The sequence below is a fragment of the Alteromonas sp. ABV4_515 genome (assembly GCF_056160345.1).
This window is the reverse complement of record NZ_JBSWWZ010000005.1, coordinates 1-115343: the sequence shown is the minus strand read 5'-3', so window position 1 is coordinate 115343 and position 115343 is coordinate 1. Positions and strand designations below refer to the sequence as shown.

The 115343-nt window shown below is 47.3% G+C and carries 92 protein-coding genes and 1 pseudogene (1 of these 93 running past the window's edge); 59 read left to right on the top strand and 34 right to left on the bottom strand.

The features are described from left to right. Positions 1-1141: the 3' portion of a cell division protein ZipA gene (zipA, locus tag ACXAGX_RS12750; RefSeq protein WP_474838786.1), read on the top strand. It extends 56 nt beyond the left edge of the window; the window shows 1141 of its 1197 coding nt (coding positions 57-1197); its start codon lies off the left edge, out of view; it ends in the stop codon at positions 1139-1141. Positions 1142-1190: 49 nt separating this feature from the next. Next, a complete protein-coding gene (ligA, locus tag ACXAGX_RS12745; RefSeq protein WP_474838784.1) occupies positions 1191-3233 on the top strand; it encodes an NAD-dependent DNA ligase LigA in 2043 nt (680 codons plus the stop codon). Positions 3234-3263: 30 nt separating this feature from the next. Here the strand turns inward: ligA and ACXAGX_RS12740 are convergent, their stop codons facing one another. Continuing rightward, the gene (locus ACXAGX_RS12740) at positions 3264-3791 is read right to left on the bottom strand and encodes a DUF2062 domain-containing protein (protein ID WP_070124098.1); all 528 of its coding nucleotides are present in this window, start codon (positions 3789-3791) and stop codon (positions 3264-3266) included. Between the two features lie 33 nt (positions 3792-3824). On the opposite strand from ACXAGX_RS12740, the gene ACXAGX_RS12735 reads away from it, so the two are divergent. The 6 genes from ACXAGX_RS12735 (at position 3825) to ACXAGX_RS12710 (ending at position 11093) form a co-directional block, all read left to right on the top strand. Next, on the top strand, positions 3825-6209 hold the full coding sequence (locus tag ACXAGX_RS12735; RefSeq protein ID WP_474838782.1) for a DNA internalization-related competence protein ComEC/Rec2: 2385 nt from the start codon (positions 3825-3827) through the stop codon (positions 6207-6209). A gap of 142 nt (positions 6210-6351) precedes the next feature. Then, positions 6352-8100: a lipid A export permease/ATP-binding protein MsbA gene (gene msbA, locus ACXAGX_RS12730; protein ID WP_474838780.1), complete on the top strand. Its 1749-nt coding sequence runs from the start codon at positions 6352-6354 to the stop codon at positions 8098-8100. Beyond that, entirely contained in the window at positions 8100-9107 is a 1008-nt protein-coding gene (gene lpxK, locus ACXAGX_RS12725) for a tetraacyldisaccharide 4'-kinase (protein ID WP_474838778.1), read from the top strand. The genes msbA and lpxK overlap by 1 nt, the downstream gene beginning before the upstream one ends. Next, entirely contained in the window at positions 9107-9301 is a 195-nt protein-coding gene (locus tag ACXAGX_RS12720; protein ID WP_474820102.1) for a Trm112 family protein, read from the top strand. Before lpxK ends, ACXAGX_RS12720 begins: the two co-directional genes overlap by 1 nt. Further along, positions 9298-10059 carry a 3-deoxy-manno-octulosonate cytidylyltransferase gene (gene kdsB / locus ACXAGX_RS12715; protein WP_474838776.1) on the top strand — a complete coding sequence of 254 codons (762 nt, stop codon included), beginning with the start codon at positions 9298-9300 and terminating at the stop codon, positions 10057-10059. Before ACXAGX_RS12720 ends, kdsB begins: the two co-directional genes overlap by 4 nt. A gap of 2 nt (positions 10060-10061) precedes the next feature. Further along, positions 10062-11093, top strand: coding sequence for a Kelch repeat-containing protein (locus ACXAGX_RS12710; protein ID WP_474838774.1), 1032 nt, complete (start codon positions 10062-10064; stop codon positions 11091-11093). On the opposite strand, the gene rimO is transcribed toward ACXAGX_RS12710, so the two are convergent. Continuing rightward, the gene (rimO, locus tag ACXAGX_RS12705; RefSeq protein WP_474838772.1) at positions 11083-12537 is read right to left on the bottom strand and encodes a 30S ribosomal protein S12 methylthiotransferase RimO; all 1455 of its coding nucleotides are present in this window, start codon (positions 12535-12537) and stop codon (positions 11083-11085) included. The two genes, ACXAGX_RS12710 and rimO, sit on opposite strands and share 11 nt — an antisense overlap. Before the next feature lie 155 nt (positions 12538-12692). Between rimO and ACXAGX_RS12700 the strand changes: the two genes are divergently transcribed. After that, positions 12693-13235, top strand: a complete 543-nt coding sequence (locus ACXAGX_RS12700; RefSeq protein WP_474820114.1) for a DUF2919 family protein — start codon at positions 12693-12695, stop codon at positions 13233-13235. Here the strand turns inward: ACXAGX_RS12700 and ACXAGX_RS12695 are convergent. Together ACXAGX_RS12695 and tcdA are read right to left on the bottom strand one after the other, a co-directional pair. Next, positions 13186-13593: a hypothetical protein gene (locus ACXAGX_RS12695; RefSeq protein WP_474838770.1), complete on the bottom strand. Its 408-nt coding sequence runs from the start codon at positions 13591-13593 to the stop codon at positions 13186-13188. The two genes, ACXAGX_RS12700 and ACXAGX_RS12695, sit on opposite strands and share 50 nt — an antisense overlap. A 45-nt stretch (positions 13594-13638) precedes the next feature. After that, complete coding sequence (gene tcdA, locus ACXAGX_RS12690) at positions 13639-14412, bottom strand: tRNA cyclic N6-threonylcarbamoyladenosine(37) synthase TcdA (RefSeq protein ID WP_474838768.1); 774 nt, start codon at positions 14410-14412, stop codon at positions 13639-13641. Positions 14413-14636: 224 nt separating this feature from the next. Between tcdA and ACXAGX_RS12685 the strand changes: the two genes are divergently transcribed. The 4 genes from ACXAGX_RS12685 to ACXAGX_RS12670 all read left to right on the top strand — a co-directional run bounded on the left by ACXAGX_RS12685 (position 14637) and on the right by ACXAGX_RS12670 (position 19459). Further along, on the top strand, positions 14637-15602 hold the full coding sequence (locus tag ACXAGX_RS12685) for a glutathione S-transferase family protein (RefSeq protein WP_474838766.1): 966 nt from the start codon (positions 14637-14639) through the stop codon (positions 15600-15602). Then, a complete protein-coding gene (locus ACXAGX_RS12680) occupies positions 15595-16425 on the top strand; it encodes a pirin family protein (RefSeq protein ID WP_474820124.1) in 831 nt (276 codons plus the stop codon). The genes ACXAGX_RS12685 and ACXAGX_RS12680 overlap by 8 nt, the downstream gene beginning before the upstream one ends. A 155-nt stretch (positions 16426-16580) precedes the next feature. Next, positions 16581-18002 carry a mannose-1-phosphate guanylyltransferase/mannose-6-phosphate isomerase gene (locus ACXAGX_RS12675; protein ID WP_474838764.1) on the top strand — a complete coding sequence of 474 codons (1422 nt, stop codon included), beginning with the start codon at positions 16581-16583 and terminating at the stop codon, positions 18000-18002. Then, positions 17999-19459 (top strand): phosphohexomutase domain-containing protein, encoded by a 1461-nt coding sequence (locus tag ACXAGX_RS12670; protein ID WP_474838762.1) that lies wholly within the window; start codon positions 17999-18001, stop codon positions 19457-19459. The genes ACXAGX_RS12675 and ACXAGX_RS12670 overlap by 4 nt, the downstream gene beginning before the upstream one ends. A gap of 53 nt (positions 19460-19512) precedes the next feature. Here the strand turns inward: ACXAGX_RS12670 and ACXAGX_RS12665 are convergent, their stop codons facing one another. Both ACXAGX_RS12665 and ACXAGX_RS12660 read right to left on the bottom strand, forming a co-directional pair. Next, positions 19513-19932 carry a DUF3429 domain-containing protein gene (locus ACXAGX_RS12665; protein WP_474838760.1) on the bottom strand — a complete coding sequence of 140 codons (420 nt, stop codon included), beginning with the start codon at positions 19930-19932 and terminating at the stop codon, positions 19513-19515. 62 nt (positions 19933-19994) lie between these two features. Then, positions 19995-21275, bottom strand: coding sequence for a citrate synthase (locus ACXAGX_RS12660; RefSeq protein ID WP_070124084.1), 1281 nt, complete (start codon positions 21273-21275; stop codon positions 19995-19997). Positions 21276-21940: 665 nt separating this feature from the next. Here ACXAGX_RS12660 and sdhC point away from each other — a divergent pair. From sdhC to ACXAGX_RS12615, 9 genes and pseudogenes are all read left to right on the top strand, one after another. Continuing rightward, positions 21941-22315, top strand: a complete 375-nt coding sequence (gene sdhC, locus ACXAGX_RS12655) for a succinate dehydrogenase, cytochrome b556 subunit (RefSeq protein WP_474838758.1) — start codon at positions 21941-21943, stop codon at positions 22313-22315. Then, the gene (gene sdhD, locus ACXAGX_RS12650) at positions 22309-22656 is read left to right on the top strand and encodes a succinate dehydrogenase, hydrophobic membrane anchor protein (protein ID WP_070124082.1); all 348 of its coding nucleotides are present in this window, start codon (positions 22309-22311) and stop codon (positions 22654-22656) included. The genes sdhC and sdhD overlap by 7 nt, the downstream gene beginning before the upstream one ends. Before the next feature lies 1 nt (position 22657). Then, a complete protein-coding gene (sdhA, locus tag ACXAGX_RS12645) occupies positions 22658-24430 on the top strand; it encodes a succinate dehydrogenase flavoprotein subunit (RefSeq protein ID WP_474838756.1) in 1773 nt (590 codons plus the stop codon). 14 nt (positions 24431-24444) lie between these two features. After that, positions 24445-25155 (top strand): succinate dehydrogenase iron-sulfur subunit, encoded by a 711-nt coding sequence (locus tag ACXAGX_RS12640; protein WP_474838754.1) that lies wholly within the window; start codon positions 24445-24447, stop codon positions 25153-25155. A gap of 203 nt (positions 25156-25358) precedes the next feature. Further along, positions 25359-28181 carry a 2-oxoglutarate dehydrogenase E1 component gene (locus tag ACXAGX_RS12635; protein ID WP_474820144.1) on the top strand — a complete coding sequence of 941 codons (2823 nt, stop codon included), beginning with the start codon at positions 25359-25361 and terminating at the stop codon, positions 28179-28181. 10 nt (positions 28182-28191) lie between these two features. Next, positions 28192-29709 (top strand): 2-oxoglutarate dehydrogenase complex dihydrolipoyllysine-residue succinyltransferase, encoded by a 1518-nt coding sequence (gene odhB, locus ACXAGX_RS12630; RefSeq protein ID WP_474838752.1) that lies wholly within the window; start codon positions 28192-28194, stop codon positions 29707-29709. Between the two features lie 136 nt (positions 29710-29845). Then, complete coding sequence (gene sucC, locus ACXAGX_RS12625; RefSeq protein ID WP_070124077.1) at positions 29846-31012, top strand: ADP-forming succinate--CoA ligase subunit beta; 1167 nt, start codon at positions 29846-29848, stop codon at positions 31010-31012. Continuing rightward, the gene (sucD, locus tag ACXAGX_RS12620) at positions 31012-31884 is read left to right on the top strand and encodes a succinate--CoA ligase subunit alpha (protein WP_070124076.1); all 873 of its coding nucleotides are present in this window, start codon (positions 31012-31014) and stop codon (positions 31882-31884) included. The genes sucC and sucD overlap by 1 nt, the downstream gene beginning before the upstream one ends. 138 nt (positions 31885-32022) lie before the next feature. Continuing rightward, positions 32023-33831 (top strand): annotated as a pseudogene (locus ACXAGX_RS12615) (methyl-accepting chemotaxis protein); the annotation flags it as partial. 447 nt (positions 33832-34278) lie between these two features. On the opposite strand, the gene ACXAGX_RS12610 reads toward ACXAGX_RS12615, so the two are convergent. Beyond that, complete coding sequence (locus ACXAGX_RS12610) at positions 34279-34479, bottom strand: hypothetical protein (protein WP_139138954.1); 201 nt, start codon at positions 34477-34479, stop codon at positions 34279-34281. Here ACXAGX_RS12610 and ACXAGX_RS12605 point away from each other — a divergent pair. From ACXAGX_RS12605 to ACXAGX_RS12585, 5 genes are all read left to right on the top strand, one after another. Continuing rightward, positions 34473-37277 (top strand): TonB-dependent receptor, encoded by a 2805-nt coding sequence (locus ACXAGX_RS12605; RefSeq protein ID WP_474838750.1) that lies wholly within the window; start codon positions 34473-34475, stop codon positions 37275-37277. The genes ACXAGX_RS12610 and ACXAGX_RS12605 overlap by 7 nt on opposite strands. Before the next feature lie 276 nt (positions 37278-37553). Continuing rightward, positions 37554-38372: a patatin-like phospholipase family protein gene (locus tag ACXAGX_RS12600; protein ID WP_474838748.1), complete on the top strand. Its 819-nt coding sequence runs from the start codon at positions 37554-37556 to the stop codon at positions 38370-38372. An 85-nt stretch (positions 38373-38457) separates the two neighbouring features. Further along, positions 38458-38967: an RNA methyltransferase gene (locus ACXAGX_RS12595; protein WP_474820168.1), complete on the top strand. Its 510-nt coding sequence runs from the start codon at positions 38458-38460 to the stop codon at positions 38965-38967. Positions 38968-39559: 592 nt separating this feature from the next. After that, a complete protein-coding gene (locus tag ACXAGX_RS12590; protein WP_474820172.1) occupies positions 39560-40453 on the top strand; it encodes a PEP-CTERM/exosortase system-associated acyltransferase in 894 nt (297 codons plus the stop codon). 84 nt (positions 40454-40537) lie between these two features. Continuing rightward, entirely contained in the window at positions 40538-42427 is a 1890-nt protein-coding gene (locus ACXAGX_RS12585; protein ID WP_474838746.1) for an alpha-amylase family protein, read from the top strand. Positions 42428-42471: 44 nt separating this feature from the next. On the opposite strand, the gene ACXAGX_RS12580 is transcribed toward ACXAGX_RS12585, so the two are convergent. The 4 genes from ACXAGX_RS12580 to ACXAGX_RS12565 form a co-directional block, all read right to left on the bottom strand. Then, positions 42472-44520, bottom strand: a complete 2049-nt coding sequence (locus ACXAGX_RS12580) for a glycoside hydrolase family 97 protein (RefSeq protein ID WP_474838744.1) — start codon at positions 44518-44520, stop codon at positions 42472-42474. Positions 44521-44538: 18 nt separating this feature from the next. Further along, positions 44539-46026 (bottom strand): tryptophan halogenase family protein, encoded by a 1488-nt coding sequence (locus tag ACXAGX_RS12575; protein WP_474838742.1) that lies wholly within the window; start codon positions 46024-46026, stop codon positions 44539-44541. Continuing rightward, positions 46026-47513 carry a tryptophan halogenase family protein gene (locus ACXAGX_RS12570; RefSeq protein WP_474838740.1) on the bottom strand — a complete coding sequence of 496 codons (1488 nt, stop codon included), beginning with the start codon at positions 47511-47513 and terminating at the stop codon, positions 46026-46028. The genes ACXAGX_RS12575 and ACXAGX_RS12570 overlap by 1 nt, the downstream gene beginning before the upstream one ends. Positions 47514-47667: 154 nt before the next feature. Next, a complete protein-coding gene (locus ACXAGX_RS12565) occupies positions 47668-50571 on the bottom strand; it encodes a TonB-dependent receptor (RefSeq protein WP_474838738.1) in 2904 nt (967 codons plus the stop codon). Positions 50572-50983: 412 nt separating this feature from the next. Between ACXAGX_RS12565 and ACXAGX_RS12560 the strand changes: the two genes are divergently transcribed. The 3 genes from ACXAGX_RS12560 to ACXAGX_RS12550 are packed head-to-tail and all read left to right on the top strand — an operon-like array spanning position 50984 to position 56007. Next, positions 50984-52837, top strand: a complete 1854-nt coding sequence (locus ACXAGX_RS12560) for an alpha-amylase family glycosyl hydrolase (protein ID WP_474838736.1) — start codon at positions 50984-50986, stop codon at positions 52835-52837. Positions 52838-52855: 18 nt separating this feature from the next. Continuing rightward, a complete protein-coding gene (locus tag ACXAGX_RS12555; protein WP_474838734.1) occupies positions 52856-54313 on the top strand; it encodes an MFS transporter in 1458 nt (485 codons plus the stop codon). Continuing rightward, complete coding sequence (locus ACXAGX_RS12550) at positions 54313-56007, top strand: alpha-amylase family glycosyl hydrolase (RefSeq protein ID WP_474838732.1); 1695 nt, start codon at positions 54313-54315, stop codon at positions 56005-56007. The genes ACXAGX_RS12555 and ACXAGX_RS12550 overlap by 1 nt, the downstream gene beginning before the upstream one ends. 76 nt (positions 56008-56083) lie before the next feature. On the opposite strand, the gene ACXAGX_RS12545 is transcribed toward ACXAGX_RS12550, so the two are convergent. Beyond that, positions 56084-57124 carry a LacI family DNA-binding transcriptional regulator gene (locus ACXAGX_RS12545; protein WP_474838730.1) on the bottom strand — a complete coding sequence of 347 codons (1041 nt, stop codon included), beginning with the start codon at positions 57122-57124 and terminating at the stop codon, positions 56084-56086. Between the two features lie 207 nt (positions 57125-57331). Here ACXAGX_RS12545 and glnS point away from each other — a divergent pair, with 207 nt between their 5' ends. After that, positions 57332-58996 carry a glutamine--tRNA ligase gene (gene glnS / locus ACXAGX_RS12540; protein ID WP_474838728.1) on the top strand — a complete coding sequence of 555 codons (1665 nt, stop codon included), beginning with the start codon at positions 57332-57334 and terminating at the stop codon, positions 58994-58996. A gap of 135 nt (positions 58997-59131) precedes the next feature. After that, on the top strand, positions 59132-60046 hold the full coding sequence (locus ACXAGX_RS12535; RefSeq protein ID WP_474838726.1) for a sialate O-acetylesterase: 915 nt from the start codon (positions 59132-59134) through the stop codon (positions 60044-60046). 68 nt (positions 60047-60114) lie between these two features. Here ACXAGX_RS12535 and ACXAGX_RS12530 read toward each other — a convergent pair whose 3' ends face one another. Continuing rightward, positions 60115-60861, bottom strand: a complete 747-nt coding sequence (locus ACXAGX_RS12530; protein WP_474839121.1) for a YciK family oxidoreductase — start codon at positions 60859-60861, stop codon at positions 60115-60117. A gap of 313 nt (positions 60862-61174) precedes the next feature. Between ACXAGX_RS12530 and ACXAGX_RS12525 the strand changes: the two genes are divergently transcribed. Beyond that, a complete protein-coding gene (locus ACXAGX_RS12525) occupies positions 61175-63769 on the top strand; it encodes a VolA/Pla-1 family phospholipase (protein WP_474838724.1) in 2595 nt (864 codons plus the stop codon). 99 nt (positions 63770-63868) lie between these two features. Here the strand turns inward: ACXAGX_RS12525 and ACXAGX_RS12520 are convergent, their stop codons facing one another. The 4 genes from ACXAGX_RS12520 to ACXAGX_RS12505 all read right to left on the bottom strand — a co-directional run bounded on the left by ACXAGX_RS12520 (position 63869) and on the right by ACXAGX_RS12505 (position 70113). After that, positions 63869-65365 (bottom strand): TolC family protein, encoded by a 1497-nt coding sequence (locus ACXAGX_RS12520; protein ID WP_474838722.1) that lies wholly within the window; start codon positions 65363-65365, stop codon positions 63869-63871. Next, positions 65358-68540: an efflux RND transporter permease subunit gene (locus ACXAGX_RS12515; RefSeq protein ID WP_474838720.1), complete on the bottom strand. Its 3183-nt coding sequence runs from the start codon at positions 68538-68540 to the stop codon at positions 65358-65360. Before ACXAGX_RS12515 ends, ACXAGX_RS12520 begins: the two co-directional genes overlap by 8 nt. Before the next feature lie 12 nt (positions 68541-68552). Continuing rightward, positions 68553-69638: an efflux RND transporter periplasmic adaptor subunit gene (locus ACXAGX_RS12510; protein WP_474838718.1), complete on the bottom strand. Its 1086-nt coding sequence runs from the start codon at positions 69636-69638 to the stop codon at positions 68553-68555. Positions 69639-69840: 202 nt separating this feature from the next. Then, entirely contained in the window at positions 69841-70113 is a 273-nt protein-coding gene (locus ACXAGX_RS12505; RefSeq protein WP_474838716.1) for a hypothetical protein, read from the bottom strand. A 405-nt stretch (positions 70114-70518) separates the two neighbouring features. Here ACXAGX_RS12505 and sohB point away from each other — a divergent pair, with 405 nt between their 5' ends. The 4 genes from sohB to ACXAGX_RS12485 all read left to right on the top strand — a co-directional run bounded on the left by sohB (position 70519) and on the right by ACXAGX_RS12485 (position 73808). Continuing rightward, complete coding sequence (gene sohB / locus ACXAGX_RS12500) at positions 70519-71553, top strand: protease SohB (RefSeq protein ID WP_474839119.1); 1035 nt, start codon at positions 70519-70521, stop codon at positions 71551-71553. Between the two features lie 12 nt (positions 71554-71565). Further along, positions 71566-72195: a TetR/AcrR family transcriptional regulator gene (locus tag ACXAGX_RS12495; RefSeq protein ID WP_474838714.1), complete on the top strand. Its 630-nt coding sequence runs from the start codon at positions 71566-71568 to the stop codon at positions 72193-72195. A gap of 28 nt (positions 72196-72223) precedes the next feature. Then, positions 72224-72985 (top strand): Nif3-like dinuclear metal center hexameric protein, encoded by a 762-nt coding sequence (locus ACXAGX_RS12490; protein WP_474838712.1) that lies wholly within the window; start codon positions 72224-72226, stop codon positions 72983-72985. A 67-nt stretch (positions 72986-73052) separates the two neighbouring features. Further along, on the top strand, positions 73053-73808 hold the full coding sequence (locus ACXAGX_RS12485; RefSeq protein ID WP_474838710.1) for a methyltransferase domain-containing protein: 756 nt from the start codon (positions 73053-73055) through the stop codon (positions 73806-73808). A gap of 47 nt (positions 73809-73855) precedes the next feature. Here ACXAGX_RS12485 and ACXAGX_RS12480 read toward each other — a convergent pair whose 3' ends face one another. Both ACXAGX_RS12480 and ACXAGX_RS12475 read right to left on the bottom strand, forming a co-directional pair. After that, the gene (locus ACXAGX_RS12480) at positions 73856-74872 is read right to left on the bottom strand and encodes a 2-hydroxyacid dehydrogenase (protein ID WP_474838708.1); all 1017 of its coding nucleotides are present in this window, start codon (positions 74870-74872) and stop codon (positions 73856-73858) included. A gap of 18 nt (positions 74873-74890) precedes the next feature. Then, positions 74891-75370: a glutathione peroxidase gene (locus ACXAGX_RS12475; RefSeq protein WP_474839117.1), complete on the bottom strand. Its 480-nt coding sequence runs from the start codon at positions 75368-75370 to the stop codon at positions 74891-74893. Positions 75371-75514: 144 nt separating this feature from the next. On the opposite strand from ACXAGX_RS12475, the gene ACXAGX_RS12470 reads away from it, so the two are divergent. Further along, positions 75515-76381 (top strand): NAD(P)-dependent oxidoreductase, encoded by an 867-nt coding sequence (locus ACXAGX_RS12470; RefSeq protein WP_474838706.1) that lies wholly within the window; start codon positions 75515-75517, stop codon positions 76379-76381. A 30-nt stretch (positions 76382-76411) separates the two neighbouring features. Here the strand turns inward: ACXAGX_RS12470 and ACXAGX_RS12465 are convergent, their stop codons facing one another. After that, positions 76412-78067 carry a response regulator gene (locus tag ACXAGX_RS12465; protein ID WP_474838704.1) on the bottom strand — a complete coding sequence of 552 codons (1656 nt, stop codon included), beginning with the start codon at positions 78065-78067 and terminating at the stop codon, positions 76412-76414. Between the two features lie 250 nt (positions 78068-78317). On the opposite strand from ACXAGX_RS12465, the gene ACXAGX_RS12460 reads away from it, so the two are divergent. The 5 genes from ACXAGX_RS12460 to ACXAGX_RS12440 all read left to right on the top strand — a co-directional run bounded on the left by ACXAGX_RS12460 (position 78318) and on the right by ACXAGX_RS12440 (position 84035). Then, a complete protein-coding gene (locus ACXAGX_RS12460) occupies positions 78318-79805 on the top strand; it encodes a CoA-acylating methylmalonate-semialdehyde dehydrogenase (protein WP_474838702.1) in 1488 nt (495 codons plus the stop codon). A 12-nt stretch (positions 79806-79817) separates the two neighbouring features. Next, positions 79818-80972: an acyl-CoA dehydrogenase family protein gene (locus tag ACXAGX_RS12455; RefSeq protein ID WP_474838700.1), complete on the top strand. Its 1155-nt coding sequence runs from the start codon at positions 79818-79820 to the stop codon at positions 80970-80972. A 67-nt stretch (positions 80973-81039) separates the two neighbouring features. Then, positions 81040-82188, top strand: a complete 1149-nt coding sequence (locus ACXAGX_RS12450; RefSeq protein WP_474838698.1) for an enoyl-CoA hydratase/isomerase family protein — start codon at positions 81040-81042, stop codon at positions 82186-82188. Then, the gene (gene mmsB / locus ACXAGX_RS12445) at positions 82185-83075 is read left to right on the top strand and encodes a 3-hydroxyisobutyrate dehydrogenase (RefSeq protein WP_474838696.1); all 891 of its coding nucleotides are present in this window, start codon (positions 82185-82187) and stop codon (positions 83073-83075) included. The genes ACXAGX_RS12450 and mmsB overlap by 4 nt, the downstream gene beginning before the upstream one ends. A 141-nt stretch (positions 83076-83216) precedes the next feature. Next, positions 83217-84035: a putative RNA methyltransferase gene (locus ACXAGX_RS12440; protein ID WP_474838694.1), complete on the top strand. Its 819-nt coding sequence runs from the start codon at positions 83217-83219 to the stop codon at positions 84033-84035. Positions 84036-84136: 101 nt separating this feature from the next. On the opposite strand, the gene ACXAGX_RS12435 is transcribed toward ACXAGX_RS12440, so the two are convergent. Together ACXAGX_RS12435 and ACXAGX_RS12430 are read right to left on the bottom strand one after the other, a co-directional pair. After that, positions 84137-85654 (bottom strand): DUF3413 domain-containing protein, encoded by a 1518-nt coding sequence (locus tag ACXAGX_RS12435; protein ID WP_474838692.1) that lies wholly within the window; start codon positions 85652-85654, stop codon positions 84137-84139. Positions 85655-85663: 9 nt separating this feature from the next. After that, a complete protein-coding gene (locus ACXAGX_RS12430; protein ID WP_474820261.1) occupies positions 85664-85879 on the bottom strand; it encodes a YejL family protein in 216 nt (71 codons plus the stop codon). Between the two features lie 150 nt (positions 85880-86029). On the opposite strand from ACXAGX_RS12430, the gene yejK reads away from it, so the two are divergent. The 3 genes from yejK to ACXAGX_RS12415 all read left to right on the top strand — a co-directional run bounded on the left by yejK (position 86030) and on the right by ACXAGX_RS12415 (position 88959). Further along, on the top strand, positions 86030-87085 hold the full coding sequence (yejK, locus tag ACXAGX_RS12425) for a nucleoid-associated protein YejK (RefSeq protein WP_474838690.1): 1056 nt from the start codon (positions 86030-86032) through the stop codon (positions 87083-87085). Positions 87086-87256: 171 nt separating this feature from the next. After that, positions 87257-88129, top strand: a complete 873-nt coding sequence (locus ACXAGX_RS12420) for a 6-carboxytetrahydropterin synthase (protein WP_474838688.1) — start codon at positions 87257-87259, stop codon at positions 88127-88129. Further along, positions 88129-88959: a M23 family metallopeptidase gene (locus ACXAGX_RS12415; protein WP_474839115.1), complete on the top strand. Its 831-nt coding sequence runs from the start codon at positions 88129-88131 to the stop codon at positions 88957-88959. Before ACXAGX_RS12420 ends, ACXAGX_RS12415 begins: the two co-directional genes overlap by 1 nt. A gap of 84 nt (positions 88960-89043) precedes the next feature. On the opposite strand, the gene ACXAGX_RS12410 is transcribed toward ACXAGX_RS12415, so the two are convergent. Then, complete coding sequence (locus ACXAGX_RS12410; protein ID WP_474838686.1) at positions 89044-90816, bottom strand: M61 family metallopeptidase; 1773 nt, start codon at positions 90814-90816, stop codon at positions 89044-89046. A 110-nt stretch (positions 90817-90926) separates the two neighbouring features. On the opposite strand from ACXAGX_RS12410, the gene ACXAGX_RS12405 reads away from it, so the two are divergent. The 4 genes from ACXAGX_RS12405 (at position 90927) to ACXAGX_RS12390 (ending at position 94158) form a co-directional block, all read left to right on the top strand. Beyond that, positions 90927-91604: a flagellar brake protein gene (locus ACXAGX_RS12405; protein ID WP_474820278.1), complete on the top strand. Its 678-nt coding sequence runs from the start codon at positions 90927-90929 to the stop codon at positions 91602-91604. A 47-nt stretch (positions 91605-91651) separates the two neighbouring features. Continuing rightward, positions 91652-92113 (top strand): Mpo1 family 2-hydroxy fatty acid dioxygenase, encoded by a 462-nt coding sequence (locus ACXAGX_RS12400; protein WP_474820282.1) that lies wholly within the window; start codon positions 91652-91654, stop codon positions 92111-92113. A 142-nt stretch (positions 92114-92255) separates the two neighbouring features. Next, on the top strand, positions 92256-93320 hold the full coding sequence (locus ACXAGX_RS12395; RefSeq protein ID WP_474820284.1) for a sensor histidine kinase: 1065 nt from the start codon (positions 92256-92258) through the stop codon (positions 93318-93320). 10 nt (positions 93321-93330) lie between these two features. Next, positions 93331-94158 carry a LytR/AlgR family response regulator transcription factor gene (locus tag ACXAGX_RS12390; protein WP_474820288.1) on the top strand — a complete coding sequence of 276 codons (828 nt, stop codon included), beginning with the start codon at positions 93331-93333 and terminating at the stop codon, positions 94156-94158. 71 nt (positions 94159-94229) lie between these two features. Here the strand turns inward: ACXAGX_RS12390 and ACXAGX_RS12385 are convergent, their stop codons facing one another. Then, complete coding sequence (locus tag ACXAGX_RS12385; protein WP_474838684.1) at positions 94230-95228, bottom strand: 6-phosphofructokinase; 999 nt, start codon at positions 95226-95228, stop codon at positions 94230-94232. A 235-nt stretch (positions 95229-95463) separates the two neighbouring features. On the opposite strand from ACXAGX_RS12385, the gene ACXAGX_RS12380 reads away from it, so the two are divergent. Further along, complete coding sequence (locus ACXAGX_RS12380; RefSeq protein ID WP_474820295.1) at positions 95464-96309, top strand: DUF6279 family lipoprotein; 846 nt, start codon at positions 95464-95466, stop codon at positions 96307-96309. Then, a complete protein-coding gene (locus ACXAGX_RS12375; protein ID WP_474838682.1) occupies positions 96310-96750 on the top strand; it encodes an EamA family transporter in 441 nt (146 codons plus the stop codon). It begins immediately after the preceding gene. Here ACXAGX_RS12375 and ACXAGX_RS12370 read toward each other — a convergent pair. After that, the gene (locus ACXAGX_RS12370; RefSeq protein WP_474820299.1) at positions 96731-98371 is read right to left on the bottom strand and encodes a response regulator; all 1641 of its coding nucleotides are present in this window, start codon (positions 98369-98371) and stop codon (positions 96731-96733) included. The two genes, ACXAGX_RS12375 and ACXAGX_RS12370, sit on opposite strands and share 20 nt — an antisense overlap. A gap of 118 nt (positions 98372-98489) precedes the next feature. Between ACXAGX_RS12370 and ACXAGX_RS12365 the strand changes: the two genes are divergently transcribed. From ACXAGX_RS12365 to ACXAGX_RS12355, 3 genes are all read left to right on the top strand, one after another. Next, a complete protein-coding gene (locus ACXAGX_RS12365) occupies positions 98490-98996 on the top strand; it encodes a VC2046/SO_2500 family protein (RefSeq protein ID WP_474838680.1) in 507 nt (168 codons plus the stop codon). A gap of 122 nt (positions 98997-99118) precedes the next feature. Continuing rightward, positions 99119-100117 (top strand): oxygen-dependent tRNA uridine(34) hydroxylase TrhO, encoded by a 999-nt coding sequence (gene trhO / locus ACXAGX_RS12360; RefSeq protein WP_474838678.1) that lies wholly within the window; start codon positions 99119-99121, stop codon positions 100115-100117. Positions 100118-100176: 59 nt separating this feature from the next. Continuing rightward, positions 100177-100419 carry an EF-hand domain-containing protein gene (locus ACXAGX_RS12355; protein ID WP_070124032.1) on the top strand — a complete coding sequence of 81 codons (243 nt, stop codon included), beginning with the start codon at positions 100177-100179 and terminating at the stop codon, positions 100417-100419. 63 nt (positions 100420-100482) lie between these two features. Here ACXAGX_RS12355 and ACXAGX_RS12350 read toward each other — a convergent pair whose 3' ends face one another. The 3 genes from ACXAGX_RS12350 to ACXAGX_RS12340 all read right to left on the bottom strand — a co-directional run bounded on the left by ACXAGX_RS12350 (position 100483) and on the right by ACXAGX_RS12340 (position 103323). Next, on the bottom strand, positions 100483-101814 hold the full coding sequence (locus ACXAGX_RS12350) for a DEAD/DEAH box helicase (RefSeq protein ID WP_474839113.1): 1332 nt from the start codon (positions 101812-101814) through the stop codon (positions 100483-100485). A gap of 142 nt (positions 101815-101956) precedes the next feature. Continuing rightward, a complete protein-coding gene (locus ACXAGX_RS12345; protein WP_070124031.1) occupies positions 101957-102613 on the bottom strand; it encodes a CoA transferase subunit B in 657 nt (218 codons plus the stop codon). 2 nt (positions 102614-102615) lie between these two features. After that, the gene (locus ACXAGX_RS12340; protein ID WP_474838676.1) at positions 102616-103323 is read right to left on the bottom strand and encodes a CoA transferase subunit A; all 708 of its coding nucleotides are present in this window, start codon (positions 103321-103323) and stop codon (positions 102616-102618) included. A gap of 104 nt (positions 103324-103427) precedes the next feature. Here ACXAGX_RS12340 and ACXAGX_RS12335 point away from each other — a divergent pair, with 104 nt between their 5' ends. Further along, on the top strand, positions 103428-104312 hold the full coding sequence (locus ACXAGX_RS12335) for a LysR family transcriptional regulator (RefSeq protein WP_474820313.1): 885 nt from the start codon (positions 103428-103430) through the stop codon (positions 104310-104312). A 26-nt stretch (positions 104313-104338) separates the two neighbouring features. Here the strand turns inward: ACXAGX_RS12335 and ACXAGX_RS12330 are convergent, their stop codons facing one another. From ACXAGX_RS12330 to ACXAGX_RS12320, 3 genes are all read right to left on the bottom strand, one after another. Continuing rightward, entirely contained in the window at positions 104339-105424 is a 1086-nt protein-coding gene (locus ACXAGX_RS12330) for a DUF4124 domain-containing protein (RefSeq protein WP_474838674.1), read from the bottom strand. Positions 105425-105447: 23 nt separating this feature from the next. Then, the gene (locus ACXAGX_RS12325) at positions 105448-106209 is read right to left on the bottom strand and encodes a hypothetical protein (RefSeq protein WP_474820321.1); all 762 of its coding nucleotides are present in this window, start codon (positions 106207-106209) and stop codon (positions 105448-105450) included. A gap of 76 nt (positions 106210-106285) precedes the next feature. Then, positions 106286-106984, bottom strand: coding sequence for a sensor histidine kinase (locus ACXAGX_RS12320; RefSeq protein ID WP_474838672.1), 699 nt, complete (start codon positions 106982-106984; stop codon positions 106286-106288). 269 nt (positions 106985-107253) lie between these two features. Between ACXAGX_RS12320 and cysB the strand changes: the two genes are divergently transcribed. Continuing rightward, entirely contained in the window at positions 107254-108228 is a 975-nt protein-coding gene (gene cysB, locus ACXAGX_RS12315; RefSeq protein WP_070124026.1) for an HTH-type transcriptional regulator CysB, read from the top strand. A gap of 30 nt (positions 108229-108258) precedes the next feature. Here cysB and ACXAGX_RS12310 read toward each other — a convergent pair whose 3' ends face one another. From ACXAGX_RS12310 to pabB, 3 genes are all read right to left on the bottom strand, one after another. Beyond that, a complete protein-coding gene (locus ACXAGX_RS12310) occupies positions 108259-109632 on the bottom strand; it encodes an L-serine ammonia-lyase (protein WP_474838670.1) in 1374 nt (457 codons plus the stop codon). 149 nt (positions 109633-109781) lie between these two features. Continuing rightward, entirely contained in the window at positions 109782-110357 is a 576-nt protein-coding gene (locus ACXAGX_RS12305; RefSeq protein WP_474838668.1) for a CoA pyrophosphatase, read from the bottom strand. An 18-nt stretch (positions 110358-110375) separates the two neighbouring features. Further along, on the bottom strand, positions 110376-111794 hold the full coding sequence (pabB, locus tag ACXAGX_RS12300) for an aminodeoxychorismate synthase component I (RefSeq protein WP_474838666.1): 1419 nt from the start codon (positions 111792-111794) through the stop codon (positions 110376-110378). A 171-nt stretch (positions 111795-111965) separates the two neighbouring features. Here pabB and ACXAGX_RS12295 point away from each other — a divergent pair, with 171 nt between their 5' ends. Next, entirely contained in the window at positions 111966-113495 is a 1530-nt protein-coding gene (locus ACXAGX_RS12295) for a fumarate hydratase (protein WP_474820341.1), read from the top strand. A 90-nt stretch (positions 113496-113585) separates the two neighbouring features. Continuing rightward, on the top strand, positions 113586-115025 hold the full coding sequence (rmuC, locus tag ACXAGX_RS12290; RefSeq protein ID WP_474838664.1) for a DNA recombination protein RmuC: 1440 nt from the start codon (positions 113586-113588) through the stop codon (positions 115023-115025). Positions 115026-115343: the final 318 nt, after the last annotated feature.

Genomic DNA, 115343 nt, shown 5'->3' with positions numbered 1-115343 from the left:
GCTTGCGCACGGTATTTGGAAAATTCGCAAGAATAAGACTCAAACCCGTAAAGAGCGAATTGAACCCGGTCAATGGCATGATGATTCTCATCAGCGTTCTCGCGATGTTCAGGAAGAGTGGTCGGAACAAGACGATACCGATGAAGAGCAAAAAAATTACGATGACTTAGGTCTTGGCGAGGTACGTGTGGTGTCCTCTACAAAGCCCGCACCAACGAATTCAGACATCACTGCGGATGAAGATTTTCTCGACATCAATCCGCAGGATACGTCAGAAGATGCTTCTGAGGAACCCGTAAAGCTTTACGGTTCTGTTGTCACAAATCCTAAGCCGCACATAAAGTCAGGTCGCCCGGTTAATGGTGAAGATTTGACTGATGAAGGGATACCTGAGCCACCAGGATTCCTTATTCGCAAAGATGCGTCGGCAGAGAACCACACAGGTACAACGACTGCGGAAACTGAGCAACAAAATTCGGTGCCTGCTGACGATTTTCAGCTCGACCCTCAGTCAGTGCCAGACGATGGTGCTGATGCCGACGAGCAGTACGACAGCGATGCAAAGCGTTCATCACGTAAACGTGGCACAGTTCGCCGTCGCCAGGAGCCGAATTTCGGCGATGATCAGATGAACATTGATTTTGATGAAAGCCAGGTCGCCGGCGCGGCGTCACAGCCTGCCGCTGATGAAGCACCGCTGAGTGAATCTGAGCAGGAAGTACTTGTGATCAATGTTCGCGCGCCGGAAGAGTCGACAATTTCCGGTGCTACACTGTTGCCATTGTTGCTCACGCTGGGCTTTAAATTTGGTGATCAGGATATTTTTCATCGCCACGTGAATTCTAATGGTAAGGGCCCTGTATTATTTAGCTTAGCCAATATGTTCAAGCCGGGTGTGTTCGATATCGATAATCTGGAAACGTTCTCCACCCAAGGCGTGTCGCTGTTTATGATTTTGCCCATTGAAGGGGATGCCCATCAGGTCTTTAACATGATGCACAATGCAGCACGCAAAATTGCCGATGAATTTAACGCACAAATCCTCGATGGACGGCGAAGTGTACTAACGAAACAAGGGTTACAGCAGTACATGGAGAAAATCCGCGAATTTGAACGTCGGCGAATGATTACCCGCACATGATTTACCCGCTGCCGCATTATTGCGGCAGCTTTTTTTGTAAGAGATCTTTATGTCTGAAAACCCATCTGTTGATAGTCGTATTGCTAATCTTCGCGATACGATTAACGAATATAACACCCAATATTATGTGCAGGATGCGCCTTCAGTGCCTGACGCTGAATATGACCGCCTGTTCAAAGAATTAAAAGCCCTCGAAGCTGAACATCCCGATCTCATCACCCCGGATTCTCCCACCCAGAAGGTAGGAGGTGCACCGCTTTCTGCTTTCGATCAGGTCACCCATGAAGTGCCTATGCTGTCTTTGGATAACGCATTTGATGAGGCATCTTTAAATGCGTTCGAAAAGCGTATTGGCGATAGACTTAAAGATCATAAAAAATTGATTTATAGCTGTGAGCCAAAACTCGACGGCTTAGCGGTAAGCATATTGTATGAAGACGGCTTATTGGTACAGGCCGCGACCCGTGGTGACGGGCAGGTGGGCGAGAACATTACCCAGAATGTTAAAACCATTGGAAACGTACCGCTGCGTCTGAAGGGGGATAATATCCCGGCTCGCATTGAGGTACGGGGTGAAGTGTTCATGCCTAAGGCGGGCTTTGATAAATTGAATGAGCGCCAGCGTGCCGAAGGGGGAAAGGTGTTTGCCAACCCGCGTAATGCCGCTGCCGGCAGCCTTCGACAGCTTGACAGTCGCATTACTGCAAAGCGCCCGCTCATGTTCTATTGCTATTCATTAGGTGTCGTGACGCCAGAGGATTTTGCCCTGGCAGAGCTACATAGTGAACGATTGAAATCGCTGGGCGAGTGGGGGTTACCTTTGTGCCCGGAAGTGTCTGTGGCTGAGGGGGCATCGGGTTGTCTGGATTACTATCATCAAATCTTGGAAAAGCGTGACGCTTTACCTTACGACATCGACGGTGTGGTGTTTAAAGTCGACAACATTGAACTGCAACAAACTCTAGGCTTTGTTGCCCGCGCACCGCGCTGGGCTATCGCCCAGAAGTTTCCTGCACAGGAAGAAATCACACGTTTAATTGATGTGGAGTTCCAGGTAGGCAGAACCGGTGCAATTACGCCTGTTGCGCGTCTGGAGCCCGTTTTCGTTGGTGGGGTGACGGTATCAAACGCCACCTTGCATAATCAGGATGAAATTGCCCGTCTCGGCGTGCGTATTGGTGACTTTGTTACCATTCGACGGGCTGGCGATGTGATCCCGCAGGTTGTGTCTGTGGTGGAAAATAAGCGCCCAGACGATACCCGGGAAGTGTCGTTTCCACAAACCTGTCCGGTGTGTGACTCACAGGTAGAAAAACTGGAAGATGAGGCCGTGGCACGTTGCACTGGCGGTCTTGTTTGTGGTGCACAGCGAAAGCAAGCTCTGAAGCATTTTGCTTCACGCAAAGCGTTTGACGTTGATGGCTTAGGGGATAAGTTGGTAGATCAATTGGTTGATGCGGAACTGGTAAAAAGTCCCGCAGATTTTTTCAATCTTTCATTGGGCGAGTTGGTGAGCCTGGAGCGGATGGCGGAGAAATCGGCTTCAAACCTTCTGACCTCACTTGAAAAAGCGAAAACGACCACGCTCCCGCGTTTTCTCTATGCCTTAGGTATTCGTGAAGTAGGTGAAGCCACAGCGGCCAATCTTGCAAATCACTTCTACACGCTCGATAACTTATACGCTGCCGACATTGAGGCTCTCAAAGCGGTTTCAGATGTGGGGGAAGTGGTAGCAACCCATGTGTATAATTTTATTCATGAAGCGCATAACCGTGAAATTATCGATAACCTGTTAACGGCGGGCATCAATTGGCCTGAGATTAAACAAGTGGATTCTGCAGAATTGCCCTTTGACGGTCAGACTTGCGTGCTGACTGGCACAATGACGGCCATGGGGCGTAATGAGGCCAAAGCGCTACTGCAGCAACTTGGTGCTAAAGTGGCGGGTTCCGTATCGGTAAAAACAGACTTTCTAGTTGCTGGTGAAAAGGCCGGTTCTAAACTGACCAAAGCTCAGGATTTAGGTGTTGCGGTTTGGGATGAAGAAAAGTTACTCGCCGTATTATCAGAACACGGTTTGTATGAAGGTTAACCGCAATGGTTAACCTTTAAAATGAAGTACTCAGGAAGCGCGATGGCGTCGGGCTTCCTGCCTTGCCCGCCAGCTTTTCTTCACAGAAAAGCGCCAAAGGAAATTCAGGCCAACGTAGCCTAATAAGCCAAACACCACAGAGCAAATTCCACATCCCACCAGAAAAGCAGGACCAATGGTTTCAATGCTTTCTATGATCCATTTCCAACTGAACTGTAATTCAAAGTGTTGCGGTTGCGTGCCGAGTACGGTGGTACCCACTTTATATGCAGCATAAAAAATGGGTGGCATGGTGAATGGGTTTGTTATCCAGACCGTTGCTACAGAAAGCGGCAAATTTGCCCGGAAGGGTATGGCTGTCGCAGCAGAAAGCCACATTTGAAATGGCACTGGCCAAAACGCGAAAAATAAGCCGATGCCAAAAGCGTGGCTGGCCGAACGTCGGTTCAGGTGCCATAGGTTCGGCTCATGCAAGACGGTACCAAAGATCCGTAGCGCTCGGTTATGCTTTATTGTCTGATGATCTGGTAAAAAACGTCTTATAAATTTTTTTGGCATACATTCATTCAGTTAAAAACAAGCACTTCTCAGATGTACCAATATCTCACCGTTTGGACCACGGGATTCAGTCTTTCCGCCATGTCTGCTCGATACTGGCCATTCCTGCCGGGCAAACGCTGGATTGTGCTAACAGCCTGTGTTGTGATCATTATCCATATTGCGATACATCGCGATGTATTTAACAAGCACCTTGTCAGGCTTATCAAAAAAAATAGTCGTGTCGCTAATTGGTACGGGCAAACGACGAAACCGTTTACTGTCGTCTCATTTATGATTAGCGGGATAATGTCAGGAATGATTTGGATGGCAAGTGTAGGGCATTGGTACTTGGCTTGGCAACTCCCTGAAAGCAAAATTCAACAAGATGTCATAGTTTCGGGGCGGATAACTCAGACCCGCGATATTGGGCACGATCAGCAATTGATTTTGGCTGTGCATCAATTCGGCGACGATGCGGTTTTCCCGTCTCCCTCATTGCTACTATTTGTAGAAAAGGCAATCGGACGATTCCAGCTTCACCAGCACGTTACCCTGAGTGTCAAACTTAAACCTGTATCGGGTATGCTCAATCCTGGCGGCGATAAGCGTAGTTGGTATGTGAGCAAAGCCATTGTGGCTTCTGGTACGGTAAACGCGTCTTACGCCAATCGCATTACAGAACCTGCGTCTAGCTTTCATCACTTTGCCGCTGCAAGAAGTCGTGAGGTTGGTTACTCACGTTGGCTAGTCGCACTGTTAACCGGCGACCGAAGTGGATTACAGCAAGCGGATTGGCAGTTAATGCGAGAAACGGGAACAGGACATCTGTTTTCAATTTCCGGGCTTCACGTTGGCATGGTAGCACTATGGGCATCAGTGTTAGCGAGCGCGATGTATGGCGTGATTTTTTGGTTATGGGGTTTACCGCACAATCGCTGCAATGTGCGTGGTTTTACCTTTATTGTTGTGGTGTTGCTGACCGCGCTTTACGCCACATTAGCTAATTGGCAGGTGCCGGTAGCGCGAGCCTGGTTGTTAGTGTTGTTGCTAACCGGTTTATTCTTTAGCAGGGCTGTCTGGTCGTGGCTGCAGCGCTTCTTATTAATGATTGTTGCGTGTATTTTACTTTTTCCGTTCGGGATTTTTGGCAGTAGCTTTTACTTAAGTGCAGGGGCGCTGGCGTTGCTGCTACTCATCGGCAGTCGGTACTCGGCTACAGGCGAAAACCGGCTGAGCAAACTAAAAGGGCTCATCGTGTCGCAATGTGCGCTGTCGTTTCTTTTGCTCCCGGTTACGGTGGGCTTTTTCGATGCTGCGTCTTTATTAACGGCGCCGGTTAATCTTCTCGCCATTCCTGTTGTTACTGCCATCGTACCTCTAGGAATGGTGGGGCTGGTAATGAATTACTTTACTTCGCAGCCAAACTGGCTGTTAGATATCGCTGATTTCGTGATGAGTATACTGGTGAGTGGCCTTACTTTTGTACAACCCTGGGTGCTTTCAGTGAGCCAGCTCAACATTCAGCCTATTGTCGCCATCCTGACCCTATGTGCCATGCTGTTGTTGCTTATGCCGCCGTTCCGCTTTCGATGGCTGTGTATTGTATTACTTAGCATGCCATTGAGTCTTTCTTTTCTAAAACAGAATCCGGACCCTTGGACAGTGCATGTTTTTGATGTGGGTCACGGTTCCGCTATCGCCATTGCCCGTGGAGAGAGGGCGGTGTTAATCGATTCAGGCCCTTCTTTTGAACAAGGCAATATGTTGCGCACAGTTGTCGTTCCCACACTCAGGCATCTGAATATTAAGCGGGTCGACCACGTTATTTTCACCCATGGCGACGATGACCATGCTGGCGGTAGAAAGGATATTGGTTTACTGTCGCAATTAAGTCATGAACCCGTAGCCACTGACGTTCGAGACAACCTCAAGGGTTGTCAGCGAGGCGATGCCTGGCAATGGCAGAACATCTCATTTTCGGTGCTATGGCCCAGGCCGGGCAATACCTTAGATAACAACGCCCAATCCTGTGTACTTCGTATAAGCGAAAACGGGCGCTCATTGCTTATTGCTGGCGACATCCCCAAATCGTCTGAATATGATTTGCTATATTTACTCGAAAAAGAACCGGGCATGAAGTTGCAGTCTGATTTACTTATCGCCCCTCATCATGGCAGCGACACGTCGTCGTCTCGCGCATTTGTCACTGCTGTCTCACCCAAAGTAACGGTGTTTACCACAGGCGCATTTCATCGATGGCAGTTGCCCGATGAGGATGTGCAGGCGCGATATGTTAACGTGGGAAGCGAAGTGTACGACACTGGACAGCACGGATACGTGCGGCTCACCATAACAACGGATAACGTGATAGCACAGCCGTTTAACCGAGAAATCAGTCCACGTTGGTTCGATAATCGTGGGCAACATCAAGATTGAATTGTTACTGGTTCAGCCCCATTTCCACGAGCTGGTTGAATAATGCATCGCTCCGTTATATTGGCTAAAACAGTGTCATCATTGGGAATTCTTCCATTTCCAGTTACAATAGCGATGAGCGATAATTAAGTGATGAGAATACATGCAAAATCCCGATCCAGCGGCAAGTAATCAACGCCGTTTCTTCAGCTATCTGCAACCCTACAAACTGGCCTTTTTCGTTGCAGTCATCGGCATGATTGGCTATTCCGCGGTAGATACTTTTGTCATCTCAAATACGAAAACCCTGATTGATGAATCCCTTGGTGCCGGAGACAGTGATTTCCTGCGCCTTGCTGCTATTTGCATCGTGCCGCTTTTCATTTTGCGCGGGTTGTTTAATTTTCTTGGTACCTACACGCTAAGCTGGATTGGCTCCCGGGTTGTTATGACCATGCGACAGCAATTATTTGAAAAATACATGCATTTGCCGGTGTTATTTCATGATCAGCAAGCGGTGGGCACGCTGATCAGTAAAGTGACCTATGATACCGAGCAGGTTGCCAATGCTGCCAGTAAAGCGTTACTTACCATTGTACGTGAAGGCGCGTTCATCATTGGTGTACTTGGCTTTATGCTGTATTACTCCTGGCAGTTGTCGGCGATATTTCTGATTATTGGCCCGGTGGTTGCTGTTATTGCGTCTTTTGTCAGTAAGCGTTTTCGCAAGGTCAGCCGCAATATCCAAAAATCCATGGGTAGTGTGACTGAATCCGTGGAGCAAGCTGTGAAGGGCCATAAAGTGATTTTGATGTTCGGCGGCCAGGACTTCGAACGTGAACGCTTTGCTCAGAAAAACAATCATAACCGTCAGCAGACCATGAAGCTGGCGGTAACCCAAATCCTGAGTGTGTCCTCCATTCAGGTTATTGCCTCCATTGCGCTTGCCGTGGTGTTATTTATGGCCAGTTTGCCAGAAATTCTTGATGAACTTACTCCCGGTACTTTTATCAATGTGGTGATTTACATGGTGATGTTACTTAAACCACTTAAGCAACTGACCACCGTAAACAATGAGTATCAGCGGGGTATGGCCGCCTGTAACAGTATATTTGAAACGCTCGATGAAGAAATTGAAGTCAATACGGGTACAAAAGTGATCGACAGGGCCGAAGGTAATATCGCTTTTGATGAGGTCACCTTCTGCTATCCGGGGAAAGAACGTCCAGCGTTAACCAACATCAGTTTTCAGGCTAAACCCGGTGAAACTATCGCGCTGGTGGGCAAATCTGGTAGCGGTAAATCAACCATTTCTTCTCTGTTGACCCGATTTTATATTCCGCAGCAGGGCCAAGTGCTGCTTGATGGTGAGAACATCAATAATATTGAATTGCGTGCCCTTCGTAAGCAGTTTGCTTCGGTGTCGCAACATGTCACGTTGTTTAACGATACCATTGCAAATAACATTGCCTACGGGGTAACCGAAAAAGTCAGTCGTGACGAAATTGAACAAGCGGCTGCTATGGCTCATGTTACTGAGTTTGTCGGCATGTTGGATGACGGCCTCGAAACGGTTATTGGTGAAAACGGTCTGATGTTGTCGGGCGGACAACGCCAGCGTATTGCAATTGCCCGGGCTATTCTGGCCAAAGCGCCGGTACTCATTCTCGATGAAGCCACCTCGGCACTGGATACCGAGTCAGAAAAACTCATTCAGGATGCTCTGGAGAAACTGCAGCAATCCTGTACGTCGTTGGTGGTGGCGCATCGCTTGTCTACCATCGAAAAAGCGGACCAAATCATCGTTGTGGATCAAGGGCGAATTCTCGAGCAAGGCCGACACGACGAACTGCTGGCGAAAAAAGGCCATTATGCACAACTTCATGCACTGCAGTTTGGTGAGACCCAATAGTGAGCGCTGTGCAGGAGCTTTGGTACAAGAAGTCACTAGTAGCTTGGCTGCTGTGGCCGTTTTCTGCCTTATTTTGTTTAATAAGTGGCGTACGTCGAGGCCTGTTTCGCACTGGTATAAAAACCAGATCGAAACCCGATGCGTTTATTATCGTGGTAGGAAATATCACGGTAGGGGGCAACGGAAAAACACCGGTTGTGTTGGCAGTGGTCGAGCATTTTAAAACCCAGGGTGTGCCGGTTGGAGTTCTCAGTCGCGGTTACGGGGGCACAATGACAGCGCATCCTCACCTTGTTTCACCAAACGACGAGGCCAGTGTGGTTGGCGATGAACCAAGTTTGATTGCCCGCCGGGCCGGTGTGCCTGTGGTGATAGATCCGATTCGAGCCCGTGGCGCGGCGAAACTCGCCGATGAGCTGGGTTGCAAAGTGATTGTCTGTGATGATGGCTTACAGCACTATGCGCTGAAACGTGATCTCGAACTTGTGGTAATGGATAAGCGTTTGCTGGGGAACGGTCATTTGTTACCCATGGGCCCCTTAAGAGAGAAACCCAATCGACTTGCTTCTGCTGACGCGCTTATTTTGAATGGTGATGTTGATTTAACAGCACTGAATCAAACGTTGAATCTTCCCCAGGACTTTGGTTTTACGCTAGTTGGTAACGGTTTTGTCAATGTGCGTAACAATGAGTTGAAGCGCATTAGCACGGATTTTACCGGTAAAAGTGTCACTGCTTTGGCAGGAATAGGCCATCCGAAACGCTTCTTTAAACAGCTTTCCGACATGGGAGTTAACACCGCTCATTGTCGTGCGTTCGCTGACCACCATCATTTTCAGCCCGAAGATCTGCCTGATGGCACTGTGCTAATGACCGAGAAAGACGCGGTTAAAGTACATGAATTTGCCCACGATGACTGTTGGTATTTGCCTGTTGAGGCAAGTTTTCCAACAACGTTCTATGCATTTCTCCATCGGCATTATGTTAATTACAGTAAGGAAAAATAATGAGCTTCGATGTTAAATTATTAGATGTACTGGCTTGCCCGGTATGTAAAGGCAAGCTGGCAGTGGCTCAGGATAAACAAGCATTGCTGTGTCGTTTTGATCGCCTCAGTTATCCAGTCATCGATGGTATTCCTGTGCTGATTGAGGCAAAAGCGAGCCAGTTGTCCTCTGATGAGTTGGAAGCGGCAAGATGAACGACTTTACCGTCATTATTCCCGCCCGTTTTGGTTCTTCCCGCTTTCCGGGAAAACCCCTTGCTGATATCAACGGTAAACCCATGATTGAGCATGTGGTGGAACGGGCAGAGGAAGCCGGTGCATCCTCTGTTATCGTTGCGACTGACGACCAGCGTATTGCTGATGTTGCTTCTGCGTTCAGTAAGGTGGTGATGACGTCGGCCGATCACGAATCTGGTACCGAACGGCTTTCTGAAGTTATTCGGTTACAGGGGATCTCTGACGATACCTTAATTGTAAACGTGCAGGGTGATGAACCCTTTGTGCCAGCCGCCAATATTCGCCAGGTGGTAGAGAACCTTTCCCGTCGCGAAGATGTGGCAATAACCACGCTCGCCACAGAAATGCAGTCATCTGAAGATGTGCTTAACCCTAATATGGTTAAAGTGGTTCGTAACGCAAAGGGAGAAGCGCTATATTTCTCTCGATCAGCCATTCCCTTTGCGCGAAGTTCGATGCTGAGCAATCCGCTCAATAATGATCCTGCAGGCTTCCTTCGCCATATTGGCTTATATGCTTATCGTGCCGGTTATGTGTGTCAGTATGTGGATTACACGCCCAGTGCCCTCGAGCACATTGAATCACTAGAGCAGCTACGGGCGCTATGGTACGGCGATAAAATACATGTAGATGTGGCAGTTGAACCACCCCCCGTAGGTATCGATACGCCGGAAGATCTCGACCGATTACTTGCTCACTTGAACCAAGGAAGCTAAATATGACCTTTAAAGGTCTCGTTGCCCGAATTACGCTGACATTCATTGGTGTGACAGGGGGAAGTGGCGCATTTTCACATGCCCATGCGACAAGTGAATTTCATTGGTCACTGGGGCCGTCATTGCCTTTATCGGTACAGGAAATTTATCCAGCCGTGCATAATAACCAGATTTATGTGGCTGGTGGGCTAACTGCCGGGAAAGATAAGTTCTCGGTTTCTGACCAGGTTTTCAGCATTAGCGCCGATGCAAATGATTGGCAGACGTTGCCGTCTTTTCCTGCGCCTACGCACCATGCTATGTTGGCTTCTGCTGGCGGCAGCTTGTGGGCGTTTGGTGGATTTACCGAAAGTGAAGACGGGCAGTGGAATAATTCTTCCGCCGTTTATCAGTTTGATGAAAAGCAAGCAGAATGGGTTAAACGAAACCCTATGCCGGTACGGCTTTCAGAAAGTATCTCCGCGGTTATCAATGGCAAAGTTCACCTCGCTGGTGGACGCACTTCAAAAGATGACAATTACCGCTGGCAACATCATCTTGACTCCGATTGGCACGGTATTTTCGATCCTGATTCGAAAGTTTGGCAGACAGGAGCCCCGTTACCTACACCTAGAAACAGTGCTTGCAGTGTTGTGTACGACAACAAATGGCATGTCATTGGTGGGCGAACTGTAGAGGGCGGAAATACCAATGTGCATGAAGTTTTCGATGTGAGCACTGATGAATGGAAAACTGAAAAACCGATGCCTGAAGCGGCAGCAGGGATTGCTTGTGCTGTTCTCGATGACAGCATTTTTGTGTTTGGCGGTGAGTACTTTGACGACCAGGGCGGCGGTGTTTTTTATAAAGTATGGCGCTATGAGCTAAAGAGAAAACGTTGGTCGGAAGCTGCGGTTATGCCAGTTCCGAGGCATGGTTTGGGTGCGGTGACGTTTGACAATGCTATTTGGTTAATAGGTGGCGCCGCAGAGGCGGGACCTCATGATACCCGCCATACTGTTAGTAAATTTACCTTGATGAAGGCTACGCAGTAGCCTCGTCATTCAACGCTTCATCGTCTTCTAGGCTGATAACCCCCCAAACGTCATGCTGATCAGCGTGAATGATTTCTGCCCATACCCGATCACCCGGCTTCACATCGTGGACACCATTCAAATGCACCACGCCGTCAACTTCTGGCGCATCTGCATAAGTGCGGCCAACCGCACCTTCGGCGTCTACACTGTCGATGACCACCAGATATTCTTTGCCTATGCGCTGTTTGAGGCGCGCAGCGCTGATTTCACTTTGCACTTCCATAAAACGTGCTAGGCGTTCTTGTTTGATATGTTCAGGCACTGGATCGGGTAAGTCGTTCGCTTTTGCGCCTTCTACCGGGCTGTAAGCAAAGCAGCCAACGCGATCGAGTTGCGCTTCACGAATAAAATCGAGTAATTCTTCAAATTCTTCTTCGGTTTCACCAGGGAAACCAACAATGAACGTCGAGCGGATGATGAGTTCCGGACATGCCTCCCGCCAAGCTTTTACCCGTTCAATGGTACGCTCGGCGCTGCCAGGACGCTTCATTAAACGCAGTATGCGTTTGTTGGCATGCTGGAATGGAATATCTAGGTATGGCAGAACGCGACCTTCATTCATCAGTGGGATCAGATCATCTACGTGAGGGTAGGGATACACATAGTGCAGACGAACCCACATATCCAGCTCGCCCAACTTCTCGCAAAGTTGCTGCATGTGAGCTTTAACCGGCATGCCGTTCCAGAATCCTGTACGGTGTTTAACATCTACACCGTAAGCACTGGTATCTTGTGAAATCACCAGTAGCTCACTTACGCCTGCTGCTTTGAGTCGTTTCGCTTCGTCAAGTACTTCACCCACGGGACGACTAACTAAATCACCACGCATGGAAGGAATAATACAGAACGTGCAACGGTGGTTGCAGCCTTCGGAAATTTTCAAATACGCGTAGTGACGAGGCGTCAGCTTTATGCCGTGATCGGGTACTAAGTGTTCGAAAGGATTATGAACTGGCTTAGGAAGATGCTCGTGCACTTGCTCAACCACCGATTCATAGGCGTGAGGGCCTGTGATAGCTAAAACGTTCGGGTGAACTTCGCGAATTTCATCTTCTTTGATGCCCAAACAACCGGTAACGATAACTTTGCCGTTTTCAGCCAGTGCTTCACCAATGGTGTCGAGAGATTCCTGCACTGCGGAGTCAATAAAACCGCAGGTGTTAACAATGACTAATTCGGCATCGTTATAGGTGGGAACAACATCGTAACCTTCAGTGCGTAACTGAGTAAGGATGCGTTCAGAATCCACCAGGTTTTTAGGACAGCCGAGGCTGACAAAGCCGATTTTCGCTGCGGGATTTGAAGAGGTATTTTCGCCAGCCTGCTGACGGCCTGCTTCAAGGACTTTTACCGGTGTTTCCAGCGTGGTGGTCTGGTTCGGTATAAACTTTTCTACGGTCATTTTTTCACATCACAAAACACAATGGAGGGATTATATCATTTTTACAGCGCAGCGCCGTTAAAAACGGCAGCCTGGTTTAAAAACCTGTCTTTGCTACACCGGCAACTGATAGACTAGGTCTCTTTTTTAATGCAACACACTTAAACAAACATTCCATGCTTCTTCCACTTCACTGCTATGACGAAGCGGGCAGGGTAAAACCGCCGCTCTGGCTTTATTGGATGCTAATTCTGTTGTGTTCAGACTGGCTGGCCCTGGTATTCTCGTTGCTTACTTTTGGCAAAACCTCGGAATTGCTGTCTTTATTCTATCCTGACCGTTCGCAATTAGGCATGCGATTACTGGCTACGCTGCCTTTTGTTGTTACCTTGTTACTGCTTGGCAATCGAGAGCGATTATGGAAACGAGGGTGGACGGAATGGAGGAAACTAATTTACCCATTGCTGATGATGGGTGTGGTGATGAGCATACTGGCGCAAGTGCTACCCATGGGGCACGATCACTGGGCTTTTCACTGGACACCGGCCGCATTCTTACTGGCTAATCTTATTTTGGCGTTAACCGCATTGCAGAGCATTCATCTAAAAACACTGTATGCTGACTGGCGATATCGGGAGCCAGAATCTGCGAAACTGGCTCAAGCCGATGTTACTGAACCTGCTGGCCAAGGGCCTGTTCAAAATAGAGCGCAGCGCTGATATTGCTGTTATTCACTAAACGTTCATAGCAAATACCTGCGAAAGCATAAGAGCGATCAGCCACATCCAGCACCACGAAAGGGGCTTCAGGATCGGTGTCGTCATAGCGCCAGTGCCCACCTGCAAGCTTTCTGTAGCATTCACCCAAGTATGCGCCGTAAATATTGCAAATAGTGAAGACGGCAGAATCTTCCAAGGCACGATCCTGGTATTTATCCAGAAAGGAAAGCAGAATGTCGTCTACTTTGCTGACACTTTCTTTGCTGAAATCCAGCGTAACGCCAAATTCTTGCTCAGCAGTTCGCACAGCATCAACGGAACATTCTTCCATCAGTGTGGCAAGTTCGGCCTGTTTCATTGTGTTCTCCTTTTTCTTTATTGTGCGCGTTATCCGGCGATCTGTCTATTTTGATGTCAAACGATTGATAACAGAAGCGGCTGCAAACATACCAAATGTTGCGGTAACGGTGACAACCGCACCAAATCCGCCGGCGCAATCGAGTCTGGTACCGCCCTCTAAGGCTGACTTGTTATGACACACAGAGCCATCTGGTTGTGGGTAGCGCAGCTGCTCAGTTGAGTAAATGCATTCCACACCGAAGCGGCGTTTAGGATTTTTACTGAAATTATAAAATCGGCGTAAATCGCTTCTCACTTTAGCCGCTAACGGGTCCTGAATGGTTTTCGCGAGGTCGCCGCGGGTAATTTGAGTTGGGTCAATCTGCCCACCGGCACCGCCAATGGTTACCACATGGATTTTGTTGCGCTTACAGTGTGCGATGATCGCAGCCTTGGCTTTCACGCTGTCAGTGGCTTCAATCACACTGTGCATATCGGCCGTGATTAATTCCCTTACGTTCTCAACGGTAACGAAATCTTCAATGGCATTAACGCGACATTCAGGGTTTATTAAAGCTATACGCTGCGCCAGCACCTCAACTTTTGGCTGGCCGACTGTGTTATCGAGTGCGTGAATTTGGCGATTAATATTGGTTGTACAGACATCGTCCAGATCAATCAGGGTGATTTCAGCCACCCCTGAGCGAGCGAGTGCTTCAGCGCTCCATGCACCAACCCCACCAACGCCGATAACACAGACGTGGGCATTGGTTAAAGCGTGAAGTCCATCATTGCCATATAGCCGGGTGATACCACCGAAACGTTGTTTATCGCTCATAACTTGCCATTCGTTTTTGCCAGAATAACAGCGGCGCAGACTGTGCCGCTGCAGGGGGGCGCATAGTACCTTTTCTTGGTGTTATTTGCAGTAGTTGCGCTGCAACAAGGCTATTTATTCCGTCATTGTCCTATTAAAACGAATAATGAATCCGTCATTTGCCAAAATACGTTCAATAACAGGTGTGGTCTAATGCATCTAAGATAAAGTTTAAGGAGTGTCTGATGGGATTACTGGTAGACGGTAAGTGGCAAGATAAGTGGTATGACACCGACAGTAACGACGGTAAATTTCAACGTCAGAAGTCAGTGTTTAGACATTGGGTAAAAGATGAAGCGGATGCTGATTTTTCACCAGAGAGTGGGCGCTACCATTTGTATGTGTCCTTGGCATGTCCATGGGCACATCGCACCCTTATTTTTCGCGAATTGAAAGGTTTAACCGATCATATTGATGTCTCGGTGGTATCGCCTGAAATGCTGAGTAATGGGTGGTCGTTTGATGAACAATCCGGCAGCACGAGTGATCACTTGTACGGCTTTAAGTTCATGCATCAACTGTATACCAAAGTGGACGATGGGATCACGTCCCGTGTTACAGTGCCTGTTTTATGGGACAAAAAAACGGAGACTATCGTCAGTAATGAATCGGCAGACATCATTCGTATGTTCAATTCTGCTTTTAATGCGCTAACGAATAATACACTAGATTTCTACCCAGAAACCTTACATGCAAAAATCGATGAGATTAATGCGTTGGTTTACGACAATATTAACAACGGCGTGTATAAGTGCGGGTTTGCTACCAGTCAGAAAGCGTATGAAGAGGAGTTCAGCAAACTGGTGAATGCCCTCGACATTGTGGAAGAGATACTAAGCAAGCAACGTTATCTTTGCGGTGAAACGTTAACCGAAGCTGACTGGCGCTTGTTTACCACGCTGATCCGTTTTGACCCCGTGTATTACGGCCACTTCAAATGCAACCACAAACGCATTGTCGACTATCCGAACATTTATGATTATATGCGGGAGCTGTATCAGTATCCCGGCGTAGCTGAAACTACTGATTTTACCCATATTAAGCGGCATTACTATTTTAGCCATACGATGATTAATCCTACTCAGGTGGTACCTGTTGGGCCGTTTCAGGATTTATCAGCACCACACACAAGAGATAAAGATTATGAGTAATCGCACGGTTGTGACACTGCATCAGGGCAAAGCCACTCAAGACGGGGCCGGCGTTTCATTAACCCGGATTATTGGTCAGCCTACATTGCCGCGACTAGATCCGTTTCTGATGTTGGATTTCTTCGGTTCAGATAACCCCGGAGAATACATAGCGGGCTTTCCTCCTCATCCGCATCGCGGGTTTCAAACCGTGACGTACATGTTAGCGGGCAAAATGCGACATCGTGATTCCGTTGGTAACGAAGGTGTCATTGATGCAGGTGGAATTCAGTGGATGAACGCGGGGCGCGGGCTGATCCATGAAGAGATGCCAGAGCAGGAATCGGGTTTACTGCAAGGATTTCAACTGTGGGTAAATCTTCCCGCGGCCGACAAGATGTCAGCGCCAGGCTACGAAGACATTAAGCCAGACCAGGTGCCATCTGTTGCGATTGGGCAACACAGTATTGCCAAGATATTGGCCGGTGAGCTGAAGGGGCAAAGCGGACCAGTAAAAAGCCATGCCGTTGCGCCGCGATTCCTTGACCTACAAAGCCAAGAAACCGACCGTGTTAGTGTAGAATGTGAGTCTGAACACAATGCTTTCCTGTATTGCTATCAGGGTGGCGCAGAGATTGCTGGTACTTATATTGAAGCAGGAAAGTTAGCCGTGCTGAGTCAGGGTGACAATATTGATATTTCGCTGGATGCGAATTCAAAGTGCATCTTGGTTTCTGGGCAGCCGATAAACGAGCCTATCGCACAATACGGGCCATTTGTAATGAATACTGAGGCCGAGATCCATCGGGCGATTCAAGATTATCAGCGTGGTGAACTCGCCTGATAAATAGGCACTTTTGCGGGGTTTTGTTTCATTTCTGTTAAAAATGCCCGTTTTATCCACTTTCCTGCATCCTGTAATTGAACCAAAAAAGGTCCTGCCTTAGTATGAGCTAAGGCAGGAAAAAGAATCTAGCTGTAAAACAAACAGGAAAGTCAATGAAACCAGTTATCTTAGCCGGTGGGACAGGAAGCCGTTTATGGCCGAAGTCACGTGCCGCACTTCCAAAACAATTTCTCGCGTTAACTTCTGAGCAGACCATGTTACAAGAAACGGTAACTCGGCTGAAAGGCACGGACTCAGAGGCACCCGTTTTCATTTGTAATGAAGCTCACCGGTTTCTGGTTGCAGAACAGTTGCGTGTTCAGAACATAGCGCACGACGGTATTTTACTCGAACCCGTGGGCCGAAACACGGCACCGGCTATTGCACTGGCCGCGTTGCATGCGACACAGGGCGGGGAAGACCCAATCTTACTGGTGCTGGCTGCTGACCACCTGATTAAAGATACCCATGCTTTCCACACCGCCATTGATAAAGCAGAAAAGTTAGCGAAAACCGGCAAACTGGTCACGTTTGGTATTGTACCGGACCAGCCACATACCGGTTACGGTTACATTAAAGCCGGCGACGGTATCGACAACGGCTACGTGGTGGATGAGTTTGTTGAAAAGCCTAATATGGATACGGCAGAGAAGTATGTCGCTTCAGGTAAATATTTCTGGAACAGCGGTATGTTTATGTTTAAAGCCAGCCGCTATCTGGAAGAACTGGAAAAATACAATCCTGAGATTCTTGCTGTGTGTAAACAGGCCATTGAAACGGAATCACCGGATTTAGATTTTATCCGTGTTGACGCCGACGTATTTGCCGGTTGCCCGGACGATTCTATCGATTATGCCGTGATGGAGAAAACCGACAGTGCTGCCATGGTGCCACTGGATGCAGGTTGGTCTGATGTAGGGAGTTGGTCATCGCTGTGGGAAACCGCTGAAAAAGACACCCGCGGTAACGTGGTAGTGGGTGATGCCATTTTAGAAGGCGTAAACAACAGCTACATCAACGCCGAACAGCGTTTGATTTCAGTCATTGGCCTGGATGACGTGGTGGTGGTAGAAACCAAAGACGCCATCATGGTTGCGCACAAAGATAAAGTGCAGGACATCAAGAACGTAGTTAACCGCCTGAAAGCGGAACAACGTCCTGAATTTGAATTCCACCGCGAAGTATTCCGTCCGTGGGGCAGTTACGATTCCATCGATAATGGTGCCCGTTTCCAGGTGAAACGCATTACGGTGAAGCCGGGTGAAAAACTGTCGGTGCAGATGCACCACCATCGCGCTGAACATTGGATTGTGGTAAGCGGTAGCGCCAATGTCACCATTGGCGAAGAAACCCATTTTGTTACCGAAAACCAGTCTAAGTACATTCCAATTGGTGAAGTTCACGCATTAGAAAACCCGGGTAAAATTCCATTAGAGCTGATTGAAGTACAATCTGGTGGGTATTTGGGTGAAGACGATATCGTCCGCTTCTCCGACCGTTACGGCCGTACTGAGAACAAAGGTGGCAAAGCGTGAGTCAGCCGATTACCTGTTTTAAAGCCTATGATATTCGTGGTGAGCTGAATACCCAGCTCACCGAAGATGTCGCGTACCGTATCGGGCGTGGCTTCGCCACCGAACTGAATGCAAAAACCGTGGTTGTTGGGGGCGATGTGCGTCTTACCTCCACACCATTGAAACTGGCCCTAGCTGCTGGCCTCATTGATGGTGGCGCCACGGTGTTGGATTTAGGCGATACCGGTACGGAAGAGATTTACTTCGCCACTAAGCACCTTGGTGTCGATGGCGGTATTGAAGTAACAGCAAGCCATAACCCGATTAACTACAATGGCATGAAAATGGTGAAAGCCGGTTCGGTGCCCATCAGTGGTGATACGGGCTTAAATGCCATCAAAGACGCCGCGGAAGCGCTGGATGCTAGCCTCGTCGCCGAACGATTGGCGTTTTACTGCAATGGCGAAACCATTGATGCTGACGCCTTCTTTAACGGTAAGGCCCATGTTTCAACAGACAAGCTTAACGCCAGTGGACAGTACGAATTAAAAGACTGCCTCACTGACTATGCTGAACATGTGGTTTCTTACATCGACACGGCAAACCTGACGCCGCTTAAAATTGTGGCAAACTCCGGTAATGGCGCAGCAGGTAAAGCGCTGGATGCCATCGAAGCGGTGTTTAAGGCGAAAGGGGTGCCGGTAGAGTTTATCAAAGTACACCATCAGCCCGATGGTACGTTCCCCAATGGTATTCCTAATCCACTGTTACCAGAAAACCGCGATGATACTGCGCAAGCTGTCATCGACAGCAAAGCCGATTTCGGTATTGCCTGGGACGGCGACTTCGACCGCTGCTTCCTGTTCGATGCAAACGGGGTATTTATCGAAGGCTATTACATCGTGGGCTTGCTCGCACAGGCGTTCATCGATAAAGAAGCAGATGCCAAAATCATCTACGACCCGCGGGTGTTCTGGAATACCGAAGATATCGTGAAGTCAGCAGGTGGTATTCCGATTAAATCGAAAACCGGCCATGCGTTCATTAAAGAAAGAATGCGCAAAGAAGATGCGGTGTATGGCGGCGAAATGAGCGCACACCACTACTTCCGTGATTTTGCCTACTGCGATTCAGGGATGATTCCGTGGTTGCTGGTGGCAGAATTACTGTGTACCAAGCAAATAAGCCTGGCAGATATGGTAAAAGCCCGTATTGAAGCGTTCCCGTCGTCGGGTGAAATCAACAGCAAATTGAAAGATGCTGATGCGGCACTGGCACGTATTAAACAGAAATACGAAGCCGACGCCCTGGTGATTGATGATACCGACGGTATTGGCTATGAATTTGCTGAATGGCGATTCAATTTGCGTAAATCCAATACAGAGCCGGTTATCAGGCTGAATGTGGAATCGAAAGGTGACATTCCACTGATGGAAGCAAAGACCGAAGAATTAATTACGCTTATACGAAGTGAGTAATTGATATATTCAATGGATATAAGCCTCGCCTGTTTGCGAGGCTTTTTTGTTAATTAAAGAATAAAAATCATCCAGCCGTGGCAAAGCACCACAACCGTTGTCAGTATCATTCTCAGCGATATGTAGCTGACGATGGCTTCTTTATCCAGGCTCAACGATTGTTTGTCATACATTAACACTGCCAAGTAGGTAACAGATAATACGCTTAATATCATGCTTGAACCTGCAAAGACCAGGCATAACCATCCAATAATGGTTGGCAACATTGCGATATAAACTTGCGGGCCAAAATCTTTTTTAGACAGCGCATCCCACCAGTAAATCCCTCCAAAAAAGGAAAGCAGTACGGCTGAATACTGCGTGAAATAGCGTGCACCTTCCGGTAAAGGAAGAAGATTCATCACTACAGCTAGCGGTAGCAGCAAGAAGGGGAGTAAGCCTGCTGCTCCCAAAATAACAACGGAATAGGGCATAGCGGTCCTTATTTCAGATAAAAAAATAGCGCCTTAAGGCGCTATTTTAGTGATAAGCGGTCTTACTTTTCCAGCGGGTTATATTTGCGCTGGCTATAACCGGTATAAAGCTGACGAGGACGACCAATTTTTTGACCTTTGTCGCTCATCATTTCATGCCAGTGTGAGATCCAACCAACTGTACGAGACAGAGCGAAAATACACGTGAACATGTTGGTAGGAATACCAATTGCTTTCAGTACGATACCTGAGTAGAAATCTACGTTAGGGAAGAGTTTCTTCTCTGCGAAGTACGGGTCGCTCAGTGCAATACGCTCAAGTTCCATTGCAACATCAAGCAGTGGATCTTGTACGTTCAGCTCTTTAAGCACTTCGTGACAACTTTCACGCATTACTGTTGCACGAGGATCGTAGTTCTTGTACACACGGTGACCGAAGCCCATCAGACGGAACGGGTCGTTCTTGTCTTTAGCACGCTCGATAAACTCAGGAATACGATCTACGCTGCCAATTTCTTCCAGCATGTTCAAACACGCTTCGTTTGCACCGCCGTGAGCAGGTCCCCACAGTGATGCAACACCAGCAGCAATACATGCATAAGGGTTGGCACCAGACGAACCTGCCAGACGTACAGTAGACGTAGAAGCGTTTTGCTCGTGGTCTGCGTGCAGTGTGAATATACGGTCCATTGCGCGTTCAACCGCAGGGCTGATTTTATATTCTTCAGCAGGTACTGAGAACATCATGTTCAGGAAGTTACCTGCGTAGCTCAGGTCGTTACGTGGATAAACGAACGGCTGACCAACGTTGTACTTGTAGCACATTGCAACCAGAGTAGGCATCTTCGCAATCAAGCGATGTGCACTGCGCATGCGCTCTTCAGGGTTAGATACATCCAGGTCGCTGTGGTAGAAAGAAGACATCGCACCTACAGTACCGCACAGCATCGCCATAGGGTGGGCGTCGTTGCGGAAACCATGGAAGAACATGTTAATTTGCTCATGAACCATGGTGTGACGAGTGATAGTTGCACTGAAATCGTCGTACTGTTCTGCGTCTGGTGCTTCACCGTTCAGCAGCATGTAACATACTTCGAGGTATGAAGCATCGCGTGCAAGCTCTTCGATAGGATAACCGCGGTGTAACAATACACCCTTTGCGCCGTCGATATACGTGATGGATGACTCGCAAGAGCCAGTAGCCATGAAGCCAGGGTCAAACGTAAAGTAACCGTTTGCGCCCAGTGAACGTACATCAATTACATCTTGACCTTCGGTTCCGGATAAAATCGGTAGCTCGATTTCTTTATCACCGGCTTTCAGAATGGCCTTCTGATCTGCCATAAATGCTCTCCTCAGAATGGTTCTTTGGCAACGTACTCGCTTAAGAATTAAACGAGTTGGTTGGAAAAAGTGGCGTATTTGTACTTTATTATGCAGCTAAAAGTCAATTTAATTGCAAATTTGTATAATAAATATTCCAACTTATTAAAACTTATATCGAAATTGTATTACAACTTTAATGCTAGTTAAAAATGCCACAAATGTTGATAAACCGTCTGTTAAAAGAGAAAGCATTGATTAACATGTTTATCAAAAAAATAAATTGAACAGATAATTACATCTGTGTCATCTCTGCATACTGTACTTATGAATGTGGTATATTTTGATGTGACGTTAAAGACTTTAACCGGCACACAGCAATAAAGTACATAGCGATGTGTAATGACTGACGTTAGCCTATCATATATCTCATTGCGCTGTGTTCAGAAGTTATACGACTAAAGTCCTAATAGGGTACAAAAAATTGTAATTGTACAATGCCGTCGATATACTCAGGCGTGCTTGAAAACGAGGCCATAGTGCATTGTTAATAAAGCAATAAACACTTCACAAATTGTTAACAACTCAACGGATGAGACAATTAACAGGTAAATAACCGAATTACTCAGTCAGGACATAAAAACAACGAGTAATTCATATCCCTACGGATTAAACAGGCATAAATTGTGAAAAAGCAAAGACCAGTAAATTTAGACCTCAATACAATTAAATTTCCTCCCTCTGCTGTTTCTTCAATTCTCCACCGCGTCACCGGCGTCGCCATGTTCTTTGCACTCTTATTTGTTATCTGGGCATGGGCCGTTTCCGTGACATCTCCAGATGGCTTTGCCAGCGTGCAGTCAATCATGGATGGAGTAATTGGAAAACTGATTGCTATCGGTACAGCTTCAGCGCTGACCTACCACATTCTAGGTGGCGTGCGACACGTCATTATGGATATGGGTCACCTGGAAGAACTGGAATCTGGTAACAACAGCGCTCGCGCTATCATCGCGCTTTGGGTTGTTCTTACTGTCGTATTGGGAGTTGCACTATGGTAACTAATCACGCATCCATCAAGCGCAATGGTGTTCAAGACTTCGTAACACTGCGCACTACTGCTGCTATTATTACAGCATTTTCTTTGTTCATGGCTTGGTTCTTCATCACCACCGACGAACTGACTTATGAAGTATGGCGTGGCCTATTTACTGGTCTGGGCATGAAAGTGTTCACCTTTGCTACTCTAGTAGCAATTATGTTTCACGTGCGTGTTGGCCTCTGGCAGGTTCTGACAGACTACGTTAAAGCAACCGGTCTACGCGCTGTGATCCAGTTTGTACTGAACCTCGTTGCGTTCGTATACGTTCTGGTTGGTCTGTTTGTTTTGTGGGGTATTTAATATGAGTTTACCAGTTCATGAATTTGACGCCGTCGTAATTGGCGCCGGCGGTGCAGGTATGCGCGCAGCCCTGCAGATTTCTCAATCTGGAAAATCTTGCGCACTATTATCAAAAGTATTTCCTACTCGTTCTCACACTGTATCTGCGCAGGGCGGTATTACCGTAGCGCTGGGTAACTCCCACGAAGATAACTGGGAATGGCACATGTACGATACTGTTAAAGGTTCCGATTACATCGGTGACCAAGACGCTATCGAATATATGTGTAAAACAGGTCCTGAAGCCATTATTGAAATGGAAAATATGGGTCTGCCTTTTTCACGTTTTGAGAATGGTAAAATTTATCAGCGTCCTTTCGGTGGCCAGTCAAGAAACTTCGGTGGCGAGCAGGGTGCTCGTACGGCTGCTGCAGCCGACCGTACCGGCCACGCGCTGCTTCACCTTCTGTATCAACAGAACGTGAAAAACAAAACTAAAGTTTTCTCTGAGTGGTACGCACTGGATCTGGTTAAGAACCAAGACGGCGATGTAGTAGGTTGTACTGCTATCGATATCGAAACCGGTGAAGTGGTTTACTTTAAATCACGCGCAGTTGTGCTGGCGACCGGTGGTGCAGGCCGTATTTACGCGTCTACAACTAACGCGCACATCAACACGGGTGACGGTGTTGGTATGGCACTGCGTGCAGGCGTTTCTGTACAAGATATGGAAATGTGGCAATTCCACCCAACAGGTATTGCCGGTGCCGGTACGCTGGTAACGGAAGGTTGTCGTGGTGAAGGTGGTTACCTGCTCAATAAAGACGGCGAACGTTTCATGGAACGTTATGCACCAAACGCGAAAGACCTTGCTGGTCGTGACGTTGTTGCCCGTTCAATGATGACTGAAATCCGTGAAGGGCGTGGCTGTGAAGGTCCTTGGGGTACGCACATTAAACTGAAACTTGATCACCTGGGTAAAGACGTACTTGAGTCTCGTCTGCCTGGTATTCTTGAGTTGTCACGTACATTTGCTCACGTTGATCCAGTTAAAGAGCCTATTCCGGTTATTCCAACCTGTCACTACATGATGGGTGGTATTCCTACTAACGTTCACGGTCAGTGTTTGACTGTAGACGAAAACGGTAACGACTCTGTGGTTAACGGTCTGTTCGCCTGTGGTGAGATTGCCTGTGTATCTGTACACGGTGCGAACCGTCTGGGTGGTAACTCGCTGCTTGACCTGGTGGTATTCGGTCGTGCAACTGGTCTGCACCTGGGTGAAAAGCTGGCTGAAATCGCGCCTACTCGCGATGCCTCTGAATCTGACCTTGAAGCGGCAATGTCGCGTTTCAACCGTTGGGAATCTTCAGAGAAAGGTAAGGGTGAAGATCCGGTACAAATTAAAAAGGACCTGCAGGAATGCATGCAGCTTAACTTCTCGGTATTCCGTGAAGGCGATGCAATGGCTGAAGGTTTACAACAGCTTAAAGAAATCAGAGAACGCCTACAACACGCACGTCTTGATGACAAGAGCTCAGACTTCAACACCCAGCGTATTGAGTGTCTTGAACTTGATAACCTCATGGAGACGGCTTTCAGCACTGCGGTGGCTGCGAACTTCCGTACGGAAAGTCGTGGCGCACACAGCCGTTTCGACTTCCCAGATCGTGACGATGAGAACTGGTTATGCCACAGCATCTATCGTCCACAAACTGAGTCTATGTTGAAACGTGACGTCAATATGACGCCTAAGTTACGGGAAGCATTCCCGCCTAAAGTGCGTTCGTATTAAGAGAGGCAAGTATAATGAAAGTTAATTTTTCAATTTATCGCTACAACCCAGAAGTAGACGACGCGCCTAAAATGCAAGACTACTCACTGGAAGTGGAAAAAGGCCGTGACATGATGGTGCTGGATGCGCTGCTGCTGATTAAAGAGCAGGATCCAACATTGTCTCTGCGTCGCTCATGCCGTGAAGGTGTGTGTGGTTCTGACGGTATGAACATGAACGGCAAGAATGGCCTGGCATGTATCACGCCGCTGTCTTCTCTGGGTAAAGGTAAAATCGTTATTCGCCCACTACCAGGTCTTCCTGTTGTGCGTGACTTGGTTGTTGACATGACCCAGTTCTATAATCAGTACGAGAAGATTAAACCGTTCCTGATTAACGACAGTAAGCAAGCCCCAGCACGTGAACACCTGCAGTCTCCTGAAGATCGCGCGAAGCTTGATGGCCTGTACGAATGTATACTTTGTGCATGTTGTTCAACGTCTTGCCCGTCTTTCTGGTGGAACCCAGACAAGTTTATCGGTCCAGCTGGTCTGCTTCATGCTTATCGTTTCCTTATCGACAGTCGTGACACTGCTACAGAAGAACGACTCAGCGATTTGGATGATGCATTCAGCGTCTTCCGTTGTCACGGTATCATGAACTGTGTCAGTGTATGTCCTAAAGGGTTGAACCCGACGAAAGCTATCGGCCAGATTAAGTCGATGCTTCTGCAGCGGGCTGTTTAGTACTAAAATTTGTCGCTTTTTTAAGCAGCAAGTTCTATTAAGCTAGATAGCCATCCCAAAAGGATGGCTATTTTTTTATCAATACGGGATAAATGGTTGGTTTTTATTCACAATATGATCATAACTATTGGTTCTTATGAAAATAACCGTCATAATATAACACCGTGTTAAAAAATATTTCCTAAACGTAGCAAGGCACAATAATGCAAGAAAGCGTGATGAAAGCGTGGTGGGACTCCTCGCATATGGCAGGCGCCAATGCTGCCTATGTGGAAGAGCAGTACGAGATGTACCTCGACAACCCACAAAGCGTTTCCGATTCATGGCGTCAGGTCTTCGAAACCTTACCGAAAGTTGACGGCGTAGAACTGGAAACTAACCATACAGCTATTCGTAACCAATTCCGACAGCTTGCCGCTCTCGGACCTACAGCTAGAATGTCCTCATCGGCCGGCAAGGATGGCGCAGCGCCTTCTGATGACCGCCAGGTAAAAGTTCTGCAGTTAATCAACGCTTACCGTTTCCGTGGACACCAGAATGCTAATCTTGATCCGCTGGGTCTCTGGAAACAGCCAAAAGCCCGCGATTTAGATTTATCTCACCATAGTCTTACCGAATCTGACATGGACGCTGTGTTTAACGTTGGCTCTTACGCCATCGGTCAGGACACAATGTCTCTTCGTGACCTGTTCAAATCACTCAACCGCACCTATTGTGAATCTGTTGGTGCAGAGTATATGCATATCACTGATACTGAACAAAAGCGCTGGTTACAACAACGTATTGAGTCAGTAGAAGCTAGCCCGCAAATCTCTAAAGAAGAGAAAGTGTCTATTCTAAAAGCACTGACTGCGGCAGATGGCATGGAAAAGTATCTGGGCGCAAAATTCCCGGGTGCTAAACGCTTCTCTCTAGAAGGTGGTGATGCGCTTATTCCAATGCTGAAAGGTCTGATTACAGAAGCCGGCACGGTAGGCACGAAAGAAGTGGTTATCGGTATGGCTCACCGTGGTCGTCTGAATGTACTGATAAACGTACTGGGTAAAAACCCGTCAGTGCTGTTTGACGAATTCTCTGGTAAGCATGACAACACGCTAGGTTCTGGTGACGTTAAGTACCACGCTGGTTTTTCTTCAGACTTTGCGACGCCAGGTGGTAATGTTCACCTTGCATTGGCATTTAACCCGTCTCACCTTGAAATTGTTAATCCGGTGGTTATGGGTTCTGTACGTGCTCGTATCGATCGCCGTAATGACGATTTCAATAAAGTACTGCCAATTACTATTCACGGTGACTCTGCGATTGCAGGTCAGGGTGTTGTGCAGGAAACATTTAACATGTCTCAAACCCGCGGCTTTGCAGTGGGTGGAACAGTACGTATCGTAATCAACAACCAGGTTGGTTTCACAACGTCTAAGACAGAAGATACACGTTCAACGCAATATTGTACTGACATCGCGAAGATGGTTCAGGCACCTATTTTCCACGTTAATTCTGACGATCCTGAAGCGGTTATGTTTGTGACTAAACTGGCGCTTGAGTATCGTAATAAGTTCAAGAAAGACGTGGTTATCGATTTGGTTTGTTATCGTCGTCATGGACACAACGAATCTGACGAGCCAAATGCCACGCAGCCGTTGATGTACCAAAAAATCAAAAAGCACCCTGTTCCTCGTCAACTGTATGCTGACCAATTGGTTGCAGAAGGCAGTTTGGAACAACGCGACGTAGACCGCTTTATCGAAGAATATCGTGCGGCGTTAGATCACGGCGCGTGTGTTGTTGAAGAATGGCGTCCAATGACAGAGCACTCTGTTGACTGGTCTCCTTTCATTGGCCACGATTGGGACACGCCTTACGATGGCGCGATTGCCATTGATAAGCTGAAGCAACTGGCAGAGTCTGTAAGTAGCTATCCAGAAGATTTCAAACTTCATTCTCGCGTAAATAAGGTTTATCAAGACCGAAAAGCTATGGCTGCCGGTGAGAAATTACTCGACTGGGGTATGGCTGAGAACCTCGCGTATGCGTCTATCGTAGATAGCGGTAGCAGCATCCGTATGACTGGTCAGGATTCAGGTCGTGGTACCTTCTTCCACCGTCATGCTGTTCTGCACAACCAAACTGATGCAAGCACCTTTATGCCGCTGCAAAACATCAGCAAAGACCAGGGCGAAATTGAAATTTTTGACTCTGTATTGTCTGAAGAAGCGGTAATGGCGTTTGAATACGGTTTCGCAACAGCAGAACCTACGACGATGACCATTTGGGAAGCCCAGTTTGGTGACTTCGCCAACGGTGCGCAGGTTGTGTTCGATCAGTTCTTGAGTTCTGGTGAAGCTAAGTGGGGCCGCCTGTGTGGACTGACTGTACTGTTACCACACGGTTACGAAGGTCAGGGCCCGGAACATAGTTCTGCGCGTCTTGAGCGTTTCCTGCAGCTTTGCGCTGATCACAACTGGCAGGTATGTGTGCCTTCAACGCCAGCACAGGTATTCAACATGCTGCGTCGTCAGATGGTTCGCCCAATGCGTAAACCACTGATTGTGATGTCACCTAAATCTCTGCTGCGTCACCCAATGGCGGTTTCTTCACTGGAAGAACTGTCTGAAGGTGTGTTTAAAAACGTTATCGGTGAGATTGATGACATCGATCCGGCCGGCGTGAAGCGCGTGGTGATGTGTTCAGGCAAAGTTTATTACGATCTGCTTGACCAGCGTCGTAAGAATGAACAGTCCGATGTGGCAATTATCCGTCTTGAACAGCTGTATCCATTCCCTCAGGAAGAAGCGGCGAAAATCGTTGCTGAGTACAGCCACGTGAAAGACTGGGTATGGTGTCAGGAAGAGCCTCAGAATCAGGGCGCCTGGTACAGCAGCCAGCATCATTTCTGGCAAGCCATTCCTGATGGCGCAAAATTAACATATGCGGGACGCGAAGCATCGGCTTCACCTGCTGTAGGCTATCTATCCGTTCACAACCAGCAACAGAAAGCCCTGGTTGAAGACGCACTCACGATCAAATAAAGGAACAGTGATGACAATTGAGATAAAAGTTCCGGTTCTGCCTGAATCAGTTGCCGATGCGACCATTGCAACTTGGCATGTAAAAGCCGGTGATGCAGTAAAGCGCGATCAAAATCTGGTTGATATTGAAACCGATAAAGTGGTTCTGGAAGTGGTAGCACCGGCTGACGGTACTATCGGCGAAATCCTGAACGAGGAAGGCGCGACTGTATTAGGCGAGCAAGTGATTGCGAAGCTGAGCGAAGGCGGTGAAGCACCGGCTAAGTCAGAGAGCAAATCAGAAAGCAAATCTTCTGACGCCAAAGCAGAAAAGAAAGAAGAAGCACCAGCGGCTTCTGGTAAATCAAGCGACGTTAAAGTACCTGTACTGCCTGAGTCAGTAGCAGATGCGACTATCGCCACCTGGCACGTAGCTGTGGGTGAGCAGGTAAGCCGCGATCAGAATCTGGTTGATATCGAAACCGATAAAGTGGTTCTGGAAGTGGTTGCACCGGCTGACGGCTCTCTGGCTGAAATTCTGGCAGAAGAAGGTGCAACGGTTACGGCTGAAGAAGTGATTGCTAAGTTTGTTGAAGGTGCGTCATCAGGTGCATCTGCGCCAGCGGCGGCTGAAGAAGCTGATGACAGTGATGATGGCGATGCGTTAAGCCCGTCTGTACGTCGTCTGCTGGCAGAAAAAGGCGTAGACGCGTCTAAAGTGAAAGGCACCGGTAAAAACGGTCGCATCACTAAAGAAGATGTTGAACAGTATCTGAAAGGTGGCAGCAGCGAATCTAAGTCTGCACCAGCGAAATCTGCTGAATCTGCGCCAGCGGCTCCTACTGGCGACCGTAGCGAAAAACGTGTTCCTATGACGCGTCTGCGTAAGACTATCGCAACGCGTCTGCTGGAAGCGAAAAATTCTACCGCCATGCTGACTACGTTCAACGAAGTGAACATGAAGCCGATTATGGATCTGCGTAAGCAGTACCAGGAAGGCTTTGAGAAGCGTCACGGTATTCGCCTTGGTTTCATGTCTTTCTATGTGAAAGCGGTTACTGAAGCACTGAAACGCTTCCCGGAAGTTAATGCATCTCTTGACGGTGATGACATTTGCTACCACAACTATTTCGATATCTCTATTGCGGTTTCTACCCCGCGTGGTCTGGTAACGCCAGTGCTGAAAGACACTGACAACCTGGGCATGGCAGGTATCGAAAAAGGCATCAAAGAGCTGGCTCTGAAAGGTCGTGACGGTAAACTGTCTATGGCTGACCTGCAGGGTGGTAACTTCACTATCACTAACGGTGGTGTGTTCGGTTCTCTGCTGTCTACGCCAATCATTAACCCGCCACAAAGCGCGATCCTGGGTATGCATAAAATCCAGGAACGTCCTATGGCAGTGAATGGCAAAGTAGAAATTCTTCCTATGATGTACCTGGCCCTGTCTTATGACCACCGCATTATCGATGGTAAAGAGTCAGTTGGCTTCCTGGTTACTGTGAAGGAAATGCTTGAAGATCCAACGCGTCTGTTACTGGACGTATAAGTCTTCAGGTAGTTATTGTGTGCAGGCAACAATGCGTTGTTGCCTGTCACAGCGCTGGTTTCGAAGAATGAGGCCGGTCATACTAATCAAGTCGCATAAGCGACTTTTGTCTTACTAAAAATCGGATAGAAACACCATGAATTTGCATGAATACCAAGGTAAGCAGCTATTCAAAGAATACGGTTTACCTGTTTCTGAAGGATACGCATCAGACACACCAGAAGGTGCTGTAGAAGCGGCCGACCGCATCGGCGGTGACGAGTGGGTTGTGAAATGTCAGGTACATGCCGGTGGTCGCGGTAAAGCGGGCGGCGTTAAACTTGTAAAAGATAAAGAAGACATTCGCGCATTTGCAGAGAAGTGGCTTGGCAAGAACCTGGTAACTTTCCAAACTGATGAGAAAGGTCAGCCAGTAAGCAAAATCTTAGTTGAATCTTGCACTGATATCGCAAACGAATTGTACTTAGGCGCGGTTGTTGACCGTGGTACACGTCGCGTTGTTTTCATGGCATCGACTGAAGGCGGTGTTGAAATTGAAACCGTTGCAGAAGAAACGCCTGAGAAAATCCTGAAAGCTGAAATCGACCCAATTGTTGGTCCTCAGCCTTATCAGGCACGCGAAATGGCATTTAAACTGGGTCTGGAAGGCGTACAAGTAAAACAGTTTACGCAAATCTTCCTGGGTCTGGCGAAGATGTTCGAAGATCTTGACCTGGCGCTGATCGAAATCAACCCGCTGGTAATCAAAACTGACGGTAACCTGCACTGCCTTGACGCCAAACTGGGCGTAGACGGCAATGCACTGTATCGTCAGAAGAAAGTTAAAGAAATGCACGATCCTTCACAGGAAGATGCCCGTGAAGCACACGCTGCGTCTTTCGAGCTGAACTATGTTGCACTTGACGGTAACGTAGGCTGTATGGTTAACGGTGCAGGTCTGGCCATGGGTACCATGGACATCGTAAACCTGCACGGCGGTAAGCCTGCAAACTTCCTGGATGTTGGTGGCGGTGCGACGAAAGAGCGTGTAGCTGAAGCATTCAAAATCATTCTGTCTGACAGCAATGTTAAAGCAGTACTGGTAAACATCTTTGGTGGTATCGTGCGTTGTGACATGATCGCTGAAGGTATCATCGGCGCAGTGAAAGAAGTTGGCGTTGAAGTACCAGTTGTTGTACGTCTTGAAGGTACAAATGCTGATCTTGGCCGTGACGTTCTGGCGAACTCAGGTCTGGATATCATCGCTGCTGAATCGCTGACTGATGCAGCAGAAAAAGTTGTTGCTGCAGCGGAGGGCAAATAATGTCAGTTTTAATTAATAAAGATACCAAAGTAATCTGTCAGGGTTTCACTGGCGGTCAGGGTACTTTCCACTCTGAACAGGCAATCGCATACGGTACGCAAATGGTTGGCGGTGTAACGCCAGGCAAAGGTGGTACTGAGCACTTAGGTCTGCCAGTATTCAACACTGTACGTGACGCGGTAGAAGCGACAGGCGCAACGGCATCTGTTATCTACGTACCAGCACCTTTCTGTAAAGATTCAATCGTTGAAGCGGCTGATGCTGGCATCGAGCTGATCGTTTGTATCACTGAAGGTATCCCTACGCTTGATATGCTTTACGTTAAAGAATACGTAAATGCAAAAGGCGTTCGTATGATCGGTCCTAACTGTCCGGGTGTTATCACTCCGGGTGAGTGTAAGATCGGTATCATGCCTGGTCACATCCACAAGCCTGGTAAAGTAGGTATCGTTTCTCGCTCTGGTACACTGACGTACGAAGCGGTTAAACAAACTACTGACGAAGGTTTCGGCCAGTCTACCTGTGTTGGTATCGGTGGTGACCCAATCCCAGGTTCTAACTTCATCGACATCCTGAAAATGTTCCAGGACGACCCACAGACTGAAGCGATTGTTATGATCGGTGAAATCGGTGGTACTGCCGAAGAAGAAGCGGCTGCGTTTATTAAAGAAAACGTAACCAAGCCGGTTGTTTCTTACATCGCAGGTGTTACTGCTCCTCCAGGTAAGCGCATGGGCCACGCCGGTGCAATTATCGCAGGTGGTAAAGGTACTGCAGACGATAAATTCGCAGCCCTTGAAGCAGCAGGCGTTAAGACTGTTCGTTCACTGGCTGACATCGGTAAAGCACTGCGCGAGCAGACTGGCTGGTAAGCCTCGCTTTTTGATAATTATAAAGCCCGCTGATAGCGGGCTTTTTTATTCGAAATTATTGTTTTTACGCGTAATCCTGTTTAGTGAACTATAGTTAATTGCAGACTGTTCCTAATACAAAATCATAAAGGATTGCGAATGTTCTTTGGCAAGAAAAAAGTCCGGGCCGAAAGTCAAATTACTGATCGGTTAACACTCTCCAAAAGCCTTTCAAGCAGTCAGATTTCCACTGAGAATCTGGCCGAGATGCACTTCTTATCCGGTACGGCACTGGTCATCGCGTTCGTATCACCTCATCTAGATTTTAATCATATTAGCCAACAACTTACCGCCGCCATTCCTTATTGTAAGCATATAGTTTCCATTATGACGTCAGGAGAATTAGGGGGTCAGGTAAACCTTTATCATCCAACATCAGAGAGTTGGGATAATATCGTTATCCATGCTTTTTCAGCTGCCATGATTAAAGAGGTATCCGTGTCTGCTGTCCCCTTGTTTAGCGAAGACATAAAAAGTGGTTCACCCAAACTTTCGTCGGAAGAGCGGGTAAACAGGATTTCCCGTGAGCTTGAAAACGTTCGAGTGCCTTTTGATATCGGTAGCCGAGATACTTTTGCGCTAACTTACTTTGATGGAATAACGGCGAGCGAGGATTTCTTTACTCAAGCATTATACAAAGCGAAGAAATTTCCTTGTTTCTTTGTCGGCGGCAGTGCAGGCGGGAAGTTAGATTTTCAGCGCGCAGATGTCGCCTATAATGGCGAAGTAAAATCTAATCAGGTTTTACTGGCCTTCTGCAAAATAGATCGTCGCTATCGTTATGGATTACTCAAAAGCCATAACTTTGTTGCCACGGGTACGGGGTTCACCGTAGCGAAATTCGATCCACTTTCCCGTACGCTTCATTCTGTATTAAACAGCAATATGGAATTGGAAACGCCGGTCTCTGCATTAAGCCGACATTTTAATTGTCAGCCCTCAGAACTTGAACAAAAACTCACCAGTCATTCATTCGGTATCACCATAGAAGGCAGTATTTACGTGCGCTCCGTGGCTGCTATCAATGATGATGGTACCATTCGTTTTTTCAGCGACATGTCATTTGGTGAATACCTTGAACTGGTTAAAGCGACGGATTTCAAACAGTCACTTCAACGCGATTTCGATGCCTTCCTCAGAGGGAAATCCGGCAAGCCAGTGGCACTCATTGCCAATGACTGCATTTTGCGGCGTTTGAACAATCCTAACAGTCTTAGTGGGATCGGTACCTTCGATAATGTAATGGTGTCGGGGTTTTCAACCTTTGGGGAGTACCTCGGTCTTCATCAAAATCAAACTGTTACCGCAATAGGTTTTTTTGAGCATGATGACAAGCAATCCTATCACGATGAGTATGTGACCAATTTCCCATTTCATCTGGCATCATTTACCAATTACCATCTGCAAGCGAAGCTCATAAGTATGGGCAATATTAAAGAGCTGCAAAGTCGGTTAATAGAACAAACTGAGAAATTTCATCCTTTGCTTAAAGAATCTACCGAGCAGTTAAAATATGTGGCATCGCAAGCCAGTGATTCTGCGGGGCGACAAATCGATTTGGGCAAGCAATTTGAGTCATTCCTTCAACAAATTGCACGTCAGGAAAAGCAAAGAGGGGAATTGTCTGATGGCATGGCGCGGTTAAAAGAAAGTGCTGAGCGTATTGTCAGTATCATACAGTCTATTAGTGGCATTGCTGAGCAAACCAATTTGCTGGCCTTAAATGCCGCGATTGAGGCTGCGAGAGCAGGGGAAGCAGGTAGAGGTTTTGCCGTTGTGGCTGACGAGGTGAGGGCTCTCAGTCAACGCACGCAATCGAGTTTGCAGGAAACCGGTGACACAATTAACGAAGTATCGGCATCCATTGATGGAATTTCTTTTGCCATCGACAGTATTAATGGCCTACTGCAAGATATCGAATCGGGTTCGGTAAGTTTGAGCGCTGAGCTTAGCGAATTATCTACCGCCTCCAGCGATGCCAGTCAGCGGGCTGAGCAGGGCATTAGTCGAGCCGATCATGCTTTTGTTCAGATGCAGGAAATCGAGAAAGAAACCTTGATTATAGAAAAGCTTAATCAACTCGCTAAATCTTAAGTAGTTCCAACATGCTGGTAGTGTTTTGCTACCAGCATCATTCCGTTTTTACGCCATTTTTCCGCCGTTTGGCCCTTTAACAGTTTATTAAATTTCCTTCTTATTCTTTGTTAACTTAGCGTTACTTTTACGCATGTCGCTTCTTTGATTTTCTTAACGAAACTCTAGCCAGGGCTTGTTGAATAACAAGTTTAGAGCAAAGCGGATTTTCTCCTGCGTGTTAACTGATTGTTTTATTTGTTTTATGAATACGTATGCAGATCATTGAGCAAATTTTACCAACTGGTTAGGATGCTCGCGACGATAAACATTGTCATTAAACAGCAATAAAAATATTGATGACAACTCATCAAAGCTGCCTCTGGATGCGCCCCATTTCAGCAAACCGATTAGTCCCATTCTTCGGTGCGCACCATCCAGAGGAGCAGCTTCTCGGTTCACATTAGGGAATATTAATGACACATTTCAAACCGAACTTAATCAAGATGGCTTTTATCGCGACAGGATTTGCCATCACCGCTGTACCCGCTTTCGCACAATCCGATGAAACTGAGTCTGCAGACGACGTTGAAGTTATTCAAGTCTCCGGTATTCGAGGTAGTTTACAAAGGGCACAAGCCATTAAGATGGACAGCACATCTATTGTTGAGGCGTTGTCTGCAGAAGACATCGGAAAATTACCCGACACCAGTATTGCAGAATCACTTTCCCGTCTTCCAGGTCTGGCCGGTGAGCGACGTAATGGCCGCACGAGTGGTATTTCTGTTCGCGGATTTAACGAAAACTACGTAGGCACCACGCTGAACGGCCGTGAATTGCTCGGTATGGGTGACAACCGCGGCGTCGAATTCGACTTATATCCAACGGAAATAATCTCTAATATTCTGGTTTACAAAACGCCTGAAGCTGGCATGACCACACAGAACATTGGTGGTTCTATTGATTTGCAAACAGTGAAACCACTGACTGCTGAATCTACCATGACCATCAATGGTACGCTGGAAAAAAACAAAGAAGATGCGGCCAACCCTGATTTTGATAATCAAGGGCATCGTCTTTCATTCAACTTTGTCGATCAATTTCTTGACGACACCTTAGGGGTTGCGCTGACCGTTGCAACCATGGAATCGCCGCGTCAGGAAAATCAATTCCGCGGTTGGGGTTATGCTACAGCAAATCCTGACAACGCTGCTGAAGGTGTGACGGTTCCTGAAGATACACTGATTCTGGGTGGTCACGACTCATTCGCCCGTTCAGCAATGATGAACCGAGATTCAGTGGCCGCGGTTGTCCAGTGGGCACCGACAGATAAGCTGAATTTGCAATTCGATGCGCTTTATATCGACTTCCTTGAAGATGACGCCCGACGCGGTGTTGAAGAAGGTGGAGCTGAATGGGGTACTGGCGACTACACGATTACCGGCGTAGAAGATGGCCTGGTAACGTCAGGCTACTATGACGGCTTTTATAGTGTGGTACGCAATGACGTTCGCCGTCAGGATGCAGAACTGAAAACGTTTGGCCTGAACGTAGAATACATTCTCAACAATGACTGGAGCGTTACGGCTGACGTTTCAACCGGTAAAGTGGATAAAACCATCACCGATATTGAAAGTTACTCAGGTGTTGGCCGGGCCGGCACAGATGGTCGCCCGTTGACAGCACGTTCATGGGAAATGACCTCTACCGGCGCGATTTACACATCGCATCCGTCTATGGCCGATGTGGATCTTACTGATCCAAGCCTGATTCGTCTTGCTGGGCCGCAAACATGGGGAGCGCCTATTGTTGGTGGTGATGCGCAAGACGGTTTCGTAAACCAACCTATCTTTGAAGAAAGTCTCGATTCTTTCCGTTTGCAGACGGAAGGATTTGTTGAATGGGGCGTATTCAGTGGTGTAGAAATTGGGGTTATTTACTCCGATCGCGAAAAAAGCAAAATCAATAATGGTGCTTATCTGACTGCACCGACTTATCCAGGTGATGATGCAATTCCTGACGTGCTTGGTGTTGTGCCGTTGGACTTCGTGGGTATTGGTGGAGTACTGGCTTACGATGCTCTTGGGCTTTATAACAGTGGATACTATCAGGCTACCGACGCGCAGTTGGTTGATGCTGGACGCTTAGGCGATACCTATGTAGTAAATGAAAAGCTGACGACCCTATACGGAAAACTCGACATAGATACCGCTATTGATGATATTTACATTCGCGGTAATCTGGGTCTGCAAGTGGTACATGCTGATCAAAGTTCAACCGGATTTAGCACCGCCATGACTTCTGATGGCTTTGTTGAGGCAATTCCTGTAGCCGGTGGCACAGATTACACTGATATACTGCCCACATTGAACTTGAGTGCGGAGTTTGCAGAAGGCCAATTTTTCCGCCTTGGTTTAAGCAAAGTGCTGAGCCGTCCACGCATGGATGATATGCGCCCGAATAATCAGGTCACGTTCTCATTTAACAATACCAACATTCTTTCGAACAGTTTGGAAAATGGCCCATGGGGTGGAAGCTCAGGTAACCCTGACTTGAAGCCTTATGAAGCGAATCAACTTGACTTGGCTTATGAAAATTATTTTGCTGATACCGGTTACATTGCGCTGTCTTACTTCTTTAAAGACATTAAGAACTGGCACCGTGAAAATGGCTTGTTAGCTGACTTTACACCGTACTACTTGCCAGAAATTCACCACACTCAAGACGATGCTGCATTACCACCTGTGTTGTTCGAAGGGTATAACACGGCGCCACAGGATGGATTCGAAGGATTTGTTCGCGGTTACGAAATTCAAGCGAGTTTGCCAGGTGAACTGATCGCTGACGCGCTGCAAGGTTTCGGTGTGTTTGCTAGCGCGACCTTTATGGACGGCAGCGCTGATGCGGCTGCAGAGGGCGGAGAAACGCGTATTCCAGGTCTTTCTGATGAAAACTACAGCTTGACCGTGTTCTATGAAAGTCATGGTTTTGAAATTCGTATTGCTGGTACTAAGCGTTCTTCATACCTTACTGAGGCGCGTGGCTTGAGTCTGGCATTGTCTGATACCACCAACCAAGGCGGCACCTTCTGGGACGCGCAGCTTGGTTATGACTTCAGTGAGTCTGGTATCGACTATCTCGAAGGACTTCGCGTAACGCTGCAAGCACAGAATATTACCGACCAAGACGATGTACAAACCTCTGGCACCGATAGCCGTCAGGTATTGCTCTATCAATCTTACGGCGCAAACTATCTGCTTGGCTTTAATTACGCATTCTAATAGCGTCAAGCAAATCAGTAGTTGAAAGGTAAAATTTTCATTAGCCTGTAAAAACCGCCCCAGTGCAGGACGCGCTGGGGCGGTTTTTTATGCACTAAGCACTATCATTGTGCTTATTTTTCACATGAACACTCGTCCTTGTCCCGCGTTTATCACGGTCTATATTGCCTTTACCGTAAAATCGTAGCTCAGCCACACTGCCATTTCATTTTGGTACAAAATATGCTGGTCTTACCAGATAAAGATTAGAACCAGGCAACGTTAAGGACAGGCGATATGAAATCTGCGTTGGTAGTTGAGGGCGGTGCAATGCGAGGTATTTTTGCCGCCGGTGTGCTAGATAAATTTATGGAAGAGGACTATTACCCCTTCGATTTCGCTATTGGCGTGTCTGCAGGCGCAACAAATTTGTCGACGTACGTTTGTGGGGCCCATGGTTTGAGTAAAACCATCATTACTGATTTTGCGACCCGTAGCGAATTTTTCAGCCCGCTGCGGTTTATCAAGGGTGGGCATATGACAGATGTGCATTGGTTGTGGCATCAGGCAAAGGCAATTCTGAAGGCACCTGACGCGAGTATTCCTCTATATGTTGGCATTACGAACACACAAAGTGGTGACAGTGAGTATCATCGCGTTACCCGAGATACGGTTGACCAATTAATGGTCGCATCCTGTGCGATCCCCACAGCCTATCGTACCCAGCCTATCATTAATGGTGTGCCTTATGTTGATGGTGGAGTAGGGGATTCTATTCCTGTTCGCCAAGCTTATGAGATGGGCGCGCGGGATATTACCGTGATTCTTTCCCAGGCCCGTGGCTTTACTAAACCAGAATTGAAAAGCAATTGGTTGTTACACAGGATGTATGGTCAACAGCCTGGTCTATTAAATGCCATGCTTCGTCGGGCGGCCACTTACAACAAAACGTTGGAATTTTTAAACTCCCCGCCTTCTGATTGCAAGCTAACGGTGATTGCACCCGATCAGGCGTTCTGTGTTAAACGTCTCACTATGGACAAATACAAGTTACTTAAAGGGTATGCGCAAGGGCGAAGAATGGCACGGCGTGCGCTTTATGCAAATGCGGCATAATCTGCAGAAAGGATTTGGCTATTAATTTCAGATTTGCGATACTGCCGCCCCTTTTTTTAAGCAGCAGTAGAAGTACTCTTGTAAAATGGTACACACGCAATCAGCAATAGGTTTAGTTAACCCTAAAAACCCCGTTAACGTTGCATCTGTTTTGCGCGCCGCAGGATGCTACCAGGCATCTGCAGTATTCTATACTGGCGAGCGCTACGAGCGGGCGAAGGAATTTTATGCAGACACCAAAGCAATGCATAAAGTGATTAACACGTCTGCTGTTACCGATTTGCAACAGGCTGTGCCTGCTGGTGCTAAAACCGTTGTGATTGAACTCGTAGAAGGGGCGACACCCTTGCCCGATTTCGTCCATCCGGACAATGCATTTTACGTGTTTGGGCCAGAGGACGGTTCTGTGCCAGCATCAGTGCTGGCGTGGGCTGACGAGGTTGTATATATTCCAACCAAAGGTTGTATGAATCTCGCTGCCACCGTAAATGTGGTGCTTTACGACCGAATGGCGAAAGGGGATTTTGATCGCAGTGATGACGTGATTAGGGCTTCCCGAGACACCAATAATCAGCATCGTATACCTAAAAAATAACAGTTCGTCTTAAACCTGTTCCCGTTTTGCAACACCAGCAAGAAGAATAGTAAAAAAGTGTCAGGATATTTTACGATCTTAAATAGCGATCGGATTGTGATCATTGAACGATCGTAATTATTTTTCGAAAAATTTGAATTTATACTAAAGTATGCTACTTAGATTTCTGCCAATAATTCATGTAGTTAGCGCAATTTATGAGCACTGAGCAGGCTGTTAAATTCAAATTAAATCAGTAAGTTATACTTTCTTGTACGTCAAATGACGTATTCGTTATCATATATTTTTAGTATTTCTTCAACTTTCATAAAGCAATACTTCATTTTATCTTTTCAATTATCTTCAGATCCGCACAAAGTTGGTCTGATTATTGTTTACTATTATTGGAAAAGTACGCTTAATAAAAATTAAAATGTAGTAACGCTGTAAGAATGCATTTGAGTTGTGGCATTTGTTTAAATCCGTTATTCAAACTGATCTCGCAGGGTGACTCCCACATCGCAAGGTGTGGGCTGTTTGGTAAGTCACGGAAGCACCAAGTAAGACTCATTAATAGAATAAAAAATCCTCTTTCGAATCGTTGGGAGTCAGAGTGAAACGTCGCTTGTTAAATGCTTTTAAAAAAGTCCATCAGGTCCCTGGTGTTAAGCACATCGTAAAACCGCTAGTAAAGCGGAAAATGAACAAAGCCATTGATGCGGCTGCCAGTCATTTTTTCGAACACTTTACGCTTGTTGTCGCCCACGAAGAGAAAGACCAACGTGCGTGTTTCCGAACCCGACATCAAGTGTATTGTGAAGAGATGGCCTTCGAAGACATAAGGCCAAACAAAATGGAAGTCGATGAGTTCGACGAGTATGCAATCAGTTGTTATATAAAGCACAAAGCCACAGGTGACTGTGCAGGCACCATCCGCGTGGTTATGCCGCAACATAATGGTCAAATGCTCCCCATCGAGCAAAATTGTGCAGAGGCTATTCGTATGGATGAAAACAGCCCGGCGCGACTTCCTCGACATTCTGTTTGTGAAATTTCCCGTCTCGCTATACCAAAACGCTTTCGCCGTCGCGAAACAGACACAAACCTTTCTCCAGTGACTGGCAAATCACTCGACAAAGGTTTCAAGAAAACCAAACCAGACCGAAATTTCCCGTATCTCACTTTAGCGCTGTATTTCTTTGCGGCAACAATCTGCGTATTGCGCGATGTAGAAAATGTCTATGTGATGATGGAGCCTAAGCTCGCCAGAAGCCTACGTATGCTCGGTATTGAGTTTAACCAGTTAGGGCAGGTGATTGAATATCATGGTAAGCGTGCTGCTTATCAGCTGTCTCCAGAAGAGTTCTTCCATCAAATATCACCCTCTCTTCACCGTTTTTATCGCAAGATCATGAAAGAACTGGAAGATGTGCCTAATTTCGGCTCAATTCACAAGCCGAATCCATCAATGCTAACGACAAAAGATCAGAAAACACGCGCAGCATAATACTGAATACGTATGTTGATTGTTTAAAGGAACCGAGCCTGTATGCTCGGTTTTTTTACAACAAAAATAATCAACGGAAGGTCTATGCTTACCAGGCAAATACACCGCATCGTTTCCCTCTCTATGATGATAGTGATGGTTATGGGATGTCAGCAATCACCGGAGCAGAATGTGACAGCGCCTACTCGTGATGCAGAACAAAACGCGCAGCAGAATAAGGTAATTATTTATCAAGTGTTCACCCGTCTGTTTGGCAACACTAATACAACCAATAAGCCTTGGGGCGCCATTGAAGAGAATGGTGTAGGTAAGTTTGCAGATTTTTCGCCAAAAGCATTGAATGAAATCCGCAATTTGGGCGTATCGCATGTGTGGTATACCGGTGTACCTCATCATGCTTCCGTCACAGACTATAGTGCGTTTGGTATTCAGCCTGATGATCCTGATGTGGTAAAGGGGCGTGCGGGTTCACCGTATGCAGTACGAGACTATTATAATGTTGACCCAGACTTAGCCGTAGATCCTACTCAACGATTGGCGGAATTTGAGGCTCTTATTCAACGTACTCATAATGCTGGCCTGAAAGTGATCATTGATATTGTGCCAAATCACGTTGCCCGCCGATATGAGTCTCTTACTCGTCCGGAAACGACGTTTGGAATGCATGACGACACTACCGTAATTTATCAAAAGAACAATAATTTCTACTACCTTCCGGGTGAAAAATTTGAAGTCCCGGATTTTACTTCACAAACCGTGCCCTTGGGTGGTGAAGCCCATCCACTTGTTGATGGTGAATTCGATGAATTTCCTGCACGTTGGACGGGTAACGGTGCGAGCAAGGCTAAGCCTGACGTCAACGATTGGTATGAAACCGTAAAAATAAATTATGGCGTGTCACCCGATGGCGTAAACGCATTTCCCGCGTTTCCCGACTCACTTTCTTTTGACGCCACATTGCAGCAGCACGCCAATTTCTGGCGTGGAAAAACAGTGCCTGATTCTTGGGTTAAGTTTCGCGATATTGCGCTGTACTGGCTGGAAAAAGGCGTAGATGGCTTCCGATACGATATGGCAGAAATGGTGCCTGTGGCCTTCTGGTCTTATCTTAATAGCGCGATAAAACAGGCAAATTCAGACGCATTGCTGTTGGCAGAAGTCTATCAACCTGCGCTGTACCGAGATTACATTCACTTGGGCAAAATGGACTATTTGTATGACAAGGTAGATTTTTATGATTCATTAAAACGCATCATGCAGGGAAACGGGAATGTATCTGCACTTGATAATATTCAGCAGCAGTATGCCGATATCGCCCCCCACATGTTGCACTTTCTTGAGAACCACGATGAACAGCGTATTGCGAGTCCGGAATTTGCTGGCGACCCGTTGAAAGGGAAGCCGGCTCTGGTGGTATCAGCGCTTATTAGCGCATCGCCCATGCTTATTTATTTTGGTCAGGAAGTCGGCGAAGACGGAAGTGAAGCGCTAGGTTTTGGGCAGCCAACCCGAACCTCTATTTTCGATTACGGTGGTGTGCCCGCCCATCAGCGTTGGATGAACAATGGGGCATTCGATGGCGGCGCGTTGTCGGAAGATGAAGCTGCATTGCGAGACTACTATTTCCGCGTATTGAATATCGCGAGAACACATCCTGCGGCCAGCTCGGGTGAATATCGTTCATTGCAACGTACTATGTTAGTTGACGGTAGAAGCGACGACCCATTTGTTTTTGCTTTTCAGCGCCACACAGAATCAGTGCAGCTAATAAGTGTCAGTAATTTTTACAGTGAAAAAACTGTCGAGGTTACGCTTACCGTTCCTGATATCACGCAGTTAGATGACAGCCAACGCGGGGCTGCCATCTTCACGGATTTATTGTCTTACACCACTTACACATCAAATAGCATTGATGGCAGACGGATAATTCAACTAAAACTCAAACCACTTCAATCAGTTATATTATCGAGGTAACGAGCTTTACTGGGTTATGCGTAACCCGGTTGGGTGACTTACTACTATTTTGATTCGGCGGAAAGTGCAGCAAAATGCAAGGCTGCGCCACCGCCGGGTTGAAGTTTCAGTAATACGCTCTCGCCACCAACAATCTCGGTGGTTGTTATTCGGTAACTGGACGGATTGCGCTCCCAGTGTGCATCATCACCATCTTCATAGCGAACCACGCGGTATTTTTGGCCTGCTTTCAAGAAGTCAGTGGCCACGTTCAGTGTTCTGTTTTTTTCATTTGTTGCTGCACCAAGAAACCAGTCCTCTGAATGTCGGTCTTGTCGCGCTGTTACCAGAAACTCACCAATTTCTCCGTCAATAGCCACCGATTTTTGCCAGTCTGTAGGCACATCTTCAATCCATTTAAACGCGGGATGATCTTCGTAGTTCTCGGGTAAATCTGCGGCCATTTGCAGGGGGCTGTAAAGCAGCACATAGAGGGCGAGCTGTTTAGCTAGTGTGGTTGGTACCCGGTTGTGAGGTCGGTACTTTTGGTAGTTAAAATTGAAAATACCAGGCGTGAAATCAATGGGTCCTGCCAGACCCCGGGTGAAGGGGATAATCACTGTATGATTTGGCAGATTGCCGGTATCCGGACTGCCGCCATTATATTCCATGCCCCGCACCGATTCCCGGGTCATGATATTCGGAAACGTGCGGCGCAATCCTGTGGCTTTAATCGTTTCGTGTGCATTTACCATTACCCCGTGACGCGCCGCTTCACGTACAACACGATTAAAGTGGCGAACCATGAATTGACCATGATGCCATTCCTGTCCGTCTAACCGCGTACCCACATAGCCCATTTTTACGGAAGAAATACCAAGCTGCTGATAATAATCAAAGCCCGCCGTCATTTGCTTCTCGTAGTAGCTGACACCCGCGGCAGTTTCATGATGACCCACAATGCTCACATTGTGCTGTTTTGCATAGTCTGCAACAGCGGCCAAATCTAATCCTGCCACTGGTGTGGTAAAACTGAACGTGGGTTTGCGTTGCCACCATTCACCTTCCCAGCCTGTATTCCAGCCCTCTATTAATACGGCATCAATGTGGTGCTTGGCTGCAAAATCAATATATTCCTTTGCTCGTAAAGTTGTGGCGCCTTGCTTTTCTCCCGGTGACCAGTCTTTTTCACCAATGTGCATTTCCCACCATATCCCCATGTATTTACCGGGTTTGATATAGGTGATGTCGATGTCTTCCTCAGCAGGCGCGTTAAGATTAAGCATGATATCGCTATTGAGCAAATCGACGGCTGAGGTTCCTGCCTGAATAACGCGCCAGGGACTAATAAACGGCGTATTGATATACGCTTTGTCGCCGTTTGCCCAAGGCACCAGATCTGCAGTAAAGATGATCTGATTATCGTTAATACTTTTCAGCGTCATTGACGGGTAATCCAGCAACGCGGCTTCGTGCACCGCCATGACAATCCCGTCGTCTTCTAAGGTGATAGGCGTATGGGCGATATCAACACTGCTTAGTGCCGAATTGGCATATTGGTACTCGTAGCGTTGGTTTTTATATGCGGGGATCCACCATGCCTGAAAATTTCGGTTAAACGAAAAGCGAGTGAGTTCTTCAGTTACGGTTAATCTGTTGAGTTCAGGTTGTTGTGGAATGGCATAGCGAAATGCGATGCCGTCATCATAAGCCCGAAATATTAGCGAGAAACGACGGTGGTTTGTTGTGGTTTCCTGTAAATCGACTTGGATCTGCTCGTAGTTGTCGACAATCGTCTTTCGCTCTCCCCATACGGTTTCCCAGGAATCACGATGATGCTCCTGGCGAATGTTTGTTACTTCAAGATTGTTTGATAGTGGCTCTTGGTGTTTAAATCGAAAACCCAGCGCGGAAGGGCGAATAAGCAGCTTGTCACCCATACTGACCGAATAGGTTGGATTACCTTCATTGATTTCAAAGCTGACGGACAAATTACCATCAGGAGAATGGAGTACGTGTTTTGCAGCTCGGCTATTCGTATCCATCGCTTGTGCGTCTATGGCGCCGCAAAGCAACAAAAGCAAAAGCATCGTTAAAAGAGTTGTATTGCGCATGTCTTACATCCAGAGATATTACCGTTTTAGGTAATCTTGTTGAGTGGGAAAATTAAGCAAACAGCCACGGAAAAACGCATCGAGATCTTTCTCAACGAATAAATCGCCTAATCCAGGTTGATTCTTGGCTAGCGGGGGAAAGCAGCCGTAGCCGGCGAGCAAACAGTGCCATGATGTGGTGCCGAAGTGGTGATGCAGATTTTGCCGTTGGATCTCGGCGGGCAAATCTCCCTTTCGATACCACACATCAAGGAGTTGAAGCAGCGACTCCGACAGCGCCATGTTGTTACGGTTCTCTCGCCAATAGTCAGTGTCGTCTCGGGTATTCAGTTTGTAGTGGGCCACAATATAGTCGCGAACCCGATTAAATCGCTCACAAATGGTAGTGTTGAAGCTCTCTTGGTGTGCGGAACCGAAGTTGCCTTTCTCATAATGTTCAATGAAGAATTCTGTGGAAAGTTGAACCAGGTGAAGCGCAGTGGCTTCTAAGGGCTCGATAAACCCCTGCGCCAGACCCAGCGCAAGACAATTTCGATGCCAGTGCTTGTGAACCTGTCCGACTTTCATAGATAGAAAACGGGCGTCACCTTCATTATCAGCTAAACCGAGGTGCTGCCGTAGTTCTGTTTCTGCCTGATCGTGCCTGATATGCGCTGACGAAAAGACATAGCCATTTCCGGAGCGGTGGCTAAGCGGAATAGACCAGGCCCAGCCTGCGGATAACGCAGTTGAAACGGTTTCAACAGGAAGCTGCTCTGCAGCGGGTGTAGGTAACACAACGGCGCTGTCATTGAATAGATTGTCACTGAAAGGCGTAAAACCTACCTCGAGTGCCTGTTGTAATAATAGAGAGCGGAAACCGGTGCAGTCGATAAAAAAGTCACCTTCGACAAAACTGCCGTCTTCCATTTGAAGCCCGCGAATATCGCCATTCGCGTGTTTTTGAACCTGCGAAATATTACCTTCTTTACGCATGACACCTAATGCCATCGCATGCTTGGTAAGAAAGCGGCCAAGCAGGGCGGAATCAAAGTGATATCCATACTCGATTCTGAAGGGAAAATTTGGCGGTGTTTTTGGGGCACAGTGCGCTTTTGCAAGCCAGCCGTTGAGCAGAAAGTCGTCTGGCTGGGTGTTCACATCAAGACCTAAACGGCGAGTATGGCAGTTTACATGAAATGCCCGTTCTGTGAATGTATCAGGCTGACTAATGAACGGGTGTGAATATTCGCTAATGCCCGAACCGGGACTCCAATCGCGAAAGCGAATATTGACTTTATAGGTCGCATTGCAGGCTGGCATCCAGTCTTGCTCAGCAATACCGAGATCACTGAAAAAGCGTTTTAATGTAGGGGTCGACCCTTCACCCACACCCACGGTAGGAATATCTGCGGATTCAACCAGGGTGACCGAAACGGGTTTATCCCGCCAGGCATGAGCGATGAGGTTAGCGGCCATCCAACCCGCTGTACCACCTCCTGCGATAACGATGTTATGCAAACGCATCAGTTCGCCGTGATCTTGCGAAGAAAATCATCATGTGCCACAAGACTCCCCAAAGGTTGCAGTTTGGCTGCCTCTATTTTCTGCATGATCGCGAGGATCTCTTGATCAGAGAAGTTATTGGCAGAAGGATGGTAGCTTTGTGGCATTATCCCTTGTCCGAGCATCACCTCAACCCATGAAGCATCGCGAAATATATCGTTCTGTTCATTATGCAGCGTCGCGGTGTCGCGAAAGGCATCTATCTTGGTGGCAAGTCTTTCAGGAAGTGCGAGTTTTTGCATGTCTCGCCAGAACTCAGAATCATCACGTTCAGTCACGTTATAGTGCAAAATGATAAAGTCTCGAATCGTTTCAAATTCTTCTTTTGATTCGGCGTTGTACAGCGCTTCCATACTGGGGTTGATGACATGGTTTGGAAACATTTTAAGCAGGCGGACAATACCACTTTGAATAAGATGTATGCTGGTGGATTCCAGGGGTTCCAGAAATCCGCTGGAAAGCCCGATACCAATAACATTCTTGTGCCATTGTTTAACGGTACGTCCGGTTCGAAAGGTGATCTTTCGCGGCGTATCTAAGGGGGCGGTGTCTAGATTCGACATTAGGGTTTGTTCAGCGGTGTCGTCATCCATATAACGGGAACTGTAAACCAGCCCATTGCCATTTCGATGTGTTAGCGGAATTCGCCACTGCCAGCCACTTTCGTGGGCGATGCTGCGAGTGAACGGAGCGGTTTTCTCATGGCGCTGGGAAGGTACGGCAAGGGCTGAATCTGCACACAACCACTTTGACCAGTCTTCGTATTCGACGCCGAGTGTTTTTTGTAGCAGTAGGCCACGCATACCGGTGCAGTCGAGAAACAGGTCGCCATGGATTTGTTTACCGCTCGTAAGTTGCAACGCCTCCACAAACCCGGTTTCTGGGTTTGTTTTTACATGTTCAATTTTACCTTCGGTTCTCACCACGCCTGATTTTTCAGCCAATCGTCTTAAAAATTGACCATACAGAGTGGCATCAAAATGGTAAGCGTAGGGGAGTTGATATACTGGATTGTCTGTTTGGATTTTATTGAATGTGCCTGCTTTGCACGCCAAATAATTGAGGTCGTAATCCCAGAATGATTTGTTCAGGCCCGCCTTTATTGCCCGTAACCAATAATGCTGGAAGCCAACAAAGCCGACCGTCGCACCCGGGGCACCGAAAGTGTGGTAATAGCTGCTGCCTTTTTGTTTCCAGTTTTCGAAGCGAATAGCGAGTTTGATTGACGCGTTGGTTTCGCTTAGGAAAGCTCTTTCATCCAAACCAAGGAATTGGTTGTATGTTTGAATAGGTGGAATGGTGGCTTCACCTACGCCAACGATGCCAATATCTTGAGATTCAACCAGCTCGATTTCCAAGTGACCAAGTACTTTTTTTAGCAGTGCGGCTGCCATCCAGCCAGCGGTGCCGCCGCCAGCGACAACAAGTTTGCGAATGTGAGCGCTCATACGCGAATCCATTTATTAGCTACGTAAAAAAGTATATTAAGAGTTTTTGCAAGTGAGTAAATGAAAGAAGGGGAATTTGCCTGCGCAATATGGAAAGTAAATTCCCCGACAATCAACCAGGCACCGGTTAAAACCGGTGCCAATAGTTAACTACTTAGTAGAAAGAATAGTTGAAGTTCAGCATGTATGAAGGACCAAATTCACGACGCAGGGTTACGATACCGTTGCTGTCACGGGTTTCCTCTTTTTCATCGGTCAGGTTGGTACCTTGCAAAGAAACGCGTAAACCTTCCAGATACTGAATGCCACTGTCTTCGAAGTCGTAGCTGATTTGTGCATCGACCTGAGTGATACCGTCACGGGTAGCGGCTTCAATTTTGTTTGAGCCCCCACGTTGATAAGTCAGGAACTCGCCACGGTCTGTTGCAGCAACACGTACTTCAAAGCCGTTCTTTTCATAATAAGCGGTGAGAGACATGGTTCTGTCAGACTGTCCCGGAATGGCGGTACCGTCGTTTAGCTCAGCATCGATGTAGGTGTAAGAGGCAGCCACACCAAAACCATCTAATACGTCAGTAACCATGCGCAGTGGAACTTGCGCCGTTACTTCAGCACCTTTCACGCTTCCTGTCAGGCCATCTTCGAAGAACGAGAATGTACCTGTGTCAGGGGGCGTTAAAATTGTACCCTGAGCGTAGAAAGTACCATCAGGACCCACTAAGCCTTCTTCGGCGATCACTTCCTTGTTGTGGAAGCTTGGAATGTAATAATTCGCGCCACCGTTTGTTTCATCGTTGGTGAAGTCAATGGTCAGGTTACCGTCACGTGTCCAGTTGACCAGGTCTTTATAGAACATGGCTACGGCGATGTAACCTTCGTCTTCGAAGTAGTTCTCGAACGAAATATCAAAGTTGTTCGCTTCAAGCGGACGTAATCGCGGATTACCCTGGAATTTAGACCATGGTGTACCGTACTGGTCTACTGCAGCCTGGTTGTTAGGGATCGCGACCAGGTTAAGGTTTTGATCGTACTTCACAAAGCCTGAAGCTTTCATCTGGTCAATACGCGCACGACTTATGGTTTTCGTTGCTGCAAAGCGTAAGAACTGGTTGTCGCCCACTTCAACCGTCACATTCAGACTTGGCAGGAAGTGTGAGTAGTCGTCAGAAATATCTTGAATACAATCGGCGTCGATAACGTTGTTATTGTCAGCGTCACATACTTTGAAGTTCTCGCCTACGATACCGATATAACCGGTAGAGCGTTGATCGGTTTGCACATATTGCGCACCAAAGTTACCCATTACAGGGAAACCACCGACTTCGGTCTCAAAATCAAACTTGGCAAACAGGCTTGTCACTTCTTCATAGATTTTAAACGTGTCACCCAAACGATCTGGTTCCAGTAAGCCAGCATCGTTCAGCGTATATTCGCCATCGTTGTAAGGGGCGAACCCGTTGTAAGCTACAACCTGACCAAGACCTGCCCATGTGAGGTCGGCTAAGCCGTCGTATAAATATTCACTTGGAATGGCTTCTGAATCAGGGAAGCTAGACGCTGTGGCAAAGAAACCGCGGTTGTCTTTCATTTTGTAGCGATCGCTGTATGCCACCCCTACATTGACTTTATTGACAATACCCCATTCAACAAGACCTTCAGTTTCAAGACGTACCGTGGTCAATTCTTCTTCGAAATCCGCGTAGTTCAGGAAGCCGTCTTGCGCGTTTTCGAAACTGCCGCCCAATGCCGTAAATTCATCAGCAAGGGCTGCCATACCGCCCCCCCAGGTTTGCGGGCCGGTAAGTTGTAACAGACTCGGGTCGGAAAAAGCACCAAGTCCTGTTGAACCGGTAAAGAAAATACCGTCTGAGCTCATCTCGAAATCACGTGTACGAGAAGCACCATCGCCAATGTCAGAGCCACTTCTTGCGATACCGGCATAAGACTCACCGCGCAAATCGCGTTTCTCGGAGCTGCTATCTGCAACGTCTAATGTAACTGACCATTCATCATTTAGGTGATAGTTAACGTTAAGACCAAAGGTAGTCAGTTCACCGTCTTTCTGCGCAGGGTCGGTACGTAAAACAGGATTGGCGGCACGTTGCACACCTGTTGTATTTACGCCTGAACCATTTTGCGCCGCTTCATCCAGCTCGAACGGTTCGATAAAACCACGAATCACACCTGAGTCTGAATAATCAATGCTAAGCGCATCCACTACGATGTCTAGATCGTCAGTAGGACGCCATTGGAAAATGCCTGAGAAGGTATCGCGTTCCAGAACGCGGCTAATTGCTTGCGTATCAAGACCTGAAGGAACGATGGCACCGGTATTTTCGTTTTCACCGTAGCCCCAAACACCGTATTTTCTTTCGTTACGTGGTGATTCTGTCGTTGCCACAGCTACAGCGATACCCATGGTGTCGTCAGCGAATTTTTCAACGAAAGACAGGGCGTAGCGCTTACCGGTGTTATCGAATTCCGGGTTATCAGAGTCGTTGCCACCCATTTCATAAACGCCAGTGAGAGTAAGCGTTTCTTGGGCTGCAAGAGGGCGCACGGTTTGCAGGTCTACCGTACCACCAATACCCTGAACTAACAGGGAGGCATCGGCGGTTTTATAAATGGTTGCACCAGTCATGATTTCTGATGGATACAAATCGTATTCCACACCACGGTTATCACCGATACCGATAAGTTCACGACCATTCAATGAAGTACCGGTGAAGTCTTCTTTAAAACCACGAACTGAAACACCGGAAGTACGACCACCAACGCGTTCACCGGCCATACCAGGCAATCGAGCCAGTGATTCAGCGATAGATGAGTCTGGCAGTTTACCGATATCTTCAGCAGAAATTGCTTCAACAATGGATGAGTTATCCATCTTAACGGCTTGAGCCCGCATCAGCGAGCCTCGAATACCTTTAACAGCAATGACTTCCACGTCTTTAGCATCAGCATTTTCTGTTTGTTGTGCGCTGATTACGCCAGAGTAGAGCGCTGAGCTGACAGCCAGCGTCAGGACAGCGGGTTTAAAAAATTGTGTTTTCTTCATTTTGTAGTGCCCTTTTGTGCTTTTACATGATGTGCATTGCTGCAACATTGCGTTAACAATAGGCGTTGTTTTTACAATTCGCAAGAAGTTTTTTATTTTTTTCTTAATTGATTAAGTTTTTATAATTCCATGATGTATATGGATTGTGGGTATTTTTTCTATTTATGGCTTAATTGATTCAGATTTTGGTGTTATGAGTATGGGTGTTGCAATGTTGCATTCGTGTAAAAAATCTAAAAGATTCAGACGCTTTCTACGTATTTATATAGTCACGAAACACCCATCTGTCTAATTTCTTTGAATACGTATGCAGGGGTTTGGTGCGCTTTGACAGTACAAGGTAGTATCTCATAGCAATTAACGTATCGTTAACAGCATGTAAAAACAAAAGCTGTAGTCAGGAACCCCAAGTATGAAAATCAGCCGCTTAACCTCAAGCATTTTAGCCAGTGCCATCTTATCTTCAGCATCGCAGGCTGCGACTATTTCGCCTCCCATGTGGTGGATTGGCATGCAAGAAAATTATTTGCAGTTGCTGATTGAAGAAGAGGGAGTGGGAGAAGGTACTGTTACGACGAATTTTCCGGGGGTTGTTGTAAAAGGCGTTGTCCCTTCTTCTAATGACAATACTTTGTTTGTCGATTTGGAAATCAGTGACGATGCTAAACCGGGTAAGGTGTCACTTACTATTGAAAAGAAATCAGGTGACACGATCACGCTGGATTATGAGTTGCATGCGCGGCAAACGGGTTCTGCCAGCCGACAGGGCTTCGATAGTAAAGATACAATTTATTTATTAACGCCGGATCGCTTTTCAAATGGCGACACACAAAATGACGATGTGGATGGTTTTAAAGATCCACTCGACAGAGATAATAAAGGCGGGCGTCATGGCGGCGACATTCAAGGAATAATTAATCATCTTGATTATCTGAGCTCAATGGGATTTACCCAAATTTGGTCAATGCCCTTGCTTGAAAATGCCATGGACAGTTATTCCTATCATGGCTATGCAATTACAGACTACTACAATATTGATCCCCGGTATGGTAGCAATGCAGACTACAAAAAATTGAGTGTTGCGGCCAAAGAGCAGGGTATTGGTCTCATTATGGACATGGTGCTTAACCATATTGGGGGCAATCACCCTTGGATGAACGCTGCACCGGATGAAAATTGGATTCATCACAATGGGGAATTTTCCGCAACCACCCACATTCGCGAGACCATGCACGACATTCATGGAACCCAATTCGACAAAGCCGCTTTTAACGATGGTTGGTTTGTGCCATCGATGCCAGATTTAAACCAGAGCAATCCTAAGCTTGCCACGTATCTCATTCAAAATGCCGTTTGGTGGGTTGAATATGCGGGATTAAGCGGCATTCGTGTAGACACGTATTCATACTCAGACAAGGCCTTTTTATCGGCCTGGACCCATCGATTAATGACCGAATATCCCCGTTTAAATATTGTCGGTGAGGAATGGTCTGTTAATCCTGTTATTACTTCCTATTGGCAGCACGGCACTTTGCGAAAAGACGGGTATAAATCTTGGTTGCCAGGGGTGATGGATTTTCCGCTTCAAGCTGCTTTGGTTACCGCGCTTAATGAAGAGGAGGGCTGGGGAACCGGGTTGAAAAAGCTCTATGAAGTGCTGGCAGGCGACTTTATCTATGGTGATCCGTCTAAATTGGTCATATTTGCCGATAATCATGATATGAGTCGCATTTACACCCAACTTGGCCATGATATTGATAAGTGGAAGATGGCCATGACAACCATCTTAACTACCCGAGGAATACCGCAGATCTTCTATGGCACAGAACTGTTAATGCAAAACCTGGGAACGGAAGACCATGGGATTATTCGTCGCGATTTTCCGGGTGGCTGGAAGGGCGATAGCAGTAACGCATTTACGGGGCAGGGATTAACCCCCGAACAGACAAATGCACAAGAGTTTATTCGTAATTTGTTGCAATTGCGTCAATCTTATCCAACATTATTTAGCGGAGAAATGACGCATTTCGTTCCGTTCGACGGTACTTACGTGTATTTTCGTCACGACGCAGAAAACCAGCAACAACTCATGGTCGTGCTTAATAAGGGCGACGAGAAAGCCCTCGATTTGCATCGTTTTGATGAGCGTCTGTCGACATTCACACAAATTCAGCGTGTCGACGCGAAAGGCTTTGCCACCAAGACGCTAGGCAGCACGCTTGAGGTGCCAGCGAACCAGGCAACCGTGTGGCTGATCAGTAAATAATTATAATTAGAGAATAAAATGAATAAAACACAACCTACCTTGCCTTTCTGGCAAATATGGAATGTCAGTTTTGGCTTCCTCGGTGTGCAGTTTGGGTTTGCCCTGCAAAATGCCAATGTCAGTCGCATTCTTTCTGATCTCGGGGCAGACTTACACTCACTGGCATTATTTTGGCTGGTGGCGCCTATTATGGGGTTGATCATACAACCTATTGTTGGCTCTGCATCAGACCGAACCTGGAACCGGTTAGGTCGTAGACGCCCCTTTATTCTCGCAGGCGCCATCGCAGCGGCCATTGGCATGTTGCTCATGCCAAATGCGCCACTCTTCGTTACATTAATGGCCCCGATGCTGTTTGGCGCGATGATGTTGGCGCTCATGGACGCTTCTTTCAACGTTTGTTTTCAACCCTTCCGCTCACTGGTTTCCGACATGGTACCCGCGTCTCAGCGCAATGCCGGTTACTCTGTGCAAGCGCTACTGATTAATATTGGTGCCGTTATCGGCTCCTTATTGCCTTTCATTCTCACCAATGTGGTTGGCTTGGATAATACGGCTGCGTTAGGTGAGGTTGCACCTTCCGTGGTGTGGGCATTTTACATTGGCGCCACTGTCTTATTGGGAACGGTGATTTGGACTGTTATTCGAACCAAAGAGTACGCACCAGAAGATTATGCCCGTTACAAGGGGCTGAATGTTGACGATGCAGCGCAGGCAGACAAAACCCCTTTCTGGACACTGGTTAAAACCATGCCTGACACCATGAAGCAGTTGGCGGTGGTGCAGTTTTTTTCCTGGTTTGCGCTTTATATCATGTGGGTCTATACCATGCCCGCCATCACCCAGCACATATGGAATATAGACAAACAATGGTTCGATCCTGCCTATATTGCGTCGGTAGGTAGCATGCCCGAGTTTGTTGTTGCTGCAAAAGGGGCTGCCGGTGATTGGGTGGGGATATTGTTTGCCGCCTACAGTGTATTTGCGGCCTTGTTCTCAGTCTTTCTGGCTCGCTTAGCCGATGGTTTTGGCCGTAAAACCATTTATGCCGGTTCACTGTTGTTAGGTGGCATTGGTTACATCAGTTTTCTCTTTTTCCAGGATCTGGAAGCCGTACACGTTAATTTGCTTATTACCGAAGTTACGGTTCCCCAAGGGGCTGTCAATTTAATGATACCGATGATTGGTGTGGGTATCGCCTGGGCAGCAATCCTAGCCATGCCTTATGCCATGCTCGCAGGCTCGTTGCCCGCAGAAAAAACCGGTGTGTATATGGGGATCTTCAACTTTACTGTTGCCATTCCGCAAATTGTGGCCGGACTCACTGCCGGTTGGATTTTAAGCAGCCTGTTTGACAACACCGCGATCAATATCATTCTGGTCGCTGGTGTATCGATGATCTGCGGCGCCATCGCTGTTTTGTTTGTTCGCGAGAACGAACTCAATAGTCAGCAGGCGGTAGACAAGGAACTATGATGAAACAATCAAAAATTACCCAATGTATGCTGCTGGCCACTGCAGCGGGATTATCTGCGTGTCAAGGCACACCGACAGAGTCTGCGGCAGCGCAGGCTATAACACATACCCCTGTTCTACAGGGTACCAATGAGCCGTTTAGCGCAGAGGCTATTTACTTCATTATGACTGACCGTTTTGTCGACGGTGACCCAACAAACAATTATGAAACCCAGGGTGGCGAGCATCCTACCTGGGAACTGCGCCTCGATGGACCGGACGGTCACTACGCTAACGTGGGCTACATGGGGGGAGACTTACAAGGTGTGGTCGACAATGTCGATTTCATTAAAGCAATGGGATTCACTGCGGTGTGGTTAACCCCGGTCGTTGATAATCCGAACCAGGCTTTTACGGGTAGTGAACAAATCACCTATGGTGGTCAGTTTAAAGACGGCGGGAAAACCGGTTATCACGGTTATTGGGCGACGAATTTTTACAAAGCAGATGAGCATCTGGTTAGCGACTCCCTCAGCGTGAAAGACTACACCAGTGCTATGCATGATGCCGGACTCAAAACGGTCTTCGATATTGTGGCAAATCACGGTTCCCCCAGCTTTACTATGCCGGTGGATCAACCTGGCTTTGGTGAAATCTATGATGCTAGCGGCAAGTTGGTGGCAGATCATGGCAACCTTCACCCTACAGAACTCGACCCCTCCAATCCGCTGCAGGCTTTCTTTCATCCTTTTCCTGATTTAGTGGAGCTGTCGAACCTGGATGAGTCGAATGCGGCCGTGCAGGATTATCTGATCAATTCCTATTTATACTGGATAGAGCAGGGCGCAGACGCGTTTAGAATTGATACTATACGACACGTACCACACAGCTTCTGGCGGGTGATGTCAGATCGTATTCGTGAGCAACATCCAGGCTTCTATATGTTTGGTGAAAGTTTCCAATACGATGCGAACTTTATTGCTCAGCATACGTTACCCAAGAACGGCAATATCAGTGTGCTGGATTTCCCCATGCAAAAAGCGATGGTGTCGGTTTTTGGAACGGAAGCAAAAGGCTTTGAGGCATTAGGCGACGCGCTTTATCTCACCCATGGGCCGTATCATAACCCCTACGACCTCACCACATTTTACGATAACCACGATATGCCAAGAATGAATGCAACCAACCAAGGGTTCATCGATGCGCATAACTGGTTGTTTACGTCCCGCGGCATTCCGGTGGTATATATGGGCTCTGAAACCGGCTTCATGCGCGGTACCGCTGAGCACAGTGGTAACCGTAATTATTATGGTCAGGACAAAGTAGATAGCGCTCCTGACCATGACATCTATAAAGCGTTGGTGCCCATCGCTCACGTACGACAGAAAACGCCAGCATTGCAGCGAGGGCTACAGTACATGCTTGAGCTGGAAGGCGACCGAGCGGCATTTTATCGCGTGGTACAAGACGAAGATGCCGCGCAAACGGCCTTAGTATTGCTCAACAAAAGCGATAGTCCAGCAAAATTTGCTATTACAAGTATGATGCAACATGGCGAATGGACAGAGCAAATAAGTCACCAATCAGTTACGGTTGACGGTAACCCGCTTACATCAACAGTACCGGCTCACGGGGTACAGGTTTGGGTACGCAACGGTGAGGTGTCCAATCCGGCTTTATTAGACGCTTTGCTTAATCAAATGAACAATCAGTAAATAAGTCTTCAAGATCAATGCAATGAAAAAAGCAGTCAGAAACGACTGCTTTTTGCTTTTTGGGCTCGTGATGAGATTACGCTTGATGCTGCGAAGCGCCGCAGGATTCGCGAATAATGAGTTCACCAGGCATCAGGTAATCTTCAACGGCTTGTTTATTGATGGCTTTAAGTAAACTGGATACCAATAACTTGCCAGCAAGCCGTGTATCTTGTTGCACGGTGGTCAGTGCAGGTGTGGTAAAGGCGGAAATAGAAATATTGTCATACCCGGTTACCACCACATCTTCCGGTACCCGATAGCCGTTTTCTTTTAAGGCCTGTAACACGCCGGTGGCGATGAGATCAGAGGCGCACACAATGGCTTCGGGCAGTGGACTGCCTGCGTTTAACAAAGTTTGCGTAGCCTTATAGCCTGCTTCGTCGGTGGAGTTGGCGTCGAGTCTTACAAATGTATCTACAGCGATTCCGTGGTCGACCAATGCCTGGCGATACCCTTGATAGCGGGCTAAAAATTCGGGGGCGTGGCCGCCAGCATCACCGATAAACGCGCAGGTCTTTTTGCCCAGTTGAATAAGGTGTCGGGTGAGATCGTAACCGCCCTGATAATTATCACAGCCGATACTGATACCGGGATGGTCGTTGTCTTTGGCTCCCCATCGGACAAAGTGCGTGCCTTGCTCTTCGAGCTGGGCCAGTTTATCGCGATATGCCGTGTAGTCGCCGTAGCCGAGTAGAATGATGCCATCCGCTTTTTTGGAATCTTCAAATTCGGCGTGCCAGTCGTCATCCAGATTCTGAAACGACACCAATAAGTCGTAACCCGCTGCCGCACTGGCACGGGTAATACTACCTAACATATTGAGAAAAAAAGGGTTGATCAATGAATCGTCGGTGGTGGGGTCTTCAAACAGCAATAAAGCAATGGTATTGCTCTTCTGCTTTCGCAAGTTGCTGGCGTTTTTATCCACTTTGTAATTGAGTTGCTTGGCGATACGTTGAACGCGCTCGCGGGTTTCTTTATTCACCAGCGGGCTATTACTCAGTGCTCTGGACACAGTTGATTGCGAAACACCGGCCATATGCGCAATATCAAAAGACGTGGCTTTTTCTTTCATGCCTGGAAAACGTAAAGTGACAAAAGTTGTATTCTACCACATAAGTTGTAAGGAATCGCTTGAGTTAATTGCCCCTTATCCCGTATTCGATGGTATTTTAGCCGCTTGTTTACGACAAGTTTAATTAATCATAGAGCCCTGTCTGGCAACGGGTTATACTCATTACATAACTTGCAAAAACACTTTTCAATAAAGGGGAAACGGCGAATGGCGGAAACGGAACATCATCCGAGCAACTTTATCCGGCAGATCATTGATAAAGATCTTGCGGCGGGTGTACATGATTCTATCAAAACACGCTTTCCACCGGAGCCTAACGGCTTTCTGCACATAGGTCATGCGAAGTCCATTTGCTTGAATTTTGGAATCGCTCGCGACTATCAAGGGTCGTGCAACCTGCGTTTCGACGATACGAATCCGGCAAAAGAAGACATCGAATACGTTAATTCTATTAAAGAAGACGTACACTGGTTGGGTTTTGACTGGAGTGGTGAGGCTTGCTATTCATCAGATTATTTCGAGCGCCTGCACGGCTACGCCCTCGAACTCATCGATAAAGGTTTAGCGTACGTTGATTTCTCTTCTCAGGAAACCATGCGAGAATTGCGTGGTACATTAACCGAGCCAGGTAAGAACAGCCCATATCGTGATACCGACGCGGCAACGAACCGCGCCGAATTCGAAAAAATGACGGCGGGTGAATACGCCGAGGGTCAGTGCTCTCTTCGTGCAAAAATTGATATGACATCGCCGTTCATGTGTATGCGTGACCCGGTTATTTACCGGGTGAAGTTTGCCCATCACCATCAAACAGGTGATAAATGGTGCGTGTACCCCATGTACGATTTTACACACTGTATTTCAGATGCCATCGAAGGGATCACACATTCACTGTGTACTCTGGAGTTCCAGGATAATCGTCGTCTTTACGATTGGGTCATTGAAAACATCTCCATAGAATGTACGCCTAAACAGTACGAATTTTCACGTTTGAATCTTGAATACACGGTGTTGAGCAAACGTCGTCTTATTCAATTGGTCGAAGAAAATCATGTGAGTGGTTGGGACGACCCGCGTATGCCCACCATCGCTGGTTTACGTCGTCGTGGCTACACGCCGGCATCGGTGCGCGAGTTCTGTAAGCGCATTGGTGTAACCAAAATGGATAACATGGTGGAAATGGGCATGCTTGAAGCCTGTATCCGCGATGATTTAAACGTGAACGCACCGCGTGCAATGGCGGTATTGGAGCCGGTTAAGCTGGTGATTGAGAACTATCCTGCCGGTGAAAGTGAACAGCTCCAAGCGCCGAATCATCCGAATGACGAAAGTATGGGTAACCGTACTATTCCGTTTAGTGGTGAAGTGTGGATCGAAGCGGAAGATTTCCGCGAGGAAGCGAACAAGAAATTCAAGCGTTTGGTTCTTGGCAAAGAAGTGCGATTACGCAATGCCTATGTAGTGAAAGCTGAGCGTGTTGAAAAAGACGCGGAAGGAAACATCACTACCATTTTCTGTACATACGATGCCGAAACCTTGGGTAAAGATCCGGCCGATGGCCGAAAAGTGAAAGGCGTTATTCATTGGGTTGATGCCAAAGCGGCAGATAAAGCGGAATTCCGTTTGTATGACCGTTTGTTTAATGTGCCCAATCCTGCTGCTGAAGAAAACTTTGTCGACGCCATTAATCCAGAGTCGTTAGTGGTTAAGTCTGGCTTTGTAGAACCAGGTTTGAGCGAGAATCCTGCCGCTGGTGGCTGGCAGTTTGAGCGCACCGGTTACTTCTGTTTAGACAACGACAGTAGCGACAGCGTAAAAGTATTTAATCAAACAGTGGGTTTACGTGACTCCTGGGCGAAAATTGCCGATTAATTACTGATCATTAACTGACTATTAGTTTCTTATTTTAAACCGCAGCATCGCTGCGGTTTTTTTATGCGTATTTCTGATTGATGCCGGCTGCAGGGTTGCGTAATCTGGTAAAAAACGTTGATAACAGGGAACATCATGAAACGCGGAATTCTGGCCATTACCACACTTTTATCTTTTTCAGCGGTATCAGCAACCTTTCCAGTCTACTTTTTAGGCGGTCAATCAAACATGGAGGGCTATGGCAAGATCAAAGATCTTGAGCCATTACATAGCAAGCCTGCAGAGCATGTGTTTTTGTTCACCGGCAATGTCGTGTCAGATGATGATACCAGCGGAGGAAAAGGCGTGTGGGCGCCGTTGCAGCCAGGTACGGGCACCGGATTTAAATCCAATGGCCGGGTAAGTCTCTACAGTGATACGTTTGGTCCAGAAGTCTCATTTGGCCATCAACTCTATTCTGTAAACGGCAATCAACCTTTAGCCATTATCAAGTATGCTAAAGGTGGTTCTGGCATTGCCGAAGGTGTGGGTCACGGCAGCTGGTTTCCTTTTTACAAAGAGAAAACCGGAGTTAATCAATACGATCATTTTCTGACCGCCTTACGCCTTGCTTTTGAGCCGACTGATATTGATTTAGATGGTGAGCTGGATACGCTAGTGCCTGCTGGCATCGTGTGGATGCAGGGAGAGTCTGATGCAGCGGAAAGTAAAGAAGTGGCAGAAGCTTATGAAGCAAACCTAAAACAATTGATGACACTGATCCGCGCTGCATTGCGGGATGATGATTTGCCGGTAGTCATTGGCAAAATCACGGACTCTGGTATGGATGAAACTGACGGCAAGCGCATGGATTATCACGGGATTGTTCAGAAAGCGCAGAAGTCTTTTGTTGATAACGACGTATGTGCTGCGTTTGTCACCACGCTCGATAATGAAAAGCATGTAGCAGACGGCTGGCACTATACATCAGAAGGTTATGTTCATCTTGGCGAAGCGTTTGCCGAGGCGATGATGAAACTACAGCAGAACTGTGATAAATCTGTCATCTGAGTCACCCAATAAAACGGGGAGCGTTAAGCTCCCCAATTCATGTTAATAAGGTACTGTTTCTGGTCTTGTTACTTCGGCTGACAGTCAATTGACTGACCATTCACATTTAAACTGTCATCACCCATGAGGTAAAGATAAACCGGCATCAGGTCAGCAGGGGGTTTCAGGGTCATTGGGTCTTCCGCAGGATAGGCGCTAGCGCGCATTTTGGTGCGGGTTGCACCAGGGTTAATACAGTTAAAACGTAACCCCCTGTTTTCAAATTCTGAAGCCAATACTTGCATCATACCTTCTGTCGCGAACTTAGACACGGCATAAGTGCCCCAAAATGCGCGGCCTTTTTTGCCCACACCCGAACTGGTAAATACCACTGAAGCATGCTGCGCTTTTCTAAGCGCAGGGATCAACGCTTGCGTCATCAGTGCGGCACTGTTCACGTTTATCTGCATCACATCCATCCACTCCGTTTCAGGAATGTCTGAAAAAGCACTTAAGTGGCCAAGCATAGAGGCATTGTGTAATACACCATCAAGCTTTCCAAACTGATCAATAATAGTTTGTGCCATATCTTGATAGTTTTTCGCTGTCGCCCCTTTTAAATCCAGCGGAATGATGGCTGGCTGCTGGCCTCCGGCCTCAACGATGTCATCATAGACTTTTTCCAGCTTGGATACCGTTTTACCTAATAAAATGCAGGTGGCACCAAAACGGGCGAAAGTTCTGGCTGCTTCAGCGCCAATACCATCTCCTGCGCCAGTGATCAGGATAATTTTATTTTCGAGTAATTCTTCAGCTGCCTGGTATTTAGTGGGCATAGATTCTAACCTTGAATTCGACACTACTGAGGGCGCAGCGCCTTGAGTGACCTGATAATACTCAGCGTCATGCACTTGTAAACCATTAGCCATGAAATTTCCCTGAAGAATTTAGGTTATTAAATTTAATTTACTAATTGTTAACAAACCTTTGCAAAATTTGGGTAATGCTCATAATATTAAGCCATACTCAACTGGTCATACTTGTTTGAACATTGGTTGTTTTACAACGATATAATTTTATCAAGCAGTGACTCGTGCATGATTTTATCCATGAAGCACAATAACAACAAAGCCTATTAAGGGAGAAAAAATGAGAAAACTCTTTATTAGTACCAGTGTGGCCCTGGCACTGGGTCTAACGGGTTGTGGTGGCTCAGACACACTCGAGGACATTCAGGCTGATACGCCGGTCCAGACGCCTTTTTCTCGCATTGTTTTTGACCCGGCAGCGGGCGATCTCAACATTCCTAACGATTTACTCATGCTGCCCGGTGATGACGGTTTTTTTGATTACACGCTCAATATTCCTGTTGCCGACCCATCTGATTTTTCCGATCCACAAAACGCATTGAACGTGTTGGATGGCTGGTCAACACAACATCCGTTCGTTATTGAGGTGACGACGCCGAGCGGTGTTTCCCTCGATGCTTCGACATTGGCTGATGGGATTATGTTGTTTGAAGCGACGTTAGGTTTAGATCAAAGCGATCCTGATTGTGCCAGCCTGACCATTCCATCGTCGGGTTGTAAAGTAGGTGATCAGCTTCAGTATGGTGTGGACTATGTTTTGTCACTGGTCGATAGCGACACGATTTCTGTGGTACCGCTGCAACCTCTGAAACCTGCACAAGGTTACATGCTGGTCATGACAACCGACTTAAAAGACAGCAGTGGTAATGGTGTGATGGGTTCAACTTCCTGGGAGTTAGTGAGACAGGATATTAATACACTGCCACTGAGCTCATCGGCGCAGTTACAGTTACAAACATTGGTTAATTCCTTAGTCGATCCCATCATTGATATGGGCTACGCCCGTGAAGACATCAGCTATGTTTCGGCCTTTACCACCCAAAGCACAGACATTGCGTTGAATTCGGTGAAGCGTGTCATGGTGGCGGAATTTGCTGGCCGTGCAGCAGCGGGAGACCCTACCGCAGCGCAAGCATTACCGGTAATCACGATTACTGATCCCGAGGGCGCGACCAATGCGATGGAAGCGCTAAACCTGGTTGATGATGAAACGTTAGCGGGTGCGGTTCAACAGGGGATTGCGGCGTTACCTGAAGCGTTCGCTGCTTTTATCCCTACCATTGAAGCCACGCTGGCGGCGGGCGGGTTTGACAGTCTACAAACCTGTTCGGGCTTACTTGGCACCTCGTCTGGTGCGATGGCGGGTACATGGGGCGCACTTAATGATTTCGCGGTGGGTGTTTCAACAGGTATTTTAGCCCAGGCGGGGCCATTCTGTGCTGCATCTCATTATCAGGGAAGTGTTTCATTACCTTATTACCTGGCGTTGCCTTCTGCGGAAGATCCATTAGCTCCCACCACGGGATTCTGGCAAGCAGCCTGTGATAGCGGCATCGTGCTTGCTGGCGCACCGGATGAAGCGTTAGCGGCCGCGACACCGGGGCCCAATTATACCTTGTGCGAACAGATCGGATTAGCCGACCTTCGTGTAAATGGTGAGATGTTGGATTCGGCTCGGAACATCACGAAGTTTAATCCTGTACCACAGACAAATGTAGTTCAAGCGTTAGACGTGCAGGTAACCGTACCAGAACCCACTGTGGCGGCTGGCTTAGGCTTCCCAATCAGTCAACCTGAAGCGGGTTGGCCGGTAGCCATTCTGATGCACGGCATTACCAGTAAGAAAGAAGATATGTTGGCGATTACAGGTGCGTTGTCACTGGCTGGTATTGCCACCGTTGCCATTGATCACCCGCTGCACGGCAGTCGTGGTTTTGACTTAAACGGTGACGGTACAGATGAAATCAATGCAACCACGGTAAGTGCAACGCATTATATGAACCTGCTGTCGCTGCCAACGGCCCGTGACAATGTGCGTCAGAGTGTGTCTGACTTACTGGGTCTGCGATTAGGCTTAAATGCGGTTAATGATATGACCACCATGAGTGCGGCACAGTTTGATCTTAGTCGTGTGTATTTTATGGGTGTATCGTTAGGCGCAATAACAGGCGCTGACTTTGCAGCGGTAACCAATTCAACCATGGGTGGTGATTTAGCGGCACTCGACAGCATGTATGCAGTGCAAGCTGCTTCTCTAGAATCACCGGGTGGTGGTGTTGCGCAATTTTTAATTGACTCGCCGCGTTTTGGGCCGCTGATCAAAGGGCTGCTTCTGTCCGAATCGTCTGAAGACTTCCAGGGCTTGCTGGTACAACTTTATGGCACAGCCGATGTGACGCAGGAGCAACTCGTGGCCGCCGTCGCCGTGTTTGAAGAGAATGTGACAGAGGCCCAGGCCGCGGAAGTACAAGCCGTGCTGTCGCAGTTTGCCTTTGCCGCACAAACCGTGTTGGATGCGGGTGACCCGAACAACTATGCGCAAACCATGACGGCAACCACGCCTGTGCACATGATGACCGTGGTCGGTGATGGTGGTGATAACTTACCTGATCAAGTAATTCCGGTAACGACTTCGCTGCCTCTGGCAGGCCAGGCTCCTTTTGCTGCTATCGCTGGCCTGGAGCAAATCAGTGTAACGGCGACGGGCGATCCGGTAAGTGGACTGGTGTTGTTCAATCAAGGTGCGCACGCATCAAGCTTGAGTCCTGAAGCCAGTGCCGCAGCGACAACTGAGATGCAGCGAGAAGTGGCTGGGTTCCTGTCTAGCGATGCGACAGTTATCCCAATCACGGATACATCGGTGGTGGCAAACTAGCCAATTAGTTGCTCATAAAAATAAAGCCGGCTCAATAACGAGCCGGCTTTTTTTATGGTCTTCAAGAACACCGTTAACTTAACGGGTTAACAGGGCGAGCTAACCGGTATATTTGTCAATCCCAGTAGGATTGGCATTTTCAGATACCGCTTCTTTCCATCCACCACCTAATGACTGGTAAAGCTCAACCAGTGCCGTTAGCTGCTCTTTACGGGTATCGATGAGCGCATTTTTAGCTTCCAATGACTCCCGCTGAGCAAGCAGAACTTCAAGATATTCACCTCGCGCCGATGCGAAGAGCTTATTAGCTACATCTACAGACTGATCCAGTGCTTCTATCTGTTTGCTTTTCAATGCAAAGCTGTTGTTGAGGTTGTCGAGTTTCGATAGCCCCGAAGACACTTCAGACACGGCGCGTACAATGGTGTACTCGTATTCGTATGCAGCCTGAATTTGCGCTGCACTGGCATCTTTATATTGCGCTTCAATGGCACGCAGGTTGATGAGTGGCGCGAAAATATCGCCAGACAAGGAATATGCTACCGACTCTGGGGTGTTAAAAAGGTATTTCGCATCGAACGCTTCCAAACCTATTCCCGCATGCAGTGCAAACGAGGGATAGAAATTGGCTTTTGCGACACTGATATTCAGTTTCGCAGCGGCTAATTCCAGTTCGGCTTCCCGGATATCGCTACGATTACTTAATAATTCCGACGGTACCCCGGCAGCAGGTTTATGCAGTTTGGCCGACATTAACTGATCCGCATCGCGTTCGATGTGCTGCGGTGCACGTCCTAGCAGCAGATTCAGTTTATTTTCGGTTTCAACAATTTCTTGCTGCACGATATAGCGTTCGCTTAAATTTTTGTTTACCTCCGCGTTAAAGCGCGCAACGGGCAGGGAAGATGAACGCCCGAATTGCTTAAGCTTTTGAATGGTATTTAGCACATTTTTTTGCAGCGCTATGGTGGCATCTAAATTACTCAGGTGGTTATCCAGAGCAAGCAATTCATAATAGGTTTTTGCTACCTCAGCCACCATTTCAGTAATGAAGAACTGACGACTTTCAATGCTGGCAAGGTATTCAAGTGATGCCACCTTGGACGCATCACGCAGTTTATGCCACACATCTAACTCCCACGATGCATTGAGTCCCAGGCGAAGGTTAGCCAGAGGATCGGGGAAGTCTTTGTCTCCGCGAATATGCAATTGCTCTTCCACGGCACCGTCGCGAGTATATTCGCCCACTTTACCGGTTTCAGCTTCCGCCCCCGCCGACACGCTGGGCAAATATTCCCCCTCTCTGGCGTAAACTTCGTTCGCCGCCATGTTGATGCGTTGTAACATCATGGCCACTTCCTGGTTATTTGCCAGCGCGGTGTCGATGAGCTCGATGAGGTGAGGATCTTCAAACCATTCATTCCAATCTATCTTCACGTGCTCGCTCGATAACGATGATTGATAATTCGAGGGCAGTGCCACCTGGGCGTCTCGTGTTTGAATATCAGGTATGGCGCAGCCTTGCAGCACCAAGGCGGCTGTGACTGCTAACGCAAGTGGCTTAACGGTATTACGAATAGAGAATGAATTAATCATGTTTAGCCTCCTCGTGGTTATAGTCGTAGGTTTCGGTCAGTGGCATGTGGTCTTCGTTTTTAATCAGTGTTTTACCTTCACCCATTTTGGCGAAAAGGTAATACAAGCCCGGAATGATAAGCACACCAAATACGGTGCCGAAAACCATGCCGCCAAGAGCAGATGAACCGATGGTGCGATTTCCTACCGCACCGGCCCCGGTCGCGATAACCAGCGGGATGAGTCCGGCAACAAAGGCAAAGGATGTCATCAGAATAGGACGGAACCGGGCCGTAGCCGCCTCAATCGCGGCTTGTTTGATGGACAAGCCCTGTTCTTTTTTCTGTACCGCGTATTCCACAATTAGAACGGCGTTTTTACCCAACAAGCCAACTAGCATGACGAGACCTAACTGTGCATAGACGTCGTTACTTAGTCCCACGGCTTTGAGCAGCATCATTGAACCAAAAATCCCCGTGGGCAGAGACAGGATCACTGCAAAAGGTAACAGTAAACTTTCATACTGCGCCGCGAGCACGATATAAACGAACAACAGAACAACCACAAAGATGAGCACCGCTTCATTGCCGCGCTGTGCTTCATCGTATGACAGTCCTTCCCAGCCTATGTCGTAGCCGTGGGGGAGTGTGGCTGCGGCAACTTCTCGCACTGCCTGAATGGCATCTGCCGAGGTATAACCTTTTGCCGGTTCTGCCCGAATAGCAGACGACGTATACAGGTTGTACCGGGTAATTTCATTCGGTCCCTGGGTTTTAATCAGTTTCATAAAGGCGGAATAGGGCACCATTTCACCTTCTTCGTTGCGTACATAATAGTCCAGCAGATCACTTGGGTAACGGCGATACTCGGGTGCCGCCTGGGTGTACACTTTGAAGAAATTGTTAAAGCGGGTGAAACCCTGCTCGTAGGTACTACCGATAAGAATGTCCAGGTTTTCCATGGCGGTTTTAATAGAAACGCCTTTTTGCATGGCGGCCTGATTATCAATTTCGATTTTGTACTGTGGGTAATCGGCTGCGTAGAAGGTAAACAAGCCTTTTAACTCTTTGCGTTTAGCAAGTTCAGCCATGAAATCTTTGTTGATTTGATCAAATTCCTGGTAGTCGGTGGTATTGGTTTTATCCAATAATCGGAACGACAAACCGGATGATGCACCATAGCCGGGTACCACTGGCGGCTCGAAGTATTCAATGGTTGCACCGAGGTGATGGGCTTTTTCTTCCAATGCTTCGATGATTTCAGGCACCGTCTGTTCACGATCCGCCCAATCCTTTAAGTTGATCAAACAGGTACCCGCATTGGAACCACGTCCTTCGGTGAGGATTTCGTAACCAGCAAGGGAAGAAACCGACGATACGCCTTCAATTTCCAGCGCCATGCTCTGAAGTTCCCGCGCCACCTTATTGGTTGCTTCCAGGGTAGAGCCGGGTGGGGTTTGAATGATCGCGTAAATCTGGCCCTGATCTTCACCGGGAATAAAGCCTGACGGCAGGATTTGGTTCACCCATCCCGTACCGGCAATAAACGCAATCAGCACAATACCTGTTACAACCCGACGGTTAACAATGGCAGCGATAATGCGGGTATAGCGGCCTGTTACTTTTTCAAATATACGGTTAAATGCATCAATGAACTTGCTGACAGGCGTGCGCTTCTTAGGCTGACCATGATGGTTTTTCAGCAGCATTGCACACAGCACCGGAGTAAGTGACAGGGCAACAATACATGAAATAACAATCGACGACGCCATGGTGATAGAGAACTGTCGGTAAAACACCCCCACCGGACCGGCCATAAATATTAGCGGTACAAAAACGGCAACCATGACCAGAGTAATGGCGATAATAGCACCTCCCATTTCACCCAAAACTTGCTTTGTTGCCACGTAAGCATTCATGGTGGCGTCATCTTCCATTTTGGCATGCACCGCTTCCACCACAACAATGGCGTTGTCGACCACAATGCCGATGGCAAGTACCAAAGCAAATAGCGTGATTAAATTTATATTTACGTCGAATGCCTGCATGCAAAAGAAAGTACCGATGAGCGACACGGGTACGGCGATGATAGGTATTAACGTTGAGCGCCAGTCACCCAGGAAAATAAATACCACCAGGGAAACCAGAACAAACGCTTCTCCTAGCGTATGCAGAACCTGTTCTATGGACGCATCGAGGAATTTAGAAACGTCGTAATTGATTTCATAATGCATACCTGCGGGGAATGATTTCTCCAGCTCCGCCATCTTTTCTTTTACGTTATCGATAACTACGTTCGCACTGCTGCCGTAGTTTTGCTTAAGCACAATGGCCGCCGAAGGATAGCCATCTTTGTTTGAATAAATATCAAAAAATTCACTGCCCAATTCTACTTCGGCGACATCGCCAAGTTTCAGCAATTTGCCGTCTGAGTCGGCGCGAATAATGATATTTTTATATTCTTCGGGTTTGTTGTAACGGCCTTCATACACCAAGACATATTCTTTCGACTGCGCATCAATGCCCGAACTTCTGCCCAAACGACCAGGACGACCAATTAAGCTTTGCTCATCCATGGCTTCCATTATTTCATCGACGGAGATCTTGTAGGCACGCATTCTGTCAGGCTTAAGCCAAACACGCATCGCATACTGGCGGCTACCTAGTATTTTAGCACTGGCAATGCCTTTCACACGCTGCACTTCAGGAATGACATTGATATTCGAATAGTTATACAAAAACTTCTCATCAGCATCTTTGTCGGTACTGTAGACATTGATGTACATGAGCATGCTAGGCTGCACGCGATTAACCACAACGCCTTCAAGCTGAACAAGTTGCGGTAACCGGTTCATTATCTGATCGAGCCGGTTTTTCACGTTCATCAGCGCCTGATTGGGATCAACATCGAGGTCGAAAATGACCTGGATTGTCGCTTCACCGGCACTGGTGGCGTCAGACACAATGTATTTCATGCCAGGCACACCGTTGATAGAACGCTCGATGGTGACCAACGAGGACTTTACCAGCACATCTGCATTCGATCCCGGGTAAGCCAGTGAGATCAGTACACGAGGTGGTGCAATATCGGGGTATTGCGATGTCGGCAAAGAGAAAATCGACAATACGCCTAAAAACACAATCATGACAGAAAGCATAATTGCCATTACCGGTCGCTTTATAAAAACTCCAAACATAAACCTGTGCCCTTATTCCGCGTCTAAATGAAGTTCGGCGAAGGCTTGCGCTGCCGGAACAGGATCAGGATTGATATGGTCGCCATTCGCCACACGGCGTAAACCATCAATGAGCACTGTATCATTCTCATCAAGACCCGAGGAAACAATGAAAATGTTGGGTAATTCTGCAGCAACCTGAATGTGACGAGAATGAATAACATCATCCTTATCAACAACGTAAACATAGGTTTGGTCGAGAATTTCAAACGTCGCTTTTTGTGGAATGATGATACTGTCAGGGTAGGCCACATCCATCAAAATATTTCCGGTTTGACCGTGACGTAATAAGCTATTCGGGTTGGCAAAAGAGGCCCGCATTTCGATGGTACCAGTATGGTTGTCGAAATCCGCCTCAACGGTGTCAATATGTCCGGTTTGTGAATACACCGAACCATTCGCTAGCTTTAAATGTACTGGGGTTTCAGTAATGTCTCTACCGTGTTGGACATAATCTAAATACTGAGACTCGGGCACATTAAAATACACCCACATTTCGCTTAAATCGGACAGGGTTGTCAGTAATTCGCCTTCGTCGAGTAAGCTGCCTGTGCGGGCTTCAAGGTGGTCCATTTTGCCTGTAAACGGGGCCCGGATATCGGTGAAGTCCAAATGGGTTTGCGCCAGTTCAACTTCTGCCAGGGCTTTGTCGTACTTTGCCTTCTCCACGGCCAATTCTGTAGACGATACAATGTCTTGTGATTCCAGCGATTGCGTATTTTCCCATTCGACCCGTGCCGCGTTGGCTTCGGCTTGTGCCTTGTGAAGCTCGGCTTCATAAATGGTGGGAGTAATTTTAAACATCGGCTGACCTTGCTCAACGGTCTGACCTTCGTCAACAAACGTTTGTTGCAGGTAGCCTTTTTCCATTGCGCGTACTTCAATGTGTTGAATGGCACGTATTTGACTCACGTACTCTTTTACAATGGTATTGTCTTGTTTAATGGGATGGGTGACCGCCAGTGCCAGCGAGGGTTCATGGAAGGTTTCTTCTTCCTGCCCACAACCTGAAAGGAGGATAGAAACGACACTCAGTGCAACGATTGTTTTCTTGTTCATAAATAATTTTTGTAAATAGATGCCTGTCGCCGGACTGATAAGCCAGACGAACAAAAAATAAGCGCGACAACAGACTCACCAGCCAGTGAAGAATAAACAACTGGCAGTGTGGTCGCAGATAAACGCCAGAGCGAAATTAATGCGCTCCGGAGTACATGATTAAAAAAGAACAGTGGATATCAGTCAGCGAATGCTGAACTGATCAGAAAACCGGTGGCGCGCGAGAGGGAGGTTGGACAAAACGGAAAGAAGACGTAAAAACCGCATATTGAGGAACTTCAAATAACGATACCAGATGATAATGCGGGGGCGGAATTTGCTGAGCAATGGGGGGAGACGGATCAAATTGCTCGTCTTCTACGTCTTCAACTTTAAACGACAGTGTAAAAATGGACGCGTCAGAATGAAACTGAACGGCGGTGGTAAGATAACACTGTTTTGTCTCTATCAGCAGCGCACAGAAAAACACCATCAAGAAGGCTGGGAACCTTTTTGATATAAGTGTTTGACGTATTTGGTTAAAAAATAACAAAGGAATTGCGCTTACCTGCATTAAAGACAATTAAGATGCTACGAAGTGTGAGGTTGTTAAACAAGGTGCTGTGAGATAAATGACCCTTTTTCACCGGTGTTTCACTACGACTTATTTGTTAGTGTTCAAAGGATAACCTGGCTTGTAAACGGCGTGTGAAAACCAGTTAAAAAAGCATGAGGCTATTCTTCGTCAGTTATCGGTATTGCACAAAACCGTTAGCACCAACATGAAATCAGAGTGTCGTCAGTCATGGCTTTGTTTGTTAAACTATCCCGCTGTTTAAACGGTATTAATATGCTGTTCGCCCGGTGAGGGCCGTAGTAGAAGAAAAATCAGGAGAAGATGTTGGAGTTTTTGTACGAATACGGACTATTTCTGGCAAAGGCTGTCACCTTGGTAGTGGCCATTGTGATTGTATTGATTGCCATAGTGGGCAGCGCCAGTCGCCAAAAGCCAGGCAAAGGCCAGCTTGAAATTATATCGCTGACTGAGCAGCTAAATGATATTAAACATTATGCACGCTCGGTATTACTTGATAAGGCCGCACAGAAGAAGCTGGCCAAGGAACAGAAGAAAAAAGACAAAGCAGATAAATCAGACAGTAAGAAAAGTGAAGAGGGTGAGAAAAAATCCCGCCTGTTCGTTATTGATTTTGAAGGTTCTATGGACGCCCATGAAGTAGAGCGTTTGCGTGAAGAAATTACCGCAGTATTGTGCGTCGCAGAAAAGCAGGATGAAATTCTTGTGCGTTTGGAAAGTGGTGGCGGTGTGGTTCACGGATACGGTCTGGCTGCATCACAACTGCAGCGGATTAAAGAAGCCGGCATCAAACTCACCATTTCTGTCGATAAAGTCGCCGCGAGTGGTGGTTACATGATGGCGTGTGTTGCCGATACGTTGTTATCTGCTCGCTTTGCCTACATTGGTTCTATTGGTGTACTGGCTCAAATTCCAAACGTAAATAAGCTGCTCAAGAAGCATGATATTGAGTTTGAGCAACACACTGCCGGCGATTACAAGCGCACACTGACCGTATTCGGTGAGAATACTGACGAAGGCCGTGAGAAATTCCAACACGATTTAGAAAACATTCATACGCAGTTTAAGCTGTGGGTGAAATCTCAGCGCGACGTGCTGGATATTGAAAAAGTCGCCACCGGTGAAGTTTGGTTAGGGGCGGAAGCACAAGAGCTTGGCCTGGTTGACGACATTATGACGTCTGATGACTATATTCTTTCGCATCATCCGGCCCGCGAAATCTTTGCGGTAAAATACGCGCAGAAGAAGACCATGGCAGAGAAACTGGGCTTCGCTGTTTCAACAGCGGTAGAGCGTAGCATTATGCGTGTAATGTCTAAATCCAGACAGTGGTTTCAGTAGTGCTGTAGCGCCATGGCGAAAGATACCAAAGTTAGAATACTCAATGCCGCTGAAGCCTTGTTCGCTGAACAAGGCTTCACACAAACCTCCATGCGCGCAATTACTGCTCGTGCTGATGTGAACCTGGCTTCAGTGAATTACCATTTTGGTAGCAAGAAAAACCTCATCCAGGCCGTGCTGAAACGCTACTTTGACGTGTTGATGCCGCAAATTGATACGGTACTTGCTAAGCATAAAGTGGAAACTGGCGTCGGTGGCGTACAAAGCCTGCTTATGTCTCTGGTGCCACCAATGATAACCCTTTCTAACGTACGACCCAAAGGCACAGCGCTGTTTGTACAACTTCTTGGTCGTGGCTATAACGAAACGCAAGGGCATTTGCGCCGGTTTATCATGCACGATTATGGTAAGTCTGTGGCCGGATTGATGGCGGCACTGCATGCCAGTTTGCCAGAGGTCGACGATCACGAATTATTCTGGCGGCTGCATTTCGCCATCGGCAGTTTTGTGTTTTCCATGGCTTCCAGTCAGGCCCTGACTGAAATCGCAGAAGCCGATTTTAATCAGGATGTTGATATTCAAGCCGTTATTCTGCATCTCGTGCCTTTTGTTTCCCAAGGCATTGCCGGGCATTCTGCCTAAGTCTTATCGCCATTATCAGGAGGGCATCATGGCCGTCACCAGGCACCAACTCGCTGCGTTTTTAGATGAATTATTGCGCCCCGCAGAAATTAACGATTTTTGCCCCAATGGTTTACAGGTTGAAGGTAGCCAAGACATCAATAAGATAATTACGGGGGTTACGGCCTCACAGGCGTTAATTGACGAAGCAGTGAGGTTGAATGCTGATGCCATTCTGGTACATCACGGGTACTTCTGGAAAGGCGAAGATCCTGCGCTTACCGGCATGAAAGGGAAGCGTATTCGTACTTTGATAAAGAACGACATTAATCTTTTGGCTTATCACCTGCCTATCGATGTTCACCCGCAATACGGTAACAACGCGCAACTGGGTGACATCATGGGGCTAACTGATCTATCGCCTTTATCTGGCGTAAAGCCTAATGGCATCATATTTACAGGACGCACCACCCAAGCCATGTCTGGTGAGGCATTTCGCCAGCAACTTGAAACGGCGTTGGGCCGAAACGTGTTGCACGAAGGGCACCCTCCGAAAGACATCAATACCGTTGCGTGGTGCACTGGGGGCGGACAGGGCTATATCGAGCAAGCCATTGCTGCTGGTGTAGATGCATTTGTTACCGGTGAAGTGTCGGAACAAACCGTTCACGCGGCCCGCGAACTCGGCATCCATTTTTATGCCGCCGGGCACCACGCTACCGAGCGTTACGGGGTAAAGGCCGTGGGAGAGTGGCTCGCTTCAGAACTGGAAGTAAATGTCGAATTTATCGACATTGATAATCCTGCCTAATCTCTTCTTAGCAACGTTATCAACGAGTATGTAGCTACGAGTCGTTCAACTTACTGCAGATGCATTTATGAAATCTACCGACCAATACTTTGATGGTATTGCAAAAAAATTTGCCACCAATATCTATGGCACCACCAAAGGGCGTTTGCGTCATTTGCTGTTGGTAGAAACGCTTACACCGTACCTACAATCGTCGCGGCCACTTAACGTTATGGATTTAGGTGGGGGTACCGGCATTATGACAAAAGTGCTTGCCGATGCTGGTCACCACGTGACATTAGTGGATGCATCGGAAGATGTACTGTCACTCGCCAGAGAATATTTGGCGGAACTTCCGCAAGTAACCATCCGACAAGGCAGCATTCAGACCGAAACGCAGATTGACCAGCAAGATCTCATCGTTTGTCATGCCGTGCTGGAGTGGTTAGCCGAACCCCTGGAGGCTTTAAGCCTTATCTATCAAAAAATGAAACCTGGCAGTGCACTGAGTTTAACGTTTTTTAACCGTGATGCGGCGCTGTTTGGCAACGCGATCTACGGTAATTTTGACTACATCAATCGTGGGATGAAAGTAAAAAATCAGGTGCGTTTGAATCCGAATAATCCGCTGGTGCCGGCAGAAGTTATTAGTCATGCAGAATCACTGGGGTTCACTGTGAACGCTGTCACTGGCATACGTTGTTTTCATGATTACATGCGAGAGCGGCAACTCACCGATGCTGAATTTGAAGCGCTGGTGGCATTGGAAAAGCAGTATATGAATCAAGCGCCTTATTGCTGGCTAGGAAAATACATGCACCTGATACTAGAAAAACCGGCCTGAGTAGACCGGTGGTGCGTGTTTTTTGCCGCGCAATGCAGAAAGGGCAATCAGGGTTTCACTAAAAACGTGGTGGTATCCATATTCTTGTCTGCACATTTTTTCACATTAGATAATGTGGTTTGGGCAATTTGATTTAACGCTTCCCGGGTAAAAAAGCCTTGATGCCCAGTAATGAGCACATTATGAAAGGTGGATAATCGCTCAAATACGTCATCCTGGATAATTTCGCAGGAATGATCTTTGAAAAACAGTTCAGATTCCATTTCGTACACGTCGAGGCCAAGGTAGCCAATTTTGTGCATTTTTAGCCCATCTATCAGTGCCTGGGTATCCACCAAGCCGCCTCTTGATGTGTTAATAAGCATGACACCATCGCGCATTTTGCCAATACTGTCTTGGTTAATCAGGTGGTAGCTGTGCTCGTTTAACGGGCAATGCAAACTGATAATGTGTGACTCTGCAAGCAGTTTATCGAGGGCGACATACTGGACGCCAGCATCTTGCAGATGGCGATCGGGGTAAGGGTCGAAACACAATACCTGACAGCCGAAACCCAGTAAGATTTTTGCCGTTGCCTTGCCAATATGCCCGGTGCCTACAATACCTACGGTTTTGCCCGCCATATTAAAACCGAGTAAACCGTTGAGATTAAAGTTACCGTCTTTTACCCGGTTGTAGGCTTTGTGCATACGGCGGTTGAGGGTAAGCATGAGCGCTACCGCATGCTCAGCGACGGCTTCCGGTGCATAGGCGGGAACATGGGATACGGCGATACCCAGTGCTTGAGCTTTATCGAGATCCACATTATTAAAACCCGCGCATCGCAGGGCAACATGTTTAACGCCCATCGCACCAAGTTGTGCTAATACCGTGGCACTCACGTTATCGTTAACGAATACACAAACCGCATCGAGCCCGCTACATAGCGCCACTGTGGCGTCGTTGAGGTGGGCGGAAAAATACTGAAGACTAATTCTGTTGTCTGCCTGGGCAGATAACGATGTTTCGTCGTAAGGGTTACTGCTAAACACACCGATTTTAATAGCCGAGCTTTTACCCACCATAATATTTCCTTATTAGGCTTAAATCAGAGAAAGCAGAGACTTCTCCAATTCTTCTGGTTTCGTTGTTGGCGCAAACCGGTGGCGTACTACACCGTTTTTATCGACAACAAACTTGGTAAAGTTCCATTTTATGCCCTTAGTACCGAGTACGCCCCGGGCTTCATCTTTTAAGTAGTTAAACAACGGCGCGGCATTGTTGCCATTGACATCGACCTTCACCGACATGGGAAAAGTGACATTGTAGTTGAGATCGCAAAACTGCGCGATATCGGCGTCGGAGCCGGGCTCCTGGCTACCGAATTGATTGCAGGGAAAGCCAATCAGCACAACATCTTTATCTTTATATTGTTGCCACAACTTTTCAAGTCCTTCATATTGCGGGGTAAAGCCGCAACGACTGGCAGTGTTAAATATGACGAGCACTTTCCCTTTTAGTGATGCTAAGGGCAGTGTCTCGCCATTATTTAATGTCACGGTGAAATCGTAAACCGAAGGCATGTTATCGTCTCTCAGTTGGTTTGCAGCGCGCATAAGCTGCTTTTACTCGTAGTTTTGTTATTATCCTGATGATGACAAAACCGTTTAAATGAAATCAGCAAGTTAGCTGAATATCTCATTATCACGTATAACGAAGAGAATACAATGTCTGTGAAAAAAGTTACTTTTCTTGGCCTTGGGGTTATGGGCTACCCCATGGCGGGTCACCTGCAAAATGCGGACTTCGACGTCACGGTTTATAACCGTACAACTAGCAAAGCAGAAAGCTGGAAACAGCAATATGGCGGCAAGTTCGCTAAAGACATTGCTGCCGCGGTATCTGGCGCAGACATCGTGTTTATGTGTGTGGGCAATGACAACGACGTACTCGCAGTGGCAGGAACAGCCATAGATAACATGGCGGCTGGCGCGGTGCTGGTTGATCACACCACAGCCTCTGCTGATGTGGCCAGAACGCTTAGCCAGCGCTGCAAAGAAAAATCACTTGGGTTTCTCGATGCACCGGTTTCCGGCGGCCAGGCAGGCGCTGAGAATGGTCAGCTCACTATTATGGTGGGAGGAGATCAGGCGGTGTTTGATCGCGTGCAGCCAGTCATGGATGCCTATGCGCGCCATAGCCAGTTACTTGGTGATGCGGGCAGTGGCCAGTTAGCTAAAATGATGAACCAGATTTGTATTGCCGGTATTGTTCAGGGCCTGTCGGAAGCATTGCATTTTGGTCAACAGGCAGGGTTAGATTGTGCGGCCGTTATCGATGTTATTTCTAAAGGTGCGGCACAGTCATGGCAGATGGAAAATCGTGCGCAAACCATGCTAGAGGGGAAATACGACTACGGTTTTGCCGTTGATTGGATGCGAAAAGACTTGTCGATTGCCCTTGATGAAGCACGGCGCAATGGTTCTACGCTTGCGCTTACCGCACTGGTTGATCAGTATTATGCCGATGTACAAAAAGCAGGGGGCGGCCGCTGGGATACATCAAGCTTACTGACCCGACTGTCAACGTCTTAGTCTTGCAGTCTCTCGCACTCAAAATTTCGCTCAAGACGCAGGGTCTTGAGCGTTTTCATTGTTCGGTGTTTGCTCAGCATAGAAAAAGCTCGCTTCAGCTTGTGCTTGGGTTCTTAGTCGATGCAGACGTTTACGGTTGCTGTTATTGAGCGCCCCAACATCGAGTTTACTTAGCAAAGCCGGTACGGTGTACGAGCGGTAATTAGCATGGCGAGACTCCAGCATGCACTGTACCAGGTTCAAGCCAAATGCTGCCGTACTGGGCTGCATCTGATAAGCCTGATAAAAATAGTACATTGCTCTGATGTAGTCTCTACCAATGAAAAGTCGCATTCCCGTATTGTTGAGCTCGAGTGAACGCTCTTCGGACATACCCATATCAAGCTCTGCATTTGTCAGTACCTGTTCATTTAACGTTTGCGAGGTCAGGTTGCTTACAAGGTGATTGCGCTCATGTGCCATCGCCAGTAATTCACGGGCTTTTTCACTGTTTCCAATGGCATTGTGGTTTTTTGCTGCGATGGTTAAGGTGGCAGGATCGGTGCGCGACAGCAGATCCATATGTTCTAGCGATAAAATCTGAGTCACTTTATCGAGATCGTCTTCGAGAGATGCCGCGAACGCGAGCAGGTAATCTTTCTTCTGAATTTGCTGTTGATCCACTTGTGCCCGGCTTGCTATGCCAATCAATCGGCGGGCCTGGCTAAGACTTTCGTCACGATTTGTTTTCGGTTGTTGCTCAGCAATGGAAAGGTAAAACTCAGCCAGTTCTACAGTGAATTCATTGAAGCGTTCGCGGGTACTGCGATTGTAATCACGCTTTTTTTGTAACAACTCTATGCCTTCAATCACCTTATCCTGTTTCTGGTAGGTCAACGATTTTAGACGCGTAGCGGGAACACTTAACTCGCTAATTTTTATATGATCTAAATAGAATTCAGCTTGTGACCAGGCTTCCTGTTCAAAGCAAAGGCACGCGAGCCATTCGAAAGCTTTATCTCGTGCCAGTGAATTGGTCATTAAGTCAGAAAGCTCATTTCTGCAATGCGACCAGTTGCCCGCCAGATATTCGCATTTAATTTTTCCCCATTGCGCCCATAACACTTTGTCTGAATGGGCTAGCACGGTTTCATACAGCTTTTTGGCTTCTAAAAGTTTACCAAGCTGAAATAAAACACGGGCATGTAACTTCACCACATCATTTTTAAGTCTGCCGGGGGTTTGCTCGCTGTCTAGTTCGTTAATAATGCGAAGTGCATTTTCTGCATCATTGTTATCCAGCGCGTCGAGGGCCTGTTTAACAAAGTTTCTGTAGCTCAAATAATGCTTTAACCCACGGGTCAATGTGGCAATGTTGTAAGGCTTTATGACCAATAAATCCGGCTGTGTATCAATGATCTGACCGACAGTTTGCGGGAGCCGGTCGGCGGTAATAAATATGATGCCGGTACTTGGACGAATAAACTGGCTCTGTCGTAACTGTTGCACCCACTCCACGCCATTTCTGCCTTGTCCGAGGTGAAAATCCATCAGAATTATTTCAAAATTTTGTCGGCGAAGGGCAGCTTTTAGCTCAGAACCGTTACTGAAACTACTAATTTCAAACTCGCCCATGGGCAGCAAGTGACTGCGGATCGCCGAGCGGGCAGTGGCGTTATCTTCAATAATTGCCAGACGATAGGGCATGATGGCGAGCAGCTTCCTGATATAACAGCGAGAATGGCACGTACCTTAAGCATAACAGCGTAGGTGAAATTCGTCACCCTGAGAGCTCTCTATTAAAAGTGTTTCACCAGAACGTGCTGAACACATCAATCGTTGTCACAAAAAATTTACAATATGCTCTTATTTGTTTTACGTTAACGTTTACGTAAACCTTCAGAATTGTTTAAGGTGTTGCATAAGCCAATAGCAAGCAACATGAAAAGAGAGCGATATGCAAAACGTGCCGATGTTGATTAACGGGGAATGGGTGTCAGGGAAGGGGGAACAGACGATAGCTGTGACTAACCCTGCCAATAACGAAACCATCGCCAATATTCCGTGTGCTTCTGAAGATGACATGACCGCAGCCATTGATAGTGCGGTGAAGGCATTTGAGACCTGGCGCGACGTGCCTGTCACCGAGCGTGCTCGTTTGATGATGCGTTATCAAGCATTACTCAAACAACATCATGATGAACTGGCCACACTTCTGGCCAGCGAAACAGGCAAAACATTCGACGATGCCAAAGGCGATGTGTGGCGTGGTATTGAAGTGGTTGAACAAGCCATGAATGTGCCGTCTATGATGATGGGCGAAACCGTAGAAAATGTTGCCCGCAATATCGACACTGCCAGCTACATACAACCTTTAGGTGTGTGTGTTGGCATCACGCCGTTTAATTTTCCGGCAATGATACCGCTTTGGATGTTTCCTCTCGCCATTGCATGTGGCAACACGTTTGTGCTCAAGCCTTCAGAACAGGACCCGCTGACACCCAACCGTCTTGCTGAACTGTTTCTGGAGGCGGGAGCACCGCCAGGCGTACTTAACGTTGTGCATGGTGGTAAGGCGCAAGTCGACCGTTTACTTAATGATGTCCATATCAAAGCCGTTTCTTTTGTGGGATCTGTGCCTGTAGGTCAAGCCATTTATAAAACCGCTACGGCAAATTTGAAGCGCGCCCAATGTTTCGCCGGTGCCAAAAACCACACTGTTGTTATGCCTGATGCGAACAAAGAACACGTATTGAATAATCTCGTCGGGGCATCTGTTGGTGCGGCAGGGCAGCGTTGTATGGCTATTTCAGCAGCAGTATTTGTTGGCAATGCGAAATCGTGGATCCCAGAATTGGTTGAACGTATTGCCAAGGTAAAACCAGGCTTATGGAACGATAGCGAAGCCGGCTTTGGCCCGTTGATCTCACCGGCGGCGAAGCTACGTGTGTTGTCGTTAATTGAACAAGGTAAAAAGCAAGGCGCGAACTGTTTGCTGGACGGCTCTGATTTTAGCGTACCAGGTTATGAAAATGGCAATTGGGTTGGCGCCACGGTGTTTTCAGACGTTACGCCAGACATGGCTATCTATCAGGAAGAAATTTTCGGGCCGGTGCTTTCGTGTATGACCGTTGACTCTCTGGACGAAGCGCTTTCGCTGGTGAACGCGAACCCCTTCGGTAACGGCACTTCTATATTTACTAACAGTGGTGCGGCTGCGCGTAAGTATCAGCATGAAGTCACCGTGGGGCAAGTAGGAGTTAATGTCCCCATTCCGGTGCCACTACCGTTTTTTTCATTTACCGGCTGGAAAAACTCGTTTTACGGCGATTTACACGCTTACGGAAAGCAAGCCGTGCGCTTTTACACAGAAACCAAAACGGTTACGAGTCGTTGGTTAGACGATGATATTCCTGGTCCACTTAATCTCACCATTTCAATGTAATAGGAGGCATCAATGGACTTTTCTTTAAACGATGACCAAATCGCCTTCATGGATGCGGCCAGCCAATTCGCTGCTCAGGAATTTGCTCCGAATGCAGCTCGCTGGGATAGAGAACATATTTTTCCTGTAGAAGCCCTACGCAAGGCGGGTGAACTGGGCTTTTGTGGCTTATACACACCGGAAGACGCTGGCGGACTGGGGCTGTCGCGACTGGACGCATCGTTAATCTTCGAACAGTTAGCGATGGGCTGTACCACCACCACAGCCATGCTAACTATTCACAATATGGCGACCTGGATGATTGCTACTTGGGGCACCGAGGAAGCGAAAAGCGACTGGTGTGATGCATTGGTTAGCGGAGAAAAGCTAGCTTCTTATTGCCTTACTGAGCCCGGGGCAGGTTCAGACGCCGCATCGTTAAAAACAAAGGCGGTTTATTCACAAGATGGTTATGTGATTAACGGCTCCAAGGTTTTCATTTCTGGCGCGGGTAGTACAGATGTTCTGGTCGTTATGGCGCGAACGGGCGGCGAAGGACCAAAAGGTATTTCGGCTTTTGTGGTTCCTGCTAATGCAGAGGGCGTGAGTTACGGTAAGCCAGAAGAAAAAATGGGTTGGAACGCGCAGCCAACGCGCATGATTACCTTTGAGAATGTGCATGTGCCTGCATCGGCTTTATTAGGCAATGAAGGCGAAGGTTTTAGTATGGCGATGCAGGGGCTGGATGGCGGCAGGGTGAACATCGCAACTTGTTCCGTTGGCACTGCCCAACAGGCGCTGGAAACCGCAAGGCAGTACCTTAACGATCGGGAGCAGTTTGGCAAACCACTGGCAGCCTTTCAGGCGCTTCAGTTCAAATTGGCCGACATGGCCACAGAATTGGTAGCGGCTCGCCAGTTGGTTCGCCTAGCTGCGTTTAAATTGGATAACAATGACGCAGATAAAACCACCTATTGCGCTATGGCAAAACGCTTCGCTACGGATGCGGGCTTTATGGTGTGTAACGAGGCACTGCAAATACATGGTGGATACGGCTACATAAAAGAGTATCCGCTGGAGCGACATGTACGGGACGTACGTGTGCACCAAATTTTGGAAGGTACGAATGAGATTATGCGCGTGATCATCGGTCGCAGACTCATCGCGGACATGGGGTCGGTGTTATAACCCAGCCAAATAGACTAGGCTGGTGATGCTTGATAGCCCACATCTGATACCTAATGCCGACAAGGATATGCTTGTGAACGAACAACAAAAGGTGATTGCGACCGAACATCGTACCCGCTGCGGACAGCGATTCGGACAACTGACGCTGAATAAACCAAAAGCACTGAATGCGCTGGACTTAGATATGGCAACCACAATGCTCGCTGTGTTAAAGCAATGGGATAAAGCCGATGACATGGTGTTTTTGCTGATTGACAGTGTGGGTGATAAAGCATTTTGTGCGGGTGGCGACATCGTTTCGATGTATCACGCAATGGCAGAGCAACCCGATACGGTGCCTCCATTTATAAAATCATTTTTCACTGTGGAGTACGAACTCGATCATACCATCCATACCTTCAGCAAACCGGTGGTGGTATGGGGTTCAGGAATTGTTATGGGCGGTGGTATGGGCCTGTTGCAAGGTGCAAGTCATCGTGTGGTCACCGAAACCAGTAAATTGGCCATGCCGGAAATCTCTATCGGCCTTTTTCCTGATGTGGGGGCCAGTTTTTTTCTGCCGCGACTTCACCATAAACTCGGATTATTTTTGGGCATGACGGCGGCGCAGTTGAACGGTGCTGAATCGGTGAATCACGGAATGGCCGATTTTCTGTGCAAAAGCGGCGGATTGAGTGCGCTTATTTCACAATGGCAAAACATCGACTGGTCATCGACGGCGTCAGCTGGCAATGAGCTGTCTCGTTTGCTGAAAGACCATTCTACGAGCATAGCGCACGATGACCGGGTAATAACGCTAAACGACCGTGTTGCACCTTGGCTGGCAGAGATTGAGCGAATTTGTGCGGCGAATACTGCCAGTGACGTAAAAGCCGGTCTTCTCGCTATTGATGCGGGCGAAGATCCCTGGATGCGCCGTGCGCAACAGTCATTGTCAGCCGGTTCTAGTCTTACTGCAGCGCTGTTTTTCTCGCAATTTAGTAAGGGCGCACAGTTGTCGTTGTCAGACTGTTTCCGTATGGAACTGATCATGGCGTGTCGATGTGCTGAATTTGGCGAACTTAAAGAGGGGATAAGGGCGTTGCTCATTGATAAAGATGCTAATCCTGCCTGGCGTTTTAATCACATCGACGCCATTCCAGACGATGTTGTCGCCGGCTTCTTCGCGCCACCGTGGGAAGAAGCGCATCCGCTTGTTCATTTAGGAGAATCATGATGCATATTGCGTTCTTTGGATTAGGAAACATGGGGTCGCCAATGGCGGCAAATCTGCTTAAAGCAGGTCATGAGGTAACGGTGTATGACCTGGTTCCTGCGGCAGTTGAAAAGCTAAAAATGCAGGGGGCCAACGGTGCCGATAACGTCGGGGATGCAGTAACAGACGCCGATGTAGTGATTTCTATGCTGCCAGCCGCATCCCACGTAAAAGCGCTGTATTTTAACGACGATGGCATATTGTCGAATCTCAACAAAAGCACATTGATTATCGATTGCAGTACCATTGATGCGCAAACGGCAAAGCAGGTCGGTGATGGAGCGGAAAAAGCCGGTCACGCATTTATTGACGCGCCAGTATCTGGTGGTGTAGCCGGTGCCACCGCGGGTACGCTAACCTTCATTATGGGCGGAGAAACAAACGCCGTAGAACAAGCCAAAGCTATTTTATCTGCCATGGGTGCCAGTCTGTTTCATGCCGGCCCGGTGGGGGCAGGTCAAATTGCCAAAATTTGCAACAATATGCTGCTTGCGGTGCTCATGGCAGGTACGTCGGAAGCCTTGCAACTCGCCATTGACAATGGCCTTGATCCAAAAGTGATGTCAGACATCATGTTGCAGAGCTCGGGTTGTAATTGGACTTTGCAGAAATACAACCCTTGCCCGGGCGTGATGGACAATGTGCCCTCGTCTAACGGGTATCAAGGAGGATTCATGGTTCAACTCATGAACAAAGACTTAAGCTTAGCAATGGATACCAGCGCTGCAAGTGGTTCAGCCACACCCATGGGCGCTGCGGCGCAGCAACTTTATCGGTTGCACCAGCGCAACGATACCGCAACACAGGATTTTTCCAGTATTTTTAATTTCTATAGCCGAAACAGTTAATGCTTACGGTCACCAGTGACAGGGCAGTAATGGGTTAATTTCTGCCCTCCATTCTACCTTGCGCGTTTACCAGGCTGCGCTTACTTCTTGCCGTTATTTTTGCTACATTGCCCCGGATTTTACCGCTAAGAGAACCAAACCATGTGGCGATGCCCGTTATGCCAGTCTTCCCTTGCTACCGATAACGTTTGGTACTGTAAAAATAACCACCGTTTTGACGTGTCTAAGCGGGGTTATGTCAATTTACTTCCGGTGCATAAAAAGGGCAGTAAACAACCTGGCGACAGCAAAGAGATGCTTTCAGCTCGACAGACGTTTCATCAAACGGGCGGCTATCAACCATTAATGAACAAAATGGCAACGTTACTCCTATCAGCGCTGAAAACAAAAACAGGCGAATTAAGCCTGTATGATGCCGGCTGTGGTGAAGGCAGCTATTTGAACGAAGTGCAGTGCGCGTTACAAAATCATGGGATGTCAGTTTCTGCGGCTGGCAGTGATATTGCAAAAAGTGCCGTCGACATTGCCGCGCGGCAATACAAGCAGGCGCAATTCGTGGTTGCCAGTAGTTTTGATTTACCGGTAAAAGATAACGCGGTGGACGTGGTGCTTCAGGTCTTTGCACCTGGTGATGATAAAGAGCTCCACCGGGTTTTAAAGCCGGGTGGACTACTCTTGCATGTTGCACCGGGGCCCGAGCATCTGTATGCACTTAAATCGGTGGCTTACCAAACACCACGCAAGCATGAGCAACCGGTTGATCGCAGAGCTGGCTTTATGCTGCAGTCACGAGAACCTTTGTCGTTTGATGTTAATTTTAGCTCGGCTGAACAAATTAGCGCTCTGCTTATGATGACGCCGTTCACCTGGCGATTAAGCGAAGAAAAACGAGAGAGTTTGGTTCGCGAATTGAAACAGATAGAAGCCGATTTTGTCGTCAGTTTGTGGGCAAAATCTTAGGCGGTGTAGCGCTGAGCGCGATAAAAACAATAAGGCTAAAACAAAAAACGCAGGATGTTCATCCTGCGTTTTTAATGGTTAATGATTGATGGTATCGCCGGCTATTTCGAAAAGTGGATCAGATGTTTAATTGCCCTGCTTAATAAATCCACATTTAAAGGGTCGTTACTGCGTGCACGGGTATCGACATCAGAGATTTCAAAACTACCATTGCTTAACACCTCAATCATTTGGTCGTTATGGACCACAATGACTTTCTCTCCAGAGGTACTCACCAGCCAATTACGTTGCGGCGCAAGCAAGTTCTGGCCCGTTGAGTAGAACTGAACCGGCGCATGACAACCCAGTGCATTCATGATGGTAGGCGCTAAATCTTCGGTGCTCGCCAACTTACCTTTTACATTCAAGGTGGTGTACAGTTTCCCGCGGGTGGTGCCACCGTCGGTATCGAAACCCGTTGCGATAATCACATCGCTGTTCGCAAACACCTCGTTATTCAGCATTTCTGCAATTTTTGCTGCAGGTAGAAAGGCTATATGCAGTCCGTCGTGATTATTACTCACCGGCTGGCGGTAACCATTGAGCGCTTCTGTTGGCAATGTCTCATCAACATGAATAGACACTGGCATGCCCAAACCTACAGGCAATGCGAGTAGCACGGGGCGCTTGTCTTTCAAGGTGCCCTGATAGATTTCAGGAACACCGAACAAGGTGGTGTGAATCAGGCCATCGAGTGACGATGCGGTGGTGAAATAGTTATCCATTTCACGGAGATCAAACTGCGGTAAGTAGGGCAGTGGAGCATCGTCAGTTTGCACAACCAGTGCAAATGTGCGCGTTGATTCAATATTGCAGTACACCGGCTCGGTGGGATAAGCAACCTGATGGATTTCCGGATCGAACTGTAATTGTTGTCGCTCACGGTAACGATCTAGGTCGAGTAACCCATAGCGTGACATGGTGGTTTTTGCGGTGGCCGGGTACGACAACGGGAACATGTTGTCCTGCTTTACGATAGGTTGGTACAACTCGGCATCGGCCCATACGTGAATAGCATGGCTCGCCACAAAGCAGCCTAAGAAAAACACCATGACTTTGGTGCCAATTTTATGCTGTTGCAAACGTTCGACCCGCTTCCAGATAGCATTGGCAAGAATGAGTTGAAAGCCCAACCACACTACAAACAACAGCAGGAGGTACATCCATTGTTGCAGGCCGAATTCAGTGACTTGTGTATTGGCTTCGCTGCGTAATAAGTCGGCGGAACTGAAACTTAAATGAAAGCCCGTGCGATTAAACAGCAGTGCATCGAAGGCCATGAGGGCGAGGCCTACAGCGGCGATGGCGGAAGCGGCGAGTTTGATGATCCTGGGATTGGTGGCCAGGTAACACAGCGGCAATACAAATATGACAAAACCGGAGAAGGTCATAAAGCCAATATGACCGAACCAGTTACACACTAAATACAGTGCGCCGAGCAACGTACCCGGTGCTGGCGATGAAAAGATAAACACCGAAGCAATGATCATTGCGATGGCGATGTTTGCCAGAGCGAACCAGTGGCCCCAATTGACCAGACGGGTAACGCGTTGACGGCGCGGAGATTCCGCTAAAATCATGGTTGCAACCTATTCCTTGACACTTTTTACCAGTACGGAAGCAAATTGTTCTGCCATTGCTTTTCGACTCGCTGGCGATACCTGCGTATTCAAAATATGGGTGATAACATTTCCCAGCACCATGAGCTGAAGATCTCTGTCTGCCTGATTTTCCTCAAGGGTGAGGATAACTTTATTCATTAGCGCTTCAAAATCCGAATCGGAGTAACGGCTTTGTTGGGGCATTGCGACGCCTCTTTTACTGTTTTCTTTTTCAAAAAAGAATGGAATTTAATTTCAAATGATTATAATCGTTGCTCGGGTGATAACAATCATTCATTCGTAAATCCCGCAAATACGCTGTAAATTCTTAACAAACAGGACTTCTTTTAGCCTATGAGTGCACTGATTCACCATTTTGTCGTTCATCGTTTGGTCGTTACCGATGAAGGCAAGCTCTCAATTATTCCCCGTGACAAATGCCTTGCAGTAACGCCGGAAATTGAATCATTGGCCCATCAGATAAACCACAGTTTTAACAGCAAGCCGGGTAAAGGGGTTGGCCACTTTACCGATTCAGCGGAAACCGCAGAGGATAGCGTGCCGTTTAAAGCCTCTCTTGCTGACTTCATGCATGCGCAAAAAGATCGCGTGGATAATTTAGAAGACATCTTTCATCAATTTACCGTTACCTCCGGCGACAAGCTTATCAAAGCGCTCACCGATACCGGCAGTGTGCAAACCGGTTTTCTGATTTTTTGTCAGTACGAATTCCTGGCAACCCAATACCTGATGATCACGTTGTTAAACACCCGTTCCCACGTGGAGATTAACCAGGCGTTGGAATTAAATGCCCGCGAGCACCTTGATTTAGCCAAAATGCAGCTTGCGGTACGTATTGATCTTACACAGCTTGAAATTCAACCGGAGCAAAAGCGCTACGTGAGCTTTATTAAAGGCTTGATGGGTCGTAAGGTGTCAGATTTCTTTATGGATTTCATTGGCTGTGAAGAGCTGGTGGATATTAAGCAACAGAATAAACAGCTTATCTCGTCCGTTGATGCCTATTTGGCCAGCGAAAACCTGGATCGTAATGAACAAGAGCAGCATCGCGAAGAAGTAAAATCTTACTTCAAAGAAAAAATTGATGCGGGAGAAAGCCTGTCTATCACAGAGCTGTCTGGGCGCTTATCACCCGAAAGCGACAGTGAGCACAGTTTCGAGGCCTTCACGCAAACGCTTGAAGCACCATTAGAAGCGTCTATTCAGCCCGATCCTGCTGCATTACGCCAATTAGCAAAATACACAGGCCAAGGCGGCGGTGTGTCGTTAAGCTTTGAGCGAAAGCTTCTAGGTGAACGGGTCATATACGATCCCGTATCGGATACCCTTACCATTAAGGGCATTCCTCCTAATTTGAAAGATCAGTTGACCAGACAGTCAAAAAATTAACTAATTTTACCGCCGGCACTGGCTTGGCTGGCAGTGTGGGTGGTAAAATCGCGCATTCTTTGTTTCTGTTCGCTTGCTGCGATGATTCGCCAGGCTTCAAGATGAGAAACAGTTTCTTTTGATTATTTATCGTATAATGCCGGCTGATTATTTCCGGTAGTAAGGTTTTACATGCAATTATTTGTTAACGACCTCACCGTTATGGATTTCTCTTACCTGTGCCCTAAGCGCGGCATGGTAGGTGAAAGCTGGATTGTCGACGTGGTGTTATCTGGCGATCTGAACGATGAGAGTATGATTCAGGATTTCGGTAAGGTTAAAAAGAATCTTAAGCGCCTGATTGATGACTACGTCGACCATAAATTGCTGGTACCTGCCGATTACAATGATGTTGCAATTATTCGTAACGACGACGAACAAGTTGATGTGCGTTTTACCTGTGAGGATGGCCGGGTATTGCAACTGTACTGCCCGGCGGAAGCCTATGCGTTCATTTATGGTGAAAGTGTCACCATGGAGTCCGTTGGCTTATATTTGCGGGAAGTCCTTGCCACACATTTGCCTGAGAATGTGGACAATTTGGAACTCATCCTGCGCACAGAAGTGATCACAACGCCGTTTTATCATTACACCCACGGGCTAAAAAAGCATGACGGCAATTGTCAGCGTATTGCCCATGGTCACCGCTCTAAAATTGATGTGTTTGTCGATGGCCAAAATAGCCTGGAAAGCCAGGAATACTGGGCTTCTCGCTGGGAAGACATTTATATTGCATCAGAAGAAGACCGCCTGACCTTCGAAAATCGTCAGGCCAGCGGCGATGTGCCAAGTGATCAGTCTTACAGCTGTTTTGCCTATGAATCATCACAAGGCTATTTCGAAATTTTGCTGCCCGATGCTGACTGTGAAGTGGTCACCACAGATTCTACCGTAGAGTGTTTGGCACAGTTTATTTATGATCAAGAAAAGCAGCGTCAGCAAGGGGCTGCGATCAAAATTCTTGCTTATGAAGGCGTGGGCAAAGGTGCACTGGTGTGCGACTGATGAAAAGCATCGCCCAGGCCGTTGTGGCCTGTACATTTTTGCTAAGTATGTCTTCTGTGGTGCATGCCGTGGCCAACGACTCTGGGCTGGTATTGAACGGAAAGTTTACCCAGGGCAGTTTATTTCGTGGTCAATTACCCGTTGGAAGCAAAATTATGCTCGATGGGGATACACTGAAGCAAAATGACCAGGGCAAGTTTGTATTCGGCTTTGCCCGTGATGCCAAACTGAATCATCGCCTTAGCTGGACATTGCCTGACGGGTCATCCGGGAATCGTGACATCACGCTTAAAAAGCGTGATTACAATATTCAGCGCATAGACGGTCTTAAACCTTCCATGGTCACGCCGCCACAAGAAACCCTCGACAGAATCAATCGCGATAGTGCCAATGTGGGTAAAGCAAGAGCAGGTGTGTCTGAGCTTGATGCATTGTTCACCGGGTTCATCTGGCCAGCAGAAGGCCCTATCACCGGTGTTTACGGCAGTCAGCGTGTGTTAAATGGCGTACCAAAAACACCACATTATGGCGTTGATGTGGGCGCGCCGACGGGCACACCGGTGGTTGCACCGGCTGCAGGCGTTATTACGTTATCGGATGATTTGTATTACAGCGGCAACACCGTCATTCTTGATCACGGGATGGGTGTGTATTCCACATTTTTACACCTCGATGCGTCTGATGTGAAAGTGGGCGATGTTTTAAAGCAGGGCGATGCTATTGGTAAAATTGGTGCCACAGGCCGTGCCACCGGGCCCCATTTAGACTGGCGCCTTAATCTTGGTAAGATGCGCCTTGATCCGGCTTTGCTGGTACCTGCGCGAGATTAATCATAGCCATTGAAGTGGTAAACAAAAACGACGGCTGCAGCCGTCGTTTTGTGTTTAAGGCACATTCATTCTGCTAAAGGCACCTTAACTAGTGAGCCATTCCGCCAGTTTTTCTTTATCCTCGATGGTGAAGTAACAAGCTTCTTGGCGTTCTTCGATAACCGGCAATTTCAGAGTAAGCAACCGACCATCACGGATAACACTGATTCCGAGTTCTGTTTTATCTGTTTGATTAAGCAGACGTTGCAGCAGTACATCTCCGACCACGTAGCCTTCAAGGGCGATGATCTTATCATTCACCTGTAGACCGGCGAGGTCAGCGGCACCGCCTTCAAATACTACTTGTACTGTCACGCCCAAATCGGCAGATTTAATGGCGGCGCCCAGCGGATGTTTTTGATACGCCGGTGAGGGTGGCACACCACCGCGATCGGCGGCTGAGTTTTTAGGCCGCGTGTGCAGACGCAAGCCGATATCTGCCAGCCAATCATTCAAAGGTACGTCTTCGTAGCCGTATACTACTTTTTGCAGATAGTCAGACACATCAATATTGAATTCAGACTGACACACTTTTTCTATAACATCGTCTGGGGTGCCCTTTTCGTCGGCCCCGTAATCTCGCCACAGCGCTTGCATCAGATTATTCAGGGAAAACTTGCCACCCGACGCTTTACGCAACAATAAGTCCAGCCCAAATGCGATAATGCCGCCCTTAGTGTAATAGCTGACAATATTGTTGGGTGCACTGGCGTCTTGTTTATAGAACTTCGTCCAGGCATCAAAACTGGATTCCGCCACAGATTGCTTAAAGCGGCCTTTTGTTACTTGCAGGCGGGTTAGGTTCTGACCCACGATCTCTAAATATTTTTCCGGTGATATTAACCCTGTTCTCGCCAGCGTGACGTCATCGTAAAAACTGGTAAAGCCCTCATAAATCCATAACTGAGGTGTGTACACTTCCTGGCTGAGATCCGGTGTGAGGAAAACGGCAGGGCGCAGTCGCTTTACATGCCAGGTATGAAACAATTCATGGCAGCACAGGCTGAGGAAGGTGACGTATTGATCTGTTTTAGCGCCACCTTCACGTTCCAGTGGTAAATCAAAACGCGGAAAGAGCAGGGCGGTTGAGCTACGGTGCTCTAAGCCGCCGAAACCCGCGTCACTGAGCAGCGTCATAAAGATATAGCGATCGACAGGGTAAGGTTTTCCGAACAAAGAAAGGTGATGCTGACATACTGATACCATGTCTTCGCAAATGCGTTTGGTATTAATGGGCGTATTGCCACTGAACAGGAATACAAATTCCACGCCGTCTACGTTAACGCTGTCGAGTACACATTCACCCATAAAGAGGGGGTGATCGATAAGTTCGGCATAATTTTCACACAGATAATGCGCGCCATTTTGATCGGTAAGCGGCATACTGGTTTCAACGTGCCAGTGATCGAGGGCTTCAGGCAATGATACCGTTACTTCACATGCCGCGTTGGATAACGCCGGCACTTCCAGAAACACACTGGTACCATTCACAAATCCGTATTCGTCATTGAGATAGGCTGCGCGTACCGATAGGTCGAAAGCATAAACCGTATAAATAACCCTGGCTGCTTGTTTGTTGGTGACCAGCGTCCAGGTTTGTTTATCTGTTTTTTCCACAGCGAGTGGGTCGCCTGACGCGTTGGTTGCATTGAGCGTGATGATATTTCGGGCAAAATCACGCACCATATAGCTTCCCGGGATCCAGGCTGGGAGTGTCAGCACCAATTCATTGTGGTCTGTCGCTGGAATTGTCATTGTGACGGAGAACGTATGCTGTGAACGTGAAAGAACAGAAATGTCGTAACGAAGTGATGTCATTGAAACACCCGGTAAATAAAGCGGTAATTAATGATGCCTTAGACAACACACTTTGTCAGCAAGGAAACCTGTTATAAAATCATGGCGATCACAAAGGAGTTAACGGATTAATGAGTAAACAGGATGCGCTTGGTCTGAACAAAGAAGACATTGCGGCTTTACGGAATCTGCAGCCGGGTACGGTAGTAGACGTGCAGGTTGATACACCCGTATCGGTTCAGCGTCTGAAAACTCACTATATCGGCATGGATATTGGGAAAGCCTTTTTCTTCCAAATTCCCAATACCCACAAATGGGCAAATGTACGTGGGCATTTGGCCGCAGGCAGTGAAGTGGTGGTTCGCTTTATCATTGAAGGCGGCTACGGTGAGGTGATTGCGTTTAAAGTGTCGTTGATGAAGGCCTTTAGTAAACCGGTTTCTATGCTCATTACGACATTTCCCGATAAAATTCAGAAGCTAGGGTTGCGTAGTGATCAACGCGCTCAGCCCGGTATTCCAGTTAGCGTCTACACTGATAGTGAAGAAAAAGAGCGCGTTAGAGGGCTCATCATTGATGTGTCTAAAACCGGATGCAAGTTGGCTATTAAATCGGATAATCCGGATCTAAAATTCGATGTTAACAAAATTATAACATTAGGCTGTAAATTAGATGGTGATACGATTAGGATAGAGAGCAAAGTGAGAAACGTCGCTGAAGTAAAAGGCTACTTTTACTATGGCATTCAATTCACCGGTGAATTAGCCGCAGTAGAAATATTGATAGACAGATACATACTCGCATTGTGAAGCACATTTAGGTGGGGTCTGCTTCTTATGCCAGGTAAGGAGCATTAATGCGTCACATTGAAACACTACTCACGAAATACGAAGAAAGCCACCGCAATCACACCAATGTGCTCATTCACGCGATTGCGGTACCGTCTATTTATCTTGTCACCTTGGGATTGTTATGGAGCATTCCCTTACCGTCTTTTCTCGCTGAAACCGATTTAACCTGGGCACACATTCTGGTGTTGCCGGCACTTTACTACTACTTTATGTTGTCGGGGCCGATAGGTGCGGCCATGACATTTCTTACCATTGTCAGTTTTGGCATTATCAACCTAATTGATTCACTGGGTATTTCGGTATGGCAATTTAGTTTGCTGTTATTTGTGGTTATGTGGATTCTGCAATTTGTCGGTCACAAAATAGAAGGGAAGAAACCCTCGTTTCTTGATGACGTGCGATTTCTGCTTGTTGGGCCTGCATGGTGGTGGACCCATTGGTTTAAGCGAATGAATATTAACTGGTAATTGAAACGGTTAGCTGGGGCAATGACTTCGTTTAAATGCTATTCATCACTGCGACCAGAAGCCCCCGAGGCACGACCAAGTCAGTCACGTTCATCAGCAAACTGCGTATAATAAAATTACTATTTGATTTATCGGTAATAAAGTGAGTCGCTGGCAACAACTTTTCGAAAGCAACGAGCGCTTGTTCTGGACTTTGCACAGTGTAGGCTGGGCAGGGTTTGCACTAATTTATTATATTGGCTCGTTCCTTCATGATGTACGTCCTATTTGGGTGTTCATCATTTTACTGAATGCCTATGCTGGCTGGCTTCTTACCGTTCCTCTTCGTTATATTTTCCGCTGGGCGCGCACCCAGTCACCAATGAAAATGCTGATTGTTGTGGTGTTATCCTGTTATGTGGTCGCGCTTGTGTGGGCAGTGGTAAAAAACGTCAATTACTGGGAAATTTATAAACACGGCTATCGTCCTGATACCTGGTACCTTTATTTCACCAACACCATTAATTCACTCATTATGGTGGGGTGCTGGACCGGCACCTATTTTGGTATCAAAAACTTCCAAATGCTGCAAAAAGAAAAGCAGAATGCGCTGAAGGCCAGTACTATGGCACATCAGGCGCACATCAAAATGTTGCGTTATCAGCTTAACCCGCATTTTCTTTTCAACACCTTAAACGCAATTTCAACACTGATCTTACTTAAAGAAAATGACATTGCTGAAGCCATGGTATCTCGATTAAGCGATTTTCTTCGCTACTCTTTAGACAACGATCCTATTAAACGGGTATCGCTGGGTGAAGAAATCAAGGTACTTAGATTGTATTTAGAAATTGAAAAAGTCCGGTTTGATGATAGATTGGACGTTGTGTGGGATATTGATGACGAATGTGATTCCGCGCTGGTTCCCAGCATGATCCTCCAGCCGTTAATTGAAAACGCAATTAAACACGCCATTTCCAGAATGGAAAATGGTGGTCGAATTTCCATTTCTGCACGTACCTTTGGTAATGATTTATTACTCGACGTGGCCGATAACGGCCCTGGTGCAGAAATCAAAGATGGTCAACTACATCGTGAGAACGGGGTAGGGTTAGTCAACATTAAGGAACGTTTACAGTCTCTTTATCAGCGTAATTTTGCTTTTTCGGTTGAGCATAATCAGCCGTCAGGCATACGCGTGAGACTGCGGATCCCTTACGAAGTATAAGATGTAGAATATGAGTGATCGTAAAATTAAAACCGTCGTGGTAGACGACGAGCCACTGGCAAGGAAAGGACTACGCACGCGTTTAGAAAGACACGCTGATGTTGAAGTGGTTGCAGAGTGTCAGAACGGTCTTGATGCAGTTAGTGTTATTTCAAAAAATCGTCCCGACCTGGTTTTTCTGGATATTCAGATGCCGGGACTTAATGGCTTTCAAGTGATTCATAAGCTGCGGGAATTGAATCAGCCAATCCCGATGATTGTGTTTGTGACGGCTTACGACAGCTATGCAATCAAAGCCTTTGATATCCACGCAGTAGACTACTTGCTAAAACCCGCAGACGATGCGCGTTTGTCCGATGCATTGAAAAAAGTACGTGAGTATTACTCTACGCAGCATCAAGATGAGCAATCCCGTAAATTGGTGAATCTGGTTGCGGAACTCACCGGTGATGATTGCGAAGAAATATTGCGTAAACTGGCAAGCGGTGAAGAAATTGAAACCAATCCATACCCTGATGTTCTGGCAATTAAAGATGGGTCGGAAGTGACCCGTGTTGCGGTACAAGATATTCAGTGGATTGATGCTGCCGGTGATTACATGTGTGTTCATGCTCTTGATGGTATGCACATTATGCGTAAAACCATGAAAGAACTCGAGCAGGAACTGAATCCACAATGGTTTGTTCGTGTTCACCGTTCAGCCATCGCTAATATTCGCTTTGTTAAAAAGCTGGTGAGTCACATAAGTGGTGAATACCACCTTATCCTGCAAAATGATACCGAGCTGAAAGTCAGCCGTAGTCATCGAGATAAAGTAAAAGCGGCAATGAAAATGTAACTGCTTGGAAAACGGAGCTATTTAGCTCCGTTTTTGTTTATTTCTTCTAAAGAAAACGTCTTGTCTTGCCGTTACGCGTAACGGTTATTCATCAATAATGTCATGGTGTTCACCGACAGGACATCTAGCGGTTTATTGTGTTCCCACGTAAGCGGTAAGGGCACTTCCACTGCTTGTCCATTTTGCTCGCCAACCATGATGCCGGTTATCGGTTTGCCAATGAGTGTAGCGGCGTGTGCGCCCAGTTTCATGGCTAACAAACGGTCTTGTGAGACCGGCGAACCGCCTCGTTGAACATGACCTAAGATCACCGGTCGCACTTCTGTTTCTGTTCGTTGCTCAAGTTTGCTGACAAGATCGGTAATGCCGCCAGGCCAGAGTTTCTCAGCTAAAATGATGATGTAGCTCACATTGCCACGTTGATCTCGACGTTCATTGAGCTGGGTAAGAATATCTTTCAGTGTTTTTTCTTCATTCTCAAAAAGCTCAGGCAGGATGACATAGTCTGACGCTGACGCGAGGGCGCCGTTTAATCCCAGAAACCCCGCATGACGCCCCATGACTTCGACGAGAAAAACCCGTTCAAAGGCATCTGCTGTATCTCTGACTTTATCTACGGATTGCACTGCCGTTTCGATGGCAGTGAAATACCCAATGGTGGCATCTGTGCCTACAATATCGTTATCGATGGTGCCCGGCAGACCAATAATTTGCCCGTTCCAGACATTGCCTAAATGCTGTGCACCTCGAAATGAGCCGTCGCCGCCAATCACAAATAAGGTTGTTACACCGAGTTCATCTAAATTAGTAGCGGCTAATCGGGCCGATTCTTCGGTTTTAAATTCGAGGCAACGGGCGCTGTGTAATATTGTGCCACCGCGTTGCGTAAGGTTGTGCATTTGGCGGGCATCGAGTTCGCGGTATTGCTGTTTTAATAAGCCATTGTATCCATGAAGATAACCCAACACATCATAACCAGAACGCTCACAGACTAAAACGATGGCACGGATACAGGCGTTCATTCCCGGCGCGTCACCTCCAGAGGTGAGAATAGCCACTTTCTTACTCATGGAAATTCCTTACAGTTAAGTCATGCCATTATGACAGCATCATTGGTGATGACTATTGATGTCGGTCAGCTTAAAATTTTTCTACCTGATGAACCATCACGAAAGGTTTAGCTCTTATCTAAAATTCAAATGTTACTAAGCATTAATGACGGTTTAACCGCAGCATAAAACCTTGTACTGTGAGTGTAATCGTCTTAGTTCTACTTTCAAATCATTTACTGTACGCGGATATCCAATGAAAAAATGCTGGTTGGTATTGATGATGTTGCTCATAGGCGGTTGCAGTAGCAAACTCGCTTATAACAATCTGGATTGGCTGATTTACTGGTACATGGATGACTACGTTGAATTGAATGATCAACAGGAAGCCATCTTTGATAAGCGATTGGAACAGTGGATAGACTGGCATCGTAGCGAGGAAATGCCACGTTATATTGCGCACCTTAATGCAGTTCGTGACGATCTTACTGGTGACCTGCTTACCGAATCACGTTTGCTTTCCCACTATGAAAAAGCCACCGCACACTGGCAGCGATTACGGGCAGAAATTACTCCCGAGCTGGCAAACATGGCGCAAAAATTATCTGATGAGCAGGTTATTCGCCTGTTTGCGGCACTAGAAAAAGACAATAAAGAATCTGAATCGTCGATTAAAGAAATCGACGAGAAATCACCAGAGGAACAGGCGATCCAACGTGTAGAAGATCTCCGCGAGGATATGGAGTCTCGCATCGGCGCCCTTACTGACGAACAAAAAGCCATCATAGACAGATTCGCGCCAACGTTTAAGCGTTCAAGCCGGTTATGGCTAAATTATCGCCGCGATTTGCAGCAGCGTGCACGGGCACTGTTTGCTAATCGTGAAAATAACCCTGCTTTCGTGGATGATTTAACAGCATTAATGATGAATCCCGAACAGTATCGCAGCCCCGAGTTTCTTGATGTCTGGAATAACAATCGAACACAGCATGCCAAATTGGCGGCCGAAATCTCTCAAACCCTGACTGCTAAGCAAAAACGCAAGCTTGTATCACAAATCGACGATATGATTAGTGACCTTGAGGATTTATTGGATGATTAATTGTTGGATACCGCGTACCGGCCTGTTTATGGTTTTTTACTCTCACTGTTAACGGCCTTTCTTTGGGGTGTGTTACCCGTAGCGCTTACGCTGTGTTTAACCGTGATGGACAGCCCCACGATTACTTTTTTCCGCTTTATTACGGCGGGCGTGGTAGTACTTGCCTTACTGCAACTGAATAACAATATTCCAACGTTAAACATGTTGTCAAAAAAAGCGTGGTGGGTGGCAATTGGCGCCACCATCATGCTGGTAACAAACTACGTGACCAACGTAATGGGGCTACGATTTCTCAGTGCTTCCAGGGCCCTGGTATTTTGTTGTCTTAATACATTGGTCGCCTACGGGGCGTTTACCGAAGCCATGCGCGTGTGGTTCAATGTTGGCTGCTTTAGGGCGGAAGAAGCAAAAGGCTGTTTTATCAAGCCGCCTTGCTGGTAAGGCCGGATAGCTCTTCTTTTAAATCAGACAGTTTTTGTGCGTACTGCTGCTTCAGGGATTGGCCCTCTAGCATGGTTAACAAACGGCGGGATTCATTTTGTAAGCCAGGTTCTTGTTTTGTTTGTGCATGCATTAACTTCACCACACACTGCAGCAAATTCAATGCGACGCCGGTATTCACTGGCGCAAATTGCAATGCACTCGTGAAAGAGCGGCGAGCGGCAGTGTAATCACCGGCTTGGTAATGATCGATGCCTTCCTTGTTATGTCGAGCGTATAATTGTCTTTTTTCCAGGGCTTTAGTTTGTTCCGACTTGAGTGTACTGTCGGTAAACCGGTTTATCTGGTCATCACTTGCCAGTGCGGCCAATGCTTCCGCTTCGTCATATTCACCCACGGCGTAGAGCACTTTTATGCTGTCAGGAATGTAGCTTTGAGGATAGTGATCGTACTTTTGCTCAATGGCTTGCTGTCCGCCAGACAACACCCGTTTTGCTTCAATCAACTTGCCGTCGAGGCTGTGAAGTCTGGCATTGAAGAGTGCCTCATATATGGTGAAGTCGAAATCATCATTATATCGGGACAGATAATCATCACTTTTACCCCGTTGCACGGCAAGACTCGCCTCATGTTGATATTTATTGCGCGTGCGTTTATCGTCAGCATGCTCAGCCACTTCAAGAATACTGCCAATGTAATTACACCACACGTTGGCATTGTTTCTTGTGACTTTGCGGGATAACTTCCAAATGGCCAGGGCACACTCGCTAATCATTACGTAATCTGCATTTTTACGGGCAATTTCGCTGGCAATATGATGACGGTCGGTTGAATATGGACTGATTTTGATAGCTTGCTTGATAGTTTCTGCCGCAGCTTCAGGTTCATTATTGTGTAGCTGGCATTCAGCAATGACATCGTACGCCTCGGCATTAAATTTACTGTGCCGAACTACAGTACATGCCGTTTCTCGTGCTTTATCAATTTTGCCCAGTTTAAGCCAATTTCGCGCTAATGCCGTTTGTAGCCAGGGCACTGGCCTGTCTTCATCAAAATCGCTGAGTACGCTTAGCGCTTTTTCAAATCGTTTCTCACGCCAATAAATCTCTACGAGAAGCCGTGCTATTGAGCCCCGATAGGTTCTATTTGTTTTCAGCAGCTTTTCTGCCTCTTTTTGTGCTTCTGGGAGATCGTCGTTATCGAGGGCTCGATAAATGGGCAAAAGGACTTGGCGTTTATGCCAGCAGCGTTCAAGACGGGTGCTTAACTGGTTTTGAGAAAAAGGCTTTATTAGATAGTCGTCTGGTGTGCGCTCCAAAGAGCCTAGTACGTAGGGTCGTGTGCTGTCGGCACTGATCAACATCACGATACAGTCTGGCTTAGCTAAGCGACGCATTTTTAATTCTTCTATGAATTCGAAACCGTTCTTCTTGTCAGATCCGAGATGAAGATCGCAAATAACGATATCGAACTTGCGTTTCTTACATAATGACAGCGCTTGTTCCGCTGATGATTTGGTGACCACTTCAGTGGCGCCCATTGATTGCATAAGGCCGCGAAGGACCAGCAGAAAAGGGCGTTGGTCTTCAATAATCAACACGCGTTTGTCCGCATAATTCATCGATAGTCGCCTTTTCTGTTCGTCGACATAATGATCGTACCACTTAGACGAAAGTTCAAGTATGCAAATTTGTACGCAAAAGACTTTATTTATCTGTTTTTATGCCGATAACCTCAATATGAGCGAACAAAGCCCGACATTACACCGTCATCCACTGGCGGAAATTACATTACCGGATCGTGAATGGTCTGGTGAACTCGGCCGCGCTACACAAAATGGCGCGTTGTTTTCCTTATACCTTTCAATACATTGTCAACCAGGCTCGGAACCGCTAAGGATAATAAGTGACGAGGAACCTACGGTCCCTGATGACGATTTTCCTGCGCGTTTAAATCACTACCGCCGACCTGCGTTGCAGGCTGGCACAACGGATTATCAAACCTCAGGCGTAACGTCGTTGCTGGCAAACAGTGGCGCTGTTGCCGCATTTTCTTTATGGCAATCGATGCACCCGGACCCGCTCAGTTATCGCGACAATGCGCGATCAATCCCACCTGAGGTAAAAGTTAATTGCAGTTTGGCAACGCAGTTACGTTTAAATGTGTCGACGCCAAATCAAAAAAGCGTGGATGAAACGGGTTTATTAGACGTAATAGAAAAATCCAACGATTTACTCTCGGCTTGATTTACATCAACGATACCGAGAGGGGGTCTGCTGCGCATTTGGCATAAAGGGACTGTTCTGGTATATTTCGCGCCGCAATTTGCACTGGTCTTACGTTCCAATCAGCAAAGGTGAACAATCCTATGTCTCAATATATCGTTTGCGCGATGTACAAATTCGTTGCGCTTGAAAACTTTGAATCTATGCGCCAACCTCTCGTCGAAAAGATGGAAGCGCTTGGTATCAAAGGTACATTACTGCTTGCCCATGAAGGCATTAACGGCACGGTTTCTGGTACCCGCGAAGGGATCGATGGCCTGCTGGCTTACCTTAACAGTGATGCACGAATCAATCCTATTTCCTACAAAGAATCCTTACACGAAGAACAGCCTTTTTACCGTACCAAGGTGAAACTGAAGAAGGAAATCGTGACCATGGGCGTGGAAGGTATTGATCCGCGTCATACTGTCGGTTCTTACGTGAAGCCAAAAGACTGGAATGCGCTCATTAGCGACCCAGACGTGCTGGTGATTGATACCCGTAACGATTATGAAATTGAGATTGGCACTTTTAAACACGCGGTCGATCCGAAAACCAAAACGTTTCGCGAGTTTCCGGACTATGTGAAAGACAACATGGACAAGGACAAGCACAAGAAAGTGGCCATGTTCTGTACCGGCGGTATTCGCTGCGAGAAGTCGACCGCATACTTAAAAGAGCAGGGGTTCGACGAGGTGTATCATCTTGAAGGTGGCATCTTGCAATATTTAGAAGATGTACCGAAAGAAGAATCGTTGTGGGAAGGCGACTGTTTTGTATTTGATAACCGTGTAGCGGTAAATCATGATTTAGAGAAAAGTCAGTATGACGCTTGCTATGCCTGTCGTTTGCCTATCACAGAAGACGATAAGCAGTCTGATAAATATGAAGCTGGCGTGAGCTGCCCGCACTGTTTCGGCACCCACAGCGAAGATCAGATTGCCCGTTTCCGCGAACGTGAGAAGCAGGTTCAGCTGGCAAAAGCGCGTAGCGAGGAACACGTTGGTTCTGATGCCCGCGTTGCAATGGAAAAACGCCGCCAGGAAAAGGCCGATGCGCAGCGTCAACGTGCACTTGCAGCAAAACAGAGTCAGTCTAAGTAGACAGTAGCGAAGTTGGGTTGTACACTTTATTTATAAGTCGTAAATAATCAGGACATTAAGTGAGCACTCAACTTTCAGAAGAAAAAATCGCCGAAATCAAAAGTGACTTCAGCTTTTTTGATAAAGACGGTAACGGTCAAATCGACCTGCCTGAATTTATTGAATTGCTGACCGTACTGTCACCAAAAACGAAAATGAGCCACGTAGAAGAAGGCTTTAAAATTATTGATGACAATGATGACGGCTACATCGACTTCGAAGAATTTCTTGCCTGGTGGCAGGAAGGCTGGTGGGAATATTAATTTCTGCTTAGCGCAAAATACTTACCATTAAAAACGGGCTCTGATGAGCCCGTTTTTTGTGTGCTATTCTTCTTCGTCGTCTACCACATCGGTACGCTTCTTTCTTTTCACCGGAATATGACCGGCTTCGTCGCCTTTCATGGTGTTAACCCGTCTTTTCACAACGGGTTTATTTCCGTCATTCTGCTGTGCTTTGCCGTTTTGCTGTTTGTCGGCATTGGCAGCTTTCGGCGTACGAACTTTTTTGCCTGTGAATTTTGCAGGCAATTCAGGGTGAGCAGCACAGGTGACGTCGTAGCTAACATGGCTTTGAATGTTGAGGTAGCTTGTCCAGTCGCGAGGTCCTACAAATGAGATGGCGACACCTTTATCGCCAGCTCGGCCGGTACGACCTATGCGGTGAATATATTCGTCGGACTGTTTGGGCAAATCAAAATTGACGACCAGGCCCACTTTACGTAAATCCAAGCCTCTTGATGCCAAATCGGTTGTAACCAACACACTGTGCTGACCACGACTGAAGTTGCTCATGATGGCTGCGCGCTGGTTTTGCGGCAAATCGCCACGCAACGCGATGGCTTCAAGATGTTGTTCGTTCAAAATTGCAGCGATTCTGTCGGTATCTTCTCGTGTCGCGGTAAACACAACGGCCTGGTTGTATGCTTGCGCCTTTAAGACTGCAAGCAGCATGGTATCTTTGTGTTCAACGTCATCGGCGAAATACAGACTTTGCTCTATGTCTTGGTGCGCAGCTGTTGATTCACCCACAGCAACACGTACCGGCGCTTTTAATAGCTCACGGGTGAGGTGGGTAAGGGCAATGTTATCCAGGGTAGCTGAAAATAACATGGTTTGCCGCTTGCGGTGGTCGGCAAATCGGTTGATCAGGTTGAGCTGTTCAGCAAAACCTAAATCCATCATGCGATCGGCTTCATCGAAGATCAGCAGTTCTAAACCATTAATGAAGAAAGATTTGTCTTCCAGATGATCGGCAATACGACCAGCCGTGCCAACGATGACGTGAGGATTACGGCGTAATACTTTGGTTTGATCGTTATAATTTTCGCCGCCAACGATAAGGGCGCTTTGAATACCCACACCGTTAGCCAGACTGCGGAGCTCAGAGAACACCTGCTTAGCCAATTCCCGGGTTGGGGCAAGAATAAGCGCACGAGGATCTTTCTTACTCAGCGCTTTGGTGGTCATCAATCGGTGAACCAGAGGTACCAGGAAAGCGAAGGTTTTGCCGGAGCCGGTTTTAGACGATGCCATGATGTCTTTGCCCTGCAGTGCAGGCAGGATGGTTTGTTCCTGTACGTCCGTTAAGGTTTCAAGGCCCTTTTCCTGAAGACGTTTGACAATTTTGTGATGAACCGGGAGATCGGCAATTAACAAGCTCAAGTGAATACCTCATAAATAGCAATGGCGGTATTATCCATGAAAGGCAGCAGTAGATAAAGGCGTCAGAGAGAGTGGCGGCAAGAAAGAGGCGCTTAAAGCAGCGCCTCGGGTAAGGTACAGGTGATTTAGCCTGTTATCAGAATTGCATTTCCGGTACATCATCGGCGGCAATCAGTTTACCCGCCGTTTTCTCACGAATTTCGTCAACCGAGACACCCGGTGCTCTTTCAGTTAAATGAAAGGCGCCATCAGCCACTTCCAGTACGGCTAAATCGGTAATGATACGGGTAATACAGTTTACCCCAGTCAGGGGTAAGGTACATTCTCCGAGCAGTTTGGAGTTGCCATGTTTGTCAGCGTGCGTCATGGTAACGATGATGTTCTTGGCACCGGCTACTAAATCCATGGCGCCACCCATGCCTTTAATAAGTTTGCCTGGGATCATCCAACTGGCGATATTGCCGTTCACATCTACTTCAAAAGCGCCCAGCACGGTGAAATCCACATGACCACCCCGGATCATGGCAAAACTGTCTGCCGAACTAAAAATGGAAGCGCCGGTGATAGCCGTCACGGTTTCTTTACCTGCGTTGATCATGTCGGCATCCACTTCATCTTCATCTGGATAGCGGCCCATGCCTAACAGTCCATTTTCCGACTGCAGCATTACCTCAATACCTTCAGGTACATAGTTGGCTGCCAGGGTAGGAATACCAATGCCCAGGTTTACGTAACTGCCGTCCTGGAATTCTTGCGCTACGCGCATTGCGATTTGATCTCTGGTTAATGCCATGATTACGCCTCCTTCTTCGCAGTGACGCGACGTTCAATACGTTTTTCGAACGTGCCTTTAATGACACGGTTTACAAAAATACCTGGCGTGTGAATTTGAGAAGGTTCAAGTTCACCTGGCTCAACAATTTCCTCCACCTCAACCACGGTGAGCTTACCGGCTGTGGCCGCCATGGGGTTGAAGTTTTGCGCCGTATGACGGTAAACGCAGTTACCGTAACGGTCGGCCTTCCAGGCCTTAACAATAGCGAAGTCGCCCACGATGGACTCTTCGAGAATATAAGGGCGGCCATTAAATTCTTTTACTTCTTTGCCTTCGCCAACGGGTGTACCGTATCCTGTAGCCGTATAGAAAGCAGGAATACCGGCACCGCCAGCACGGAGTTTTTCAGCCAATGTACCTTGAGGCGTCAGTTCTACTTCAAGCTCGCCATCCAGTAATTGCTTTTCGAACAGGGCATTCTCACCAACGTAAGACGAAATCATTTTTTTCACCTGACGATCTTCGAGCAGGATGCCAAGACCGAAGCCGTCAACGCCACAGTTATTCGACACAATGGTTAGCCCGGAAACACCTACTTTTTTAATTTGAGCGATCAAGCCTTCTGGGATACCACATAAACCAAAGCCGCCTGCTACAACGGTCATGTTGTCTGACAGACCTTCCAGTGCTGCTTCATAACTGGTTACGACCTTATCGAAACCTGACATATGAATCTCCTGTTGATGAGTAAATAAACAAATAGAGTATCCGCGAAGGATAAAATTTTGTAAAATTGATTTTATATCAATATTAATAAATTAATTTTATCAATATGAGTATCTCTTACCGAAACATGTTGGCCTTCATTCGGGTTGCGGAATCAGCCACCTTCGCCGAAGCCGCTGAAAAATTACACCTCACACAACCCGCACTGTCTTCGGCTATCAAGAAAATGGAAGAACAGTTGGGAGGCAAGCTGTTTAGCCGCAGTACCCGTCGTGTCACGCTAACGCCAGAAGGGCATACTTTGCTACCCACAGCAAGACGACTGGTGAATGAATGGGACGAAACTTACCACGACATGCAGAATCTGTTCGCTATGCAGCAAGGTAAGCTCACCATCGCTGCCATGCCGTCCTTCGCTGAGAGTAAATTGCCGGCGTTACTGAATGATTACCATCGGCAGTTTAGTAATATTCGACTGCGAGTGTTGGACGTGGTCATGGAGGCAACGATTGAAAATGTCCTTCAGGGAAATGCGGAAATTGGTTTTACATTCGAGCCGGAAGTGCACGATGGCTTGATTTTCACCCCATTATTTACCGATGAATTTGTGGCCGTGATGTATCCGGGCCATACGCTGGCGTCTGAACACATGATATCGTGGCATGAGTTGTTACGTTATCCCTTCATTGCCATGAATCGGGGCTCAGCGGTACGGCGCTGGACAGAGCACGTTGCACAGGATATCGGACAGCTTAACATTATCGCCGAAACGGGACAGTTGGGCTCGGTGGGTCAGTTCATTGCGCAAGGTATGGGAATTTCTGTGGTACCGGCTATTTGCCAGTCGCAAATGGAAAACCGTGGATTGAAGTGCCGGGCCATCAAAGACAATCCGCTGAAGAAGTCTGTGGGCATGGTTCGAAGTCAACGAACGGGGTTATCGGTGGCGGCGGAAGAATTTTGGCGATTATGTGAGCGCGCATATCAATAGCAAGTCAACTTGCTGGTTAAGCTTGTTTATTTCAATTTATGCTCTTGAATAAGGCGAGCAATATGCTCGGGTTCAATAGCAGAGCAGGGCGCTGCTATCTCTAACATCAGGAGTTTTGCTATCATTAATCTTCCGCTTTCAGATTGCAGAAGATAACGTACAAATGCCTGACTATTCGCATACAGCCATTGTCGCTTATGTTCATTCCAGTCTTCATTAGTCGCAAATACCAGTCGGTTAACTATATCTTGCGTTGGTTTGTATGGTGTTGCGTTTGATTTGGGCGGTGTTTGACTACTGAAATACCCTGCCAAACCTTCGTTTAACCAGCGCGGCGTAATGCCAAAAAAATGATCGTTAATGGCATGCACTGACTCATGGAGAGCTGAGGATGGAAACCCGTTTTTATCTTGTTGCAATATAATGGCGCGATTTTCATCGCTGGCGTATACGCCTCTTGAGTTAGTGTGCGTCCAGAGATTTTTCTCAATGTTAAATGCCTCTGGCGAAGAGAAAAAAGTGAGATTGAGGGTTACGTCCCGCAGTGTATTACTGTCCATGATGCCAGCATATTCGTCGAGAATGGTGAATAGACGTTTTCTCAGCGTGTCTGTTGAAGCGGCGTTTGGCACATCGCCATGAAGTTTCAAATGAAAACGCGCTGCAGGAAAGCGACGCAATGTGGTCACTGCTATGTTACCTCCCTCGGGGAATGTATCTGAAAGATGTATAGTGCCGCTTTCATCACGCCAACGGTACATTGTTTTGGCTTGGGTTTTGTCTTGTGAGGTCTGACCAAAAGCGGCAGCATCACATACTCTACCTGCTTTAAGTGTGTATCGGGCACTGTGGTTTTCAAATGAAACGCCAGCGGCTTTATTCCTACTGGACGTTGCCTTTAACGAAGGTATTTCTAACGGGGAGGAAATATCAGGTAATTGAGGCAGAGAAATGTCGGGGAGGTGCAGTGATGGTAAAGCCTCGCTCATTGACTGCAACGCAGGGTTATTATGCTGTGCTAGCAACTCCATCATTGGCTCGCGAACAAGCCATAACACCACGCAGGCGTTGATGACAAACGCACAAAGGATGAAAAAAATCCTTTTTTTCATTTTAGTTACGGATTGCGCTTAAATTACCACTTCTTCTTCGGTGCAAATAGCTCATCCAGTTCATCCCGCTCTTCTTCTTTACGACGGGCGCGATCTTCTGCATTCGCGTTTTTAAGATCGTCCTGAATGCTACTGAGCCATTCTTTGAGCGATGCTAATCGTGACGCCATATATTCGTCGGGTTGCGATTGTGCTTCTAATGCTTTGATGGCTTTTTCAAAGTATTGTCTGGCAGAACCAAGCATGCCTGACTGCATGGCTGTTCTGCCCCGTTTAACCAACGTTTCGACATTCACTTTTAACTGGAGTCGTTCGAGGATTTTATCTTCTTCAGCAAAGGTCTTATTGTTGAGACGCCCTTTAGATAACTCTGAGCGAAGCAAGATGCGAAGTTTTTTAACGGCCTGAATATACTGAATGATTAACTTATCGTTATCGGGCAGAACAAACTCGTTAGTGGGATTATTATCTAACGACATTGTGCTATTTTTTTGCTGTTCGGCTTCTGAAATTCTTTTCTTTATATCTGAATTTGCCGCACCCAGCTCAGCCATCCCTTTCAAGCCTGTGAGTACACGATCATTCAAAATTTGAATAAGGCGCGGCGAAACCGGCATGGATGCGCATGCTGAGATAACGTTTTCTGTTTCATCAATGAGATTACGGTATTTCGATAATTCGTTGCGTTTCTCTTGCTCTTGACGCGCGCGATGCTGTTGAAAAGCATTAATCACAAAGGCCGCAATGAGTAGCACAACGATGAGGATTATTATTATTGTAAACATGATTGATTATCCATTTCTAAAGGTTCGACGATTACATTCATTTCGCCGATTCTGTACTGACCTGTCCGATTCATCGTTACGGCAGTGTGACTTCAAAGACACTGCCGCCAAGGTTACCACCGTTACTGAGAGAAATCTCACCATGGGTTGTTTGTTTACAATGGGCATTGGCAATGAGTCTGGCGAAATAAAGTCCCAGGCCAGTTCGCCCCTGACTCACATCGAAACCGGCTAAATCCTGCGTACTTCTCTCTAACATTGACTGCGGATAGCCTTCACCATCATCTTCAACGGTAATAATGAGCTTGTTGTCCACTATAGATGCAGTGAGTTGTATTTGAGAGGTGCCATAACGCATTGCGTTGATAAGTACATCGTTAATCAACATAAAAATCAATTCTCTGTCGAGATACCAAATTATATCTTCTTGCACGTTAATGGTCACCAGCAGGTTCTTCTGTTCCATGTAAATGCGCACGGAAGACATCACGTCGTCGAATAAATCGCTAATGAAGCACTCATCAATCGTGACCGGCAGTTTGTCGAGTTCTGCACGGTATAATGACAGGATCTGCACCAGGTTCGTATTTAGCCGCGTTGCCTCGTAGTGCACACTGGCTACCTGTGTTGCCACTTCACCATTACCGGGTGGAACCAGCTCAGACAGCGACTCTATCGACTGTATTAGCAAGCAGAGCGAGTTCTTCATGTCGTGCACAGCGGCAGCAAGCACTGAGGAAAAATCAATGGTTTGAGATGGCTGTGATGACGACATGCTGTTATGTCCTGATAATTTTATTTGCTAATCAAACCCACATCGATTGAATGTATAGGTCTGAACTGAGTGTGAGTATAGCTTACAATTAGGTTATCGGTCACTGTCTACAGAACTGAATTAAAAAGGTTTGTTCTAGTGTAAATCATCTTAATCAGGCGCATTTAATCTCGTTATAACCGAATAGCCTATAGCTTTCGTCTGCGGTTTTAGTTATAACGGTAGATCAAAATAGATTATTTTGTTCAAGTCGGTGAAGGACTCGCGCAATGAAATTACAGCAGCTCAGATATATCGTTGAAGTTCAAAACAACAATCTGAATGTATCCGCAACAGCAGAAAGTCTGTACACCTCTCAACCCGGTATCTCCAAGCAAGTTCGTATGCTAGAAGATGAATTGGGCGTACAAATCTTTGGTCGTAGCGGCAAACACCTTACTCACGTTACCGATGCAGGTAACGATGTAATCAATATTGCCCGGGAAATTCTCGCCAAAGTTGAAAGCATTAAGTCGGTTGCTCGAGAGCATACCTTGCCAGACCAAGGCAAGCTGAATATTGCGACTACCCATACGCAGGCACGCTATGCGTTGCCCGATGTGATTAAAGGCTTTATGCACAAATACCCGAAAGTGTCGTTGCACATGCATCAGGGTACCCCTTCTCAAATTTCTGATTTGGCTGCCAAAGGCGAAGCCGACTTTGCTATTGCCACCGAAGCATTGCATTTGTATAACGACTTGGTGATGCTGCCTTGCTATCACTGGAACCGCAGTGTGATTGTGAATAAAGATCACCCGCTGTCTAAGAAAGGTTCTATCGACATTTCAGATATTGCAAAGTATCCGTTGGTGACGTACGTGTTTGGCTTTACGGGTAGGTCTGAACTGGATCAAGCTTTTGAACGCGCCGGCCTGACACCAAAAATCGTGTTTACTGCTACCGACGCCGATGTCATCAAGACGTATGTGCGTTTAGGGGTGGGCATTGGCGTGATTGCTTCTATGGCGGTGAGTGAAGAACTTGATAGCGATCTGGTGAAAATCGACGCGTCGCACTTGTTCGATTACAGCACCACCAAAATTGGTTTCCGCAAAGGCTCGTTTTTGCGTACTTACATGTATGACTTCATCGAGCGATTCGCACCGCATCTGACCAAAGACAAGGTGGAAAAAGCGATGATGCTGAAGAACAATGATGAAGTGGAAAAAATGTTCCGTGGGATCACGTTGCCGGTTAAATAATTAACCGGCAAATTCGCACATCTTACAACATCAACATTCGATGATGTTGACTGCGAGACCGCCTCTGGCGGTTTCTTTGTATTTGGTTTTCATGTCATTGCCGGTGTCGCGCATGGTTTTAATCACTTTATCCAGTGACACCTTATGATCGCCTGAACCGCGCATTGCCAAGCGGCTGGCGTTGATGGCCTTTATCGCGCCCATGGCATTGCGTTCAATACACGGCACTTGTACCAGGCCACCCACCGGATCGCAGGTAAGCCCTAAATTATGTTCCATGCCGATTTCCGCAGCATTTTCTACTGCAGATACCGTGGCCCCCATAATTTCGGCCAATGCGCCCGCTGCCATAGAACAGGCTACGCCCACTTCACCCTGACAGCCTACCTCTGCACCAGAAATCGACGCGTTCTCTTTATACAGAATACCAATGGCTCCAGCCGTTAGCAGAAAACGTGCTGCCGTTTCTTCATCCATGGGGCGGATAAACTTGTCGAAATAGGCCATGACGGCAGGAATAATTCCCGCGGCACCGTTTGTGGGTGCGGTAACCACACGACCGCCGGCAGCATTTTCTTCGTTAACGGCGAGGGCAAAGAGGTTAACCCAATCCATGGTTTGCATGGGATCAGCAGAGCGCTCTGACTGTAATCGGCGGTACAAACCTGGTGCCCGTCTCACGACTTTTAGACCACCTGGAAGGATGCCTTCGTTATCAATACCACGTTCAATACAGGCTTTCATGGTAAGCCAGATTTCAAACAGTTTACTTTTTACTTCTTTAGCAGGGCGAAGCACACTTTCGTTTTTCAGCATCAAAGAACTGATCCGCAACCCGTTGGTATTGCACTGCTCGCAAAGTTGCGCCGCCGTTTTAAACGGGTAGGGCACTGTGGCTTGCGTGGTCATTGCCAGGGTTTTTGCGGCATCAAAATCTTCATCTTTGATAATGAAACCGCCGCCAATGCTGTAATAGGTTTGGGATTTAACCAGGCTGTCGGTGCTATCGTAGGCAAAAAATGTCAGTGCATTGGCGTGCATGGGCAGTGTTTTTCGGCGATGAAAAACAATGGCGTTTTTATTTGGAAAACGAACGCGCTGCTCACCGTTTAGTAATAAATGTTGTGTTTTTTCTATGTCAGCCAGGCGGCTGTCGATGGTATCGACATCAATAGATTCAGGCATTTCACCCAGTAAACCGAGAATAACGGCTTTTCCTGTACCGTGGCCTTTACCTGTTTGACCTAAAGAACCATACAACTCTACGGTAACCGAGGTTATTGAAGAAATCGATTGGTCAGCACTGAGCTCAGCGGCGAATTCCGCACCGGCACGCATTGGGCCAACGGTATGGGAACTGGAGGGGCCAATACCCACGCTGAACATATCAAATACACTGATCATAAACTGTCGTAACTCACATTATTTTAATTATGGTTAACGATGATGCATGGGATATCGATTAACTACAATACAGAAAATTTTATGATTGAATAAGAAAAGCTAATGGGATGTAAATAAATGTTGATAGCCGGCGGGCCAGACGAACCCGTTTAGTCGTTTAATAGATGACTGGAAAGATTTCGAAGAATTGCAGCAGTTGCGCCCCAAATCATGCGGTTTTCCCAAGGAATAAAATACACTGGATACTGCTTGGGGAAACGCTGCGCCATGTGTACCAGATGATTCTGGCGATTCATAAGAAATGCTAACGGTACTTCAAAAGTAGATGCCACCTCATTGGGGTCGATGGTAATGGCATGCTGCGGTGATACAAACCCCACTACCGGGGTCATGGCATAGCCGCTGATAGTGCGGTATTCCGGAAGCGCACCAATTACTTCTACTTCAGAAGGATGCACACCCACTTCTTCGTGCGCTTCTCTTAAGGCCGTGTCGATAAGAGAGTTATCTTGCGCTTCGGTGCCGCCACCGGGGAAGCTAATTTGCCCAGGGTGATGGCGCAAGTGTAGTGCTCTTTCGGTTAGTAGCACCATTAAGCCGTTATCGCGCTCTACCAAAGGGATGAGCACTGCAGCGGCACGGCCCGCTTTGCGTAGAGGAAAATCAGCTTCGTAATCCACCAATCTGAGATGGTGATAACGTTGCAGAAATTCATTGCGATCCAAGGGCTGTCTCCGGTTCGTTTAGCGTATAAAGCGTTCGAGCGTGGGTAAGATACGCGACACTTTATCCAGGGTTTCCTGATATTCTTCGTCTGGCTGTGAATCGACCACAATGCCGCCACCGGCCCAGCAGTACAGATTTCCCTGTTCGGCCAACAACGTTCGGATAAGAATGCTGGAGTCCATATCCTGACGCAAGCCCAGATAAAAAATACTGCCACAGTACACATTTCTACGATGGGGCTCTAATTCATCGATAATTTCCATTGCACGTATTTTCGGCGCGCCGGTAATAGAACCGCCTGGAAAAGCGCCAGCTAATAAATCCAGTGGGCTGGCATCGTCATTTAATTCACCCGTCACGGTACTAACCATATGGTGCACAGCTTCGTAACTTTCAAGGGCGAAGAGTGCAGGCACTTCAACGGTGCCAGGTTTGCAGTGTTTCGATAAATCGTTTCGCAATAAGTCCACGATCATCAAGTTTTCTGCGCGGTCTTTCTCGGCAGCTAACAATGCGTCAGCACTGGCGTTATCTTGTTTGGCATCGGTGAAGCGAGGACGGGTTCCCTTAATGGGTTTCGTTTCCACTTTACCCTTGCGAACAGATAAAAATCGTTCCGGTGAGATACTGATAACGGTAGATTCTGGTAAGCGGAAAAAGGCAGAAAAAGGGGCTTTGTTCGCTTCACTGAGTGTCTGATACGCCTGCCATTCGTTACCAATGTAACTGGCCTTGAAACGTTGGGCCATATTGACTTGATAACAATCGCCGGCGAGCAAGTACTCATGAATTTGATGTAGCGCACTAACATATTGTTGTTGAGTAAGGTTTGATTGCCAGTTACTGGTGAGACGAAATGACTCAGCATTATCTAATAGCGCATCTAAGACGGGAAAATCAGGTGCTTCTATGTTGGAGAGTCGGCAAAAATAGCGTTTACCGGTCGCCGTGTCTTCTATCACCGATTGCTCGAACAAACCGACAGCAAAATCAGGACAAACGTATTCATCGCAGGCGTTGTCAGGCAGCACTTCGTAATACCGGCCCAAATCATAACCTGCTAAGCCGGCACTTCCGATAAGAAACGGTAATGCTTGTATGTCTGCTGTGTGTACATTGGTGTCGATAGAAATAGCGGAAAGCGCAGCGCGCTGCAAGTTATCGAGCACCTTTAGTGGCGCCTCTGAAGATTCAGTACACTGCCCAGTGTTACAAATCGTAACTCGGGTTTTACCGTGACGACTTTCAACAACCACAGAAGGTGCCCACAACATAATATTATAACGACCAAATGTAGTATTACCGCCCGAAGTATCGAACAGCATGGCATAGGGAAGGTGCTGTACCCGTTCGAAAAGTTGTGTAAATGGCTCGGTTGTGTCGATTTCACTGATAAACAGTGTGTTGGAAGACGGTTTGTACAAATTGTGACTCATGAAGATATAAACAATTGCTCTGTAACACTATTATATAAACAAAACGCATAAGCGACACCAAAGTCGCAGGCCTGAAACGTGGTGCGGTTTGCCAAGATGCGCTAGTATACGCTCTTTCGATTCCTTAACACCACCAAGAACACCTACAAGGTACTTAGAAAAGAGGACGCCATGACCGTTATCCGTCAACAAGACTTCATTGACAGCATTGAAGATGCGCTTCAGTTCATCTCTTATTATCATCCACTGGATTACGTAAAAGCGGTAGAGCAGGCATACCTTAAAGAAGAGAGCCAGGCAGCCAAAGACGCCATGGCGCAAATCCTGATTAACTCTCGCATGTCTGCAGAAGGCAAGCGACCGCTGTGTCAAGACACCGGTATTGTTACTTGCTTCGTAAAAGTGGGTATGGGCGTGAGCTGGGACAAAACCGACATGACCGTTCAGCAAATGGTTGATGAAGGAACGCGTCGCGCGTATCTGAATCCAGATAACCCGCTGCGTGCCTCCATCGTTGCTGACCCAGCAGGTAGCCGCAAGAACACCAAAGACAACACGCCAGCGGTTGTTCACCTGGATATGGTTGCCGGTGACAAAATTGAAGTGATGATTGCGGCCAAAGGTGGCGGTTCTGAGAACAAATCTAAAATGGTGATGCTGAACCCGTCTGACGATATCGTTGAGTGGGTAGTGAAAACCCTGCCAACTATGGGGGCAGGCTGGTGTCCGCCGGGCATGCTGGGAATAGGTATTGGCGGTACGGCTGAAAAAGCAGCGGTACTGGCAAAAGAAAGCTTGATGGACCCTGTTGATATTCAAGAATTGATTGAACGTGGCCCTGAGACGACCGAAGAAAAACTGCGTGTAGATATCTACAACGCCGTTAACAAACTCGGTATCGGTGCACAAGGTCTGGGCGGTTTAACTACCGTTGTTGACGTTAAAGTGATGTCTCTGCCGACTCACGCGGCTTCTAAGCCGGTTGCTATGATCCCTAACTGTGCGGCAACCCGTCACGCCCACTTCTATCTGGATGGTAGCGGCCCTGCCGATCTGAAAGCACCTAAGCTTGAAGAATGGCCAGAAGTGACGTGGGAAGTGAGTGAAAACACCCGTCGCGTGAACATGGACGAAGTAACGCCAGAAGATATTCAGGAATGGAAAGTAGGCGAAACCGTATTGCTTTCTGGCAAGATGCTTACCGGTCGTGATGCGGCGCACAAACGCATTCAGACCATGCTGGAAAACGGTGAAGGCCTGCCGGAAGGTGTGGATCTGAACGGCAAGTTCATTTATTACGTAGGCCCTGTTGATGCGGTAGGTGATGAAGTCGTGGGTCCTGCTGGTCCTACAACAGCGACCCGTATGGATAAATTCACCGATATGATGCTGGAAAAAACCGGTATCGCCGGCATGATTGGTAAAGCAGAGCGTGGTCCTGCCACTGTCGATTCTATCGCTAAGCACAAATCAGTGTATCTGATGGCTGTTGGCGGCGCGGCATATCTGGTGTCCAAAGCCATCAAGAACGCCCGTGTTGTGGCATTTGAGGATCTGGGTATGGAAGCTATCTATGAATTTGAAGTAGAAGACATGCCTGTTACGGTTGCGGTAGATAGCACCGGTGCCAACGCGCACAAAACCGGTCCGGCTATCTGGAAAGCCAAAATTGAAGAGCTGGACAAAGAACTGGCTAAATAAACAGTATTTTTTGCTGTAAACGGGTACCTTCGGGTACCCGTTTTTGTTTCCGGGTGGCACAATAGTGGTTCAATAATAAAGAGAACTACTATGGACGCGTTAACTCCTTTTTCTTCCCTGCCTGTACTTGCTGCCTTGGTCGGTGCCGTTGTTATTACAGTATTCTTCGCCAGTTTACGTAATCGACAGCATCGCCAACATTATGAAAGCCAGGTATCCTCACTGAATAACCTGATTGCAGAATACAAGCAGCGGAACGATGCCTTAGATGAAGAGTTGGCAGAATATCGCGAGCGTTTATTTAATAATCAGACACAGCTTGGTGAACTCAGTCATCGCGCTTCCATGATTGTGCCGATGCAGGAAGAACTAAAAGAATTTAAACAGCAGTGCCGGGAAGAGCAACGGTTAAATGCAGATCTCTCCGCACGCCTTCAGTCACAGCAAGCCCAGTTCGATGAAGCAAATAAAGCCAGCACTGAGAAACTGGCGCTTATGGAAGCCGCAGAAAAGCGCCTTCAGGCGCAGTTCGAGAATCTCGCTAACCGTATTTTCGAGCAGAAAAGCGAACGTTTCACGCAAATGAATAACACCGGCATGAATGCACTGCTCGAACCTCTAAAGTTGCAAATTGACACCTTCCGGAAACAGATGGGCGAGCAGCATAGCCGTGAAGGGCAGGAGCGGGCATCACTTAAAACTGAAATTCTGTCGCTGAAGGAGCTAAATAAACGCATTACCGAAGAAGCCGCAGCCCTCACCAAAGCATTGAAAGGCGACAATAAGCAACAGGGCAACTGGGGCGAAGTGGTGCTTGAGCGCATTCTCAAAGAATCCGGCCTGCGTGAAGGCCATGAATTTGAAACCCAGGTCTCAGCCAAGGACGCCAACGGCAGGCTGCAGCAGCCGGATGTGGTGGTGCATCTGCCCAATGAAAAAGATGTCATTATCGATTCCAAAGTCAGCTTGCGCGCCTACGAGCAATTCTTTAACTGTGATGATGACGCACTGCGCGCAAGATTTCTTACCGAGCATGTTAATTCGCTGAAAGCACACATAAAAGGGCTTGGCGGCAAGCGTTATCAGGACATCAAGTCACTGCGAACGCTGGATTATGTACTCATGTTCATTCCCGTCGAGCCCGCTTTTCTCCTGGCAGTGCAGGAAGATCCCTCGTTGGTTTCCCTAGCATTAGACAACAATATTTTGCTCGTAAGCCCAACAAACTTGCTGGTGGCTCTCCGTACTATTAATAACATCTGGCAATACGAATACCAGCACCAAAATGCACAGCATATTGCCGAACATGCAGGCAAGCTGTACGACAAGTTCGTAGGTTTTATTGGTGACTTAGAAAAGGTAGGTAAGCATGTGGAAAATACACAAAAATCCTACGATGCTGCCATGAAAAAACTCACAGAAGGGCGCGGAAACCTGGTGCGGCAAGTAGAATATTTCCGCGAACTCGGTGTACAGCCACAAAAGAAACTCAATCCCGGCCTGATGCCTGCCGACGAGGAAGGTGAATAAATGTTTAACCAACCAAGCATTAAACAGAAAGGAAAAGACATAGATTGCCTTGGAAAATTCGCTAAGGCGGAATAATTCCCGTTTTGTCGTTTTAGACAAACCGACAAAAAACGACAATATGGTAACAGGTGGATTTAAGGGATGTTTTGGCTTAATCTGGAATTCTTTATAATCAAAAATATCCCAAACCGGGACCGGGAAAACGGACAGTTTGGGATTTAGTAAGTTGTTAGGCGTTAAGTTGAACCGCGTTGCGCAATGCGCTACAATCTTTCCGTGATCAAGTCATTTAAACATAAGGGTCTGAAGCTGTTTTTC

Coding starts and splice junctions, on each gene's coding strand:
- ligA (WP_474838784.1), top strand. CDS start 1,191: ATGTCTGAAAACCCATCTGTTGATAGTCGTATTGCTAATCTTCGCGAT.
- ACXAGX_RS12740 (WP_070124098.1), bottom strand. CDS start 3,791: ATGCCAAAAAAATTTATAAGACGTTTTTTACCAGATCATCAGACAATA.
- ACXAGX_RS12735 (WP_474838782.1), top strand. CDS start 3,825: ATGTACCAATATCTCACCGTTTGGACCACGGGATTCAGTCTTTCCGCC.
- msbA (WP_474838780.1), top strand. CDS start 6,352: ATGCAAAATCCCGATCCAGCGGCAAGTAATCAACGCCGTTTCTTCAGC.
- ACXAGX_RS12720 (WP_474820102.1), top strand. CDS start 9,107: ATGAGCTTCGATGTTAAATTATTAGATGTACTGGCTTGCCCGGTATGT.
- kdsB (WP_474838776.1), top strand. CDS start 9,298: ATGAACGACTTTACCGTCATTATTCCCGCCCGTTTTGGTTCTTCCCGC.
- ACXAGX_RS12710 (WP_474838774.1), top strand. CDS start 10,062: ATGACCTTTAAAGGTCTCGTTGCCCGAATTACGCTGACATTCATTGGT.
- rimO (WP_474838772.1), bottom strand. CDS start 12,537: ATGACCGTAGAAAAGTTTATACCGAACCAGACCACCACGCTGGAAACA.
- ACXAGX_RS12700 (WP_474820114.1), top strand. CDS start 12,693: ATGCTTCTTCCACTTCACTGCTATGACGAAGCGGGCAGGGTAAAACCG.
- ACXAGX_RS12695 (WP_474838770.1), bottom strand. CDS start 13,593: ATGAAACAGGCCGAACTTGCCACACTGATGGAAGAATGTTCCGTTGAT.
- tcdA (WP_474838768.1), bottom strand. CDS start 14,412: ATGAGCGATAAACAACGTTTCGGTGGTATCACCCGGCTATATGGCAAT.
- ACXAGX_RS12685 (WP_474838766.1), top strand. CDS start 14,637: ATGGGATTACTGGTAGACGGTAAGTGGCAAGATAAGTGGTATGACACC.
- ACXAGX_RS12680 (WP_474820124.1), top strand. CDS start 15,595: ATGAGTAATCGCACGGTTGTGACACTGCATCAGGGCAAAGCCACTCAA.
- ACXAGX_RS12675 (WP_474838764.1), top strand. CDS start 16,581: ATGAAACCAGTTATCTTAGCCGGTGGGACAGGAAGCCGTTTATGGCCG.
- ACXAGX_RS12665 (WP_474838760.1), bottom strand. CDS start 19,932: ATGCCCTATTCCGTTGTTATTTTGGGAGCAGCAGGCTTACTCCCCTTC.
- ACXAGX_RS12660 (WP_070124084.1), bottom strand. CDS start 21,275: ATGGCAGATCAGAAGGCCATTCTGAAAGCCGGTGATAAAGAAATCGAG.
- sdhD (WP_070124082.1), top strand. CDS start 22,309: ATGGTAACTAATCACGCATCCATCAAGCGCAATGGTGTTCAAGACTTC.
- sdhA (WP_474838756.1), top strand. CDS start 22,658: ATGAGTTTACCAGTTCATGAATTTGACGCCGTCGTAATTGGCGCCGGC.
- ACXAGX_RS12640 (WP_474838754.1), top strand. CDS start 24,445: ATGAAAGTTAATTTTTCAATTTATCGCTACAACCCAGAAGTAGACGAC.
- ACXAGX_RS12635 (WP_474820144.1), top strand. CDS start 25,359: ATGCAAGAAAGCGTGATGAAAGCGTGGTGGGACTCCTCGCATATGGCA.
- odhB (WP_474838752.1), top strand. CDS start 28,192: ATGACAATTGAGATAAAAGTTCCGGTTCTGCCTGAATCAGTTGCCGAT.
- sucC (WP_070124077.1), top strand. CDS start 29,846: ATGAATTTGCATGAATACCAAGGTAAGCAGCTATTCAAAGAATACGGT.
- sucD (WP_070124076.1), top strand. CDS start 31,012: ATGTCAGTTTTAATTAATAAAGATACCAAAGTAATCTGTCAGGGTTTC.
- ACXAGX_RS12605 (WP_474838750.1), top strand. CDS start 34,473: ATGACACATTTCAAACCGAACTTAATCAAGATGGCTTTTATCGCGACA.
- ACXAGX_RS12600 (WP_474838748.1), top strand. CDS start 37,554: ATGAAATCTGCGTTGGTAGTTGAGGGCGGTGCAATGCGAGGTATTTTT.
- ACXAGX_RS12595 (WP_474820168.1), top strand. CDS start 38,458: ATGGTACACACGCAATCAGCAATAGGTTTAGTTAACCCTAAAAACCCC.
- ACXAGX_RS12585 (WP_474838746.1), top strand. CDS start 40,538: ATGCTTACCAGGCAAATACACCGCATCGTTTCCCTCTCTATGATGATA.
- ACXAGX_RS12580 (WP_474838744.1), bottom strand. CDS start 44,520: ATGCGCAATACAACTCTTTTAACGATGCTTTTGCTTTTGTTGCTTTGC.
- ACXAGX_RS12575 (WP_474838742.1), bottom strand. CDS start 46,026: ATGCGTTTGCATAACATCGTTATCGCAGGAGGTGGTACAGCGGGTTGG.
- ACXAGX_RS12570 (WP_474838740.1), bottom strand. CDS start 47,513: ATGAGCGCTCACATTCGCAAACTTGTTGTCGCTGGCGGCGGCACCGCT.
- ACXAGX_RS12565 (WP_474838738.1), bottom strand. CDS start 50,571: ATGAAGAAAACACAATTTTTTAAACCCGCTGTCCTGACGCTGGCTGTC.
- ACXAGX_RS12560 (WP_474838736.1), top strand. CDS start 50,984: ATGAAAATCAGCCGCTTAACCTCAAGCATTTTAGCCAGTGCCATCTTA.
- ACXAGX_RS12555 (WP_474838734.1), top strand. CDS start 52,856: ATGAATAAAACACAACCTACCTTGCCTTTCTGGCAAATATGGAATGTC.
- ACXAGX_RS12550 (WP_474838732.1), top strand. CDS start 54,313: ATGAAACAATCAAAAATTACCCAATGTATGCTGCTGGCCACTGCAGCG.
- ACXAGX_RS12545 (WP_474838730.1), bottom strand. CDS start 57,124: ATGAAAGAAAAAGCCACGTCTTTTGATATTGCGCATATGGCCGGTGTT.
- glnS (WP_474838728.1), top strand. CDS start 57,332: ATGGCGGAAACGGAACATCATCCGAGCAACTTTATCCGGCAGATCATT.
- ACXAGX_RS12535 (WP_474838726.1), top strand. CDS start 59,132: ATGAAACGCGGAATTCTGGCCATTACCACACTTTTATCTTTTTCAGCG.
- ACXAGX_RS12530 (WP_474839121.1), bottom strand. CDS start 60,861: ATGCCCACTAAATACCAGGCAGCTGAAGAATTACTCGAAAATAAAATT.
- ACXAGX_RS12525 (WP_474838724.1), top strand. CDS start 61,175: ATGAGAAAACTCTTTATTAGTACCAGTGTGGCCCTGGCACTGGGTCTA.
- ACXAGX_RS12520 (WP_474838722.1), bottom strand. CDS start 65,365: ATGATTAATTCATTCTCTATTCGTAATACCGTTAAGCCACTTGCGTTA.
- ACXAGX_RS12515 (WP_474838720.1), bottom strand. CDS start 68,540: ATGTTTGGAGTTTTTATAAAGCGACCGGTAATGGCAATTATGCTTTCT.
- ACXAGX_RS12510 (WP_474838718.1), bottom strand. CDS start 69,638: ATGAACAAGAAAACAATCGTTGCACTGAGTGTCGTTTCTATCCTCCTT.
- ACXAGX_RS12495 (WP_474838714.1), top strand. CDS start 71,566: ATGGCGAAAGATACCAAAGTTAGAATACTCAATGCCGCTGAAGCCTTG.
- ACXAGX_RS12490 (WP_474838712.1), top strand. CDS start 72,224: ATGGCCGTCACCAGGCACCAACTCGCTGCGTTTTTAGATGAATTATTG.
- ACXAGX_RS12485 (WP_474838710.1), top strand. CDS start 73,053: ATGAAATCTACCGACCAATACTTTGATGGTATTGCAAAAAAATTTGCC.
- ACXAGX_RS12480 (WP_474838708.1), bottom strand. CDS start 74,872: ATGGTGGGTAAAAGCTCGGCTATTAAAATCGGTGTGTTTAGCAGTAAC.
- ACXAGX_RS12475 (WP_474839117.1), bottom strand. CDS start 75,370: ATGCCTTCGGTTTACGATTTCACCGTGACATTAAATAATGGCGAGACA.
- ACXAGX_RS12470 (WP_474838706.1), top strand. CDS start 75,515: ATGTCTGTGAAAAAAGTTACTTTTCTTGGCCTTGGGGTTATGGGCTAC.
- ACXAGX_RS12465 (WP_474838704.1), bottom strand. CDS start 78,067: ATGCCCTATCGTCTGGCAATTATTGAAGATAACGCCACTGCCCGCTCG.
- ACXAGX_RS12460 (WP_474838702.1), top strand. CDS start 78,318: ATGCAAAACGTGCCGATGTTGATTAACGGGGAATGGGTGTCAGGGAAG.
- ACXAGX_RS12455 (WP_474838700.1), top strand. CDS start 79,818: ATGGACTTTTCTTTAAACGATGACCAAATCGCCTTCATGGATGCGGCC.
- ACXAGX_RS12450 (WP_474838698.1), top strand. CDS start 81,040: ATGCTTGTGAACGAACAACAAAAGGTGATTGCGACCGAACATCGTACC.
- mmsB (WP_474838696.1), top strand. CDS start 82,185: ATGATGCATATTGCGTTCTTTGGATTAGGAAACATGGGGTCGCCAATG.
- ACXAGX_RS12440 (WP_474838694.1), top strand. CDS start 83,217: ATGTGGCGATGCCCGTTATGCCAGTCTTCCCTTGCTACCGATAACGTT.
- ACXAGX_RS12435 (WP_474838692.1), bottom strand. CDS start 85,654: ATGATTTTAGCGGAATCTCCGCGCCGTCAACGCGTTACCCGTCTGGTC.
- ACXAGX_RS12430 (WP_474820261.1), bottom strand. CDS start 85,879: ATGCCCCAACAAAGCCGTTACTCCGATTCGGATTTTGAAGCGCTAATG.
- yejK (WP_474838690.1), top strand. CDS start 86,030: ATGAGTGCACTGATTCACCATTTTGTCGTTCATCGTTTGGTCGTTACC.
- ACXAGX_RS12420 (WP_474838688.1), top strand. CDS start 87,257: ATGCAATTATTTGTTAACGACCTCACCGTTATGGATTTCTCTTACCTG.
- ACXAGX_RS12415 (WP_474839115.1), top strand. CDS start 88,129: ATGAAAAGCATCGCCCAGGCCGTTGTGGCCTGTACATTTTTGCTAAGT.
- ACXAGX_RS12410 (WP_474838686.1), bottom strand. CDS start 90,816: ATGACATCACTTCGTTACGACATTTCTGTTCTTTCACGTTCACAGCAT.
- ACXAGX_RS12405 (WP_474820278.1), top strand. CDS start 90,927: ATGAGTAAACAGGATGCGCTTGGTCTGAACAAAGAAGACATTGCGGCT.
- ACXAGX_RS12400 (WP_474820282.1), top strand. CDS start 91,652: ATGCGTCACATTGAAACACTACTCACGAAATACGAAGAAAGCCACCGC.
- ACXAGX_RS12390 (WP_474820288.1), top strand. CDS start 93,331: ATGAGTGATCGTAAAATTAAAACCGTCGTGGTAGACGACGAGCCACTG.
- ACXAGX_RS12385 (WP_474838684.1), bottom strand. CDS start 95,228: ATGAGTAAGAAAGTGGCTATTCTCACCTCTGGAGGTGACGCGCCGGGA.
- ACXAGX_RS12380 (WP_474820295.1), top strand. CDS start 95,464: ATGAAAAAATGCTGGTTGGTATTGATGATGTTGCTCATAGGCGGTTGC.
- ACXAGX_RS12370 (WP_474820299.1), bottom strand. CDS start 98,371: ATGAATTATGCGGACAAACGCGTGTTGATTATTGAAGACCAACGCCCT.
- ACXAGX_RS12365 (WP_474838680.1), top strand. CDS start 98,490: ATGAGCGAACAAAGCCCGACATTACACCGTCATCCACTGGCGGAAATT.
- trhO (WP_474838678.1), top strand. CDS start 99,119: ATGTCTCAATATATCGTTTGCGCGATGTACAAATTCGTTGCGCTTGAA.
- ACXAGX_RS12345 (WP_070124031.1), bottom strand. CDS start 102,613: ATGGCATTAACCAGAGATCAAATCGCAATGCGCGTAGCGCAAGAATTC.
- ACXAGX_RS12340 (WP_474838676.1), bottom strand. CDS start 103,323: ATGTCAGGTTTCGATAAGGTCGTAACCAGTTATGAAGCAGCACTGGAA.
- ACXAGX_RS12335 (WP_474820313.1), top strand. CDS start 103,428: ATGAGTATCTCTTACCGAAACATGTTGGCCTTCATTCGGGTTGCGGAA.
- ACXAGX_RS12330 (WP_474838674.1), bottom strand. CDS start 105,424: ATGAAAAAAAGGATTTTTTTCATCCTTTGTGCGTTTGTCATCAACGCC.
- ACXAGX_RS12325 (WP_474820321.1), bottom strand. CDS start 106,209: ATGTTTACAATAATAATAATCCTCATCGTTGTGCTACTCATTGCGGCC.
- ACXAGX_RS12320 (WP_474838672.1), bottom strand. CDS start 106,984: ATGTCGTCATCACAGCCATCTCAAACCATTGATTTTTCCTCAGTGCTT.
- cysB (WP_070124026.1), top strand. CDS start 107,254: ATGAAATTACAGCAGCTCAGATATATCGTTGAAGTTCAAAACAACAAT.
- ACXAGX_RS12310 (WP_474838670.1), bottom strand. CDS start 109,632: ATGATCAGTGTATTTGATATGTTCAGCGTGGGTATTGGCCCCTCCAGT.
- pabB (WP_474838666.1), bottom strand. CDS start 111,794: ATGAGTCACAATTTGTACAAACCGTCTTCCAACACACTGTTTATCAGT.
- ACXAGX_RS12295 (WP_474820341.1), top strand. CDS start 111,966: ATGACCGTTATCCGTCAACAAGACTTCATTGACAGCATTGAAGATGCG.
- rmuC (WP_474838664.1), top strand. CDS start 113,586: ATGGACGCGTTAACTCCTTTTTCTTCCCTGCCTGTACTTGCTGCCTTG.